At 42.4% G+C, this 115343-nt stretch carries 98 protein-coding genes (2 of these 98 cut by a window edge); 67 read left to right on the top strand and 31 right to left on the bottom strand.

Annotated elements, in window-relative coordinates; translation table 11 throughout:
• Together recQ and NST15_RS09650 are read left to right on the top strand one after the other, a co-directional pair.
• On the top strand, positions 1-606 hold the final stretch of the coding sequence (gene recQ, locus NST15_RS09655; RefSeq protein WP_024718583.1) for a DNA helicase RecQ. The gene continues 1176 nt to the left of window position 1, outside the view; only the last 606 of its 1782 coding nucleotides appear in the window; the start codon falls outside the window, past its left edge; the stop codon is at positions 604-606.
• 256 nt (positions 607-862) lie between these two features.
• A complete protein-coding gene (locus NST15_RS09650; protein ID WP_007500712.1) occupies positions 863-1654 on the top strand; it encodes a 3D domain-containing protein in 792 nt (263 codons plus the stop codon).
• A 152-nt stretch (positions 1655-1806) separates the two neighbouring features.
• Here the strand turns inward: NST15_RS09650 and NST15_RS09645 are convergent, their stop codons facing one another.
• Entirely contained in the window at positions 1807-2313 is a 507-nt protein-coding gene (locus tag NST15_RS09645) for a GNAT family N-acetyltransferase (RefSeq protein ID WP_008346514.1), read from the bottom strand.
• A 204-nt stretch (positions 2314-2517) separates the two neighbouring features.
• On the opposite strand from NST15_RS09645, the gene NST15_RS09640 reads away from it, so the two are divergent.
• From NST15_RS09640 to prpB, 4 genes are all read left to right on the top strand, one after another.
• Positions 2518-3057 carry a DUF420 domain-containing protein gene (locus NST15_RS09640; RefSeq protein ID WP_008346516.1) on the top strand — a complete coding sequence of 180 codons (540 nt, stop codon included), beginning with the start codon at positions 2518-2520 and terminating at the stop codon, positions 3055-3057.
• A 167-nt stretch (positions 3058-3224) separates the two neighbouring features.
• Positions 3225-4367, top strand: a complete 1143-nt coding sequence (gene mmgD / locus NST15_RS09635; RefSeq protein ID WP_342498509.1) for a citrate synthase — start codon at positions 3225-3227, stop codon at positions 4365-4367.
• A gap of 2 nt (positions 4368-4369) precedes the next feature.
• A complete protein-coding gene (locus NST15_RS09630) occupies positions 4370-5806 on the top strand; it encodes a bifunctional 2-methylcitrate dehydratase/aconitate hydratase (protein WP_017359486.1) in 1437 nt (478 codons plus the stop codon).
• A gap of 12 nt (positions 5807-5818) precedes the next feature.
• Complete coding sequence (prpB, locus tag NST15_RS09625) at positions 5819-6736, top strand: methylisocitrate lyase (RefSeq protein WP_342498508.1); 918 nt, start codon at positions 5819-5821, stop codon at positions 6734-6736.
• Between the two features lie 34 nt (positions 6737-6770).
• Here prpB and NST15_RS09620 read toward each other — a convergent pair whose 3' ends face one another.
• Positions 6771-7433, bottom strand: coding sequence for a lysozyme family protein (locus tag NST15_RS09620; RefSeq protein WP_017359484.1), 663 nt, complete (start codon positions 7431-7433; stop codon positions 6771-6773).
• A gap of 97 nt (positions 7434-7530) precedes the next feature.
• Complete coding sequence (locus NST15_RS09615; RefSeq protein ID WP_017359483.1) at positions 7531-8856, bottom strand: APC family permease; 1326 nt, start codon at positions 8854-8856, stop codon at positions 7531-7533.
• Between the two features lie 187 nt (positions 8857-9043).
• Between NST15_RS09615 and czrA the strand changes: the two genes are divergently transcribed.
• The gene (gene czrA, locus NST15_RS09610) at positions 9044-9373 is read left to right on the top strand and encodes a Zn(II)-responsive metalloregulatory transcriptional repressor CzrA (protein WP_007500691.1); all 330 of its coding nucleotides are present in this window, start codon (positions 9044-9046) and stop codon (positions 9371-9373) included.
• Positions 9374-9408: 35 nt separating this feature from the next.
• Here the strand turns inward: czrA and NST15_RS09605 are convergent, their stop codons facing one another.
• A complete protein-coding gene (locus tag NST15_RS09605) occupies positions 9409-9933 on the bottom strand; it encodes a mother cell-specific membrane sporulation protein (RefSeq protein WP_342498507.1) in 525 nt (174 codons plus the stop codon).
• A 118-nt stretch (positions 9934-10051) separates the two neighbouring features.
• On the opposite strand from NST15_RS09605, the gene NST15_RS09600 reads away from it, so the two are divergent.
• The 7 genes from NST15_RS09600 (at position 10052) to NST15_RS09570 (ending at position 16059) form a co-directional block, all read left to right on the top strand.
• A complete protein-coding gene (locus tag NST15_RS09600) occupies positions 10052-10975 on the top strand; it encodes a YafY family protein (protein WP_342498506.1) in 924 nt (307 codons plus the stop codon).
• Between the two features lie 54 nt (positions 10976-11029).
• Positions 11030-11506, top strand: coding sequence for a GyrI-like domain-containing protein (locus NST15_RS09595; protein ID WP_035703240.1), 477 nt, complete (start codon positions 11030-11032; stop codon positions 11504-11506).
• Between the two features lie 38 nt (positions 11507-11544).
• The gene (locus NST15_RS09590) at positions 11545-12264 is read left to right on the top strand and encodes an MBL fold metallo-hydrolase (protein WP_035703237.1); all 720 of its coding nucleotides are present in this window, start codon (positions 11545-11547) and stop codon (positions 12262-12264) included.
• 3 nt (positions 12265-12267) lie between these two features.
• Positions 12268-12840 (top strand): TetR/AcrR family transcriptional regulator, encoded by a 573-nt coding sequence (locus NST15_RS09585; RefSeq protein ID WP_254000599.1) that lies wholly within the window; start codon positions 12268-12270, stop codon positions 12838-12840.
• Between the two features lie 151 nt (positions 12841-12991).
• Positions 12992-13873 carry a hypothetical protein gene (locus NST15_RS09580; RefSeq protein ID WP_342498505.1) on the top strand — a complete coding sequence of 294 codons (882 nt, stop codon included), beginning with the start codon at positions 12992-12994 and terminating at the stop codon, positions 13871-13873.
• Positions 13836-14441: a DUF4166 domain-containing protein gene (locus NST15_RS09575; protein ID WP_039963930.1), complete on the top strand. Its 606-nt coding sequence runs from the start codon at positions 13836-13838 to the stop codon at positions 14439-14441. Before NST15_RS09580 ends, NST15_RS09575 begins: the two co-directional genes overlap by 38 nt.
• The gene (locus tag NST15_RS09570) at positions 14434-16059 is read left to right on the top strand and encodes a YndJ family protein (RefSeq protein WP_342498504.1); all 1626 of its coding nucleotides are present in this window, start codon (positions 14434-14436) and stop codon (positions 16057-16059) included. Before NST15_RS09575 ends, NST15_RS09570 begins: the two co-directional genes overlap by 8 nt.
• On the opposite strand, the gene NST15_RS09565 is transcribed toward NST15_RS09570, so the two are convergent.
• Positions 16056-16535, bottom strand: coding sequence for a hypothetical protein (locus NST15_RS09565; RefSeq protein ID WP_007500681.1), 480 nt, complete (start codon positions 16533-16535; stop codon positions 16056-16058). The two genes, NST15_RS09570 and NST15_RS09565, sit on opposite strands and share 4 nt — an antisense overlap.
• A 266-nt stretch (positions 16536-16801) precedes the next feature.
• On the opposite strand from NST15_RS09565, the gene csaA reads away from it, so the two are divergent.
• The 3 genes from csaA to NST15_RS09550 all read left to right on the top strand — a co-directional run bounded on the left by csaA (position 16802) and on the right by NST15_RS09550 (position 20675).
• Positions 16802-17134, top strand: coding sequence for a chaperone CsaA (csaA, locus tag NST15_RS09560; RefSeq protein ID WP_008346544.1), 333 nt, complete (start codon positions 16802-16804; stop codon positions 17132-17134).
• A 517-nt stretch (positions 17135-17651) separates the two neighbouring features.
• Positions 17652-19043: an MFS transporter gene (locus NST15_RS09555; protein WP_007500679.1), complete on the top strand. Its 1392-nt coding sequence runs from the start codon at positions 17652-17654 to the stop codon at positions 19041-19043.
• Positions 19044-19067: 24 nt separating this feature from the next.
• A complete protein-coding gene (locus NST15_RS09550) occupies positions 19068-20675 on the top strand; it encodes a glycoside hydrolase family 43 protein (protein ID WP_251185742.1) in 1608 nt (535 codons plus the stop codon).
• Positions 20676-20721: 46 nt separating this feature from the next.
• Here NST15_RS09550 and NST15_RS09545 read toward each other — a convergent pair whose 3' ends face one another.
• The gene (locus NST15_RS09545; protein ID WP_251185741.1) at positions 20722-21882 is read right to left on the bottom strand and encodes an ROK family transcriptional regulator; all 1161 of its coding nucleotides are present in this window, start codon (positions 21880-21882) and stop codon (positions 20722-20724) included.
• 213 nt (positions 21883-22095) lie between these two features.
• Between NST15_RS09545 and xylA the strand changes: the two genes are divergently transcribed.
• The 3 genes from xylA to NST15_RS09530 all read left to right on the top strand — a co-directional run bounded on the left by xylA (position 22096) and on the right by NST15_RS09530 (position 25741).
• Entirely contained in the window at positions 22096-23433 is a 1338-nt protein-coding gene (gene xylA / locus NST15_RS09540; RefSeq protein ID WP_251185740.1) for a xylose isomerase, read from the top strand.
• Positions 23434-23466: 33 nt separating this feature from the next.
• On the top strand, positions 23467-24960 hold the full coding sequence (gene xylB, locus NST15_RS09535; protein ID WP_251185739.1) for a xylulokinase: 1494 nt from the start codon (positions 23467-23469) through the stop codon (positions 24958-24960).
• 94 nt (positions 24961-25054) lie between these two features.
• Positions 25055-25741, top strand: a complete 687-nt coding sequence (locus tag NST15_RS09530; RefSeq protein ID WP_007500674.1) for a glycoside hydrolase family 11 protein — start codon at positions 25055-25057, stop codon at positions 25739-25741.
• A gap of 46 nt (positions 25742-25787) precedes the next feature.
• Here NST15_RS09530 and NST15_RS09525 read toward each other — a convergent pair whose 3' ends face one another.
• Together NST15_RS09525 and NST15_RS09520 are read right to left on the bottom strand one after the other, a co-directional pair.
• Positions 25788-27827 (bottom strand): molybdopterin oxidoreductase family protein, encoded by a 2040-nt coding sequence (locus tag NST15_RS09525; protein ID WP_035703218.1) that lies wholly within the window; start codon positions 27825-27827, stop codon positions 25788-25790.
• 118 nt (positions 27828-27945) lie between these two features.
• On the bottom strand, positions 27946-29142 hold the full coding sequence (locus tag NST15_RS09520) for a cytochrome P450 (RefSeq protein WP_035703214.1): 1197 nt from the start codon (positions 29140-29142) through the stop codon (positions 27946-27948).
• 423 nt (positions 29143-29565) lie between these two features.
• On the opposite strand from NST15_RS09520, the gene proC reads away from it, so the two are divergent.
• From proC to NST15_RS09505, 3 genes are read left to right on the top strand one after another with little or no spacing between them, the layout of a single operon-like run.
• On the top strand, positions 29566-30411 hold the full coding sequence (proC, locus tag NST15_RS09515; RefSeq protein WP_080563247.1) for a pyrroline-5-carboxylate reductase: 846 nt from the start codon (positions 29566-29568) through the stop codon (positions 30409-30411).
• A 27-nt stretch (positions 30412-30438) separates the two neighbouring features.
• Positions 30439-31557, top strand: a complete 1119-nt coding sequence (gene proB / locus NST15_RS09510) for a glutamate 5-kinase (RefSeq protein WP_342498503.1) — start codon at positions 30439-30441, stop codon at positions 31555-31557.
• Between the two features lie 18 nt (positions 31558-31575).
• Positions 31576-32844 carry a glutamate-5-semialdehyde dehydrogenase gene (locus tag NST15_RS09505; RefSeq protein WP_025207480.1) on the top strand — a complete coding sequence of 423 codons (1269 nt, stop codon included), beginning with the start codon at positions 31576-31578 and terminating at the stop codon, positions 32842-32844.
• 198 nt (positions 32845-33042) lie between these two features.
• Here the strand turns inward: NST15_RS09505 and NST15_RS09500 are convergent, their stop codons facing one another.
• Positions 33043-33612 carry a GNAT family N-acetyltransferase gene (locus tag NST15_RS09500; protein ID WP_342498502.1) on the bottom strand — a complete coding sequence of 190 codons (570 nt, stop codon included), beginning with the start codon at positions 33610-33612 and terminating at the stop codon, positions 33043-33045.
• 88 nt (positions 33613-33700) lie between these two features.
• Between NST15_RS09500 and NST15_RS09495 the strand changes: the two genes are divergently transcribed.
• Entirely contained in the window at positions 33701-34522 is an 822-nt protein-coding gene (locus NST15_RS09495) for a MerR family transcriptional regulator (RefSeq protein WP_035391789.1), read from the top strand.
• A gap of 59 nt (positions 34523-34581) precedes the next feature.
• On the opposite strand, the gene NST15_RS09490 is transcribed toward NST15_RS09495, so the two are convergent.
• From NST15_RS09490 to NST15_RS09480, 3 genes are all read right to left on the bottom strand, one after another.
• Entirely contained in the window at positions 34582-36411 is a 1830-nt protein-coding gene (locus NST15_RS09490) for an ABC transporter ATP-binding protein (RefSeq protein ID WP_041092831.1), read from the bottom strand.
• Complete coding sequence (locus NST15_RS09485; RefSeq protein ID WP_342498501.1) at positions 36408-38141, bottom strand: ABC transporter ATP-binding protein; 1734 nt, start codon at positions 38139-38141, stop codon at positions 36408-36410. The genes NST15_RS09490 and NST15_RS09485 overlap by 4 nt, the downstream gene beginning before the upstream one ends.
• A 94-nt stretch (positions 38142-38235) precedes the next feature.
• A complete protein-coding gene (locus NST15_RS09480) occupies positions 38236-39138 on the bottom strand; it encodes a LysR family transcriptional regulator (RefSeq protein ID WP_065460521.1) in 903 nt (300 codons plus the stop codon).
• Positions 39139-39291: 153 nt separating this feature from the next.
• On the opposite strand from NST15_RS09480, the gene gltB reads away from it, so the two are divergent.
• From gltB to NST15_RS09445, 7 genes are all read left to right on the top strand, one after another.
• Positions 39292-43863: a glutamate synthase large subunit gene (gene gltB / locus NST15_RS09475; RefSeq protein ID WP_342498500.1), complete on the top strand. Its 4572-nt coding sequence runs from the start codon at positions 39292-39294 to the stop codon at positions 43861-43863.
• A 16-nt stretch (positions 43864-43879) separates the two neighbouring features.
• Positions 43880-45364: a glutamate synthase small subunit gene (gene gltD, locus NST15_RS09470; RefSeq protein WP_008346585.1), complete on the top strand. Its 1485-nt coding sequence runs from the start codon at positions 43880-43882 to the stop codon at positions 45362-45364.
• 223 nt (positions 45365-45587) lie between these two features.
• A complete protein-coding gene (locus tag NST15_RS09465; protein WP_035391798.1) occupies positions 45588-46280 on the top strand; it encodes a DUF421 domain-containing protein in 693 nt (230 codons plus the stop codon).
• Positions 46281-46379: 99 nt separating this feature from the next.
• Positions 46380-47360: a pectinesterase family protein gene (locus tag NST15_RS09460; RefSeq protein WP_342498499.1), complete on the top strand. Its 981-nt coding sequence runs from the start codon at positions 46380-46382 to the stop codon at positions 47358-47360.
• A 131-nt stretch (positions 47361-47491) separates the two neighbouring features.
• Positions 47492-48976 (top strand): D-alanyl-D-alanine carboxypeptidase/D-alanyl-D-alanine-endopeptidase, encoded by a 1485-nt coding sequence (dacB, locus tag NST15_RS09455; protein WP_342498498.1) that lies wholly within the window; start codon positions 47492-47494, stop codon positions 48974-48976.
• A 19-nt stretch (positions 48977-48995) separates the two neighbouring features.
• The gene (locus tag NST15_RS09450) at positions 48996-50363 is read left to right on the top strand and encodes an MATE family efflux transporter (protein WP_342498497.1); all 1368 of its coding nucleotides are present in this window, start codon (positions 48996-48998) and stop codon (positions 50361-50363) included.
• A gap of 64 nt (positions 50364-50427) precedes the next feature.
• Positions 50428-50988 (top strand): CatB-related O-acetyltransferase, encoded by a 561-nt coding sequence (locus NST15_RS09445; protein ID WP_017358859.1) that lies wholly within the window; start codon positions 50428-50430, stop codon positions 50986-50988.
• 31 nt (positions 50989-51019) lie between these two features.
• Here NST15_RS09445 and NST15_RS09440 read toward each other — a convergent pair whose 3' ends face one another.
• On the bottom strand, positions 51020-57340 hold the full coding sequence (locus NST15_RS09440) for a hypothetical protein (protein WP_342498496.1): 6321 nt from the start codon (positions 57338-57340) through the stop codon (positions 51020-51022).
• A gap of 175 nt (positions 57341-57515) precedes the next feature.
• Between NST15_RS09440 and NST15_RS09435 the strand changes: the two genes are divergently transcribed.
• Positions 57516-58535: an LLM class flavin-dependent oxidoreductase gene (locus NST15_RS09435; RefSeq protein ID WP_035704454.1), complete on the top strand. Its 1020-nt coding sequence runs from the start codon at positions 57516-57518 to the stop codon at positions 58533-58535.
• A 38-nt stretch (positions 58536-58573) separates the two neighbouring features.
• On the opposite strand, the gene NST15_RS09430 is transcribed toward NST15_RS09435, so the two are convergent.
• Positions 58574-59194, bottom strand: a complete 621-nt coding sequence (locus NST15_RS09430; protein ID WP_007499188.1) for a GPR1/FUN34/YaaH family transporter — start codon at positions 59192-59194, stop codon at positions 58574-58576.
• Between the two features lie 148 nt (positions 59195-59342).
• Here NST15_RS09430 and NST15_RS09425 point away from each other — a divergent pair, with 148 nt between their 5' ends.
• Positions 59343-60164, top strand: a complete 822-nt coding sequence (locus tag NST15_RS09425; RefSeq protein ID WP_017359503.1) for a uroporphyrinogen-III synthase — start codon at positions 59343-59345, stop codon at positions 60162-60164.
• A 39-nt stretch (positions 60165-60203) separates the two neighbouring features.
• On the opposite strand, the gene NST15_RS09420 is transcribed toward NST15_RS09425, so the two are convergent.
• The 3 genes from NST15_RS09420 to NST15_RS09410 are packed head-to-tail and all read right to left on the bottom strand — an operon-like array spanning position 60204 to position 62165.
• Positions 60204-60806, bottom strand: coding sequence for a DedA family protein (locus NST15_RS09420; RefSeq protein WP_007499192.1), 603 nt, complete (start codon positions 60804-60806; stop codon positions 60204-60206).
• Positions 60807-60859: 53 nt separating this feature from the next.
• Positions 60860-61741 (bottom strand): UTP--glucose-1-phosphate uridylyltransferase GalU, encoded by an 882-nt coding sequence (gene galU / locus NST15_RS09415; RefSeq protein WP_017359504.1) that lies wholly within the window; start codon positions 61739-61741, stop codon positions 60860-60862.
• Between the two features lie 4 nt (positions 61742-61745).
• Complete coding sequence (locus tag NST15_RS09410; RefSeq protein ID WP_080995726.1) at positions 61746-62165, bottom strand: GtrA family protein; 420 nt, start codon at positions 62163-62165, stop codon at positions 61746-61748.
• A 155-nt stretch (positions 62166-62320) separates the two neighbouring features.
• Between NST15_RS09410 and NST15_RS09405 the strand changes: the two genes are divergently transcribed.
• Positions 62321-62551 carry an excisionase family DNA-binding protein gene (locus NST15_RS09405; RefSeq protein WP_008346618.1) on the top strand — a complete coding sequence of 77 codons (231 nt, stop codon included), beginning with the start codon at positions 62321-62323 and terminating at the stop codon, positions 62549-62551.
• 43 nt (positions 62552-62594) lie between these two features.
• Here the strand turns inward: NST15_RS09405 and NST15_RS09400 are convergent, their stop codons facing one another.
• The 6 genes from NST15_RS09400 to NST15_RS09375 form a co-directional block, all read right to left on the bottom strand.
• Complete coding sequence (locus tag NST15_RS09400) at positions 62595-63695, bottom strand: Ger(x)C family spore germination protein (RefSeq protein WP_342498495.1); 1101 nt, start codon at positions 63693-63695, stop codon at positions 62595-62597.
• Positions 63692-64792 (bottom strand): GerAB/ArcD/ProY family transporter, encoded by a 1101-nt coding sequence (locus tag NST15_RS09395; protein ID WP_342498494.1) that lies wholly within the window; start codon positions 64790-64792, stop codon positions 63692-63694. The genes NST15_RS09400 and NST15_RS09395 overlap by 4 nt, the downstream gene beginning before the upstream one ends.
• A 12-nt stretch (positions 64793-64804) precedes the next feature.
• On the bottom strand, positions 64805-66292 hold the full coding sequence (locus tag NST15_RS09390; RefSeq protein ID WP_342498493.1) for a spore germination protein: 1488 nt from the start codon (positions 66290-66292) through the stop codon (positions 64805-64807).
• A gap of 78 nt (positions 66293-66370) precedes the next feature.
• The gene (locus NST15_RS09385) at positions 66371-67711 is read right to left on the bottom strand and encodes a (Fe-S)-binding protein (protein ID WP_342499046.1); all 1341 of its coding nucleotides are present in this window, start codon (positions 67709-67711) and stop codon (positions 66371-66373) included.
• The gene (glcD, locus tag NST15_RS09380; protein WP_342499045.1) at positions 67708-69117 is read right to left on the bottom strand and encodes a glycolate oxidase subunit GlcD; all 1410 of its coding nucleotides are present in this window, start codon (positions 69115-69117) and stop codon (positions 67708-67710) included. The genes NST15_RS09385 and glcD overlap by 4 nt, the downstream gene beginning before the upstream one ends.
• A 77-nt stretch (positions 69118-69194) precedes the next feature.
• Positions 69195-70328 (bottom strand): sugar diacid recognition domain-containing protein, encoded by a 1134-nt coding sequence (locus tag NST15_RS09375; protein ID WP_017359511.1) that lies wholly within the window; start codon positions 70326-70328, stop codon positions 69195-69197.
• A 125-nt stretch (positions 70329-70453) separates the two neighbouring features.
• Here NST15_RS09375 and NST15_RS09370 point away from each other — a divergent pair, with 125 nt between their 5' ends.
• Positions 70454-71008: a hypothetical protein gene (locus NST15_RS09370; RefSeq protein WP_035704435.1), complete on the top strand. Its 555-nt coding sequence runs from the start codon at positions 70454-70456 to the stop codon at positions 71006-71008.
• Positions 71009-71042: 34 nt separating this feature from the next.
• On the opposite strand, the gene NST15_RS09365 is transcribed toward NST15_RS09370, so the two are convergent.
• Positions 71043-71432 (bottom strand): tautomerase family protein, encoded by a 390-nt coding sequence (locus tag NST15_RS09365; RefSeq protein ID WP_025207464.1) that lies wholly within the window; start codon positions 71430-71432, stop codon positions 71043-71045.
• A gap of 121 nt (positions 71433-71553) precedes the next feature.
• Entirely contained in the window at positions 71554-72306 is a 753-nt protein-coding gene (locus NST15_RS09360; protein WP_017359514.1) for a DeoR/GlpR family DNA-binding transcription regulator, read from the bottom strand.
• A gap of 90 nt (positions 72307-72396) precedes the next feature.
• Between NST15_RS09360 and NST15_RS09355 the strand changes: the two genes are divergently transcribed.
• From NST15_RS09355 to NST15_RS09310, 10 genes are all read left to right on the top strand, one after another.
• The gene (locus tag NST15_RS09355; protein ID WP_336314200.1) at positions 72397-73284 is read left to right on the top strand and encodes a tyrosine-protein phosphatase; all 888 of its coding nucleotides are present in this window, start codon (positions 72397-72399) and stop codon (positions 73282-73284) included.
• Positions 73285-73308: 24 nt separating this feature from the next.
• Positions 73309-74844: a family 10 glycosylhydrolase gene (locus tag NST15_RS09350; RefSeq protein WP_241511934.1), complete on the top strand. Its 1536-nt coding sequence runs from the start codon at positions 73309-73311 to the stop codon at positions 74842-74844.
• Positions 74845-75003: 159 nt separating this feature from the next.
• Entirely contained in the window at positions 75004-76146 is a 1143-nt protein-coding gene (locus NST15_RS09345; RefSeq protein WP_008346640.1) for an acyl-CoA dehydrogenase family protein, read from the top strand.
• 42 nt (positions 76147-76188) lie between these two features.
• Complete coding sequence (locus NST15_RS09340; RefSeq protein ID WP_025207461.1) at positions 76189-77826, top strand: AMP-binding protein; 1638 nt, start codon at positions 76189-76191, stop codon at positions 77824-77826.
• A gap of 8 nt (positions 77827-77834) precedes the next feature.
• Positions 77835-79184: an acetyl-CoA carboxylase biotin carboxylase subunit gene (locus NST15_RS09335; RefSeq protein ID WP_041092797.1), complete on the top strand. Its 1350-nt coding sequence runs from the start codon at positions 77835-77837 to the stop codon at positions 79182-79184.
• Positions 79181-79396, top strand: coding sequence for an acetyl-CoA carboxylase biotin carboxyl carrier protein subunit (locus NST15_RS09330; RefSeq protein WP_008346646.1), 216 nt, complete (start codon positions 79181-79183; stop codon positions 79394-79396). The genes NST15_RS09335 and NST15_RS09330 overlap by 4 nt, the downstream gene beginning before the upstream one ends.
• 11 nt (positions 79397-79407) lie before the next feature.
• Positions 79408-80313 carry a hydroxymethylglutaryl-CoA lyase gene (locus tag NST15_RS09325; RefSeq protein WP_035704419.1) on the top strand — a complete coding sequence of 302 codons (906 nt, stop codon included), beginning with the start codon at positions 79408-79410 and terminating at the stop codon, positions 80311-80313.
• Between the two features lie 15 nt (positions 80314-80328).
• Complete coding sequence (locus tag NST15_RS09320; protein ID WP_342499044.1) at positions 80329-81111, top strand: enoyl-CoA hydratase; 783 nt, start codon at positions 80329-80331, stop codon at positions 81109-81111.
• Between the two features lie 18 nt (positions 81112-81129).
• On the top strand, positions 81130-82653 hold the full coding sequence (locus NST15_RS09315; RefSeq protein ID WP_342499043.1) for an acyl-CoA carboxylase subunit beta: 1524 nt from the start codon (positions 81130-81132) through the stop codon (positions 82651-82653).
• Positions 82654-82667: 14 nt separating this feature from the next.
• On the top strand, positions 82668-84602 hold the full coding sequence (locus NST15_RS09310; protein WP_342499042.1) for an AMP-binding protein: 1935 nt from the start codon (positions 82668-82670) through the stop codon (positions 84600-84602).
• A 222-nt stretch (positions 84603-84824) separates the two neighbouring features.
• On the opposite strand, the gene cysI is transcribed toward NST15_RS09310, so the two are convergent.
• The 3 genes from cysI to NST15_RS09295 all read right to left on the bottom strand — a co-directional run bounded on the left by cysI (position 84825) and on the right by NST15_RS09295 (position 90028).
• Positions 84825-86543, bottom strand: a complete 1719-nt coding sequence (cysI, locus tag NST15_RS09305) for an assimilatory sulfite reductase (NADPH) hemoprotein subunit (protein WP_039167852.1) — start codon at positions 86541-86543, stop codon at positions 84825-84827.
• Between the two features lie 33 nt (positions 86544-86576).
• Positions 86577-88388 (bottom strand): assimilatory sulfite reductase (NADPH) flavoprotein subunit, encoded by a 1812-nt coding sequence (locus NST15_RS09300; protein ID WP_342499041.1) that lies wholly within the window; start codon positions 88386-88388, stop codon positions 86577-86579.
• A gap of 212 nt (positions 88389-88600) precedes the next feature.
• The gene (locus NST15_RS09295) at positions 88601-90028 is read right to left on the bottom strand and encodes an aldehyde dehydrogenase family protein (protein ID WP_272511579.1); all 1428 of its coding nucleotides are present in this window, start codon (positions 90026-90028) and stop codon (positions 88601-88603) included.
• A gap of 212 nt (positions 90029-90240) precedes the next feature.
• Here NST15_RS09295 and NST15_RS09290 point away from each other — a divergent pair, with 212 nt between their 5' ends.
• Genes NST15_RS09290 through NST15_RS09280 form a run of 3 tightly spaced genes read left to right on the top strand, consistent with a single transcriptional unit; the run spans position 90241 to position 91873 of the window.
• A complete protein-coding gene (locus NST15_RS09290; protein WP_008343684.1) occupies positions 90241-90666 on the top strand; it encodes a DMT family transporter in 426 nt (141 codons plus the stop codon).
• Positions 90667-90679: 13 nt separating this feature from the next.
• On the top strand, positions 90680-91366 hold the full coding sequence (locus tag NST15_RS09285; protein WP_342499040.1) for a Crp/Fnr family transcriptional regulator: 687 nt from the start codon (positions 90680-90682) through the stop codon (positions 91364-91366).
• Between the two features lie 21 nt (positions 91367-91387).
• Complete coding sequence (locus NST15_RS09280) at positions 91388-91873, top strand: DMT family transporter (RefSeq protein WP_019744154.1); 486 nt, start codon at positions 91388-91390, stop codon at positions 91871-91873.
• Between the two features lie 12 nt (positions 91874-91885).
• Here NST15_RS09280 and NST15_RS09275 read toward each other — a convergent pair whose 3' ends face one another.
• Positions 91886-93292 (bottom strand): phospholipase D family protein, encoded by a 1407-nt coding sequence (locus tag NST15_RS09275; RefSeq protein ID WP_342499039.1) that lies wholly within the window; start codon positions 93290-93292, stop codon positions 91886-91888.
• A gap of 160 nt (positions 93293-93452) precedes the next feature.
• On the opposite strand from NST15_RS09275, the gene NST15_RS09270 reads away from it, so the two are divergent.
• The 5 genes from NST15_RS09270 (at position 93453) to NST15_RS09250 (ending at position 98042) form a co-directional block, all read left to right on the top strand.
• Positions 93453-94229 (top strand): MurR/RpiR family transcriptional regulator, encoded by a 777-nt coding sequence (locus NST15_RS09270; RefSeq protein WP_007499235.1) that lies wholly within the window; start codon positions 93453-93455, stop codon positions 94227-94229.
• A 130-nt stretch (positions 94230-94359) separates the two neighbouring features.
• Positions 94360-95274, top strand: a complete 915-nt coding sequence (pfkB, locus tag NST15_RS09265; protein ID WP_342499038.1) for a 1-phosphofructokinase — start codon at positions 94360-94362, stop codon at positions 95272-95274.
• Between the two features lie 12 nt (positions 95275-95286).
• Entirely contained in the window at positions 95287-96696 is a 1410-nt protein-coding gene (locus NST15_RS09260; protein ID WP_052320506.1) for a fructose-specific PTS transporter subunit EIIC, read from the top strand.
• Between the two features lie 15 nt (positions 96697-96711).
• Positions 96712-97170, top strand: coding sequence for a fructose PTS transporter subunit IIA (locus NST15_RS09255; protein WP_254001286.1), 459 nt, complete (start codon positions 96712-96714; stop codon positions 97168-97170).
• A 2-nt stretch (positions 97171-97172) separates the two neighbouring features.
• Entirely contained in the window at positions 97173-98042 is an 870-nt protein-coding gene (locus tag NST15_RS09250) for a class II fructose-bisphosphate aldolase (RefSeq protein ID WP_019744149.1), read from the top strand.
• Between the two features lie 41 nt (positions 98043-98083).
• Here NST15_RS09250 and NST15_RS09245 read toward each other — a convergent pair whose 3' ends face one another.
• Positions 98084-99607, bottom strand: coding sequence for an MDR family MFS transporter (locus NST15_RS09245; protein WP_060832380.1), 1524 nt, complete (start codon positions 99605-99607; stop codon positions 98084-98086).
• Between the two features lie 169 nt (positions 99608-99776).
• Between NST15_RS09245 and NST15_RS09240 the strand changes: the two genes are divergently transcribed.
• Both NST15_RS09240 and NST15_RS09235 read left to right on the top strand, forming a co-directional pair.
• On the top strand, positions 99777-100196 hold the full coding sequence (locus NST15_RS09240; protein WP_046344981.1) for a MarR family transcriptional regulator: 420 nt from the start codon (positions 99777-99779) through the stop codon (positions 100194-100196).
• A 133-nt stretch (positions 100197-100329) separates the two neighbouring features.
• Positions 100330-100803 (top strand): GNAT family N-acetyltransferase, encoded by a 474-nt coding sequence (locus NST15_RS09235; RefSeq protein WP_142155210.1) that lies wholly within the window; start codon positions 100330-100332, stop codon positions 100801-100803.
• A gap of 278 nt (positions 100804-101081) precedes the next feature.
• On the opposite strand, the gene NST15_RS09230 is transcribed toward NST15_RS09235, so the two are convergent.
• The gene (locus NST15_RS09230; protein ID WP_342499037.1) at positions 101082-102464 is read right to left on the bottom strand and encodes a PLP-dependent aminotransferase family protein; all 1383 of its coding nucleotides are present in this window, start codon (positions 102462-102464) and stop codon (positions 101082-101084) included.
• Positions 102465-102572: 108 nt separating this feature from the next.
• Here NST15_RS09230 and NST15_RS09225 point away from each other — a divergent pair, with 108 nt between their 5' ends.
• The 12 genes from NST15_RS09225 to NST15_RS09170 form a co-directional block, all read left to right on the top strand.
• Positions 102573-103016 carry a GNAT family N-acetyltransferase gene (locus NST15_RS09225; protein ID WP_342499036.1) on the top strand — a complete coding sequence of 148 codons (444 nt, stop codon included), beginning with the start codon at positions 102573-102575 and terminating at the stop codon, positions 103014-103016.
• A gap of 198 nt (positions 103017-103214) precedes the next feature.
• A complete protein-coding gene (locus tag NST15_RS09220; RefSeq protein ID WP_008343720.1) occupies positions 103215-103655 on the top strand; it encodes a hypothetical protein in 441 nt (146 codons plus the stop codon).
• Positions 103656-103924: 269 nt separating this feature from the next.
• Positions 103925-105997: a BglG family transcription antiterminator gene (locus NST15_RS09215; RefSeq protein WP_342499054.1), complete on the top strand. Its 2073-nt coding sequence runs from the start codon at positions 103925-103927 to the stop codon at positions 105995-105997.
• A 15-nt stretch (positions 105998-106012) separates the two neighbouring features.
• Positions 106013-106279: a PTS sugar transporter subunit IIB gene (locus NST15_RS09210; protein ID WP_017359544.1), complete on the top strand. Its 267-nt coding sequence runs from the start codon at positions 106013-106015 to the stop codon at positions 106277-106279.
• A 26-nt stretch (positions 106280-106305) separates the two neighbouring features.
• Positions 106306-107568, top strand: a complete 1263-nt coding sequence (locus NST15_RS09205) for a PTS ascorbate transporter subunit IIC (RefSeq protein ID WP_342499035.1) — start codon at positions 106306-106308, stop codon at positions 107566-107568.
• A gap of 17 nt (positions 107569-107585) precedes the next feature.
• Positions 107586-108278 carry a D-allulose 6-phosphate 3-epimerase gene (gene alsE, locus NST15_RS09200; RefSeq protein WP_008343724.1) on the top strand — a complete coding sequence of 231 codons (693 nt, stop codon included), beginning with the start codon at positions 107586-107588 and terminating at the stop codon, positions 108276-108278.
• Positions 108279-108461: 183 nt separating this feature from the next.
• Positions 108462-109502 carry a LacI family DNA-binding transcriptional regulator gene (locus NST15_RS09195; protein WP_008343725.1) on the top strand — a complete coding sequence of 347 codons (1041 nt, stop codon included), beginning with the start codon at positions 108462-108464 and terminating at the stop codon, positions 109500-109502.
• Positions 109503-109719: 217 nt separating this feature from the next.
• Entirely contained in the window at positions 109720-110976 is a 1257-nt protein-coding gene (locus NST15_RS09190; protein ID WP_342499034.1) for an ABC transporter substrate-binding protein, read from the top strand.
• 30 nt (positions 110977-111006) lie between these two features.
• Positions 111007-111939 carry a sugar ABC transporter permease gene (locus NST15_RS09185; protein ID WP_342499033.1) on the top strand — a complete coding sequence of 311 codons (933 nt, stop codon included), beginning with the start codon at positions 111007-111009 and terminating at the stop codon, positions 111937-111939.
• On the top strand, positions 111939-112769 hold the full coding sequence (locus NST15_RS09180; protein WP_282900607.1) for a carbohydrate ABC transporter permease: 831 nt from the start codon (positions 111939-111941) through the stop codon (positions 112767-112769). The genes NST15_RS09185 and NST15_RS09180 overlap by 1 nt, the downstream gene beginning before the upstream one ends.
• 31 nt (positions 112770-112800) lie before the next feature.
• The gene (locus tag NST15_RS09175; RefSeq protein ID WP_007499268.1) at positions 112801-114132 is read left to right on the top strand and encodes an alpha-glucosidase/alpha-galactosidase; all 1332 of its coding nucleotides are present in this window, start codon (positions 112801-112803) and stop codon (positions 114130-114132) included.
• Between the two features lie 367 nt (positions 114133-114499).
• A protein-coding gene (locus NST15_RS09170; protein ID WP_342499032.1) for a CoA-acylating methylmalonate-semialdehyde dehydrogenase crosses the window boundary here: on the top strand, positions 114500-115343 show its 5' portion. 617 nt of this gene lie beyond the right edge of the window; 844 of the gene's 1461 nt are visible here — the first part of the coding sequence; it begins with the start codon at positions 114500-114502; its stop codon lies off the right edge, out of view.

Genomic DNA, 115343 nt, shown 5'->3' with positions numbered 1-115343 from the left:
CAAAAATGTAGCAACTGTCTAGACGAGAGAGAGCGTGAAGACGTCACGAGAGAAGCACAAATGGTTTTGTCGTGTACCGTTAGAATGAACGAACGATTTGGAAAAATGATGATAGCTCAAGTATTAGCCGGCTCTAAAAACAAAAAAGTGCTTGATTTTGGTTTCGACCGGCTCCCTACTTATGCTTTAATGAAACAGCATTCAGCCCAACATATCAGTGATTTCATTGAATTTTTAATTACAGAAGAGTATTTACACATGTCTGAAGGAGCTTTTCCAACACTAAAAGTGACACAAAAAGGAAAGAAAGTGCTAGTGGGGCAGGAGACCGTCTATAAAAAGCAGGCGATAAAGGCAGAGGCTATTCAAGAAAATGATGCATTATTTGAGCAGTTAAGAATGGTCAGAATGAAGTTGGCAAGAGAGCAGGGCGTTCCGCCATTTGTTGTCTTTTCTGATCAAACATTGAAAGAAATGTCAGCAGTAGAGCCTAAAACAGAAGAAGAACTTTTAAATATTAAGGGTGTCGGTGCACAAAAAAGAGAGAAATATGGAGATGTTTTTTTAGAAGAAATTCGTTTATTTATAGAAAAAGAGAAAAAATAAAGAGTTTGAAGAAGGAAAATAAATTTTTTTCGTTTCACTTGGACGCGTTTTCATCATGATGATTTCCATCCCTACAAAACCTTGATATGGTGCGGAATTGAGCCATTTAGTGGGCTGATTTACCAATGGAGAGAGATGTTTCATGTAAAGGAACTGTAATCTAAAACATATCGTTTTGTTATTGAAATGACATTTACATATGTTACGATAGCACTCGTTAGCCGCCATAAAAAGCTAACAAGGGAGGATTTACTTTATGAAGAAGACTATTATGTCCTTGGTTGCTGTTGCAGCAATCTCAACAACAGCATTAGGAGCACAGCAAGCTTCTGCAAAGGAAATCACTGTACAGAAAGGTGATACACTTTGGGGAATCTCTCAAAAAAATGATGTGTCTCTAAAGGACCTAAAGGGTTGGAACAATTTATCTACAGACATGATCTATGTAGGAGATAAATTGACAATCTCTTCAAAAGAGAAAACTCAGGAGCAGTACAAAGTCCAGAAGGGGGACAGCCTCTGGAAAATCGCTCAAAAATTCAATGTGTCAATTAGCGATATTAAGTCTTGGAATAACTTAAACTCAGATATAATTATGATTGGTTCAACATTAAGTGTTGCTGGTCAAAGCTCAGCTCCGGTAAGCTCAGAACCTGTTCAAAAACAGGCACCTGTCCAAAAAGAGCAAACAACGAAAAAAGCTGCTCCTAAAAAGGAAACAGCTAAAGCAGAATCATCTTCTGCTAGTCAAAGTGTTCAAAAAGAAATGACTGTAACGGCTACGGCTTATACAGCAAATGATGGTGGCATCTCAGGTATCACTGCAACAGGGGTAAACTTAAACAAAAACCCAAATGCAAAAGTAATCGCAGTAGATCCTAATGTCATTCCATTAGGAAGTAAGGTTTATGTTGAAGGCTACGGTGAAGCCATCGCAGCAGATACTGGCGGCGCAATTAAAGGTAACAAAATTGATGTACACGTACCAAGCAAATCCCAAGCTAAAAATTGGGGCGTAAAATCAGTCAAAGTGAAAGTACTTAACTAGTAGTCTATTGTTTTTGGAAGAAAGCATCAGGTGGCGGCCTGATGCTTTTATTATACCTTTTTTTGGCCGGAAATACACATATTTTTCTGAAAAATTCGCATTTTCGACAAAAACCAGCGTATAAGCCCATCTCAACGCTGGTTTTTGTGTCGTTAGCTGTCCACCCAATAAATTTCTCCGCTTTGCTCTTTCCAATTAATTTGGACATCAAAATGGTGTTTTTCATAAAAATGAATCAGGCGGTCCACATGGTTCCAATCTCTTTTGACGAGATCCCCAGTAATGACTGGAATGTTTTGCTCTCTTGCGATTTCTTTTAAATGCTTCATACAGATGGATCCATAGCCATTATCAGGCGGGCCTTTAATATCGGCAATGTGAATCTTTCCTTCTTCAGGATATTCCGCGATCAAGGAAAAATCAGATTGTCCGCGAAAAGCTTTTTCACAATCGCTTAACATGATTTTGCACGTATCTGCATTCTCAATTGCAGAGACGATCATCCATTCATCTTCCTTCGCTTGATCAATGCCAATAATCTTTGCTTTTTTTGAAATATCTTTTATATTTTCTTGCATTCGATACATTTGGAACTGCAACTGCTGTAATTCTTGCTCTAATGTCTTCACATCTTTTGTTGTTTCCTGTAAGATTGACAAGTCTATTGCTCCTTTCATAGAAGAGTTGATAAAAACCACACAAATTCCCATTCTAAAGGAAGTGTGTGGATCTTTCAAGCCGCTAGAAGGCAGGCAATCGGCAAGTTTGTCTAAAATTCGACGAAGACAGCGAATTCATTGACTTTAGAGAGAAAGTTAAATAACATACTCTTAGTCGGAACTAATAAAGAGAGGTTTTCAAACATGAACGAACAGAATCAAAAACCGAAAAATTTCACCGGCATTGTTGTCTTTTTAACAATTGCCATAAACGGCTTAATTGCTTTATTATTTTTCATGCCAAAAACAGATAAATTTAGTCATCTGGATATTACATTTCTGCCGTTACTGAATGCCGTGATGAACAGTTTTACGTTTATCTTTTTACTTTCAGCGCTCATTATGATTAAACAAAAGAACATTAAAGCCCATAGACGATTTATCTTTGCGGCTTTTTCAACCACACTTGTCTTTTTAATTTCGTATGTGACGTATCATTCAATGGCAGCTGATACACACTTCGGGGGAGAAGGAATCATTCGTCCGATTTACTTCTTTATTCTCATCACACATATCGTCTTATCTGCCGTCATTGTACCGCTTGCACTGATCACTCTCTTTAGAGGCGCACAAATGCAAGTCGAACGTCATCGTAAAATTGCCAGATGGACCATGCCTCTTTGGCTCTATGTCAGTCTAACAGGTGTCATCGTATATATTATGATTTCTCCATACTACAGCTAACGTATGTCCATCTGGACATACGTTCTTTTATTTACAAGATGAAGTGCTTTGGATAAAATGGGAATTGGGTATCCGACTTGCACGGTATCTTCCCACCTATAGAATCACATCATGTCTGGCCGTTTGCTCGTTTGGAGAACACAATTGAACGAAACGGGGGTTATATGATGACTGAACAATTGCAGTACAAACCGGGGCTTGAAGACATTGTGGCAAGCGAAACGTCAATTTCGTTCCTAGATGTCCAGCAAGAAGAAATTGTGATTCGCGGTTATGACCTCATCGAGCTGGCACAAAGCAAGACGTACTTAGAAACAGCCTATCTGCTCATTTATGGAAGATTACCAGATGCAATGGAATATCACCAATTTCAGCAAGATATTTCCTCACAAACAAGCTTACATCCAACCATTCAAACCATTTTGACAAAACTGCCAAAAACCACTCACCCAATGGATGCCATGAGAACGTGTTTATCTGCTCTTGCAGGGTACGATGAACAACTGAATGATCGATCAGAAGCATGCCAACAAGCGCGTGCCGTTCGATTACTTGGCCAGCTGCCAGCGATTGTTGCGGGAAGCTATCATATTCTCACACAAGACACCACACCTACTCCAGACCAGACCACATCCTACACTGAAAACTTTCTAGCGATGTTAACAGGCCGCACTCCGGCACAAGACGAAATCAAAGCATTTGACCAAACGCTCACGCTTTATAGTGAGCATGAGCTGCCGAATTCAACATTTGCAGCAAGAGTCATTGCATCTACTCATTCTGACATGTATGGTGCTTTTACTGGAGCGATTTCTTCATTAAAAGGTGACTTACACGGAGGCGCAAACGAAGCAGTCATGCACATGCTGCTCGAAGGCAAAACAACAGAAGGTTTCCTTGCGCTCATCGAACGTAAATTAGCCGCAAAAGAAAAAATGATGGGCTTTGGACACCGGGTATACATGAGAAAAATGGACCCAAGAGCGGCACTTTTAAAACGATCGTTGAAAACGCTTACCGAATCAAAAGGAGACACGACGCTTTATGACATGTGCGTCGCAGGCGAGGCATACATGAAAGAAAAGAAAAACCTCTATCCAAACCTTGATTATTACGCAGCACCTATTTATTACGTGCTCGGTATTCCTATTTCACTTTATACACCGATTTTTTTTGCTGCGAGAGCAAGCGGATTAGCAGCGCATGTCATCGAGCAGCATTCACACAATCGGATTTTTAGACCGAGAGTAAGGTATTTAGGACCAAGAGGATTAAAAGTCTCAAATGATGATGGGAAAACGGGGGAATGAAGATGAATAAAACAGCAGTAGCCAATCAAACAGATCAACTATTAGAAGATATCGCAGCCTATGCCGTGGATGGAGAAATTACGAGCAAAGAGGCCATTGAAACAGCTCGGTATGTACTCATGGATACACTCGGCTGCGGAATGCTGGCGCTCAACTTTCCAGAATGCACGAAGCATCTTGGACCCATCGTACCTGGAACTGTTGTCCCTAACGGAGCAAGAGTGCCCGGCACTTCATTTGTGTTAGATCCTGTTCAAGCGGCTTTTGATATTGGCTGTATGATTCGCTGGTTAGATTATAATGACACGTGGCTTGCACAGGAGTGGGGCCATCCCTCAGATAACCTAGGCGGGATATTGGCTGTAAGCGATTATATCAGCAGAACACGCCTTGCAAACGGAGAAGAGCCGCTAACGATGAATGACGTACTGCATGCGATTGTAAAGGCACATGAAATACAAGGTGTGCTTGCTTTAGAAAATTGTTTGAATCGAAATGGCTTGGATCATGTTCTTTTTGTCAAGGTGGCATCAAGTGCAGTCGTTTGTGCAATGCTTGGCGGAACGAAAGAAGATGTACAGCATGTATTATCACAAGCATTTGTGGACAATTCACCGCTTAGAACGTACCGGCATGCCCCAAACACAGGATCAAGGAAATCGTGGGCAGCAGGGGATGCCACAAGCCGTGCGGTGAGACTGGCGATGATGACATTGAAAGGAGAAATGGGCTATCAAACGCCCCTCAGTGCAGAAAAGTGGGGATTTGAAGACGTGTTAATGAAAGGAAAACCACTCACACTTGCCCAGCCGCTCGGGTCATATGTGATCGAAAATGTACTCTTTAAAATTGCCTATCCAGCAGAATTTCATGCGCAAACTGCCGCTGAGGCCGCTGTCATTCTACATGACGCGGTAAAAGACCGTTTAGATGAGATTGACAGAATTGAGATTACGACACATGAATCAGCCATTCGAATTATTGATAAAAAAGGACCGCTTTACAACCCGGCAGACCGTGACCATTGCTTGCAGTATATTACGGCCATTGGGTTAATCTATGGTGAGCTGACCGCTGATCATTATGAAGAAGAAACGGCGCAGAATCCGCTCATTGACCGTTTGCGTGATCAAATGATCGTGAAAGAAGATAAACGGTATACAGAAGACTATTTAGATCCGAAAAAGAGATCAATTGCAAACTGTGTTCAAATCTTCTTTAAAGACGGAACGATGACAGATCGAATCGAAATTGAATATCCGCTTGGTCATCGCAGAAGAAGGCAGGAAGGGATCCCGCTGCTTGAAAAGAAATGGGTATATCATTTGAAAACGAGATTTCCACAAAAACAAGTCGATCAAATTGTTTCACTTTGCCAAAATCCCAATCAATTAAAAACAACGACAGTACCAGCATTTATGGACTTATTTGTCATATAAGGGGGAGCTAGTGTGTGGATCGTAAATGATGAAGTAAGTCAAGCTGACTTAGCCGCAGCTTTTAAAGAGCAAATGCACAAATCCGCTTTATTTCAAATTCCAGGCGTTCACGATGGAATGTCTGCGCTCTATGCGAGGAAAATGGGATTTCAAGGGCTTTATTTATCGGGTGCCGCTTTTTGCGCAAGCAAAGGGCTTCCTGACCTTGGTATGATTCATTCCACTGAAATGGCGGAAAAGGCAAAGGAAATCATTCGAGCTTCTCAGCTGCCTCTTTTAGTTGATATGGATACTGGCTATGGCGGGGTATTAAATGCAGCCAGGGCAGCAAAAGAAATGGTGGAGAGCAAGGTAGCGGCTGTTCAAATTGAAGATCAGCAAATGCCGAAGAAATGCGGACATTTAAACGGAAAATCACTCGTTTCTGTAGAAGACATGATGGCGAAAATCAAAGCGATCAAACAAGCGGCACCTACACTTCTCGTCATCGCAAGAACGGATGCGAAGTCAGTAAACGGGATGGAGGATGTCATTCACCGGGCTAATCTCTATCTAGAAGCAGGAGCAGATGCCATTTTTCCCGAGGCGCTGATTACAGCAGAAGATTTCACGTATGCTTCAAACAATATAAAAGGGCCGCTTCTTGCAAACATGACGGAGTTTGGAAAAACACCTTATTATCATACAGACGAATTTTCTATGTTTGGCTTTCAAATGGTGATTTATCCTGTGTCATCCCTGAGAGTTGCTGCAAAAGCGTATGAGCGTTTATTTACAGAGATTAAGGAAAAAGGGACGCAGCAGGGAATGCTGGAGGACATGCAAACGAGAAAAGAGCTATATGAAACGATTCATTATGATGAATATGAAGAAATGGATCAGTATTTAGCTAAAACGATCCTGCCGGAAATCGGGAAAGAGCATTCATAAAATGAAAAGCACTTCCGTTTAGGAAGTGCTTTTTTTACGATGATGGTGTGGATGATGAAGCCAATTTCATCTTTTCTTCAACTGTTTTCGTTTTTTCTTTTACTTTTTCAGCATAAGTGAAATCACCGTAGCAATACGGATAGCGGAAGTTATCTTTGTCGCCACCGCATGTATAGACTTCAGGGTTTCGCTTCACTTGCTTTTTGGAGTATTGCTTTGCCAATTTTTCGGAATGTTTTCCCCCGTTTTTTGCAACAAAATCAATATAGCCGATTCCCATGTTATAGCTTTGAATAATGGTTTCCAAATCAACGCCTTTTTTCTTCCCATGCTTGTACATGGTTGAAAAATGATGGACTCCTTGTTTAATGCTTTTCTGAGGGTCATTGATTTCATTTCGTTTCAAACCAAGAGATTCAGAGGACTGCATTGGATCTCCGCCTCTGCCTTTTGATTCCTGATACATCATACCGAGAATTAACGCGGTATATTGATCTAAATCTTGATCTCTTAACTCTGTTTCTACAAGCGGTTTGTAATCATCCAATCTCGACAAAACAATTGATTCCGTATCAATCGGCAGCTTTTTTAACTCCTTTTGATTAAAGGAAATGACAATGGCCGCTAATACGCAAACAAACAGAAAAATCGTGAAACAGCCTGAAATGGCAAAACATCCTGTTTTTTTCTTTTTCAAGGTCAGTTCACCCCTGTTTTGCCCCGCTTTTAAAAGGGAAGTACAGCCTTTATATTATGCCATATCCTGCACAGGATACCAAGTGAAAACCTTATATTCAATCATAGCCAAACGTAAATTCTGTTCTTGTTTTCAGTCTATAGCAGAAATAAACAAAACCGATCATGAGCCACACCATGCCGATGATTAATGCATTTGTACTGATGCTTGTTAAGAGCCAAATACAAAAAGCCGTTCCGCAAAGAGGGATGATGGCATACCTCAGTGTGTTTAATACACCTCTTTGTTTTTGTTTGATGAAATAGTAGGCGAAAACAGACAAGTTAACAAACGTAAATCCAATTAATGCCCCGAAGCTGATAAACGAGTAAATGACCTCAAGCTCACCAACAACTGCGGTTAACGAAAAAACACCAATTAATAAAATATTAAATACAGGCGTTTTCAATGTTGGGTGAATATAACCGAAGAAACGCTTTGGTAATGATTGATCTCTTCCCATCGCATACAAGAGTCTTGCGGCACTCGCATGTGATGATAGGGAGGAAGAGATGACAGCGACCATGGTGCCGGCTAAAAAGAATGAGTGGAGAAACGCTCCGCCCACAAATTCCGCAATTTCAAGTGATGCCGCATCTGGATGCTTGAACTGTTGAAAATTTGGAAACACCTGCTGTAAAAAATAAGAGGTGAGGGTAAACAGCACACCTCCAATGGCGACCGTTAAAAATATGGCGAGAGGAATCGTTCTTTTTGGCTTAATTGTTTCCTCAGACATAGTCGAAATCGCATCAAATCCTAGAAAAGAAAAACATAAAATCGTCGCGCCGGAAAAAATAAGGGCGGGATCTAAGCTTGCTGAATAAAACGGGCGGGTTGACAGTATCTCTCCCGTGCCTGCATGCTGCGTGAGCCCATAAATAATAAACCCAACAAATGTAACAGCGACAATCACCTGAAAGGTCACAAATAGCGCTGTAATGTTGGCTGTAAGACGTATACCGATTACATTGACAGTCGTTATGGCGATAGCAAGTATGATGATCCAAATGTAATGAGGTACATCAGGAAAGGCTGCGGTTAAATATGCACTTCCGATTGCAAAATTCACCATAGGCAAAAATAAATAGTCCAGCAATAGTGTCCAGCCTACAAGGAAGCCGACGTGAGGATGAATACTTTTTTGCGCGTATGTATATGCAGATCCTGCTTTTGGAAAAGCCTTCACCATATTCCCATAGCTAAGCGCTGTCAATAGTAATGCCAGTAAAGTAAAGATATAAGCTGCAGCAACGTGTCCTTTCGTCAGCTGAGCAACAATGCCGTATGAATCAAATACGACAAGTGGGTCCATATAAGCAAGCCCGATCACAACAAGCGGAAAAACAGTCAGGCTGCGTTTTAGTCTTGGCTCTTCAGTCAATTTGCCTATCAGCTCCTCTAAAAAAATGTATAAATAATGCTCATTTTAAAAAGAATGCTACCACGTGTCAATGCTATTTGAATAAATCTTTTTTCAAAAGGTGTGGAAGCTTTGCATGCTACACGTTTTGGTATATGATGATACATAGAATAAGTCGTGAGTTGACTGACAAGAAAGGTGAAGCGAAATGAAGGAAGAACTGAATACAAATCAAGAACAGGAACGGATGGAGCTGGACGAAGAAAGTCTATTTCTTGTCTCCCAAACATTTAAAGCCTTATCTGATCCGACGCGTATTCGTATTCTGCATTTGCTGTCTCAAGGTGAACATTCAGTAAATGATATAGCAGAAACACTAAACCTTATGCAATCAACCGTATCTCATCAGCTGCGCTTTTTAAAAAATCTTCGTCTCGTGAAATCTAGACGAGCAGGGACCTCGATTTTTTACAGTCCTGAAGATCAGCATGTGATGGAAGTGCTTGAACAAATGATACACCATGCACAGCATGATTGAGAAAAAACCTTCCTACTTTTATATAGGAAGGTTTTTTATGCATTATGTACTTGGGTTGATCGTTTATTTGCTTTCATCATTTGATAAGAAAACACAATATAGTAAGCCGCTAGAAGGAAAAAGCTGAGTATTGTCAACGCATCATCGCTGACAATATGCTGATACAATTCAACGATATCCATTTTGGTGATCGCATGTGTTGTCAGATTGACCGATTTAAATGCAAGCCTAGATAAAAACAAACATAAAATAAAGCTTTCAATCCATTTACTTGTTTTCATATACAGCCGGCCATTTTCTAATTTCATCTGAATCGTCTGATAGGCGTGAACGGCGAGACTGCTCCCGAAGATCATGCCAATGACGGCATAGATAAAAATACTGTGATTTTGCCATCCTTCTGATAAGAGAATAAGGGCAGTGAGACTAAATACATACATTCTCATGAAAAGATTTACCGGGCGCACAAGCTGATAGCGTCTCATTCGATTCATTCGAATGATGATCCAGACGAGCATGACGATCCCGATCATGAACAACTGCCATACGTGATGTGTCATGATGCAACCTCCTCCTGCACAGGCAGGGATGTAAACGAATGCTGGCTGTTACTTATCATTACCATTCTTTCTTTTTTTATCAAATCAAAACCTATATTTATGAAAAAGAGGAAAAGTCATGAAAATCGATCGCATTTTGTCCATTGTGATGATACTGATTAGCAAACGGCAAGTACAGGCGAAAGACCTCGCTGAACTACATGAAGTGAGCGTAAGAACCATATACCGTGACATTGATACGATTAATCAAGCGGGGATTCCAGTTGTCACAAAACAAGGCGCAGGGGGTGGAATTTCACTCGTTGACGACTATCGTCTAGAGAAAAAATTATTCACCGATGATGATATTGAACTGATTTTAACAGCTCTTGAAAGCATTACGAGTGCATACACCTTTAAAGAAAGTGAACATGTACTAAAGAAAATGAAATCCCTGATCCCGCCTCAAAATGAGAAACAGCAACATGTCTTTATTGATTTAAGCTCTTGGGGGAAAGACAGCTACTTAGAAAAGAAGCTCCAGCTCATTCATACCGCTGCCTCAGCGCATCAATATATCCAGTTCACCTATCGCAATGCAAAAGGCGAAACACTTCCTAGAAAAGTAGAGCCTTATACACTTGTCTTAAAAGGAAGACACTGGTATTTGTATGCGTATTGCTGCGAGAAAAAAGCGTTTCGTCTGTTTAAACTCAAAAGAATGTCAGACCTTATCACGCATTCAGTATCTTTTCTTCCTAAACGAATAAAAAATGAAGACAAGCCTTGGAATGATTCTTGGCATGAAGAACCTTCCGTCAGTACACTAACGCTCAGGTTGACTGAAGATTCTGTTGGTAAAGTGAAGGAATGGATAGATGAAAATGAATTCACCGTATGTGCAGATGGTACGTATCTTGCCACAATCACTTTGCCTCAGGATGATTGGTTATATAGCTTTCTTTTTTATTTAGGGCCAGATGTCGAGATTGTCTCTCCGCTATCCGTTCGGGAAGCATTTGATCTAAAGTTGAAACAATTTCAAAAACCAAAAGGAACTTGACACAATGTTGTCAGGTTTCTTTTTATATGATGGAAAAAAAGGAGATGAGAATGTATGTACGATATCGTGATTTTACAGAAACAATGGATCAAGGGATTATCTGTTCGAACAACAAATGAAATGGAGCAAACAAACGAGCGGAAGATTGCACCGCTTTGGCAGCAATTTTTCACGCAGCAGCTCGACGGGGGCCATGCGCCAGTCATAGGGCTGTATTCAGATTATGAAAAGGATGAAAATGGCGCTTATTTGTTCACAGCGGGGCAATTGGTTGACCAGCAGCTAGCACAAGATGCAAAAGAGATTCCAGGCTCCACCTACGCAAGATTTCAAACGAGAAAGGGCCCGATTGAAGAGGTTGTGTTTGAAACATGGCAGCAGATTTGGAGCTGGGATCAGCGTCACTTGCGAACATATACTGGCGATTTTGAATGGTACGACGAACGATCGATTGATCCAAAAGAAGCACAAATTGATATTTATATAGCAGTCGATGAAAAAATAGTTGCTAAAACTAATGGTATTAGTTAATATAAAACTAACGACATTAGTTTTAGGGGGAAAACAAGATGAGATTGACAACATTTGACCGTTTGCACCAGCTTACACTCATGCCACGTATTTTTCCGGTAAATTGTTATGTATTTGAGGAAGAGAATGAACTCATCTTAATTGATGCAGCTTTGAAAATGGCAGCAAGCTCGATAATTGAATTTGCACATCAATTAAACAAACCCATTAACAAAATTATTCTGACTCATAGTCATATGGATCATATTGGCGCACTAGATGAAGTGAAAAAGGCTTTTCCAGAGGCAGTTGTTTATTTATCGAAACGAGATGCTCGCCTGTTTGCTGGCGATTTCTCTTTACTTCCTGGTGAACCAGAGAAAAAAGTCAAAGGCAGTTTTTCAAAAGACATTCTCACAAAACCAGACGTGCTTGTTGAAGAAGGGGACGAGATTGGGTCCCTGAAAGTCATTGCCACACCAGGACATACACCAGGAAGCATCTCTTTATACGATGAAAAGTCAGGGGTTGTCATTGCGGGTGATGCAGTTGTGACAAAAGGCGGTTTATTTGTAACGGGTGAGTTTCGCTTCACCTTCCCATTCCCGGCTTTTGCCACTTGGGATGCAGAAACAGCACTAAAAAGCGCTGAAAAATTACTGGCATTTCCCTTGTCTTGTCTCGCAGCAGGACATGGTGATCTCATCATAGAGCCTGAGGCAAAGCTCAGAGCCGCTATCGAAAAAAGGAAGCATCAGCTACAAAAGGGAGGACAGTAAGCCATGTCTCCAAGAATGGGTATCACACAAGAAAAAATTGTTGAATCTGCCATCGAATTTGTCGATGAAGAGGGCTTTTCCGCTTTGACCATTGCTACATTGTCCAAACGGCTTAACATCAGACCACCATCTCTTTACAACCATATATCCGGTCTTCATGAAATACAGGCAGCTCTTGCTGTCAAGGGGCTGACAATGCTTTGTGAGGCCGGCAAACAAGTAACAGCGGGGCTGGAAAAAGAAGACGCTGTTTTAGCATTTGCAAGACAATATGTTCAATTTGTTCGTCAGCATCCCGGCCTTTATGAGGCTGCTTTTTCACATATGAATGAAAGAGAAGTCAGTGTGGTTGCAGAGAATCTTGCTGATTTTGTCCAATCCATCATGTCTCGTTTTGGTGTAAAAGAAGAGGACATGACGCATGTCGTCAGAGGGCTCAGAAGCTTACTGCACGGCTTTGGAGATATTTCAAACAAAAAAGGATTTCAACGGAAAGAACAGCTTGAAGATAGTGTGAGCTATGCGGTCCGTCTTTATATTGCAGGCATCAAAGAGCAAGAAGATCTGTCTCATTGACAGGTCTTTTTTATGTATCGAACCGATATGATGAAGGAGATGTAAACAAATCAAAACATTTTTTGGGCAAAAAACCAATAAAGATTTGACAGTTTTGTGAAACATGGTATGCTTATTATGTGAAATAATTCACATAGAGGAGTAGAGGCAGATGAAAAGAAAGCCTGTTTATGTGGAAACAACCATTCAAGCACCTATTGAAAAAGTATGGGAGTATACGCAAAATCCAAAGCTTCATGAACAATGGGATTTGCGATTTTCAACCATTTCATTAAATGGACCTAGAGATGAACAACCCCAATCCTTTTTGTATGAGAAACACCTTGGATTCGGCATTAGTGTAACTGGGACAGGAGCGTATCGAACGAGCGTGAAGGATGAGCGTCATGAAAGAGCATCCTCACTTCAATTTAAATCATTACACCCTTTGTCTTTCATCAAAGAAGGCGGAGGGTATTGGAAATACATGAAAACGAATGATCACATTGTGTTTCAAACGCAATTTGATTATGAAACAAAGGAAGGAAAAGGGTGGAAATGGGCAGACCGTTTGTTTTTTCGACCAATGATGGGGTTTATGACTGCCTTTAGCTTTGGCGCATTAAAGACGTGGCTTGAAAAGGGCACGCATCCCCGGTTGCTGCTAGAGAGAACACTTGCCCATTATGGCATTTGTTTGTTGTTTGCTATCGTCTGGTTATGTCAAGCGATCATTCCTTTTTCACCTTCTGCTTTTGATCATAGCACCGGATTTCGATTGTTTTATGCGCTATTAGGTGTATCATGGCTTATGCCTAAGCTTCCAAAGAAATATGTATTCATCCTTCAAAGCATCTTTCTGCTACTGATGCTTGGTATAGGAATTTTATCACCAGAAACGACTCTGCACGAGCCGCTGGTGCTGAGTGCATTTTTCATTTTATCCGTTGCAGGAATGATCAATTTAAAAGATTGTGTAGATGTGTTTTCGATCAAACGAAAAAGGGGAGGTAGACATGGTCGTTCATCATCATCAAGTAAAGGACTACGATAAGCTGCATCCGACATTAAAAGAACGTTATAACCGCGCGTTTACGGCCGAAGGCATCATGGAGGAAATAGGAGGCGGGACAAAGCTCATCCGATTGTTATTCAAAATCGGTCCATTGTTTCGCTGTTTTTTTCCTGAAAGAGGGCGAAATATTCCCTTCCAAATTGTGAACAAGCCTTTTACGACAAGTAAGGGAGAAGAAGGGATGCACTGGTTTCGAACGTTCTATTTTCCTGACAAGGAAAGACATTTTGATGCAGATATGATCATTGATCAGAAGAGCCATCAAGTACTTGACTACTTTGGAAAGCCTAGGCTTCTTGTGTCAGAGCTCCATTTTACAGTCACGGAAAAAGGGTTCTTGCACATTCAATCAGGTAAGCAAAAGTTTTTGCTGTTTGGGCGGGAGTGGCCACTGCCTTCTTGGCTTTATGGTGAATCTGATGTAACAGAAGGTTACGATGAGCATGCAGGTGAGTATACCATTGATGTTCAAGTGAAAAATCGCCTTTTTGGCACTCTTTTTACTTATAAGGGCCGGTTTACGGAAAGGGTGTCACCTCATGAATAAATGGCATTTGATGTGTAGCATCATGTTGCTGTCCTGCTTTCTCGTTACCCGTTTGACGACAGCTCCCATACCAGAATTTTTTGTTTTGATTGCGATGTTATTTTTTCTTCCCGCTTTCTTACACTTTTTTTATCAGGAAGAGAAGAAACGGCAGCAGAAGGGGCTGGTCGGCTTCATAATGAAAGCCTTTCCAGTAGCAGCTCTATGTGCAACAGGCGCATTCATCTATCATTCTCTTTGGCTTGCATTGGGATGGCTTTTCTTTACAATGATTCTGGCTTTATTTGGTTTCACTCGTTTGCTGAAAAGAGGGGCCCATCCGCTTCATGAGCTGATGATCGATGGCGCATGTATGTATATCGCTCTAGGTGGGCTTTGGTTCTGGCTGTACATAGCAGATATACAAGTGATGACATTTTCACCGATGATTGTACTTTTGACCGCTATTCATTTTCATTATTCGGCTTTTTTTATCCCTATCTTTTATGGATTATTGGGGAGGCAGCGGAAAAAAGAGACGACGCTATACAAACTGGGTGGCTGGGTTATTTTACTGTCGCCAGTGATGATTGCTGTTGGAATCAGCTATTCTCGCCTGTTTGATACGTTCAGCGTCGTTTTGTATGTGATCGCACTTTATTTGTATGGAGTTTTATGTATGAAAACTTCTTTTCGTTCAACTGTCGCAAAAGGGTTCGTTGTGTTTTCTAGCATCATGTTAATGGGAACGATCGTCCTATCATTCCTTTATTCTGCCGGAATGCTTTTACATGTTACCTACATCAGCATGGATCAAATGATTTGGTTTCATGGCAGTATCAATGCAAGTTTGGTTATTTTACCAGGCCTCATAGGATGGTTGATTGAAAGACCAGCTGATCGATTGAAACAGAAGGATTTTCCGGTATCGAGAGTTCACGGTCGTTTTCAGATCATGTCTTTTCAACATGACGACATGCAGCATGATGAGAAGATTGGTTTAGTCGATTCTCTTGACCAATTAAATGGAAAGGCATTTTCAGCAGAGAGTGTGTCACCTGTTATTCGCAGATTTTATGAAGACCCGATGTCCTTTACGTTAAAAGCAGCCGTCTGTTTTCATTGGTGGGTAAGGCCGTTTGTCTTTTTGCTTCAACCTGTTTTTAGACAAATAGGACAGCTCTATTTAGGGTTATCACGAATGCCATATGAAATGCCGGGGAGTCTTTCAAGATTTCAACATCCTCTTGAAGAAAGGGAAAATGTACGTGTGTGGATCAGGCGCAATGAGAAAGGCGAGCAAGTCTTTTATGCGCTCTATGCCCAGCACCATGATGAAGAGACAGTCTATATGAATATTGCTTTGCCGCTTCCTTTTTCACAGCTTACGGCTATTTTAAAACCTTTGAATGAAAAGGAAGATTTTCTATTAAAAAGTAAAAGTCCAAAAGGCAGTACGGGTGATGAAGGATTGTATTTGCATACGTCTTTCATCACCATGAAACTGCCAATGGAAGAAAGCTTTCATATGAAACCGAAGACGGAAAAAAGTCTCACAGCGATTCATCAAATGAAGCTATTCGGTATTCCTTTTTTAACGATTCAGTATCAAATCGACAGTGAAAGCCACTCATCTTAGTCAATGATGTCGCATGGTTCACCGTGACGAATGATGTTCACAATCGCTTGCCCATCACTCGGATGATGATCTGCATACTGTACTGGCAGTAAAGCAAAAAATACATAGTAGACTGAGAAGTAAGCAAATTGATAGAAAAATTGATGTTCTGGCAGGAAATCGTTGGCGATCATTGTATTCAATATGAGAACACTGAGCAGGTTGCATAATGATCCGCCTAAGTAGACAAGAATGTGTGAGAAACGGTTATTTCTCCTCATTTCTTCATAATGGCAAAAAGCATCTAGAAAATAGATTCTTCTAATTTCAACGACGCCTATTTTCAATACTTTTTTGCCTCGGCCAAGCGCAAACGAAACCTTTGCTCCAAACAGCCATGCGACCACAATATGGCCCAGCTGATGCAAGATGGCAACGATAGGAAGAATGACGAAAAACGACCAGCAAAACGTCCACATATCCGATAATGTAAACAAGTGTTAACCCTCCCTGAAATATTCGAGAGGAAGCAGTAGGATTATTTGCCATTTTACCGAATTCATTTTTATGATGCAAACATTTAATAGACTACTATAAAATCATTATGTAAACTAACAGAGATTTTCAATGAATAGGCTTTTTAACCCTTTCTTTTAGAAGAGTAGGTTGTGCTACAATAAAGAAATTAGTGGGAGACAAGTGATCATCTAGCAGAAGAAAAATGTGACCTTTTTATGAAAGAATGAAAGGGAGAGAGATTCTGATGGCAGATATTGAACAGTTTTTGGCGTTAGACATTCGTGTTGGGACGATAGTAGAAGCAGAGTTCTTTGCAGAAGCAAGAGTGCCTGCTTTCAAGCTCAAGATTGACTTTGGAGATGAGATTGGCATAAAACAATCTAGTGCACAGCTGACAAAGCGTTATCATGCTGAGAATCTCACCGGGAGACAAATTGTTGCAGTGGTTAATTTCCCGCCAAGAAGAATTGCCGGGTTTAAATCAGAGGTGCTTGTCTTAGGAGGCATGCCGTCAAAAGAAGACGTTGTTTTGCTTGCCACAGATGAGCCGGTTGAAAATGGCACCAAAATAGGGTAAGAAAAAAGACATCTTCATCAGAAGATGTCTTTTGCGTATTGAGGCGGAATAACCACACGCCACATTCGTGTGTGTCTCAAAGAGACGTGTTACCCGACTTACACAATTCAGCTCATCGCTTGATTAATATAGCATGGGATCAGTATGAATGCAACCATTATTTGAGTTCTCTTTGTTTTTGGAATATAAAAAGAAGGTTCATCTCCTCATAGCATAGAAAAAATGACAGGAAATCAATTATTTGGATTATTTTTTCAAAAAATATTGAAAAGTCAGATCATATTTTATAAAATGAATTCATCTTAGTTTGTTTAATCGATAAACTAAGATGGTGATCATCTATTGATCTATTGTTTAAAGCACATGATTTGCTGCTATGTGGGCTAAGCTGAAAGAAAGAGATGTTCAGCTTCATTTTTACAACGAATTGAAAGCGCTTTATTTTCGACCTATTGATTGCTGCTGCCCTGCACCATCTGTCCGTTAGAAGAGGCTAAGTGAAGAAGGGAGAAAACTCATGGTGAGTGAGAATTTAAAGAAGATTCGTATGTCTGAAAAAGTGGGGTATGCTTCAGGAGATTTCGCATGTAATTTAATTTATGCAACTGTCTCTACGTATCTATTATTTTTTTATACGGATGTGTATGGATTATCAGCAGCAGCAGCAGGGACGATGTTTTTGGTGGTTCGGGCCATCGATGCGCTTGCAGATCCGTTTATTGGGGCGATGGTTGACCGAACGAACAGCCGTTTTGGCCGGTTTAGACCTTATTTGTTATTTGGTGCGTTACCTTTTGCTGTTCTTGCCATTCTTTGTTTTACGACACCGGATTTTTCCGAAATGGGAAAACTCATTTATGCGTACATCACGTATGTTGGTTTATCGCTTACATACACGTTCATCAATGTTCCTTATGGTGCTTTAACTTCCGCAATGACAAGAAATAACCAAGAGGTCGTCAGTATTACGTCTGTTCGTATGCTTTTTGCAAATCTCGGTGGTTTAGTTGTTGCTTTTTTTGTTCCGTTTCTTGCGACGTTTTTGAGTGATACAACAGGAAATACAGCACTTGGCTGGCAGATCACGATGGCATTTCTCGGCGTACTTGGGGGCGGATTACTGATTTTCTGTTTTAAAAGTACGAATGAGCGCGTCACGCTTCAAAAGCCAGAGGAAAAGATCAAGTTCAGTGATCTCTTTGTCCAGTTACGAGTAAATCGTCCGCTTGTTGTGTTAAGCATTTTCTTTATCATTATCTTTGGTGTGAACTCGATCAGCAACTCAGTCGGGATCTATTATGTGACGTATAACCTCGGCAGAGAAGATTTAGTGAAGTGGTACGGCCTGATTGGCAGTCTGCCAGCTTTAATGGTGTTGCCGTTTATTCCTAAGCTACACAAGTTGTTAGGAAAGAAAAAGCTGTTGAATTATTCATTATTGCTGAATATTGTAGGCCTTCTTGCCTTACTTGTGATCCCGCCGAGTCAAATCACTTTAATACTTATTTTCAGGCTCGTTGCGGCTGCAGGGAGTATTACAGCAGGTGCTTACATGTGGGCACTCATTCCTGAAACCGTTGAATATGGCGAATATAAAACAGGGAAAAGAATGGGTGGACTGATTTACGCAGTGATTGGCTTCTTCTTTAAATTTGGGATGGCCTTAGGCGGCATCGTTCCAGGGCTTGTCCTTGACCGATTTGGTTATATTGCAAATCAAGTGCAAACACCAGAAGCTTTACTGGGCATTTTAATCACGACAACGGTGATTCCTGTATGCTTACTCATTTTAGCGATGGTTGATATTAATTTTTATAACCTAGATGAAGAAAAACATAAAAAAGTCATACGAGAGCTTGAGAATAGAGACAAGGTGTATATCGATCATATGGACGACTTTAAAATGTAGCTCTCTGAAAGAGGAGGAAATTCAATGAATATTACCAATCCAGTGCTCAAAGGGTTTAACCCTGACCCAAGTATTTGCCGTGCGGGAGAGGATTATTACATGGCGGTTTCTACATTTGAATGGTTCCCGGGGGTGCAAATTTATCACTCGAAGGATCTCGTCCACTGGCGGCTCACCGCGCGTCCCTTGCAAAAAACTTCTCAACTCGATATGAAAGGAAATCCTGATTCCGGCGGGGTTTGGGCACCGTGTTTAAGTTATGCGGATGGTCAGTTTTGGCTCATCTATTCTGATATTAAAGTAGTAGATGGTCCGTTTAAGGATGGTCATAATTATTTGGTCACAGCTGATGCAGTAGATGGCGAGTGGAGCGATCCGGTTCGACTCAATAGTTCTGGGTTTGATCCTTCCTTGTTCCATGATCCAAGCGGAAAGAAATACGTGTTGAATATGCTGTGGGACCATCGAGAAAAACATCACTCCTTTGCAGGTATAGCCTTGCAGGAATATAGTGTATCTGAAAAAAAACTGGTCGGTGAGCGGAAGGTCATTTTTAAAGGCACACCAATCAAACTGACAGAAGCTCCGCATCTTTATTACATCAATGATGTCTATTATTTATTAACAGCTGAAGGGGGCACACGTTACGAACATGCAGCAACGATTGCCCGTTCCTCGCATATTGATGGGCCGTACGAGGTTCATCCTGACAACCCAATTTTAACGGCTTTTCATGCGCCTAGCCATCCACTACAAAAATGCGGGCATGCTTCCATTGTACAAACGCATACAAATGAATGGTATATGGCTCATCTGACTGGCCGTCCAATTCATTCAAATAAGGAATCCATTTTTCAGCAAAGAGGTTGGTGCCCTTTAGGAAGAGAGACGGCCATACAAAAGCTTGAATGGAAAGATGGCTGGCCGTATGTGGTAGGCGGAAAAGAGGGGCTCCTAGAGGTTGAAGCGCCTGCGATGAGCGTAAAAGAGTTCTCTCCAACCTATCACATAGTCGATGAATTTAAAGATTCATCGTTAAATAGACATTTCCAAACATTAAGAATCCCATTTACGGATCAGATTGGTTCAGTGACAGAAAACCCACATCATTTAAGGCTGTATGGGCAGGAATCTTTAACGTCTAAATTTACACAAGCGTTTGTTGCGAGGCGCTGGCAAAGCTTTTATTTTGAAGCAGAGACAGCGGTTTCCTTCTTTCCGGAAAACTTTCAGCAAGCGGCAGGTCTTGTGAATTATTATAATACAGAAAATTGGACTGCACTTCAGGTGACTTATGACGAGGCGCTTGGCCGTATCCTTGAATTATCTGTGTGTGAAAATCTGGCCTTTTCTCAGCCGCTAATCAAAAAAATTATCATCCCAGACGAGATTCCGTATGTGTATTTAAAAGTGACCGTTCAAAGAGAGACGTACACGTATTCTTATTCTTTTGATCAACAAGAGTGGGAAAAAATAGATATAACGCTTGAATCGACCCATTTATCAGATGATTTTATTCGAGGAGGGGGATTCTTTACAGGGGCTTTTGTTGGAATGCAGTGCCAAGACACAAGCGGCGAACGTCTGCCTGCCGATTTTAAGTATTTTCGATACGAAGAAACAACTGAATAAAAAAAGACAACACTCTAAAGGCTGTCTCTCTTTAACATGTATTCCATTATGGTGAAGGCGTGACATCACGTAAAAAAGCTTCAGTGACAAGAGATGTCATCCCTAAGGCTGGTGCGTTTTGTCCTAATGACGAAGGAAGCAGCTCCACCCGTGAGCTGAATTGTGCATCCATTCTAGAGGATACTTCATCTTGAATGACACTTAGAACGGCCTGCTCAGATTCAATGACCTTGTTTCGTAAAATAACGGCTTGTGGGTTGAAGGTATGCAGAACGTTTGTGAGACCTACCCCAATGTAAAAGCCAAAGTTACGCAAGGCATTAAGTGTTTTCATATCATTTAACTTCGCCAACCGCTCAATATCTTGATAGGTGAATGACTGACCATCTGTTTGGAGCGATTGGAACAGTGCTTTCTCAGATGCATACAGTTCCCAGCAACCACGATTTCCGCAGCTACATGTCGGTCCATTAAAGTCGATCGTCATATGTCCCATTTCACCAGAAAAACCGTTTGTGCCTCTATATAAATGATGATTGATAATGATGCCTATTCCAATACCAGTGCCGATACTTGCATAGATCAGATGGTCATAATGTTTAGCAGCACCGAAGATTTTTTCACCGTAAGCACCGGCATTTGCTTCATTCTCGATAAAAACCGGTACTTGGAATGTGTCTTGGAGACTTGTTTTTAGATCGACATTTTTCCATTTTGAATGAGGCGTAAACACAATTTGTTCATCTGCATCGACCAGACCTGGTATACAAATCCCTATACCAATCAGCCCGTATGGAGAAGAAGGAATGTGTGAACGTAACTGCTGAATCAATTTAATTAATATACGGACAGTCACATCAGGTGTGCTGGATGGGAGCTTGAGCTGCTCATTATGAATCATCGACCCTTCAAGGTCTGTTAAAATGCCGTTGACATAATCAACACCGACATCAATGCCGATAGAGTAACCTGCACGTTTATTAAACATGAGGAGCACGGGTCTTCTTCCGCCGCTAGATTCGCCTTGACCGATTTCATAAACAAGATGTTCTTTCATTAAAGTACTCACTTGAGAAGAAACGGTCGATTTATTTAACCCAGTGCGTTCAGATAATTTTGCTCTGGAAATTGGTGCATGGTGCAGAATTTCGTTTAGCAATAGCTTTTGATTTATTTTTTTCACAAAGTTCTGATCCGCAATATCCATTGTATCCACTCCATTTGTTTCATCTTTAGATTAAGTGAAGAAAAGCCGTTTTTTGTCGTGTTCATTCTCTATAAAACATGCTTTTCACTTTATTATAACGAAAATATTTCTAAAAAACTAAAAAATATGGAAAATTCAAAGAGATTAGTTGGTCAACTCGTTCGTTCGTTTGTTGAATCAACTTACTAAGTGAATATATAGGGGGAATCACTTATGGTCAAATCAAATATGACTTCGTTAAGTAGTTTACAGGGGATTGGCAACATTCAATATGAAGGAAAACATTCAAAGAACCCATTCGCATTTAAATATTATAATCCGAGCGAAAAGATTGGCGGAAAGACAATGAAAGACCACCTGCGATTTTCCGTCGCTTATTGGCATACACTGACTGCTGATGGAACAGACATGTTTGGAACTGGCACGATGAAAAGAGCTTGGGATTCTTATAGTGGAATGGATTTGGCGAAGGCTAGATTGGAAGTGGCTTTTCAGCTCTTTGATCTATTGGATGTTCCGTATTTTTCATTCCATGACCGTGATATTGCACCAGAGGGCGACACGCTTCAAGAGACCAATCAGCAGCTAGACATCATCGTAGAAAGAATGAAAGATTACATGCAGCAAAGCGGGGTTCGGCTTCTATGGAACACGGCTAATATGTTTAAGCATCCAAGATTTGTTCACGGTGCAGCGACATCCTGTCATGCAGATGTATTTGCCTATGCAGCTGCACAAGTGAAAAAGGGCATCGAAACAGCAAAGGAACTCGGCGCAGAAAATTATGTTTTCTGGGGAGGACGAGAAGGTTACGACACACTACTGAATACAGATATGAAAAGAGAGCTTGACCATTTGGCGGCCTTTTTGCATATGGCGGTCGATTATGCAAAAGAAATTGGATTTACAGGTCAATTTTTAATTGAGCCAAAGCCGAAGGAACCGACAACTCATCAATATGATACGGATGCAGCGACATCAATCGCCTTTTTAAAACAATATGGATTGGATACACACTTTAAATTAAATATCGAGGCCAATCATGCGACATTAGCGGGTCATACGTTTGAGCATGAGCTGCGTGTAGCAAGAATTCATGGACTGCTCGGTTCCGTTGATGCCAACCAAGGAAACTCCCTTCTAGGCTGGGACACTGATGAATTCCCAACGGATTTATATGCCACAACACTCGCCATGTATGAAATTTTGCAAAATGGCGGACTTGGAACAGGCGGTCTCAATTTTGATGCAAAAGTCAGAAGAGCCTCCTTTGAACTGGAAGATCTTCTGTATGCCCATATTGCGGGGATGGATGCATTCGCAAAAGGGCTGCGGGTGGCTCATAGACTCATAGAAGACCGTGTGTTTGAAGATGTGATCAAGCACCGGTACCGCAGTTTTTCTGAAGGAATTGGACGGGAGATTTCAGAAGGAAAGGCAAACTTTCATACATTAGAAGAATATGCACTGAAACATCCGCTCATCAGAAACGAATCTGGCAGAGAGGAACAGCTGAAAGCCAGATTAAATCAATATTTGTTAGAAGATTAATTGAGCGGGCGGATGTTTTGAAGGAGTGAACACATGAAGTATGTGATGGGAATTGATCTTGGAACGAGTGGAGTTAAAGCGATATTAGTAGATGAGAGCGGGAAGGTATGCTGCGAGACGACTAAATCTTACCGCCTCATTCAAAGCAAACCAGGTTATTGTGAGCAAAATCCTGAAGACTGGGTAGAGCAGACGATTGCCGCAATGACAGAACTTATGGAGAGAAAGCCTGTTCAGTCAATGCAGGTAGAAGGCATCAGTTTTTCTGGACAAATGCACGGCCTTGTTTTATTGGATGAATCCCTTCAGGTGCTCAGGCCTGCCATCTTGTGGAATGACACAAGAACAACAGCGCAATGTGGGCGCATGACAGAAAAGCTAGGAGGCAGGCTGCAAGCGATCACAAAAAATCAGGCGTTAGAAGGGTTTACACTGCCAAAGTTGTTATGGGTAAAGGAACATGAACCAGAAATTGATCAACGAATCCATTTGTTTTTACTTCCAAAAGATTATGTCAGATATCGATTAACCGGCGCTATTCATATGGACTATTCTGATGCGGCTGGTACGTTACTGTTGGATATGGGAGAACAAACATGGAGTCAGGAGATTTGTCAAACCTTTGATATTCCGATTCGTATTTGCCCGCCGCTCGTTTCGTCGGAGGCGGAGGTTGGAACACTCTTGCCGCAGATCGCAAAGGAAACCGGGATGACAGAAGAGGTGAAGGTTTTTGCGGGTGGAGCGGATAATGCTTGCGGTGCCATTGGCGCCGGCATTTTATCATCAGGTCACACATTATGCAGCATTGGCACATCAGGTGTCATTCTTTCCTATGAAGAAAATCATAACAGAGAGCTGAATGGAAACTTGCATTTATTCCATCATGCAAAAAAAGACGCTTTTTATACAATGGGAGTCACTTTATCAGCAGGTTATAGCCTCGATTGGATTAAATCTTTACTTGCTCCAAATGATTCGTTTAAAGCCCTTTTAGCCGGAGCAAAGGATATAGCGCCTGGCGCAAATGGATTGCTATTTACGCCATATTTAGTTGGGGAAAGAACGCCTCATGCAGATTCAGTCATTCGTGGAAGCTTCATTGGATTAGACAGCCGGCATAAAAAAGCGCATATGCTTAGAGCGGTGCTCGAAGGAATCACTTTTTCATTAAATGAATCGATCGCTTTATTCAGGCAGGCCGGAAAAAGAATAGATGCTATTGTGTCCATTGGTGGAGGTGCGAGAAGTCATACATGGCTTCAAATGCAGGCAGACATTTTTCAAGCTGAAGTGATTCAGCTTGAAAATGAGCAAGGGCCCGCATTAGGTGCAGCGATGCTTGCAGCAGTTGGATGCGGCTGGTACGAGTCACTTGAGGCGTGCGCGGATCAGTTTATCCATCAAGCGGCCGTATTGACACCAAATCAACAGCATGTCGATGTATATGATCATCTCTTTCGTTTGTATCAAAGCATTTATACACACACAAGAGACATTCAGGCGGGTCTAGCACAGTATCGATAATCTAGTAGTGAGTGGGGGCATGAAAGGAGGTGATGAATTCGTTTCATCTTAGAGATGACAGAATCAAAAGGATGAAAAAGGAGAGGAATGGAAGATGAATTTGAGAAAATTAAGACTGTTGTTTGTGATGTGTATTGGACTGACGCTTATTCTGACGGCTGTACCAGCCCATGCGAGAACCATTACGAATAATGAAATGGGTAACCATAGCGGGTACGATTATGAATTATGGAAGGATTATGGAAATACCTCGATGACACTCAATAACGGCGGGGCATTTAGTGCAGGCTGGAACAATATCGGAAATGCTTTATTTAGAAAAGGGAAAAAGTTTGATTCCACTAGAACTCACCATCAGCTTGGCAACATCTCCATCAATTACAACGCAAGTTTTAACCCAGGCGGGAATTCCTATCTATGTGTCTATGGCTGGACACAATCTCCATTAGCAGAATACTACATTGTTGATTCATGGGGCACATATCGTCCAACAGGAGCGTATAAAGGATCATTTTATGCTGATGGAGGCACATATGACATTTATGAAACAACCCGTGTCAATCAGCCTTCCATTATCGGGATCGCAACCTTCAAGCAATATTGGAGTGTACGTCAAACGAAACGTACAAGCGGAACGGTCTCCGTCAGTGCGCATTTTAGAAAATGGGAAAGCTTAGGGATGCCAATGGGGAAAATGTATGAAACGGCATTTACTGTAGAAGGCTACCAAAGCAGCGGAAGTGCAAATGTGATGACCAATCAGCTGTTTATTGGCAACTAAAAAAGTCAAAGAAAAGAGCCGGGAGCAAAACTCCTGGCTCTTTCTATCATAATTTTTCAACTTCGACTCTGCCGGAAAAGAACGTCGCACCGCCGCCCATATCTGCCAAGCGATCAGGTGTGAGGCCATTCACCAAATGTTTTTTGCCTTTTTGGTCTGCCCATAATCCCTGGCTGACAACAACGCCAGATAGCACATTTTGTCCGACTGACACGATCAGCTCGCATTCTCCTCGATCATTCAGCACACGAACCATGTCCCCATCTTCAATCTGTCTTTCTTTTGCATCTTGTTCATTCATATGAAGCTTCGGAAATTTCTCAAGCTTTTGATGCTTCTCATGAAGAGAGAAGGTGGAATTAAGAAAATTATGGTTTGGTCCCGGTATAAACGTTAGTGGATAATCACTTTCCTTGAATAAAGGTACATAGGTTGGAAGGGCTGGATATCCATCTTTTTTCATTTGTTCAGAGTAAAGCTCAATTTTCCCGCTTGGGGTAGGGAGCTTTAAATCTTCGAAAGGCCCTCGTTTTGCTTTGATCCACTTTTTCTCTTTTAACGCTTGATATGAAATGTTTTCATAGTGCGGGTTTTCAGGATGATGAAGAGCTTGTTCCATTAGTTCCGCATCTGTCTCTTTAAAGGCTTCATCTTCAAAGCCCATCGCATGAGCCAAAAGACGAAACACTTCAGTGTTTGATTTGCTTTCTCCATAACGTTCTATAACAGGTTCTTGAATTTGAATGTAATGATGCCAGTAAGAAGTATAAAAATCCTCGTTTTCAAAGGCAGATGTCGCTGGCAGAACAATATCCGCATAAGTGGCTGTCTCTGTCATGAACAAGTCATGGACTACCGTAAATAAGTCTTCCCGCATCAAACCGTCTCTTACTTTATTTGCTTCAGGTGTCACAACAGCCGGGTTGCAAGAGTAGACAAAAAGAGAATCAATTGAAGGTTCTGCGTTCGTTAACACGCTGCCCAGCTGATTCATATTAAATGTTCTAGGTTCGCGCTCCTTTAATAATTCCGGTCGCTGAAGAGCGGTTTCATTATAACTAAGAAAAGAAGAGTTCGATTTCATCGCACCGCCGCCTTTGTGCAGCCATTGACCGGTGAGGGCAGGGAGGCAGGAGATGGTTCGAATACTCATGCCGCCATTATCGTGATGCTGAAGCCCATTGCCAATACGAATGAGAGACGGCGTTGTCTCTGCGTACATTCTCGCAAGTGAGACAATGTCTTCTTTAGGGACACCCGTGATTTGTTCAACCGTTTCTGGATCATACTGCTTCACATGCTCGCGAAGTTCATTGTGACCGACCGTGTAAGTCTCTAAAAATGACGCATCTGTGCGGTCTTCTTTAAAAATGACATGCATGATCCCAAGAGCTAGCGCACTGTCAGTGCCAGGGCGAAGCGGAATGAACCAATCTGCCATCCGGCCCGTTTGGTTTTTGTGCACATCAATGACGACAATTTTAGCCCCTTGCTTTCGAGCTTTTTGTGCCAACGTGATTTGATGCATATTGGTTGAAACCGCATTGATGCCCCAAAAGATAAATAGTTTTGTATGAATGGTTTCTTCTGGGTCTGTCCCAATGCTTGCGCCCATTGTATATTTATAGCCAGTTGTTCCGGCTGACTGACAAATGGTTCGGTCTAGCTGACTTGAGCCAAGTCGATAGAAAAAGCGGCGGTCCATTCCTTCTGCATTAAGATTCCCCATATTCCCATAGAAGCTGTAAGGCAAAATGCTTTCTGGTCCTTTTTCTTCGATCAGCTTTGTCCATTTTTGACGAATGGTTTCAATCGCTTCTTCCCACGTAATTGGTGCAAACTGCCGGTCACCTTTTTGACCTACACGTTTTAATGGCGTTGTCAGACGTTTTTCATCATATAAACGAGCTGTGACATTCCGCACTTTATTGCAAATGTTTCCTTGAGTGACTGGATGATCTGGATCTCCTTGAACTTTAACGATCTTTCCGTTCTCTTTATGTATTAAAAGACCGCACTGATCAGGGCAATCTAACGAACAAACTGATTTGAATATCCCGTCTTTCATTGCTGTGTAATCGGTCATACGTTTAGCTTCCTTTCCGAATTCCGTGATCACTGTACATATGGACTTTATTTTAGCATGTTCAGAGCAGGAAGGTAAGGATAAGCATATGAAAAAAAGCCCCTGATGAAAGGGGCTTTTAAAAACGGGTGACCTGCACAGGGAATTCTTTGACCCCAAACACAAACGTGCTTTGAATCGGTTTCAGCTGATCTGCCGCACAGGTGATTTCTCGAAACGTACGGAGTAAAATCTCAAGTGCTAGATGAGCCTCAAGCCGGGCGAGAGGGGCACCAAGACAAAAATGGATGCCGAAGCCAAAGCTCAAATGCGGATTTGATTTTCTGTCAAGACGAAACGTATCTGGATCGTCAAACTTCCGTTCATCACGATTCGCAGATGCCACCCAGCTGATGAGATAGTCTCCTTTTTCAATGTGAGAACCGGCAATCTGAACATCCTCTGCTGCAACTCGCCCAATCGCTTGAACAGGCGGATAATAGCGCAGCGTTTCCTCCGTCAATTGAGGAATGAGAGACAGGTCTTGCCGCACTGATTCGGCGATATGCGGCTGTTCTGTTAAAAGTCGTACTGCATTTGTGATTAAATTCGTCGTTGTTTCATTACCAGCAACGAGTAAGAGTATACAAAAGCCAAGCAGTTCATTTTCTGATAAACGCTCACCGTCAATTTCTGCTTGGATGAGAAGGGAGATTAAATCATCGGCTGGTGTTTCTTTTCGTTTTTGGATCAAATGAGCAAAGTACGCTGAGAGCTCTTTTTCTGCTTGTTTTTGCATGTCGACAACGGCTTGAATAGCTTCTTTTGAATCATCTTTGGCTCCTGCAACTAGAGCATCTGAATGCTTTTTGATCAGCTCTCTGTCTTTCACTTCTGCACCGAGAAGCTCGGCGATGATCATGACAGGTAGGGGAGCGGCCAGATCTTGCACAATATCGAAGGTCCGTTGATCCTTTACTTGATTTAATAGATCATGGGTCAAGTCTTTGATCTTTTCTTCTATTTGTTTGATCGCTTTTGGCGTGAAGGCTTTATTGACGAGTGCTCTCATTTTGGTATGTTTTGGAGGGTCCATTGTTAAAATACTCGTTTTAGATGTACTTCTTCCTCGCTGTGATGAAAACACTTTTGGCTGCTTCAGAACGGACTGAATATCAGCATATCGAAAGAGATCCCAGCACTTTCTCGTTTCATCGTATCGAATATCACCCTGCGATCGTAATTCATTGTAGATAGGGAATGGGAAAAGAAGGTCATCAGTAGATCGGATTTCTTTCATTGGGATGACATTGACGTAATTTTCTTTTACTTTCATTATGAACGCTCCTTTTTCACTTGATTTCCCTTTCACGGTATCACCACGAAAAACGCATTTCAACGGACATGTTTTCTAAAATATGTCAATAGTCTAATCGAAAGATTCAAACACATTCATCCTATAGGAAAATAGAAAGTCATCAAAAATGATAGCGCTTTCTAAAAACTAGAATTGAAGTCACCGAAACCAAAAATAAAATGGTGAATTCAGTCGAACGAAAGGGTACTATGATTCAAATCTATATAGTTCTTTTGATCTAAATTGATGATTTAAAAAAACACGGCTAACATACATACCGCAAGCTGTTCAGCGTGTATTCGGGACTTTTGAAAAGCGCTGGCTCTTTCTTGACACGATTTCTCATCATGTTACGATAACTAACGTGCGAAAAACACGAACAAAAAGCGAACAAGGGAGAGGATCAATATCATTGATCAAAAGAAAGTTGCTTTCATTGGAGCAGGTTCTATGGCGGAAGGAATGATTGCAGGTATTGTGCGATCAGGTCAGATGCCGCTCAGCCAAATTTACGCAACAAACAAGCAAAATAAGCAGCGATTAAACGAACTAACGAAACGCTACGGAATCCAAACAGCCACAATGGATTCATTTCCTTTTGAAGAGATGGATATGTTGATCCTGGCGATGAAGCCAAAGGATGCTGAAACAGCACTTGAATCATTAAAACCTCATATTCAGAAAGATCAGCTCATCCTGTCTGTACTTGCAGGTGTGAAATCATCGTATATTGAAGACATGCTGCATGAAGGGCAGCCTGTTATGCGAGTAATGCCAAATACGTCAAGTACGATTGGGGCGTCGGCGACCGCTTTATCTGCTGGACGTGATGTGAAAAATGAACATGTAAGCATGAGTCGGGCTCTTTTATCTGAAATGGGAGAAGTGTATACCATTCAGGAAGAGCAAATGGATATTTTCACAGGAATTGCCGGAAGCGGTCCAGCTTATTTTTATTTCTTAATGGAAAGAATCGAAGAAGCTGGAGAAGAAGCTGGCTTATCAAAAGAAATGTCCCGTCAAATCGGTACACAGACACTTCTCGGTGCAGCGAAGATGCTGCAAGAAACAGCTGAAAATCCTTCTGTCCTCAGAGAAAAAATTACGTCACCTAATGGAACAACGGCTGCAGGACTAGATGCATTAGATGATTTTGGCGGAGGAGAAGCCATCAAGCAGGCCGTCAAACATGCCGCCAATCGATCAAAAGAAATAAGTGAACAGCAAAAACAAAAAGTAACGATATAAATAGAGCCTCAATACAGGAGTGATAAGGTGTACGCAGATAAAGAGAGAAAACGAATTGTTGTGAAAATCGGAAGCAGCTCTCTTACTAGCTTTCAAGGTGAGATTAGTTTAAAAAAACTAGAAAACCTCGTCAATCAAATTGTAAAACTCAAAGATGAAGGACACGAAGTCATTTTGGTTTCATCTGGTGCGGTTGCAGCTGGTTACCGAAAATTAGGATTTATTGATAGACCGAAAACACTGCCAGAAAAACAGGCGTCTGCCTCAATAGGGCAAGGGCTTTTAATGGAGTCATATTCTACTTTATTTTTATCGCACGGCTATATTGCTTCACAGCTATTAATTACAAGAAGCGATTTTTCAGATGAAACGCGCTATCAAAATGTGCGAAATACAATGAATGTGTTATTAGATCGAGGGATCATCCCGATTATTAATGAAAATGATACAGTGACGATCAATCGGTTGAAGTTTGGAGATAATGATACATTGTCTGCAAAAGTAGCTGGACTGATTGATGCGGATTTCCTCGCTATTTTATCTGATATTGACGGTTTGTATGAAGATAACCCTCATACAAATCCGAATGCGAAGAGAATTCTAGAAGTCACAGAAATCACAGAAGACATCGAAGCAGCCGCTGGAGATGCGGGAAGCAGCGTTGGCACAGGCGGAATGAAATCAAAACTCGACGCCTTTAAAATTTCAATGGCCTCAGGCATCAATGGCTTTTTGGGAAAAGCCGATACGCCTCACATTTTAGACAAAGCCATTAATGGGACAGAGGACGGCACTTATTTTACAGCTGACGAAAATTTAGCGCCGCTGAATTATAAAAAACAGTGGATTGCTTTTCATTCTGGCCCAAAAGGCGAAATCGTTGTTCAAGAGAAAACACAGGAGCTTCTCATGCATCGTGAGAAAAGTCTGGATTCTGACGGCATAGTCGATGTAAAGGGTTCGTTTAAAAAAGGCGATGTAGTCCGTATTTTAGATCAAGATGAAAGAGAAATAGGGCTTGGCATTGTCAATTATGCGTCCGACGAACTCGCACTGAGCGGTGACTTGCTACAGGATGAAGTGGTGCATGTCGTAGATCTTGAAGCGTTTGTTTGTCATTTAGATTTATCAATACCAGTTTGCTAATCATAAGGGAGGAATTTCATGACACTGACAGCTGAAGTTGTCACATCGGTCAAAGAAAAAGCGAAAAAAGCAAAGCACGTATCAAAAAAACTAGGCTTACTTCAAACAGAGGAAAAAAATGAGGCGCTGCTGAAAATAGCAGAAACGCTCGAACAGCAAAGTGATTTTATTTTACAGGAAAATCAAAAGGATTTAGAGGCAGGAAAAGAAAAGGGCTTCTCTGAAGCATTAATGGATCGATTAATGTTAAATGAAGAGAGAATTCATGAGTTTGCAGAAAGTTTGCGGCTTGTGACGAGATTAACAGATCCTGTTGGAGAAATATTGGATGAATGGACTCTTGAGAACGGCTTACATGTGAAAAGCCGAAGAGTACCGCTCGGCGTGATCGGGATGATCTATGAAGCGAGACCGAATGTCACTGTCGATGCAGCAGGGCTTGCCCTCAAGGCAGGCAACTCAGTGATTTTAAAAGGCGGTTCCTCCGCTATTTCTTCCAACAAAGCCATCGTCCGCGTCATTCATGAGGCATTGGATCAAACAAAGATCCCTCGTGATGCGGTACAGTTTATTGAACAAACAGACCGTTCATCGGTTCAAGCGATGTTTCATCTAAAAGAGTGGATTGATGTTTTAATTCCGAGAGGCGGGGCTTCTTTAATCAAAACCGTTGTAGAAGAATCGACCATTCCAGTTCTTGAAACAGGGACAGGGAACTGCCATATCTTTATTGATCAAACAGCGAATGTAGAAAAAGCCATTCAGATTGTCATCAATGCGAAAACAAATCGTCCGGCCGTTTGTAATGCGCTTGAGACTCTGATCGTTCATCGCGATTGGCTGAAAGAAAATGGTGCAGCATTGAATGAAGCATTGCTTCAGCATCATGTCACTGTGCATGGAGATCAAGACGCTCAATCTTTCTTTTCCGAAGCGGTTCCTGCGGAGGAAGTGGATTGGACAGATGAGTATTTAAGTCTTGATCTTGCGGTGAAAGTCGTTGACTCAATTGAGGACGCCATTCACCACATTGATCAGTACGGAACGAAACATTCAGAAGCCATCGTAACAGAGGATGAAAAAAACGCACAAATCTTTCTAAACGAAGTCGATGCGGCCGCTGTTTATCATAACGCATCTACACGTTTTACAGATGGCGGTGCACTAGGATATGGCGCTGAAATTGGCATTTCTACTCAAAAACTGCACGCAAGAGGGCCAATGGGACTTCCTGCACTGACAACAACAAAGCTGCTTCTATCTGGTGATGGTCAGATTAGAAGCTAGAATGAATGTAAAGAACACTACCTTTCTAACTTGAGGTAGTGTTTTTTAGTGACTGATGAAAGAAGAGAGAAAAAAGGGAACGACATGGAAACGATGCTGAAGCACTGACAACTCTTGAAAAAGAAGACAAAGGGCTAAAATAAAGTCCATTTTAGCCCTTTGTCAACAATCTGAAACTCCCCATAAGAGGGAGTTTTTTTATGAACTTGAACGGTCTTTTTTCATGACTTTCTCAAATTTGAAAAATTCAAATGTCTCAGGCGCTAAAGGGTTATTTTCTTGATCGTTCTCATGAGGCAAGCTCGGATCTGGATGGTGCAAGTGATAAAACTCAACAATCTGAAAGCCGCATTTGTTCACATAAAAATGAATGTTGCGCTTTTCAAAATAAGGAGTGACAACTTCCCACACCTTCGTTTCTGGATATTGCGCCTCAATGGCTTTCCATGCTGCCTGACCAATGCCTCGGCTGTGAGATGATGAAGAAATGTATAATAGGTCCACCGAATTGCGGTGTGTGTGATGGTTGATTTTTAAAACAACCCCTCCTGCCTTTTGACCATTTAGTAAAATATGATAGACAAGGTTCTCTGTCGAATAAAAAGATTCATCAATCGACTCATCAGGAGGAATTGGTCCACCTTCTGCATCGCCAAATGCATCAATGATGCCAGCTGTGAAAGCATCTTGCAGTTCCTTTTTCATCAAAGGGAAGTCCTCTTGTTTTGCAAGTGATAATGTGACTTGATCTTGTGCGATTTTGTTCATGTGTAAATCCTTTCTCCACATACGTGGTGTTTATGCATGTTATCATAAAGGATGGAGTAACTCCATAGTCAAGAAAGGAGCCCTAAAAATGATGAGCGATGTTCAAAAAACATTTTTAACTGGAGAATTTGCGTCATTATTTGAAGTGAAAAAAGATACACTGCTCTATTATGATAAAATCGATTTGTTTAAGCCGGCAGGTGTTCAGGAAAATGGATACCGTTATTATACATTTGAACAATTTGATCATTTCATGGCCATTCAATCCCTTCGTGCTGTTCAATTTCCGATCAAGCAATTAAAACAATACTTTACTGAGCCTTCTCAAGATAAATTGCAAAGCCTGGCGGTTGATCAAGCAGAAAAGGTCGGAGAGGAGATCCAAAAACTACAGGATATTCAATCTTTTCTTTTTCGTGTGATCGAGACAACGAATGAATTATCATCAGTGAAAACAGGGGAGGTCTTGTTTCAAGAACTGCCAGAGGAACCGATCGTCCTCAGTACATCAAACCCGATTGATTCAAACACACCTGTAGAAGAAATTTCTCGAATTGTAGGAGAATTTCTGAAAGGAATTGGGATTAAAGGTGCTGCGGCAAATGGTTCTGTTTTAAACAAGGAGCAGTTTTTGCAGCGTCATTATCATCAGTCTGATAGGCTGTTTTGCCGAATGGAAGGGCCGGATGCAGTCAAAAAGCCAGCGGGTCTATATGCAGTCATGTATCAACAAGGAACATATGAAGAGATGGAGACTGCCTATTCACGTTTATTAGATCAAATCGAAGCAGAGGATATGATACTGGATGGAGATGTCTTTGAGGAGTATTTACTTCATTCTCTGATGTCTAAAAATGAAGCGGATTACATGACAAAACTCAGTGTGAAAGTCAGAAAACGGGAAGCTTAAGGTATCACAAAAAGGATAGACATGCATTTTTACATGCTGTCTATCCTTTTTGGTGCTGTTTAACCGACTTGGTTCTCGGCAAATTGACTCATATAGAGGTCTGCATAAAAACCTTTTTCTTTCAAAAGCTCACGATGAGTTCCTTTTTCAATAATCGTGCCATCTTTCATGACTAAAATGAGATCGGCATCTTTAATCGTTGAAAGTCGATGTGCAATGACGAAGCTTGTTCTGCCGTTCATTAATTCATTCATCGCTTTTTGAATATGCATCTCTGTCCGTGTATCGACACTGCTTGTTGCTTCATCTAAGATTAATATCTTCGGATCAGATAAGATGGCACGGGCGATGGTTAACAGTTGACGTTGACCTTGTGAGAGGTTGCCGGCATCTTCTGTTAAGAGTGTGTCATATCCATCTGGAAGGGTGCGGATGAAATCGTCTGCATAGGCATGTTTAGCGGCCTTCAACACATCCTCTTTTGAAACATGCGGTCTACCATATGCGATGTTGTCATAAATTGTGCCTTCAAAGAGCCATGTATCCTGAAGAACCATCGCAAATAAGTCACGTACTTGCTCTCGGCTGAGGTCGGTTGTTTTTACGCCGCCAATGCGAATGGAGCCTTGATCTAGCTCGTAAAAGCGCATTAACAGATTAATAATCGTTGTTTTTCCAGCGCCTGTTGGCCCAACAATGGCCACCGTTTGTCCTTCTCGGACTTGTAAATTCAAATCTTTAATAATGGGTTGATCTTTCTCATAACCGAAGTGAACGTGCTCAAAGGCCACATCTCCAGAAAGGGATTTAAGATCAATCGCTGCATCTTCTTCCGCATTTTCTTCTTCCTCATCCAGAATTTCAAACACCCGTTCAGCTGAAGCGATAGCAGATTGAACTAAGTTTGCAACACTGGATGCTTGCACAAGCGGCTGCGACATTTGCTGTGTGTATTGGATAAATGCTTGCACATCCCCAACACGAATATTCCCGTTAATGACAAGAATTCCGCCAGCAACACTTACCGCCACATAGCCAAGATTCCCAATAAAGGTCATCATCGGCATCATTAAGCCGGAGATAAATTGTGCTTTTCTTGAAGATTCATATAGTTGTTCGTTTAATTGATCAAATGTATCAATGGCTTTCTTTTCATAGCCATACGCACGAACCGTCTGATGTCCTGTGAACATTTCATTAATATGTCCATTGATCATCCCTAGTTCTTTTTGCTGTGCTTTAAAATGCTTTTGCGAAAATGATGTAATGCCTCGAATCGCAAACAAACTGAGAGGCAGCGTCAAACAAACAAGCAGTGTCAGCAGCGGACTGATGAAAAGCATCATGACGACAATACCAATGACTGTAATAACAGATGTGATCACTTGCGTGAGTGCCTGCTGTAAAGAAGTATTAATATTATCAATGTCGTTCATCACCCGGCTCAGCGTGTCTCCGTGTGTTGTTTTATCAAAATAACGAAGAGGGAGACGTGTAAGTTTGTCACTCGCTTCTTGTCTTAGTTCAGCAATGGTCTGCTGCGAGACACCAGCCATCACATATTGCTGCACGAATGAGAAGAGAGAAGCCACGACATATAATAGAACAAGCAGCAATAAAATGCGTGAAATGACATCGAATTGAACACCAGTTCCTTGTGTAAAACTTTCAAATAGGGAAGAGGTGGCATCCCCAAGTAATTTTGGACTGACAACATTAAAAACGGTTGAACCGATCGCTGCAATCAGGACAATGATCAGCTGAAATTTCCTCGGTTTTAAATAGCCCGTTAAACGAAGAAGTGTTTTTTTAAATTCCTTCGGTTTTTGTACTGGGCCCCTTGGGTGACCGCCTTTATGTCCCATTCCAGAAGACATTTTTTTACTCATCCTTGCTCCACCTCCTGACCTTCCTGTGATGCGACTATCTCTTGATAGACAAGGTTATCTTTCAGTAACTGTTCATGTGTACCGATACCTGCTATTTTTCCATCATCTAACACAATGATTTTATCGCTATGCTTCACTGTGCTGATTCTTTGAGCCACAATAATCAAAGCAGCATGCTCTTTTTCAGCTTCTAGCGCTGACCGAAGTTTTGCATCCGTTTTGTAATCAAGGGCAGAGAAGCTATCGTCAAACAGGTAGAATGCAGGTTTTCTTACGAGTGCTCTTGCAATCGAAAGACGTTGTTTTTGACCGCCAGAGAGATTCGAACCCCCTTGGTCTATCTCTGCGTGAATTCCGCCATCTTTTTGCAAAACAAATTCTTCGGCCTGTGCTGTCCGCAGTGCCTGCCAAATCTCGTCATCTGTTGCATCGCGTTTGCCAAAGCGCACATTATCAGCAATGGTTCCGCTAAATAAAATGGCTTTTTGAGAAACATAACCCATCTGACTTCTCAGTTTCTCTTGAGGCAATTCTCTAATATCGACACCATCTAATGTAATTTTTCCTTCTGTGGCTTCATAAAAACGTGTCATCAGCTGAAGAAGGGTCGTTTTCCCGGAACCTGTACTGCCGATGATCGCCGTCGTTTCACCCTTTTTGGCTTCAAACGTCATGTCTTGAACGGCTGGTTTTTCAGCATTTGAATAATAAAATGACACATCCTCAAAGCGAATGGACTGGGCTGGCTGATCAAGTTTAGTGACAGCTTCTTTTTTGTCTTTAATTTTTGGTTCTAGATTTAACACTTCATTCATCCGTTTAGCTGATGCCTGAGCTCTAGGCACCATAATAAAACTCATAGAAAGCATAATGAGTGCCATTAAAATCATCATCGCATATTGAATGAAGGCGATCAGATTCCCGACTTCCATCTGTCCGGCATCAATCCGATTAGCGCCAATCCAGACAATACCGATATTCGTGAAGTTCATGATAATGAGCATAAAAGGGAACAAGTACGCCATTAATCGATTGACCTTAAGGCCAGTATCCTTATACGATGTATTGGCTTTTTGAAAACGTTCCTTTTCGTCATCTACTCGGTTAAACGCACGAATGACCCGAATGCCTGAAAGCGACTCTCTCATAATCAAGTTCAGCCGGTCCGTTTTTTTCTGAAGCTGACCAAAGAGGGGGATCGCTTTTCTTGACACCAAATAAATGAACCCGCCAAGAAGGGGAAGAGCTGCTAAAAAGATGAGAGATAACACAGCATCTCTAGATACAGCCAAAATAATTCCACCAACGAGCATAAGAGGCGCCCGTGTCATCATTTGTAAGATCATGATCGTGACATCTTGAACTTGTTTCACATCATTTGTGGATCTTGTAATAAAGGAAGATGTCCCGATTTTTTGAAATTCTTCTAATGAGAATTGTTCGACATGCACAAACAGCTGTCTTCTCATATCACGCCCGAAGCCTAGAGCTGTCTTAGATGACAAGTAGGACTTCCAAATCGTGAGCAAGATGGCAAGTAAAGAACAAGCCACCATCCAGCCCCCAACCTTCCATATATAAGCGACATCTCCTTGGACGATCCCGACATCAACGATATCTGCTGTAAGCGTCGGTAAATACAGCTGGAGCATACTGCTCAAAAAGGTGAGAATCACAATGAACACAACGGATAGCCGATAGGGCTTTAAAAACGATAAAATTGATTTCATACGATTACCTTTCTTCCATATAGTCTGTTGTTCTGTAACTCATCATATACAAAGAGGGATTATTTCTACAAATGAAATGTCTTGTTTTAGTGAATTATTTATATTGTTCAATTTTAGAAAAGAAATCCTTCACAAACACATAAAAATCATGGGCAGAAGGAGACATTTCTCGCGTTTTAGATGCAATAATGCCAACCGTTCTTCTCACTTGAGGAAAATCGATCGGAATTTTCACTGTAAATCGCGGTGTTGTTTCATAAAAGGCACTTTCGGGTAATAAGGTAACACCCATTCCTGCCGATACGAGACCTTTTATGGCATCCAAATCTTCTCCTTCAGATGAAATGGTAGGCTCATAGCCAGCCTGCTTACAGGCATCAACCGCAATTTGTCTCAGCACATACCCTTCAGGAAATAACACGAAATGATCCTTTCTTAAATCACTTAAATGAATGCTCCTTTGTCCGCTAAAGGGGTGGCTAACCGGTAAAAGGGCATAAATGCTTTCAGAAAACAAAATATTTCCTTCTATTTGAGAATCGTTTGTCGGTACAGGTCCTAAAAAGGCAAGATCGATATCACGATTTTTAACGGCTTCAATGAGAAACTTATAAGAACCTTGACGAAGTAAAAAATCGACTTCTGGATATTCCAGCTTAAATGCGGAAATGACAGAAGGGAGCACTTGGCTTGCTAGACTTGTAGGAAAGCCAATATTCACCGTCCCTTTGTGCGGATCTAAGTATTCATCAATTTGCTCTTTTGCGTAATCAATGGCTTTGAGTGCAGTTCTGACATGATCTAAAAATTGTCTGCCGATTTTCGTTAATTTGATATTTCGTCCTTCTCGTTCGAATAAAGCCACTCCAAGTTCTTCTTCTAAATTGGCAATCTGCCGGCTGATGGCAGATTGGGCAACGTGTAAGTTTTCAGCCGCTTCTGACACGTGTTCACGGTCAGCAACTTCTACAAAATAACGTAATTGACGAAGTTCCATTTTTGCACTTCACACCCATCTATCTCAAAAAGAGATTGTTTTGATCTAAATTATATATTGTTTATATTAATTTGAAAACTTAAAATAAGTTACAGAGTTTGTGAGATTTTATTACTGTGAAAAAACGGATCTTTTAAACGGGGGAGAGAAACGATGACTTATAATCAACTACCACAACCACAAGGTCTCTACCGTCCTGAATTTGAACATGATGCATGTGGAATCGGACTGTACGCCCATTTAAAAGGGGAGGCGACACATAGCATCGTTAAAAAGGGATTGCAAATGCTGTGCCAGCTTGATCACCGCGGCGGGCAAGGCAGTGATCCGTATACAGGTGATGGTGCCGGTTTAATGGTACAACTGCCAGACGCTTTTTTTAGAAAGAACTGCCAAGACTTTGCACTTCCAGAAAAGGGCCGTTACGGGGTAGGAATGGTGTTCTTTTCAAAAGATGATGATGCCAAAACGCGTCAAGCGATCGAACAAAAGATCAACGGCTTCATTAAACAAGAAGGGCAAACATTAATTGGCTGGAGAACGGTCCCTGTTGATGCTGGGAAAATTGGAACGGTTGCAGCGAAGAGCTGTCCGGTTGTCCGGCAGGTGTTCATCGGAGCAAACGACAACATTACAGACCGTTTGTCATTTGAACGAAAACTATATGTCATCCGTAAGCAGGCTGAAAACTGGGGAACAGCAGAGGAAAAACAATTTTACTTTGTCAGCCTGTCGAGTCAAACCATCGTATATAAGGGGCTTTTAACATCAGATCAAGTCGATGCTTTTTATCTTGATCTACAGGATGAAACATTTGTTTCTGCATTTTCACTCGTTCATTCAAGATTTAGTACAAATACATTCCCGACATGGGAACGAGCGCATCCAAACCGTTACTTAATTCATAACGGAGAAATCAACACATTAAGAGGAAACATCAATTGGATGAGAGCAAGAGAACAGCAATTCGTGTCTGAAGCCTTCGGAGAAGATCTAGACAAGATTTTGCCAGTGCTGAATGCAGACGGAAGTGATTCATCCATTTTAGACAATGCCTTTGAATTTTTCGTGCTTGCAGGGCGTACTCCTGCTCATACAGCGATGATGCTGATTCCTGAGCCGTGGACGGAGAATACGCACATGTCAAAAGAGAAACGGGCATTTTATGAATACCATAGTTCGTTAATGGAGCCGTGGGATGGCCCGACAGCGATTTCGTTTACGGATGGTAAACAAATCGGCGCCATCTTAGACCGGAACGGATTAAGACCCGCGAGATACTATGTGACAAATGACGATCATATCATTTTCTCATCTGAGGTCGGCGTCATCGACACAAATGAAGAAGATGTGAAGTATAAAGACCGTCTTGAACCAGGTAAAATGCTGTTAATCGATTTAGAAGAAGGACGTATTATTTCTGATGAAGAAGTGAAATCTTCGATTGCGAATGAACTTCCTTATCAAAAATGGCTCGATGAAGAAATGGTTCACGTCAATCGCTCTGAAGAAAATTCAGAAAATTCTAGTATAATGAGTGATTTGTTAACGCGTCAGCGTGCTTTCCATTATACGTACGAAGACATTCAAAAGTATTTAATTCCTTTACTCGAAGAAGGGAAGGACCCAATTGGCTCAATGGGAAGTGATACACCGCTTGCTGTGTTATCAGATCGTGCACAGTCGCTGTTTTCTTATTTCAAACAGCTGTTTGCTCAAGTCACGAATCCGCCGATTGATGCCATTCGTGAGCAGCTTGTTACATCGACCATGACTTGGTTAGGTGCAGAAGGAGACATTTTACATCCAAATGAATATTCATGCCGAAGAATTAAACTTTATACACCTGTTTTAACAAGCGGTCAGTTCAACGGCTTGAAAACAATTGTTCATAACGCCTTTAAAAGCAAAACGATTCATACACTTTTCACTGATGACCTAAAACGCGGTCTTGATGCGATGTTTGAAGAGGCAGAAAAAGCCATTCGTGAAGGGGTATCTTTACTAATTCTTTCCGATCGTGACATGACGGAAGAAAAAGTGCCGATTCCACCACTTCTTGCATTGAGTGCACTTCATCAGCATCTTGTGCGTCAAGGCTTACGAACAAAGGTGAGCTTAATCGTCGAATCTGGAGAAGTAAGAGAGGTTCATCATTTTGCCGCACTGATTGGCTACGGTGCAGATGCGATCCATCCGTACCTCGTTTACGAAACATACAAACAGCTTATTGCTGAAGAAGCGATTGCGATTAGCTTTGATGAGGCTGTCACAAAGTTTGGGAAAAGTGTGACTGAGGGCGTCGTTAAAGTAATGTCTAAAGTGGGAATTTCCACTGTCCAAAGCTATCGAGGCGCACAAATTTTTGAAGCAGTCGGCATTAGTGAAGATGTCATCCAGGCGTATTTCACAGGAACAGCTTCTCAGCTAGGCGGTATTGATCTTGACACCATTGCAAGTGAAGCAAAGCTTCGTCATGAGGCTGGGTATCAGGCATCAACTGATCAAACGCTAGAATCAGGCAGTGAGTTCCAGTGGAGAAAAAATGGAGAGCATCATGCCTTTAACCCAAAAACCATTCATACCCTTCAGTGGGCATGCCGCAACGAAGATTATGATTTATTTAAGCAATATACGAAGGCAGCGGATGAAGAACGAATTGGTTTCCTTAGAAATCTATTTGCTTTTCATTCAAAACAAAAGCCAGTTCGTCTGGAAGAAGTTGAATCTGCAGAATCCATTGTGCGCCGCTTTAAGACAGGTGCGATGTCATTTGGTTCATTAAGTAAAGAAGCGCATGAAGCACTAGCGATTGCGATGAACCGAATTGGCGGCAAAAGCAACAGCGGAGAAGGCGGGGAAGATCCTGCACGCTTTACAGTAGATGAGCACGGGGATGATCGCAGAAGTGCGATTAAACAGATTGCTTCTGGCCGCTTTGGCGTGAAGAGTCATTACTTAGTCAATGCAGATGAACTGCAAATTAAAATGGCGCAAGGTGCAAAGCCTGGAGAAGGCGGACAGCTGCCAGGAAATAAAGTGTATCCTTGGGTCGCAGACGTACGCGGTTCTACGCCAGGTGTTGGGCTGATCTCACCACCGCCTCACCATGATATTTATTCAATCGAGGATTTGGCTCAACTGATCCATGATTTGAAAAATGCAAACCGTGACGCACGCATTAGTGTCAAGCTTGTCTCTAAAGCGGGCGTTGGAACGATTGCAGCAGGTGTCGCAAAAGGGACAGCGGATGTTATCGTGATTAGTGGATATGATGGCGGTACTGGGGCTTCTCCGAAAACAAGTATTAAACATACAGGACTTCCTTGGGAACTTGGATTGGCAGAAGCGCATCAAACCCTTGTCTTAAACGGTCTTCGAGAGCGAGTCGTTCTTGAGACGGATGGCAAATTAATGACAGGCCGCGACGTTGTCATGGCTGCGATTTTAGGAGCAGAAGAATACGGCTTTGCGACAGCTCCACTTGTCGTATTAGGCTGCGTCATGATGAGAGCATGTCATTTAGATACTTGCCCAGTCGGTGTCGCTACGCAAAACCCTGAACTTCGCAAAAAATTCATGGGTGACCCTGATCACATTGTCAACTTCATGATGTTTATTGCAGAGGAAGTAAGAGAAATTTTAGCTGAACTTGGCTTTACATCAATGGATGAATTGATTGGGCGTACGGATGTTTTATCAGTAAGTGAAAGAGCAAAAGCACACTGGAAAGCAGGACAGCTGAACCTTGAAACCCTGCTTTATCAGCCAGAGGGAGCACGCTCATTCAGAACGCCGCAAAATCATAAAATTGATGAATCACTGGATATGAATGAGATTCTTCCTTATGTACAGAAAGCGCTCGATCATCAAACACCGGTTGATCTGTCACTAAACATTCGCAACATTCACCGTGTAGCTGGAACGATTACGGGCAGTGAAGTGTCTAAGCGCTACGGAGAAGAAGGTCTGCCAGAGGATACGATCACACTTCGGTTCACTGGTTCAGCTGGACAAAGCTTCGGCGCATTTGTTCCAAAGGGGATGTCCTTATATTTAACAGGTGACTCAAATGATTATATCGGCAAAGGACTCTCTGGAGGCAAAATTGCTGTCAAAACATCTGATCACTTTGTACAAAATGGACATGAGAACGTGATTGTCGGTAACGTTGCATTTTACGGCGCGACAAGCGGAAAAGCTTATATTAACGGCCGTGCAGGTGAACGATTTGCGGTTCGTAATTCAGGTGTCAATGTGGTCGTTGAAGGAATCGGTGATCACGGCTGTGAATACATGACTGGCGGACGTGTTGTCATTTTAGGTGACGTCGGGAAAAACTTTGGTGCAGGGATGTCTGGCGGTATCGCTTATGTGCATACATCTGATGCAAAACAGTTCAAAAGAATGTGTAACATGGAAATGATCATGTTTGAAAAACTCACAGATCACGAAGAAGAACAAGAAGTGAAGCAAATGATTCAGGAACACCTTGATTATACAAACAGCTCAAAAGCAGCAGCGCTTCTAGAGAACTGGGCACAAGAAAAGAATCAATTCATTAAGATCATTCCGAGAAATTACAAAATGATGCTTCAAAGCATTGAGGAACAAAAACAAGCAGGCCTCAGCCACGAGGAAGCTGTTATGTTCGCATTTGAAGCAAACACAAAACCGAAAAATAAAGAAACGGCAAACGGGCAAAAAGCAGCCCTCGCTCATTAAGAAAGGGGAGAGGACAATGGGCAAAGCAACAGGTTTTATGGATTATAAAAGAGAAAAGCCAAATGAACGTGACCCTCTCACTCGTCAAAATGACTGGAAAGAATATTCAGCTCCTTATACAGATGAGGTATTGAAACAGCAGGGTGCTAGATGTATGGATTGCGGAACACCGTTTTGTCAAATTGGGATGGAGATCAGGGGCGGCGTTTCTGGCTGCCCGATCTACAATTTAATTCCAGAATGGAACGACCTTGTCTACCGGGGCAGATGGAAAGAAGCGCTTGAAAGACTACAAAAAACGAACAATTTCCCTGAATTTACTGGAAGAGTATGTCCAGCACCTTGTGAAGGCTCATGTACCGTCGCGATCAATGATCCAGCAGTATCGATTAAAAATATCGAACGGACGATCATTGATAAAGGCTTTGAAAATGGCTGGATTACACCAAGAATTCCTTCAAGTCGTACAGGGAAAAAGGTTGCCATTGTTGGATCAGGACCAGCAGGACTGGCAAGTGCAGACCAACTAAACCAAGCAGGCCATGCTGTAACCGTGTTTGAACGATCTGATCGTCTTGGCGGATTGCTCACTTATGGTATTCCGAATATGAAGCTCGACAAAGAAGTCGTTGAGCGCAGAGTCAAACTTTTAAGACAAGAAGGCATTGACTTTGTGACCAATACAGAAATTGGTGTGGATATCACGGCTGATGAACTGAAAGAGCAATTTGATGCGGTCATCCTTTGTACAGGAGCACAAAAGCAGCGTGACCTGTTAATTGAAGGTAGGGAAGCAAAAGGGATTCACCTGGCAATGGATTATTTAACACTCGCAACAAAAAGCATGCTTGATTCAGGATTCAAAGATAAAAACTTTATTGACGCAAAAGGGAAAGACGTCATTGTGATTGGCGGAGGAGATACAGGCGCTGACTGCGTCGCAACTGCACTTCGCCAAAAAGCAAAAAGTGTTGTTCAATTCGGAAAGCATCCAAAGCTTCCAGATACACGTGTAGGGGATAACATGTGGCCAGAACAGCCTTATGTCTTCTCTCTAGATTATGCTTACGAAGAAGCACAAGCAAAATTTGGAGAAGACCCGCGCCAATATTCGATTCAAACCACAAAGATTGTGGCTGATAAAAATGGGAAGTTAAAAGAGCTTCATACCATTCAAATGGAAAAGGTGAAAAACGAGCAAGGGAAGTTTGAATTTCATGAGATTCCAGGAACAGAGAAGGTATGGCCAGCTCAGCTAGTCTTTATTGCGATTGGTTTTGAGGGAACTGAACAGCCGCTAGTGAAACACTTTGGCGTGGACAGCAAAAACAATCGGATTGACGCAAAATATGGGGAATATACAACGAATGTAGAAGGCGTATTTGCAGCGGGAGATGCAAGACGCGGTCAAAGCTTGATTGTCTGGGCAATTAACGAAGGCAGACAAGTGGCGCATGAGGTAGACCGTTATTTAATGGGGAGTTCGGTTCTGCCAAAATAGGTCAAACAAAGGGTGTTTACCATATATAGAGAAAAGCCATGACCAAAGAGTGGTCATGGCTTTTTATGATTCAGACATGATGGGATTTGAAATTCTAGATAATGGATCTAACAAAACGCTTGAGGAAGACGACGTCTTTATTTTACTGCCTTCATAAATGGTTTAGAACCTTCCTTTCCTGTACATGCTGTAAGTACATGCAGTGAGAAAGGAAGGTATATGTGTGCCATTTTTTAATATTTTGATTGAACTCTTTATCGGATTTTTTGCTTTATTTTCCATTACAAAGCTATTAGGGAAAACACAATTTGCACAAATCACGCCGTTTGATTTTATTTCTGCACTGATTTTAGGGGAGATGGTCGGTAACGCCATTTTTGATCCAGAAGTCAGCGTGCTACATATCCTTTTTGCAGTTGCAGTCTGGGGCGTTTTAATCTACACAGTTGAATGGCTTTCACAAAAATTCAAATCCATTCGCGCCTTTTTAGAAGGAAGACCGACTCTTGTGATTGATAAAGGAAAGATTCACTACAATCGATTAAAGAAAAATATGCTCGATTTAAATCAGCTGCAGACACTGATTCGGGCGAAAGGGCATTTTGCTCTTAATGAAATTGAATATGCCATTTTGGAAACGGATGGGTCTGTGAGTGTGCTTCCGAAAATGAAGTATGCACCAGCTACAGCCGAAGATGTGAACGTGAAAGGAAAAGAAGTCACATTGCCTAGAACGTTTATTATCGACGGAGAGATTTTAAGAAAAGATTTAAAGGAAGCTGGATTTGATGAAGCCTGGCTGAGAGAGCAATTGAAAAAGCAGCACATATCCTCCTATAAAGACGTCCTATTTTGTGAATGGATTGAAAATGAAGGAATTTATGCGATGAAATATGAAAAAACATCCACAACCTAACACAGTGGATGTTTTTTTGTGTTTTTTTGTTTTATCACTGAATAGGATCAAAAAGAATACGTCAATGAAAACGTTCACAATATAAGGGGGAGATGTGTGATGAAGTATGGAAAACGACTGCTGATGATGGTATTGGCCTTACTGCTTTTTGACTCAGCTTATGCGCAAGCAGCTGGCCACAACCATCAAACAAACCGCGTGCTTATTGTCGATCAAAAAGGAAATGGGACATTTCGAACGGTTCAATCTGCCATTGATGCGATACCAGTGAACAATCAACAGCAAACGACGATATATATTAAAAATGGTGTGTATAAAGAAAAGATTCTCCTTCCGCAAAATAAGCCGTATGTGTCCTTTATTGGAGAAAATCAGTATCAGACGATTCTGACGTATGATGATACAAATGCAAGCAGCGGGAGCACAACCAATAGCTCTAGTACAATGATTCGGGCAAATCATTTTTACGCAGAAAATATCACGTTTCAAAATACAGCTGGCCGAAACGCAGGGCAGGCGGTTGCCCTTTATGTATCCGGGGACCGGGCTGTGTTTAAACACGTACGTGTTCTCGGTTATCAAGATACACTATATGCCACAGGCACAGGAAGACAGTATTATGAAGATTGCTATATCGAGGGCACGGTTGACTTCATATTTGGTTCAGCAACGGCTGTATTTAAAAGAGCTGAAATAAAAAGTCTTGGAAATGGGTATATTACAGCGGCATCCACAACAGAAGCGCAAAAGTATGGCTACGTTTTTATTGATTCCACATTAAATAAAGGAACGGCCGCGTCTCAATCTGTGTACTTAGGCCGTCCGTGGAGACCTCATTCGGCTGTCACGTTCCTCCAAACAAAAATGGATGAACATATTAAAGCTGAGGGATGGCATAACTGGGATAACAAAGACAACGAAAAAACGGCTAGATATAAAGAATATGGATCAACGGGCGCAGGGAGTCATGTGGCAAACCGGGTGAAGTGGTCAACGATATTAACAAAAAACGAAGCAAGTCAAATCACCGTTCAAGCCGTGCTTAGCGGAAGCGATGGCTGGAATCCTGAAAAAAGGTAAAAGAGGCCTGTCAGTTTTCGTCAAAGAAAGCTGACTTTTCTGTTTAAAAAACCTTTGAGAACAAACGTTCTTTTGTGTATAATGAACATAATCTGCTAAATTTGGCTGCTTTTCTAAAAAGGAGGGATTGCGTGAAACGTTTCTCACAGGTCATGTTTTTACAACTATGTATTTTGTCGATGTTATTTCTCCCTTTTTCAGTGAAAGATGAACAACTAACAGCTCATGATGATCAATCAAAATGGATCACTTCCTTAGACGAATTCATTCGAACAGCACCTGATCTAGAGGGCGCGATTGCTGGCATCAGCGTACGCGATACTTCTGACACTTCCCTTCTTTATGAACATCAAGCGGACATCCGTCTGACTCCTGCTTCTAATATGAAACTACTCACATCTGCTATCGCACTCGATCTACTGGGTAAAACACACACTTTTCCAACAGACGTTTGGATGGATGGTTCAATCCAAAAGAAAACATTGCACGGCAATCTTTATCTCCGAGGCACTGGAGACCCGACATTGTTAGAAAGCGATTTTGCCGCATTAGCCAAACAAGTCAAAAAGGCCGGAATACATACGATTCGTGGACAGCTTGCGGCTGATGATACTTGGTTTGATGACACAAGGTATTCCATCGATCTGCCGTGGAGTGATGAAGATCAATATTACGGCGCTCAAATATCTGCTCTTACTGCTTCACCGAATGAGGATTATGATGCAGGAACGATCATTCTCGAAGTTAAGCCGGGAAAGAAAGCAGGGCAGAAGGCCAGCTATGAGATGATCCCGAAGACTGACGTCGCTCAAGTTATCAATCAAGTGAAAACTGTGCCAGAAGGCGGAAAGAAGAAAATATCTTTTAAACGCTCTCACGGTACAAACAAAATTACACTGACTGGGACGATTCCGCTAAAAGCATCCTCGTCTAAACAATGGGTCGCATTATGGGAACCGACAACGTATGCTTTAGACTTAATGAAACGAGCATTAAAGGCTGAGGGGATTGAGCTGAAAGGATCACTCAAAACAAAACAAGTTCCTAAAAAATCGAAAAAAATCGCTTCCCATTCATCAATGCCTTTATCCGATCTTCTTGTTCCGATGATGAAATTAAGCAACAATACACATGCAGAAATTCTGTTAAAAGAACTTGGGAAGCGGGTAAAGAACAAAGGAAGTTTTGACAAAGGGCTTGACGTGCTGAATGAACGTCTTCCTGCCTATGGCATCGATGCATCTATGACTGTGTTGAGAGACGGATCAGGCATATCACCCATTAACTTTGTTTCTGCAAACCAATTCACTTTATTTTTGACAAACATTCAAAAGGAAAAATGGTTTAACACCTATGTCCATGCACTTCCGTTAGCTGGGGCAAGTGAGCGTATGGTGGGAGGTACATTAAGAAACAGATTGAAAGAACCAGCTACACTAAAAAAAGTGCGTGCAAAAACAGGTACGCTATCAACGGTCAGCACACTATCTGGATACATTGAAACGCAGAGTGGAAAAACGCTTGCTTTTTCCATCTTATTGAATCATCTCGTTGATGACGAAAAAGGAAAAGAGATAGAAGACCGCATTGTCAGCATATTAGCTGAGGATCTTTAGACAGAGAAGGAGAACCATCATGACGTTAGATAATAATCAATCTTTAGTAAAGACCATGTCGATCTTTCTAATTCCACTTTTATTAAGCAATATTTTGCAATCAATTGGACAGCTTGTTTCCATTGTGCTTGTCGGTAGATGGATTGGAGAGGATGCAGTAGCTGCGATTTCTGCATTCTTTCCACTTTTCTTTTTACTTGTTTCTTTTTCCATTGGGATTGGATCAGGAAGCTCGATCCTGATTGGACAAGCATACGGAGCAAAAAATGAGCAGAGGTTAAAGGAAATTATCGGTACAACGCTTTCGTTCACCTTTTTAATCGGACTTTCTTTAGCTGTCATTGGAGGTTTTTTTGCCACAGATATTTTACATTTGATGGGGACACCTGCAAATATTGTGGAGGAAAGTGCGGCATATGCCAGAATCCTATTCATCTCCATGCCCATCTTATTTCTTTATTTTGTCTATACAACTTTTTTACGAGGAACAGGAGATTCGAAAACTCCATTTTATTTCTTAATGATTAGTACAGGAACAAATATTTTACTGCTACCGATCTTATTATTCGGCTGGCTTGGATTACCGGCATTTGGTTTATATGGTGCTGCGTATTCTTCTGTGATTTCTACAATCGTTACGTTTATCATTCTTCATATCTATCTTTATAAAACAAAGCACCCGCTTCGCATTGATGCGTCGGTTAGAAAGCATTTATTGATGAAAGGGGATTTATTAAAAACGCTATTAAAGTTAAGTATCCCTTCTAGTATTAATATGATTCTCATTTCTTTATCAGAAATTGCTGTCATTTCTTTTGTCAACGATTATGGATCACAGGCAACAGCAGCCTATGGCGTTGTCAATCAAGTCGTAAGTTATGTACAGATGCCTGCAGTGAGCCTTGGTATTGCAGTATCTATTTTCGCCGCACAATTCATTGGCGCAGGAAACATGAATCGTTTGAAAGATGTCATTAAAATTGGGCTGGGGCTAAACTTTGCGATAGGCGGATTGATTATTATTTTCGTCTATATTTTCGCACCACAAATTTTAACTATCTTTTTAACAGATCCTGCAACGATTGACATTGCATATAGTTTGGTCGTGATTACCCTATGGAGCTATCTCATTTTCGGAACGGCGCAAATCGTTGCAGCCACAATGAGAGCAAGTGGAACAGTGCTATGGCCGACCATCTTTAGTATTTGTTCCATTTGGCTTGTTGAAGTACCAGTGGCTTATGTGCTATCACACCATACATCGCTTGGAATCAAAGGAATCTGGATAGGCTATCCTGCAGCCTTTTTTGTAAACTTATTGCTCCAATATGGCTATTATCGACTAGTATGGAAGAAAAAGCAGATCGTTGCACTTGTCCAATCATAATGTGAGCCTATCATCTGGCATATACATACGAAGATCGATTACTTTGTAGGGGGTCTGATCTTCTATGTTTTTAAATCAAAGAAGTGAGCTCAGTTCGTATGATATCGGTGACTTCACTTATGCCGGACCAGATTTTCAAGTCTTGACGTGGGGAGAAGGAACAACGCTGAATGTAGGGAAGTTTTGTTCCATCGCAAACGAAGTAAAAGTTTTTCTTGGTGGTGAACACCGAACAGATTGGGTCACCACATATCCCTTCAATCAAATTTTCACAGATGCTGCCCATATTGAAGGACATCCACGATCAAAAGGGGATGTGTGTATAGGGCACGATGTTTGGATTGGATATGGAGCAACAATCATGTCAGGAGTACAGATAGGAAACGGGGCAGTCATTGGAGCAAATAGTCTGATTACAAAAGATGTGCCTCCATATGCGATTGTCGCAGGGAACCCGCAGCGGCTCATGAAATATCGGTTTTCTTCTGATATCATTGAAAAACTTCAGTTATTAGAATGGTGGAATTTAGAGTTTTCTTTCATACAGTCTATTTTTCACCTCTTGCAATCTCCTGATATTGACCGTTGTATAAGCGTAATTGAAGATAGAAAAAAGAAAGGCTGACAGAGCCTTTCTTTTTTTATCTTCGTTTCACTTAGCTGAGTCTGATGATGGTAAGTGATGCACCGGTTGCACCACCACCTATTAGAATGGCTGTTACAACCGCTCCGAAAAATTGTAATGAAATTGTATTTCCTGCTGTTAAATTGACAATAACTGTATTGCTCATAAAAGTTGTGGATACGGCAGAGGACTGAATTGAACCTGGAATAGCAGTTGATCCATTCAACCATAGCCTTGTGCTCACTAAAAGTGCAGTAGTGGTATTTACTTGATATGTGATATAGTATTTACCTGTTTGCTGGACTGTGAATGTATCATTTGAACCATTCGGCGTAAATCCATTAATATTTTGATTACTTGGTAAAGCAATGTTCGTACCACCAGCAATAGTAATGATTGTAGGACCTGTTGTATTTCCAGCATAAAGTGCCGTATCAGTTGGACCGCTAGCTCCAGTGGCACCAGTGATTCCAGTAGCTCCAGTTGGACCGCTAGCTCCAGTGGCACCAGTGATTCCAGTAGCTCCAGTTGGACCGGTGCCTCCAGTGGCACCAGTGATTCCAGTAGCTCCAGTTGGACCGGTGCCTCCAGTAGCTCCAGTTGGACCGGTGCCTCCAGTGGCACCAGTGATTCCAGTAGCTCCAGTTGGACCGGTACCTCCAGTGGCACCAGTGATTCCAGTAGCTCCAGTTGGACCGGTGTCTCCAGTGGCACCAGTGATTCCAGTAGCTCCAGTTGGACCGGTGTCTCCAGTGGCACCAGTGATTCCAGTTAGTCCTGCTGCAGCTAGTAATGTGTAGTCTGAGGAAGTATCTGGTGTACCTGTCGGTGGTGCAGTGTTTACTACATACGTACTACCATTAAAGGTCACTACTTGCCCTACTTGGTAAGTAGGGCTGACTACCGGATCAGCGGCTACAATTCCTGTTAATCCTGCACCAGTGGCACCTGTTGGACCAGTAGGCCCGGTAGGACCCGTATCACCAGTTACACCAGTCGCACCGGTAGGTCCGGTATCACCAGTTACACCAGTCGCACCAGTAGGACCAGTATCTCCAGTTACACCAGTGGCACCAGTAGGACCGGTATCTCCAGTAGCTCCAGTAACTCCGGTGGCACCAGTAGGTCCGGTATTACCAGTGGCACCAGTATCACCGGTTGGACCAGTAGATCCGGTATCACCAGTTACACCAGTGGCTCCAGTAGTTCCAGTATCACCAGTTACACCAGTGGCTCCGGTAGGTCCGGTAGTACCAGTGGCACCAGTATCACCGGTTGGACCAGTATCTCCAGTTACACCAGTGGCACCGGTAGGTCCAGTATCTCCAGTTACACCAGTAGCACCAGTAGGCCCGGTATCACCAGTTACACCAGTCGCACCGGTTGGACCAGTATCTCCAGTTACACCAGTGGCACCGGTAGGTCCAGTATCTCCAGTTACACCAGTAGCACCAGTAGGCCCGGTATCTCCAGTTACACCAGTCGCACCGGTAGGTCCGGTATCACCAGTTACACCAGTCGCACCGGTAGGCCCGGTATCTCCAGTTGCACCAGTGGCTCCGGTAGGCCCAGTATCTCCAGTTACACCAGTGGCTCCCGTAGGGCCAGTATCTCCAGTTACACCAGTAGCACCGGTAGGCCCAGTATCACCAGTTACACCAGTAGCACCGGTAGGCCCAGTATCTCCAGTTACACCAGTGGCACCAGTAGGACCGGTATCTCCAGTAGCTCCAGTAACTCCGGTGGCACCGGTAGGCCCAGTCGCACCAGTTACTCCAGTAGCACCAGTAGGTCCGGTATTACCAGGTGCACCCGTATCACCGGTTGGACCAGTCGCACCAGTTACTCCAGTAGCACCAGTAGGCCCGGTATCACCAGTTACACCAGTCGCACCGGTAGGTCCGGTATCACCAGTTACACCAGTCGCACCGGTAGGCCCGGTATCTCCAGTTGCACCAGTGGCTCCGGTAGGCCCAGTATCACCAGTTACACCAGTGGCTCCGGTAGGTCCAGTATCACCAGTTACACCAGTGGCACCAGTAGGCCCGGTATTACCAGTTGCACCAGTATCACCGGTTGGACCAGTAGGTCCGGTATCTCCAGTTGCACCAGTGGCTCCGGTAGGCCCGGTATCACCAGTTACACCAGTCGCACCGGTAGGCCCAGTATCACCAGTTACACCAGTCGCACCGGTAGGCCCAGTATCTCCAGTATCTCCAGTTGATCCTGCTGCAGCCAGTAATGTGTAGTCTGGGGAAGTATCTGGTGTACCTGTCGGTGGTGCAGTATTTACTACATACGTACTGCCATTAAAGGTCACTACTTGCCCTACCGGGTAAGTAGGACTTACTACCGGATCAAACGCTTCAATTCCTGTTAATCCTACACCGGTAGGCCCAGTATCACCAGTTACACCAGTCGCACCAGTAGGCCCGGTATTACCAGTTGCACCAGTCGCACCGGTAGGTCCGGTATTACCAGTTGCACCAGTTACACCAGTGGCACCAGTAGGCCCGGTATCTCCAGTAGCACCAGTAACTCCGGTGGCACCGGTAGGCCCAGTATCTCCAGTTACACCAGTCGCACCAGTAGGTCCGGTATCACCAGTTACACCAGTGGCACCAGTAGGCCCGGTATCTCCAGTTACACCAGTGGCACCAGTTGCACCCGTATCACCGGTAGGCCCGGTATCACCAGTTACACCAGTATCACCGGTTGGTCCGGTATCACCAGTTACACCAGTGGCACCAGTAGGACCAGTAGGACCAGTATCTCCAGTTACACCAGTTGCTCCGGTAGGCCCAGTATCTCCAGTTACACCAGTTGCTCCGGTAGGTCCAGTATCTCCAGTTACACCAGTCGCACCGGTAGGTCCGGTATCACCAGTTGCACCAGTAGGCCCAGTATCACCAGTTACACCAGTGGCTCCCGTAGGGCCAGTATCTCCAGTTACACCAGTATCACCGGTAGGCCCGGTATTACCAGTTGCACCAGTAACTCCGGTGGCACCGGTAGGCCCAGTATCTCCAGTATCTCCAGTTGATCCTGCTGCAGCCAGTAATGTGTAGTCTGGGGAAGTATCTGGTGTACCTGTCGGTGGTGCAGTATTTACTACATACGTACTGCCATTAAAGGTCACTACTTGCCCTACCGGGTAAGTAGGACTTACTACCGGATCAAACGCTTCAATTCCTGTTAATCCTACACCGGTAGGCCCAGTATCACCAGTTACACCAGTCGCACCAGTAGGCCCGGTATCTCCAGTAGCACCAGTAACTCCGGTGGCACCGGTAGGCCCGGTATCTCCAGTTACACCAGTTGCTCCGGTAGGCCCAGTATCACCAGTTACACCAGTTGCTCCGGTAGGTCCAGTATCTCCAGTTACACCAGTCGCACCGGTAGGTCCGGTATCACCAGTTACACCAGTTACACCAGTTGCACCAGTAGGCCCAGTATCACCAGTTACACCAGTGGCTCCCGTAGGGCCAGTATCTCCAGTTGCACCAGTATCACCGGTTGGACCAGTATCTCCAGTTACACCAGTGGCACCAGTAGGCCCGGTATTACCAGTTGCACCGGTTGGACCAGTAGGTCCGGTATCTCCAGTTGCACCAGTGGCTCCGGTAGGCCCGGTATCACCAGTTACACCAGTCGCACCGGTAGGTCCAGTATCACCAGTTACACCAGTAGCACCGGTAGGCCCAGTATCTCCAGTTGCACCAGTGGCTCCGGTAGGCCCGGTATCACCAGTTACACCAGTCGCACCGGTAGGTCCGGTATCACCAGTTACACCAGTTACACCAGTGGCACCAGTAGGCCCAGTATCTCCAGTTACACCAGTGGCTCCCGTAGGGCCAGTATCTCCAGTTACACCAGTAGCACCGGTAGGCCCAGTATCACCAGTTACACCAGTCGCACCGGTAGGCCCAGTATCTCCAGTTACACCAGTGGCACCAGTAGGACCGGTATCTCCAGTAGCTCCAGTAACTCCAGTAACTCCGGTGGCACCGGTAGGCCCAGTCGCACCAGTTACTCCAGTAGCACCAGTAGGTCCGGTATTACCAGGTGCACCCGTATCACCGGTTGGCCCAGTCGCACCAGTTACTCCAGTAGCACCAGTAGGCCCGGTATCACCAGTTACACCAGTCGCACCGGTAGGCCCGGTATCTCCAGTTGCACCAGTGGCTCCGGTAGGCCCAGTATCTCCAGTTACACCAGTGGCTCCGGTAGGTCCAGTATCACCAGTTACACCAGTGGCACCAGTAGGCCCGGTATCTCCAGTTACACCAGTGGCACCAGTAGGCCCGGTATTACCAGTTGCACCAGTATCACCGGTTGGACCAGTAGGTCCGGTATCTCCAGTTGCACCAGTGGCTCCGGTAGGCCCGGTATCACCAGTTACACCAGTCGCACCGGTAGGCCCAGTATCTCCAGTATCTCCAGTTGATCCTGCTGCAGCCAGTAATGTGTAGTCTGGGGAAGTATCTGGTGTACCTGTCGGTGGTGCAGTATTTACTACATACGTACTGCCATTAAAGGTCACTACTTGCCCTACCGGGTAAGTAGGACTTACTACCGGATCAAACGCTTCAATTCCTGTTAATCCTACACCGGTAGGCCCAGTATCACCAGTTACACCAGTGGCACCAGTAGGACCGGTATTACCAGTTGCACCAGTCGCACCGGTAGGTCCGGTATTACCAGTATCACCAGTTACACCAGTGGCACCAGTAGGACCAGTATCTCCAGTTACACCAGTTGCTCCGGTAGGCCCAGTATCACCAGTTACACCAGTTGCTCCGGTAGGTCCAGTATCTCCAGTTACACCAGTCGCACCGGTAGGTCCGGTATCACCAGTTACACCAGTTGCACCAGTAGGCCCAGTATCACCAGTTACACCAGTGGCTCCCGTAGGGCCAGTATCTCCAGTTACACCAGTATCACCGGTAGGCCCGGTATTACCAGTTGCACCAGTATCACCGGTTGGACCAGTATCTCCAGTTACACCAGTTGCACCAGTAGGCCCGGTATTACCAGTTGCACCGGTTGGACCAGTAGGTCCGGTATCTCCAGTTGCACCAGTGGCTCCGGTAGGCCCGGTATCACCAGTTACACCAGTCGCACCGGTAGGCCCAGTATCACCAGTTACACCAGTAGCACCGGTAGGCCCAGTATCTCCAGTTGCACCAGTGGCTCCGGTAGGCCCGGTATCACCAGTTACACCAGTCGCACCGGTAGGTCCGGTATCACCAGTTACACCAGTTACACCAGTTGCACCAGTAGGCCCAGTATCACCAGTTACACCAGTGGCTCCCGTAGGGCCAGTATCTCCAGTTACACCAGTTGCTCCGGTAGGTCCAGTATCTCCAGTTACACCAGTCGCACCGGTAGGTCCGGTATCACCAGTTACACCAGTTGCACCAGTAGGCCCAGTATCACCAGTTACACCAGTGGCTCCCGTAGGGCCAGTATCTCCAGTTACACCAGTTGCTCCGGTAGGTCCAGTATCTCCAGTTACACCAGTCGCACCGGTAGGTCCGGTATCACCAGTTACACCAGTTGCACCAGTAGGCCCAGTATCACCAGTTACACCAGTGGCTCCCGTAGGGCCAGTATCTCCAGTTACACCAGTATCACCGGTAGGCCCGGTATTACCAGTTGCACCAGTATCACCGGTTGGACCAGTATCTCCAGTTACACCAGTGGCACCAGTAGGCCCGGTATTACCAGTTGCACCAGTATCACCGGTTGGACCAGTAGGTCCGGTATCTCCAGTTGCACCAGTGGCTCCGGTAGGCCCGGTATCACCAGTTACACCAGTCGCACCGGTAGGCCCAGTATCACCAGTTACACCAGTATCACCGGTTGGACCAGTATCTCCAGTTGCACCAGTGGCTCCGGTAGGCCCGGTATCACCAGTTACACCAGTCGCACCGGTAGGTCCGGTATCACCAGTGGCACCGGTAGGCCCAGTATCACCAGTTACACCAGTGGCACCAGTAGGCCCGGTATCTCCAGTTACACCAGTATCACCGGTAGGTCCGGTATTTCCAGTGGATCCAGTAACCCCGGTGGCACCGGTAGGACCAGTAGCTCCAGTAACTCCGGTAGGCCCAGTAACACCAGTAGAACCTCTTTTTACAATCTTATTATTTGCTTTTTTTCGTCCTTTTGCTTTAGCACAAGTGCTGTGATGTTTAACAACTTTTTTCTTTTTACATTCTCGTTTAAGAAGAGGGCAATCATCAAATGTAAGTCTATCGTGACGAGATTTTCTGTAATGAGGTTGCCAATCATGATTTTTTCCGCAAAAGGGACATTTGTTATCGTACTGGTTATACAAATTCCCCATCTCCTAAAAGTTAATATTTTATTCTATGTGGAAATTTAAAAAGCGGAATTGAGCTTAATGATATTTTTTAGTTCGAAGTTCATCGAATCAAATCATTTAAAAGTTAAATCGTTTTATGTTATGGTGTTGAAAGAATGAAACTAGTATGATTTTTGAAAGAAATGGGGCAGCATGTATGAGTCAATCAGTTTTACAACACACAGCATATTCCGTGTTAAATTTATCCTCTGTAACAGAGGGGGGCACAATTAAAGAATCATTTGAGCATAGTATGGATTTAGCAAAAAAAGCTGAGAAGTGGGGCTACCATAGATATTGGCTTGCGGAGCATCATAATATGGAAGGGGTTGCGAGTTCAGCAACATCCGTCTTGATTGGACATATTGCTGGAGGGACTGAAAAGATCCGGGTTGGTTCTGGGGGGATTATGCTTCCAAACCATTCTTCACTCGTCATTGCAGAACAATTTGGAACACTGGAGACTCTGTATCCAGGGAGAATTGATTTAGGTCTTGGCAGGGCACCAGGAACAGATCAGTTAACGGCAAGGGCACTTAGACGTAATCTTCATAATGGGGAGGATTTCCCTGAGCAGCTTGAAGAACTTCGGCAATATTTCAAACCGACTGGTCAGGTCAAAAAACATGTAAGAGCCGTTCCGGGAGAAGGATTGGATATACCAATTTGGCTTCTTGGTTCAAGTGGTTTTAGTGCAAGGCTTGCAGGAGAACTGGGACTGCCATTTGCCTTTGCGGCACATTTCTCCCCTAAAAATACCATTCCTGCTTTAGAATTATACAGACAGTCATTTCAACCTTCAGATGTGTTAAAAGAACCTTATGCGATGGTTGGTGTCACGGTTTTTGCTGCTGATCAAACAGAGCGGGCTGAATATTTGGCGACGTCTCATTATCAGCGATTTTTGAGCCTTATTCGTAATACACCAGGAAAACTCAAAGCCCCTGTTGAAAGTATGGATGGGTTATGGAGTCCATATGAGAAGGCGATGGTGGACGAACAATTAAGTTCGACGATGATCGGGGATAAACAAAAGGTGAAAAAAGAGTTAGAAGCCTTTATTGAAGCAACTCAAGCAGATGAAGTCATGATTAATTCTGATATGTTTGACCATCAAGAAAGAATGCGTTCTTATGAAATCATTGCAGAGATATTTCAAGAGGAACAAGAAAAATAAGAATAAAAAAAGAACTGCCAAGAGCAGTTCTTTTTTATTTATGCTTTAGTAAACACGCGAAATGGTTGTCCAACTGGCAGTACTGTACGACCAAAATGTGTATTCAGCACAACAGCTGCAGAACCATAAAATGAAAGAAGAGAAATAATCAATTCTGCAATACCAGCCATCGTATGAGTCACATCGTACATCACACCAAACGAGCTTAGGGACAGGCCAATGAATAAGAAATCAATAAAGACGAAAATCAAAAACAATACTTTATGTGTTTCCATTGCACCGATCGTCATAAATAAGCTGAAAATCAAATAACCAATAAAAGCAAAACCTAGTTGTTTTGGGTCCGCAGCTCCCGCAAGCGTTTTCCCAAAAACGCCAGCTTGAATGAGCCAAGTGGTTCCAACACCCATCCAAAAAAGACCGAATGCGCCGAAGGCAGTGGCTCCAAAAATATTATGATGCTTTGAATCTTGTATGGACGCGATCAGCTGCGCGATTCCTCCAAGGAAGATAGCCCAAGGTAAAATAAGAGATGTGCCATCTGTGATTCCTAGTTTTTGTGAAGACGCAACAAGCGTCACCATTGCTAAACCAAACAAACCAAGTGGTGTTGGGTCAGCGATTGATAATCGAATTGCTTGAACATTCTGTTTTTCCATAATGACCTCCTACAATTTGCACTTACAAAAGATACTCGAATTCGATAGAAACGTCAAGCTCTTTTTTAGTAGACACTTGCAACGTCTTCCAAATAAATCTATATTTAATACAATACATCATACATGTGATAGAAAAAGAGGGATGAGAATGAGTAAAGGCTTAGCTGGAAAGACCATTGCCATATGCGGAACAAGAAAAACAGAAGAAATGCGTACACTTGTTGAAAAGCAAGGAGGACAAGCTGTTATTCGTTCTCTTCAGGGCACTGTATTTTTAGCCAAAGAGGAATTGAAGCCAGGCATAGAAACCTTTGTAAAGAAGGGAGCTGACTGGGTCATTTTAACAACGGGTATCGGCACAGACACATTAATTGAAAGTGCAGAAGAGCTCCAGCTTGGAGAAGCATTTATGAACATTTTATCAAGTGCCCATATCGCTTCAAGAGGATACAAAACGTTTGCGGCTCTAAAAAAACACGGCATTCAGCCAGATGTTTCTGATGAAGATGGAACCGTTCGTGACCTCATTTCAAAGTTAGAAGACAAAGAACTTCAAGGTAAACGGGTCATGGTACAGCTTCACGGCGAAAATGCACCAGCTCTCATTGATTTTTTACATCACAAGGGAGCAGACGTTTTGCAGCTCATGCCATATCAGCACACGCCCCCTGAACCAGAGGCGGCGGACACTTTGCTTCAAGAAATGAAAGAAGGGAAGGTCCATGCCGTTTGTTTTACAACTGCTGTTCAGGTTCATGCCTTTTTCAAACTAGCAGAAGAATGGGGCAAAAAAGAAGAACTGCAACTTCTATTCGAGCAGCATGTATTAGCTGTAGCTGTTGGAAAAGTCACAGCTGAAGCATTAAAAGAAGAGGGGATAAGCCGAATTCTAGCCCCTTCACTTGAAAGAATGGGTGCAATGATTATGGAATTATCTCAATATATGAAAAAACAATCGACGCACGCATAGAAAAAACGCCTTTCACATGACGAGTGAAAGGCGTTTTCGTTAGATTGTCCGTTTTCGATTTGTGCGAATTTTTTTCAAAACGAAATACAGTACGATGAGAACGATGGCAATGACCATAATTGGTGTTGTATACGTGTGAGCGACACTTTGAATGTGGTCCCATTTTGTCCCAAGCTGCATTCCAAGGTAAATAAATAGGATGGACCAAGGGATGGCGGCTAATCCGGTCAAAAGAACAAATTTGAGAAATGGCATCTTTGCAATACCAGCTGGAATTGAGATCGCGTGGCGCACGACTGGGATAAAACGAGCTGTAAATACGACACCAGTTCCATATCGGTCAAACCAGCGTTCTGCCGTGGCAATATGATGCTCATGGATGAATAAATACTTCCCATACTTTGTTAAAAAAGGTCTTCCGCCGTAAAGGCCGATCCAGTAAATAAAGCACTGGGCAAGTGTTCCTCCAATAACCCCAGCGATGACGGCTCCAACAAATCCTATGCTTCCTGTTGACACCATATATCCGCCGTAGGCAAGTACAATTTCACTCGGGATAATTTCAATCATCAGTCCAAGTGCAACACCTGCGTAACCAAGGCTTGTCAGCCAGGTTAAAATTTCATTAAACAAGGTTCCCATTCATTTCACTCTGCCTTTAAATACGAATTTTCTTCAAGCATCCTTATAAGAGCCTATGCTTGTTTTGCTTCTCTCATGAGTATGCTTTGCATATATGCTAGCATGGCTGTCCGCATATCATGACGCATCAATCCAATTTCAGCCGCTGCCTTAAATGAGCCCAGCTTATCACCAACGTCAAATCTCATCCCATCTAATTGTTTTGCATAAATGGGTGATTCATGTGCAATGATTTTCAGCGCATCTGTCAGTTGGATTTCGTTCCCGGCACCTCTCTCAATTCCTTGTAGAATAGGAAAAATCGATGGTGTTAACAGATACCTGCCCATCACGGCTAAATCGGAAGGAGCTTCATGAATAGCTGGCTTTTCCACTAAGTCTGTGACTTCAAACACTTGACCGTCTACTCTAGCTGGTCTTATCATACCATACTTACTGACATCTAGACGATCCACTTGCTGGACGCCAATGACCTCTCTTTGTTTGTCTTCAAAGACTTCCATGAGCTGAGAGAGTGCAGGTCTTTCTGACACCATGACATCATCACCTAAAAGGACCGCAAAAGGATCATTGCCAGTAAAATGACGTGCACATAATACCGCATGTCCAAGACCTAAGGGCTCCTTTTGACGAATATAATGAATATTGGCCATATCCGCAATATGTTTGATTTCAGCTAACTGTTCATTTTTCCCTTTTTCAAGCAACGTGTGTTCTAGCTCAATCGAACGGTCAAAGTGATCTTCAATCGATTTTTTATTTCTTCCTGTGATAATTAGTATATCTTCAATGCCTGATTGAACAGCCTCCTCAACTATGTATTGAATGGCGGGTTTGTCGATAATCGGCAGCATTTCCTTTGGCTGTGCTTTCGTTGCGGGTAAAAAACGTGTGCCTAATCCGGCTGCTGGTATAACGGCTTTTTTGATATTCATTGAATCATCGCTCCATTTCTGATGGTTTATTTTCTGATGGAAACACCCATAGGCGGCTTCCGGTAAAAGTGATCATCATGCCAAGAAGGGTACCAATCGCTTTACTAATGAATAATGAGAAACCTGCTTGCTGCATGACATATAAGACAACATAGGTGAGGAGGCACGCTGCGCCGTTGACTGTGGCCCACTTGATCCATTCCCACTTGTCAGCTTTCTTTTTCACTTGGAACGTCCATTTTCGATTCCAAACATAACTGTTCAGCATTCCTGCGGTATAGGACAGGCACTGTGCAAGAAAAGAGGGAACAAAGCAAGCAGTGAAAAAAAAGAAGAACAGAAAGTCAATCATTGTATTGCTAGCGCCTACAGTTAGAAATGCGGCATAGGTCCGAATATTTTTCTTTGTCATGCGAAGGATCATCACCTCCTAGTGTTTGAGTGGGTGTATGAATACTGTACAAAAGCGAGTTGACGAATCAGTGAAGAAAAGATGAAAAAAACATGAACAAGCGATATCTGTTTTTTCACCAGCTCGTGATATAATTTGTAAGATGAAACGAACGGTGGTGCACATGCATGTATTTAACAATTGGAGAAACAGCTGAATACTTAGAAGTATCTGAAGCATATGTTGAAAAATTAATTCAGCAAAAAAAGATTCGTTACGTATTTGACGGGGAATCGTATCTCATTTATCAAGGGCAGTTTCAAACCCATATGAAACAGCTAGAACAATATAAAGAGCTCATTCAAGACATCTTAAATGAACCAATCCCTGAGGACCCGGACGTAAAAGATGAAGATTAAAAAAGACTGTACGAGAAGGGAGAACCTTTTCATACAGTCTTTTTTATTGGCTGACACCCGTTTGAACAATGTTCATATGACAATTCACTTGAACATCTGCATCTGGGTAGAGTTTTTGCCATTTCTCCGGTGTCATGGCTTTATCTTTAGAACGATATCTCAAACCAAGTCCAAGCGGATCAATTTTTTGCTTTTTAAAGGATTGAACAAGGTCTTTTCCTTGCTGGGCCACACGCTTCTCCACTTCTTTTTCAACATGCTGCAAGATAGAAGGCGTATCGATTTTTTTTGATTTCATAAATTCTTTCAACTCACCTTTCAGCTTGATATCAATGGTGATATGAGGCTTTTTTGAAAGGTTTTCAGTTGGTTTAATGTGATAAGACACATGTGATTTGATATTTTCAATGACAACATGGGTTTTCTTTGTGTCATTAAATCGAAACTCATAAATCCCATTTTTATGAGTTTCAATCATCGCTTTAAACGTAAACGTATCTTCCCCTGGAATATGCCCAACCATTTTTTCTTGATCAAAAAGAGCGACACCTGACACTTTAATAGAGTTGCTTGTATTTTTAATGTAAGGGAGATAAGCATCAACGCCTTTTGCCATCATCTGATTCATAAAAATATGCTGATTGGTCACAGGTTGATTGCCGTTTCGCATGTTTTGAGCCAGTAAATCTGAAAGATATACACCGATATTTAAGTTGGTTTGATTCATCTTTGTATACAACAAATCTTCAACTTCTCCGCCTACTATGGCAAATACTTGACGGGACCCAATGATCGGATCACGATAAATGTAATTCATCAAATCAATCATACCCACTTCTTTCGCCAGCTTTTCACTTATTAAAATCACGAGTACTTGTCCCATGACAACGGGGAAAGGCGATTTTTCCGACACAAGAAACTGAATATTACTAATGGTATTTGACTTAGCACTTACAATTTGATAACTTCCTTGTTCTTCGCTTTTAAAAACAGGGAAAACAAAGAAGCCCTTCATTTCTCCATCTTCCAATAAGTCAAATCCCGCCGCCTGCGAGATACTTAATTCATCTAAGAGACGAGGCTGTGCACAGCTCGTTAAGAAAAGGCTCAATAACATGAGACACACCAGAATATAATGTTTCATGTTCGTTTTTTCACCCACCTTTTTTTCAGCAGCAGCCCAATGATCATACATCCAATCAATCCATAGACGAGGATGTATCCGCTATATTCCACCCATTTATTAAATGTCTCAAATGAGGTAGCTCTAATAAAAAATGAAAACATGACGAGAATGAGAAGGCTGAGAACTATTAACGTGGTGCGCTGGCTCGTGTGAAACACTTGTTTTGCCATTCTGCTGGCTGCCCATAATGGAATGGCGATATTTGGAACGATAAGCAAAAGCCATAGCGACACTTCAATAAATTCAAAGCGCTGGATAAACGGAAGTTTGACAATGCTGGTTAATGTCAATGTTGGCCATTTCGTTAGTTCAAGCTGAGCACTTGAGTAGTACGCAATAGAGACGAGAAATACAAGCAAATTCAGGCATGTAGTTAGCAACACTCCCATATGTGCAAATTTTTGCGACGTTTGTGCCTTTTTAATAAAGGGATAATAGACAAGCAATGTTCCAAAACCAAACATGGATAAAGAGGCATCTTTGACCCCCATCATGAGTTGTGAAAATGAATGATCAAACATTGGGAACATAAACCGGATGTGACTATATTTCATGACATAAAAACAGATAAAGGTCATCCAGTACGTTAGGACAATGCTAAAGAATGCCCAACCGGCGATTGTTCTAAATCCGCCTGTGTGAATGTAATAGACGAGGATGAGCAGCACTGATGCAAATAAAAGACCAGGAATTTCTTTAAACAGCCAAACATGGATTACATCCATATAATGAACAAGCACAATCAAAGACAATGAAGAAAAATACAAAATGTAGAGAATGTTGATGAATTGTCCGAGCCATTTACCAAACACAGATTGCGTAATGTCACTAAATTCGTCAGAAGGTGCTTTTTTAAACAAAAAGTAAATGAGGAAGATCATCAAATTGACGCTTGCACCAGCAATTAAAATGGCGATCCACCCATCATTATTAATCGTCCGGACAAGATTCGTCTGGAAATTTAAAATACCAACACCTACTTGATTGGCATTGATCAGAAAAAACACAAAAAAAGGGGATACTTGAAATTTTTCTTTCACAGAAGAAGAGCTCATGCCTTCACTTCCTTATTCATAAAAATCATTTTTCCCCTTACGGCCTTGCTTTGGCTTTTGGCGGTGTATCGTTTCATTTTGCGGCCGTAAATTTTCTGGACGTTTTTTCAAAAAGCGGAGCTGGGGACGAATCAAACTACCCTTTAAATCGGCCAATCGAAGTGGAAAGATTGGCTCTAAGTAAGGTTGTCCTATAGACGTTAATTTCATTAAATGTGTAAGAAGAAAAGCCCCCATTAGCGAAATCCCTAGCGCTCCCCACACTTGTGCAGCAAAAAGAAATGGGAAACGTAAGAGACGAATGGTCGTCCCCATTTTATATATAGGGGTGACAAAAGAGGCAAGAGCTGATAATGCGACAATAATGAGCAGGATATTACTTGTTAATCCCGCTGCAACCGCAGCCTGTCCGATCACAATACCTCCAACAATCCCGAGCGTCTGTCCGACTTTTGCAGGAAGGCGAGACCCGGCTTCCCTAAGCAGCTCAATCGATATCTCTAAAAATAATGCTTCAATAATAGGCGGAAAGGGAACGAGATAGCGTGATGCGACAATCGTTTCTAATAAGTCCTTAGGAATCAGTTCATAGTGAAACGTTAAAACAGCTACATACAAAGGAGTTGCAAAAATAGAAAAAATCACAGCAAAAATGCGTAACAGCCGAAAGGAGGATGCTGCGATCCAAGACATGTTATAGTCTTCCATTGTAGAAAAATACTCGAGTAAAATTGTAGGTGCAAGCAGGGTATGAGGCGAACCGTCAACCATAATGGCTATTTTTCCTTCCGTTAAACCTGAGGAAACCCTGTCTGGCCGTTCTGTATTTAAAAACAATGGAAAGATTGTATTGGACACATCATAAAGCATTTGCGCAAGATAATTAGAATCTAGAATTTGGTCATAGTCAACATCTTGAATCCGCTGAAGAACGGTTTCAATGTTCTGCGGGTTGGCGATATCCTCTATGTATACAACGGCTACTTTCGTTTGAGAAAGGGTACCAACTGTGTGTTCAACTACTTTAAGGTCAGGAGTGGGCAGCCTACGTCTCAGCAAGTTTAAGTTTGTATCCAGCCCTTCCACAAAGGCTTCCTGCGCACTGATAATCCCGAATTCAATCTCAGGTTGGCTCACTTGTCTGCCTTTCTTTTCTTCAATCGGCAAGAGAAGCGTATTGCCCCAATCTGTCTCAATTCGAACAGCAATACTGCCTCGATGAAGAGCTTCTTCCACTTTTTGAAGGTCCTTCGTAATCACAGCTTGTTCAATTGGGATGTGTTCTTTCAGCTCTTCAAGGGTGGGTGTTAGATGCAATTGTTGAATAAAAGGCAAGATTTGTTCATGAAGGAGATTGCCATTAATTAAAGATCGAAAAAAAGAAATTCTGTAAAGAAAACCTCCGGAACTGGATAATTCATTGATAAAATCAGAAGAGCGCGATAATGCTTCAAATACTGAATTCGGGTCTTTCTGTTTTGATTTGTTTTTCTTCAGCACTTGAACCATCTCCTTCCGCGATTTGCCTCTATTATCCAACCGATCTTCTGAAGATATGCATAAAAAAAGCGTTCAGCTTCATGAACTGGACGCTTTTTTTCCATATTGAACGGCTTCTAATAAAAAGTCAGCCAGATGAATCGCTCTCATGCTAGGCATATGTCCTGCCTTTTTGACGCCAGCTGCCATTTGTAATTGACAGCCTGGATTCGACGTCACAATGGCAGCTGCAGCTGTGTTGCTCGCTTCAGTCATTTTATGATCTAAAATTTGCATCGACATGTCTGGCTGCAAGATATTGTAGATTCCTGCAGATCCGCAGCAGCGGCCGGCATCTTTCATTTCTTTAAACGTTACCCCTTGAATGGCTTTCATGAGCACCCTCGGCGTCTGTTGTACATTCATCCCATTTCGTAAATGACAGGAGTCTTGATAGGTGATCACTTGCGCTGGCAAAGCCAGTGGCACGCGGCGGTGAAACTCCAGCTCCACAAGGATGCTTGATATATCGGTTATTTTCTGTGAGAAGGCTTTACTTCGTTTTTGAAAATCTGGATCATCCTGAAGCAAATGACCGTAATCACTTAAAAAGGCGCCGCAGCCGCCCGCGTTCATGACAATCGCATCGGCATCTGTTTCCTCGAATGCTTCAATATTCCGCTTGGCTAACTGTTTTGCTTGGTCTTTTTCTCCGCTATGACCATGTAGCGCGCCGCAGCACGTTTGTATAGGAGGAACGATCACATCACAGCCTGCCAGCTGCAAGAGATGAATGGTCGCTTTGTTTGTGTTTGAGAAAACTGTATCCATTAAACAGCCAGTAAAAAACGCCACCCGTTTTTTTGCCTGACCAATGGCTTTATATTCATTCAAACGTTTTTTCTTTTGAGGCGGCACCTTTGGAAGTGCCTGTTCCATCAACTGTAAATGGGAGGGAAGCACCTTCAGTATGCGCGTCTTCCTGGCGGCTGTTTGCAGACCAGATGTTTGATAAAATCGAAGAAAACTAGCAGCTTGTCGCATACGACGTTGTGACGGAAAGAGACCTTTAAACACAACACGTCTCATCAATTTGACGGGAAATGATTGTTTTTTATGTTGTTGAATAATGTCTCTGGCATCTTCTAGCAGCTGTCCATACTTGACGCCAGAAGGGCAGACTGGTTCACACGCACGGCAGCCAAGACAAAGATTAAGTGAATGTTCAACATCTTCATCTGGCTCAATGACACCATCTCTTACAGCTTTCATTAACGCAATTCGGCCCCGAGGAGAGTGCGTTTCTTGTTGTCCAGATTCAATATAAGTAGGGCAGGAAGGGAGGCAGAATCCGCAGCGCATGCAATTAAGCAGCTCCTTTTCATCCATTTGCTCCTGAAACTGCTGCTGGATCTCTTTTTGCTTAGAAGAAGAACTCATGAGACCACCACTCGCTTTCTTGAGGCTTTTCCAAACACTTTATCTGGGTTCATGATATGTGCAGGGTCAAGTGCCTGTTTAATCGCCTTCATTGCAGCGATTCCTTCTTTTTTGACCTTCAGCTCCAAATAGGGCGCTTTCATAAGACCCACGCCATGTTCGCCTGTAATCGTGCCGCCAAGGGCAACGGCTTTTTCAAAAATGGCCTGAAAAGCATCTTCTACCCGTTTCATTTCTTCTTCATTTCTTGCATCTGTCGCACAAGTGGGGTGTAAGTTGCCATCACCTGCATGACCAAACGTACAAATGTTCACCTCGTACTTTCGTGCAATGTCTTCGATTGCACGAACCATATTGGCAATTTCAGACCGGGGAACGGTAGCATCTTCTAAAATCGTTGTAGGACTTAATCGAGCGAGGGCGGATAAAGCAGAGCGTCTCGCTGTTAAGAGCGCACTTGCCTCTTCTTCTGAATGTGCGATCTTGACGCTTTTAGCCCCGTGCTGCTCACAGACTTCTGCGATTTTTTGGATATCACGAGAAACAGCTTCAGGGTTGCCGTCCTGTTCAATTAATAACACAGCTTGAACGTCAGTAGGCAGGCCGATGTTTGCAAAATCTTCAACGACTTCAAGGGTCGGCTGATCCATAAATTCTAATGTAGCAGGAATGATACGCTCAGCAATGATGGCCGATACAGAAGTCGCAGCTTCTTCAAGGCTTTCGTATAAACAAAGCATTGTTTGTTTCGTTTCTGGAAGCGGCAGGAGCTTTAGCACCGCTTCTGTGACAATCCCGAGTGTTCCTTCTGAACCAACGAACAATCGAGTCATATCATATCCAGCGACATCTTTTGCAAGCTTTCCGCCTGTTTTGATGATGTCACCATTTGGCAAAACCACTTCAAGCCCAAGGACATAATCTCTTGTCACTCCATACTTTAACCCCCGCAGCCCCCCTGAATTTTCGTTAATATTGCCGCCTAATGTGGAAATTTTCATAGAGCTTGGATCAGGCGGGTAGAAGAGACCTTTTTCCTCTACTTGATGAATCAATTCCTGCGTAATTAAGCCAGGCTGCACCGTTGCGGTTAAATTTTCTTCGTCTATTTCTAATAATTGATTCATTCTAGTAAAGAGAATTACCAATCCGCCCTGAGTAGGGCATGTTCCTGCGCACAGATTCGTCCCTGAGCCTCTTGGGACGATCGGCACCTTGTATGAGGCGCACAGTTTCACAATTTGCTGTACTTCTTCAGCCGTGTGAGGCCGCACGATCGCATCTGGCATCTGTTGAAAATTTGGTGTCGCATCATAAGAGTAGGCAAGACGATCCGCCTTGCTGTCTTGGACATTGGGCGCACCGACAATCTCTTTTAATTGATTTGAAAATTCTGAATCTAGCATATACAATCACTCCCGCTCATTTAACGTCTCGTTTCTACCAGTATAAAAAAAGAACCGCCACATGACTATAGACGATTCTACAAAATATCAGGCTGTTTTATTGTATTTTTTGTATCATGATCCAAAAGCAGCAAGGCCAAATAAAAAAGCATCGCATCTTGCATACGCTTTGGATCAAGTGTCGTTAAATCCTGAATCCGTTTTAATCTGTAATGAAGTGTATTAATATGGACATGCATGGCTTCCGCTGTATGTTTCAATGAGTAATCCGAAGCGATGAGTACCCGCAATGTTTTCACTAGTTCTGGATAGGGGAAAAGGGACGCAATCGTTCGATCAAGAAACGCATCTTTTGTTTCCTGACTGATTTCCTCCATAAAAAGTTCAAGCGTCAAATCTTCATCAAACACAATGGGTGTTTCAGCATGCGCCAATTTTAAAGCGCGAAACGCTTGATGAAAGGACTGCTTCATGACATGAGAAGCTGCTGGTTTTCCTGCCCCCATTAAAATCCTCGATGGTGACAGCGCTGTGAGCGCAGCATGAATATGGAACAAGCGCTTGTGCCATGTATCACGACCATCTGGTGTGGCTTGTAGCATAAGCAAAAAACGTGCATGCCCCCAGCGCACAATGATCTCCTGATTGGTGAGTTGCAATTTGTCCTTCATCAGTTTGTATTGATCCTGCTTCATAAACGATTCGTCTTGACAGTCAATGAGAATAGCGACACGCTGCTTGTTGACATCAAGGCCAAGCCGCTGCGCCTTCTCGGTCATACCTGCCGCTGTCTCTGGCAGATGAAGCCAGTCGAACACAAATGCTTCAAGCTGCCGTTCATCTGTTTCCGTTTCTTGAAAAAATTCATGTTCTTGAATGAGCAGCTCCGTCATTTTACGTAAAATGTCGCCAAAAGGGGAGACATGCCTAGGATCACCTGTCATTCCAATGACCCCAATGACTTCTTGTTTAAAATAAATAGGCAGATTGATACCGGCTTTGACGCCTTTCATCTGCAGCACATCATCCTTTGTGAGAATTCGTTTCTGCCCTTCTAAGGATGTGACATATGCTCCTTCATGAAATTGACCAATGCGTGCTGGATCTGTTGCAGCAATAATGGTACCGTTTGTTTGTGTGATGATGATTTCTTCCGTCAGTACCTTTTTGACCTCATCTACGATTTTTTCTGCCAGTGTCATTGTGAGCAAAACGGTCCCCTCCGAGATGTTTCTTTTTCCACTATCATACCATCATATGCTCAGGCATATCTTTCTTTTCATGTGTTATGCTAAAATAAAAAACGCATATGAAGTAGATGAAAGGAGATACAGTCATGTCACTGCAAAATCGCTTACAAGATTTATTGAAAGAAGGGCAGGCGCTCACCGACTTTGAATATAACAAAGCCGCAAGTCAAAATTGGCCGTTAGAAGGGGCAAAAATGACAGAAGAAGCACGCTTTGCTGATGTTTATATAGAACGTGTAGACAAAGAATCGGAGGAAATGATTCAAGCAGAAAATGCTGCCTTTTTAAATACACCTCTTACATACGTAAAAAAACAACAAAAAGAATTCATTTATATCGAGTCGAAGTGGTTTGATGTGGTGAGAGCCGACGGACTTGCCATAGAATGGGATGAAGTATTTCAGACGTATACCGTGTTATTCGGATTGAAGCGTCCTAAAAAAGATACTGGATTACTAAAAGAGATGCTCTCAACATTAAATGGTGCTCAGCTTCAATTTAATGGGCAAGACGGGTTATTTGATATCAACATTCCGCTTCTTGAACTAGAGGACATCAAAGAAGATACACCTTTGATTGGTGTGATCTCAGCAGTGTACCGCTATTTATTCAACTTGCTCATGCAGCTTGAAAATGAATGAATCAAAAAACGGCTCACATTCCTGAGCCGTTTTTTTAGAGCCATCCTCTTATGAATTGAGCCTCACCCATCCCAAAGCTCCAATCGGCGTCTCCATTTTCCACGATGGAGATCATCACATCCGACTTGGCAACCCCGCATTCTTTTTCTATACGTTCTGCGATTTGTGCATAAAGCTGTTCCTTTTGCTCTTTCGTCCGCTGTTTACTGACAACACTAATGACAACCAGATCCTTTGTTCTCGGATAACCAAGCCCAGTGTCTTCGATGATCATTTCTTCAGGGCGGTGCTGATGAACAATTTGATAGCGATCTCGTTCAGGTACCCCAAAGGCATCAACCATTGCTTCATGGCAGGTGTCCAGCAGTTTTTTTAATTCCTCTTTTGAACGGCCCTCTATCACGTCAAATCGTAACAACGGCATCAGGTCAACCTCCAAATATGTGTTTAATATACAATCATAATGTAACCAACACTTCGCCGGTTCACTCTTTTGCGCATAAGAAAAAAGCCAAAACATTGGCGCTTGGCTTTTTCGCTCTGGACTAAGGCGTGACAAATTTCACATCATGCTCTTTTCCATATTGAAGGTAATCTTCATTTGGTTGTTCATTCGTCACGACGATGTCTATGTCTTTTAAGTCACAAAACGTGGTCAAGGCATAATGGTCAAACTTACTATCATCGACTAATAAAAAGGTTTTGGCGTTTTTTTCAACGAGCGTTTTTTTAATATCTGTCTCAAGCGGGGAGGAATTCGTGACGCCATGATCAATGGATAAACCAGTTGATGCAATAAATGCTTTATTGACATTGTATGCTTTGAGACGCTCAACACTTTGATAACCAACGAAAGAATTTGTTTTTCGCTCTAGCATACCCCCGGTTGAAAAGATGGTGAGGTGTTCATAAGGCATAGCCTGTGTAATGAAATCCACGTTATTTGTCACAACGGTAATCCGTTTCTCCTTCAAATAGGGAAGCATCTCCAGTGTCGTTGTACCAGAATCAACAAAAATCATATCACCATGTTCAACAAAAGCAGCGGCTGCCTGTCCGATCAATTGTTTTTTACTCAGCTGACGAGTCTTTCGCTCTTGATACACCACCAACGTTGAGTGGTTCACAGCGACGCCGCCGTACACTTTCTTTAGCACGCCGGATTCTACCAATGCTTGTACATCTCGGCGTATGGTGTTTTTTGAGACGCCAAAATGCGTCACAAGCTCATCAAGAGAGGCAGATTCCCGGTCAAATACATACTCTTTTATTTGCTGAATACGTTTTGTTTTTATCATGCTACAATCTCCAATCAATACGAATATGCTGATTCTATTATAACAATAATTCCACGTAAAAGATGTCACTGATCAACATGCGAGAATCGAATGATCTTTTTCTCTTATCTTTTCTCATTTTTCATAAAAGCGTATGATAGAGAAAAGAGGATAGAAAGGATATTCACTTCTATGAATGAACGCAACATACAATTTTCAAAGCTTGCAAATTTTAGAGAGGTAGGGGGACTCCAAACAACGGATCAGATGGTCATCAAACAAGGAATGATTTATCGATCTGCTGATTTATCACGTCTCACGAAGCAAGACATATTGACGTTCTCAACACTTGGAATTCAAACGGTTTGTGACCTGCGTACAAGCTCAGAACGAAAATCACACCCACCAAAGATCATGGAACATGACAAAATTGTTCATATCCCTATGCAGCCTGACAGCATGATGCCTAGCAAATGGACCATGTTTCGTATGCTGATAGCAGAAGGAAAATCTCTATCCTTTACACCGATCATGAAAGATGTATATCAAAGCATGCTCTATGAGCGAAAAAAAGAGATTCAGCAATTGTTTACATTACTGTCCGATGAAAAAAATTATCCGCTTATGCTTCACTGTACAAGCGGAAAAGACCGTACAGGCTTTTTATCTGCTCTTATTCAATTAGCAGCGGGTGTGCCGGTGCATACCGTTTTAAGTGAATACATGCGTTCCAATGAAGGCGTGAAAATGCTAGTGAAAAGACAAGAACGATTTGTTCGCATGATGAGTTTATATCGGGTGTCAAAAGAACAAATTCAGCCCCTGCTTGGTGTGCAGCAAGATTATCTTGAAGATGTACTGAATGAGATGATGGATACATACGGAAGTGCAGAGCGGTATTTACTAGAAGCCTGCGACGTCCCGCAAGCTCAGCTGCTTAAAATGAAAAACATCTTGCTTACACCATCTGCTGGCATTCCATCACAAAACGCAGAATAAACTTAATATGAGGTGATGCAAACCATGCTGAAAAAGATCAGTATGACGGTTCTGACACTAGTTTTCATGGGTGTCTTCTTATTGATTCCGTCTAGCAGTCTAGCTCGTTCGATGCCAAAAGGGAAGCTTGAGAGCACAAGAGAGATGCGTGCAGTGTGGGTCGCATCGGTTTATAACTTAGATTGGCCTTCAAAGAAAGGACTGCCCAGAGATGAGCAGAAACAAGAGTTCATTCAACTGTTAGACGACATCAAAGCGATGAATATGAACGCCATCATCATGCAAATTAAACCAACAGCAGATGCCTTTTATCCGTCGAAATTCGGGCCATGGTCTGAATATTTGACTGGTATACAAGGGAAAGACCCTGGATATGACCCGCTTGAATTTATGATAGAAGAAGCACATAAACGCGGCCTTGAATTTCATGCTTGGTTTAACCCTTATCGAATCACCATGAATCATACCGATCTCAACCGGTTATCAGCCGATCATCCTGCAAGAGCACACCCTGATTGGACCATCGCCTACGGAAATCAGCTGTACTTTAATCCAGGCATTCCTGATGCTCAGGACTTCATTGTTGACGGGATAGAGGAAGTGGTGAAAAACTACGATATTGATGCGGTGCATATGGATGATTATTTTTACCCGAATAAAATCGCTGGTGTGCCATTTCCAGATCAAGAAACGTATGAAACTTACGGGCAGAAATTCACACATATAGAAGATTGGCGAAGAGATAATGTGAACGAGCTAGTGAAGCAGATCAATGACACCATTAAGAAAGAAAAGCCGTATGTGAAATTCGGCATTAGCCCATTTGGTGTATGGCGCAACATAAAAGATGACCCAACCGGTTCAAACACAACAGCAGGGATGACCAATTATGATGATTTGTATGCTGATACAAGAGAATGGATACAGCAGCACCATATTGATTATATCACCCCGCAAATTTATTGGAGTATCGGCTTTCAGCCCGCTGCCTATGATGTGCTGACGAAATGGTGGTCAAATGAAGTGAAGGGGCAGCCTGTTCATTTGTACATTGGTCAAGCGACGTATAAAATCAATCAAAACAGTGATCCTGCTTGGTCTGATCCAGAGGAGTATTTTCGCCAGATCGAGCTGAACAGGCAGTCACAGCTCGTACAAGGAAGCATGCATTTTAGTCTGAAAGATATCAATCGGAATCCCTTGAATGTAAAGAAACGATTAATAGAAGAAACCTATAGCAAACCAGCTCTCATACCAGAGATGCCATGGCTTCATCAAAAAGCGCCAAAAAAACCAATCATCCAATCTGTGAAAAAGACAGAGGATGGCGCAGTTTTACAGATACAAAATGATCCGCGCTCTAGTGCATCCTATTATGCAGTCTATCGATTGTCGAATAAAGGGACATACGAATTTGTGCAAACGGTCAGAAAAGAAACAGGTTCCTTCACACAAACGAAAGACATTTTAGCCAATCAAAAGAAGAGCTATACCTATAAAGTGACGGCACTCAATCGCCTTCATCATGAAAGCAAACCTTCTACAAAAACAGTAAAATAACAAAGACAGCATAAATGAGGGTTTTCCTCCATTTATGCTTTTTTGCTTTCTCTATTTTTCTACTATTTTTATTTTAATTTTCTGAATTCAATCAAGCTTGGCATGAAGCAGCTATTTCAATAATAAATATGATAGAAAAGCGCCAAAGGGGGAAGCACAATGGATTTTGAATTAACGAAAGAGCAGCAAATGATCCGTCAGATGGTCAAAGAATTTGCAAAAACAGAAATTGCACCGCACGCTCAAACTGTTGATGAACAGGCAGCATTTCCCGTAAAAACATTTCAAAAAATGGGGGAGCTCGGTTTTATGGGTATACCCTTTCCAGAGAAATATGGAGGATCTGGAGGAGATACGATCTCGTATGCACTGGCAGTCGAGGAAATTGGAAAACAGTGTGCGAGTACAGGTTTAAGTTATGCCGCAGCGGTTTCCTTAGGCGCAAGTCCACTTTATTACTTCGGGACGGAGGAGCAAAAGATGGACCATCTTGTTCCATTAGCCTCTGGAACAGCGCTTGGCTCCTTCGGATTAACAGAACCAAACGCTGGATCAGATGCAAAAGGAACAAAAACAAAAGCCATTCAAGACGGACAAGAATATGTCATCAGTGGGGAAAAGTGCTGGATCACAAATGCCAATTATGCCAGAACGATTATTGTCACCGCTGTAACAGATCATGATGAAAACGGACGTCCAATCATCTCCGCCTTTATTGTGGAGAAAGGACAAAAGGGACTGTCGATTACAAACCCATATGACAAAATGGGAGTTCGTGGTTCAGATACGGCTGAAATCATTTTAGACGAAGTGCGTGTACCAGCGCATCATATATTAGGAGACAAATCGAAAGGATTCAAGCAATTTTTATATACATTAGACGGCGGACGAATTTCCATTGCAGCCTTATCCGTCGGAATTGCACAAGCGGCACTTGATGCTTCACTTTCCTATGCAAAAGAAAGAAAGCAATTTGGAAAGACGCTCTCATCCTTCCAGGCCATTCAGTTTAAGCTGGCGGATATGGCGATGCAAATAGAGCTTGCAAGACAAATGGTCTGGAAAGCCGCTTGGCTGAAAGATCAAGGCAAACCATTTACAAAAGAAGCGGCCTATGCCAAACTGTTTGCTTCAGAAATGGCCACAAAAGCAAGTCTTGATGCTGTCCAAATTCATGGCGGAACAGGCTATATGAAAGAATGCGGTGTTGAACGGCTTGTGAGAGATGCCAAGCTGATGGAAATTGGAGAAGGAACCTCTGAAATTCAGCGGCTCGTGATCGCAAGACAGCTGTTAGCGTAATACCTTAATGAAAACGCTTACTACACATGAGGGAGGAAAGCAATGATGTCGATTCACCCGCAAACGATTGGCTCCCTATTAAGAGAAAAAAAAGAACAGCATCCAGCACATGAAGCCATTGTTTACCCAGAACGTTCTTTACGTTATTCGTACGAAGCGTTTTATCAAGAGGTCAAGGCAACAGGTAAAGGTCTCATGGCATTAGGGGTTCAAAAGGGAGATCACATCGCCATTATGGCACCAAATATACCTGAATGGCTCATTCTTCAATTTGCCTGCGCCTCCATTGGTGCTGTTCTTGTCACTGTGAATACCAATTTTCAATCACAGGAACTCGCCTATTTACTCAAGCATTCTGACAGCAAAATGTTGTTTATTGTAGACGGCTTTAAAGAAACGTCCTATGTCAACATGCTTGAAGAGCTGATTCCAGAACTTCAAACCGCTCATCAAGAGGAGATCACTTCCACACAATTTCCTTATTTAAAAAGATGTATTTATATCGGTCAGCATGTACCAAATGGCATGCTCAGCTGGGATCGTCTTCAAGTGGCAGCCAAAAGAACCGAAGATCATGAATGGGAGAAGCGAATGAATGAGCTCACGCCTGATGACGTTATTAATATGCAGTACACTTCAGGCACAACCGGCTATCCAAAAGGCGTCATGCTCAGCCACACAAACATCGTCTGTAATGCGAGTCAGATCGCAGATTGTATGAAATTAACAGAGCAGGACCGTATGTGTATCCCAGTACCGTTTTTTCATTGCTTCGGCTCTGTTCTTGGTGTACTTGCTTGTCTCACAAAAGGGGGAACGATCATTCCACTTGAATCATTCCATCCAGAACGAGTCCTTCAAACAGTAGAAAAAGAAAAATGCACGGTTCTTCACGGTGTACCAACCATGTTCATCGCAGAGCTCGATCATCCAAATTTCCACTCTTATGACCTGTCCACATTACGAACGGGGATTATGGCCGGTTCACTCTGCCCATCCCACGTCATGAAAGCAGTCATTGAAAAAATGGGATTAAGAGAGCTCACGATTGCCTATGGTCAAACCGAAAGTTCACCCGTCATTACCCAAACAAGAACCGATGATTCGTTTGAAAGACGTGTTCAAACGGTCGGACGTGCGCTTCCTCAAATTGAAGTCAAAATTGCTTTACCAGGGACATCAGAAGAAGTGCCAAGAGGACAGCAAGGAGAGCTTTGTACAAGAGGTTACCATGTCATGAAGGGCTATTATAAAAACGAAGAAGCAACAAATGAAGTCATTGATGAGGACGGATGGCTTCATACAGGGGATTTAGCTGAGATGGATCATGACGGTTATGTGAAAATCACAGGCCGGCTCAAAGATATGATCATCAGAGGCGGAGAGAATGTGTACCCAAAAGAGATTGAGGATGTCCTATACACTCACCCTGCCATTCTTGACGCACAGGTCGTTGGTATTCCTGACGAGACATACGGCGAGGAAGCAGCCGCATTCATTCGGCTGAAACAAGGGAAGTCGGTCTCAATTGAGACATTAACGAGCTATTGTCAGTCACAAATGGCACGCTACAAAATCCCGAAATACTTTTTCATTACAGATGAATACCCAATGACCGCCTCAGGCAAAATTCAGAAATTCCGCTTGAAAAAGCAGGCGCTTGATCTAATAAAGGAGTGAAGGCAGCGATGTTTGAACAAGTATTGATCGCCAATCGAGGCGAAATTGCCCGTAGAGTGATTCGGACATGTAAACGGCTCGGAATCAAAACCGTTGCCGTTTATTCAGAGGCTGATCAGCATGCACTTCATGTGAAAGAAGCAGACAGCGCCTATTATATCGGCGGCGCTAAAGTTTCTGAAAGCTATTTAAACATGGAAGCGATCATTAAGGTTGCCAAACAAACAAATGCTGATGCTATCCACCCAGGGTATGGTCTTTTATCAGAAAATGCGGCATTTGCTGAGCGCTGCCGGAGCGAGGGCATTACCTTTATTGGACCATCTGCACAAGTCATTCAGCAGATGGGAAATAAAATTGAAGCGAGAAAAACGATGGAACAAGCGGGCATCCCAATCGTTCCTGGTGTTTCAGCCCCGCTCCATGATGCAGACGAAGGGGTTCATAAAGCACAGACACTCGGCTATCCCATTATGCTAAAAGCATCGAGTGGTGGCGGCGGGATTGGTATGCAGCTCGTCCGCAACGATGAAGAGCTGCATCGAGCGTTTGAAGGAAATCAAAAAAGAGCACAAAGTTTCTTTCAAGATGGTACTTTATACATGGAAAAGGTGATTGAACACGCACGGCACATCGAAATTCAAGTTCTTTTTGATTCGTTCGGTCACGGCGTTCACTTATTTGAAAGAGATTGTTCACTCCAAAGAAGACATCAGAAAATTGTTGAAGAGGCACCAGCCGTCTGTCTTGAAGAAACTGTGAGACAGCAAATGGGACAGATGGCCGTCAAAGCTGCCAAAGCGATTGGGTATGAAAATGCGGGCACGATTGAATGTTTAGTCGATCAAAACCAGCAATTTTATTTCTTAGAAATGAATACGAGATTGCAAGTAGAACACCCTGTCACTGAAGAAATTACGGGGATTGACCTTGTCGAGGAGCAGCTAAAAATTGCCGCATTAGAGCCCCTGTCCTTCAGCCAAGAGGATATTCATCAAATTGGGCACGCGATTGAAGTTAGAATATACGCTGAAGACCCTGTGACATTTTACCCTTCACCAGGCACGATCACTCGGCTTTCTACACCTGATGCCCCATATATTCGTCATGAGTCAAGCGTAACGAGTGGAAGTGTCATTACCCCATTTTACGATCCAATGATTGCGAAAATGATTGTGTACGGTGATACTCGAAAACTCGCCATAGAACGATTAAAAGCAGCATTACAAGCATATGAAATAGAAGGGATCAAAACCAATGTACCGCTTTTAAAGGAAATGGCCGAATCAACTGCCTTTTTACATGGCAGCATCACAACCGATTATCTGATGAAAAAAAGGGAGGAAAACCGTTCATGAAAACTGTCACGATACAAATGGCCGGAAACTTATGGAAGCTTCTTGTGAAACAGGGTGATGATGTGCAAAAAGGACAGGAAGTCGCCATCTTAGAATCGATGAAAATGGAGATTCCCATTGTTGCAGAAGAAGCAGGTGTGATCAGTAAAGTGTATAAGGCGGAGGGGGACTTTGTTGACGAGGGAGAGGTACTTTTAGAGCTGACAGAATAGGGGGAAGCCGCATGGTATTACCAAAAAACGTGCTCATTAGAGAGGTCGGCCCGCGCGATGGCCTGCAAAATGAATCCGTTTGGCTGGACACAATGGAGAAGCGAACATGGATCCATTTACTCGAAGAAGCCCATCTTCCTTATATTGAAGTCACCTCATTTGTTCATCCGAAATGGGTTCCAGCCTTAAAAGACGCCAAAGAATTAGCCCAATCATTAAACAAAAAAGAGGATATTACCTATGCCGCACTCATCCCAAATGAAAAGGGGTTAGCTCATTTTTTTGAAGCAAACCTTGAGGTAGGGGCTATGTTTATCTCAGCGAGTGAGACACATAACAAAAAGAATATGAATCGATCTATACAGGAAACACTGCCTGTGATCAAACAAATGACAGCCGATTTAAAAGCAGAAGGACGGCAAACGCGGGCCTATATTTCAACCGTGTTTGGATGTCCTTATGAAAAACAAGTGCCGATGGACCAAGTGCTGCGATTAACGGAACAACTGCTGTCCTTCGGCATTGATGAAATATCACTTGGGGATACCATTGGGGAAGCCCATCCGCTGCAAGTAGAAAGACGGTTAGACCTTTTACTTGAACGCTTTCCTGCTGATAAAATCGCACTTCATTTTCATGATACGAAAGGAATGGGGCTTGCCAATATTTATACAGCATTAAAAGCCGGCATCACCATATTTGATGCCTCTAGCGGGGGGCTTGGCGGTTGTCCTTATGCACCTGGCTCCAGCGGAAACGTGGCGACAGAAGACGTGGTACACATGCTTCACAAACTCGGGATCGAAACAAATGTCGACCTCCCTCGCTTGATCAAAGCGGCTGAATGGATTGAAGCAAAAGTGGATCGAACCCTGCCAAGTCACTGTTTACGCGCTTTTCAGTCTCACACTACTTGATAAAGGGTGAATCACATGACATCATTGGTCCATTTTTCAATACAAGATGATCATATTGGCATCATGACATTAAATAGACCAGCACAAGCCAATGCTCTATCAGCTGCTATGCTAGAGGAAATTAACCAAACGATTCAAGAAATCAAACATGATGAAAACATCCGCTGTTTGCTCATGACAGGAGCTGGCGCTAAAGTTTTTTGCGCAGGAGCAGACTTAAAAGAACGGCGATTGATGACAGAACAAGAAGCCAAAGAAGCTGTTCTGACCATTCAGCAAACCTTTACAGACATTGAATCTTTGCCCGTTCCTGTCATTGCCGTGATAAACGGACACGCACTTGGCGGAGGTCTTGAGCTCGCGCTCGCCTGTGATCTCCGCATCTCAAGAGCGGGTGCAGCGCTCGGTCTGCCGGAAACAGGACTAGCTATCCTGCCGGGAGCAGGGGGCACACAAAGACTTCCGCGCCTGATCGGACCCGGGAAAGCGAAAGAAATGATCTTCACAGGCAATTCTTTACGAGCAGAAGAAGCCGTTCAAATCGGGCTGATTGAACGTATCTCTACAGCCGATTCACTGATGAATGATGCCATCACACTCGCAAAACAAATCACCAAGAATGGACCGATTGCTTTAAAAGAAGCAAAACAAGCCATTCAATCCAGCCTTGATCACGATTTACAAACAGGGCTGACGAAAGAATACGAAGCCTATCTGCGGCTAATTCATACAGAAGATCGACTAGAAGGTCTCAAGGCTTTTCAAGAAAAACGAACGCCTCATTACAGAGGCAAATAGTAAGAAAGGGGAATGTTTATGATCGAAGAATATGAATTAAAAAAACAACGAATTGAAAAGGGCGGGGCAGAACGCTACCATCAAAAAAACAAAGAAAAAGGAAAATTATTTGTCCGTGATCGGCTTCATTTGCTATTAGATGAGGATTCTTTCATTGAAGATGCCATGTTTGCAGAGTGCAAAGATGAACATTTACCAGCAGATGGTGTCGTCACAGGAACCGGGCGTATGAATGGGCAGACTGTTTGTGTCATGGCAAACGACTCTACGGTTAAAGCAGGATCGTGGGGCGTCAAAACAGTAGAAAAAATCATTCGAATTCAAGAAACGGCCGAGAAGCTCAATTGTCCAATGCTGTATTTAGTCGATTCTGCTGGTGCAAGAATCACCGATCAAATCGCCATGTTCCCAGGCAGAAGAGGAGCAGGGCGCATTTTTTATAACCAAGTCAAGCTGTCTGGGCGCATTCCTCAAATTTGTTTACTATTCGGTCCTTCTGCTGCCGGTGGTGCCTATATCCCTGCTTTTTGTGACATTGTCGTCATGGTCGAAGGAAATGCCTCTATGTATTTAGGGTCGCCGCGAATGGCTGAAATGGTGATTGGTGAAAAAGTATCACTTGAGGAAATGGGCGGTGCGAAAATGCATTGCAGCATTTCTGGATGCGGAGATATATTAGCCAAAACTGAGGAAGAGGCCATTCAAATTGCACGTGATTATTTAACCTATATGCCTGCCAACTATATGGAAAAACCAAAAACGACAGCAGCAAAAGCACCTAAACCATCTGAAACCACCATCCAAAACTTAATCCCTAAAGGCCAGAATACCCCATTTGATATGTATCAACTCATCGATTTACTGATTGATGAAGGGTCATTTTTTGAAATCAAAAAACTGTTTGCCGCAGAGTTAATCACCGGCTTTGGCAGAATGAACGGTCAGCCTATCGGTCTCATTGCCAATCAGCCAAGGGTCAAAGGCGGCGTATTATTCCACGACTCAGCTGATAAAGCCGCCAAGTTTATTCAGCTCTGTGATGCCTTTCATATCCCGCTGCTCTTTCTTGCGGACATACCAGGATTTATGATTGGAACAAAAGTGGAACAAGCCGGCATTATTCGTCATGGGGCAAAAATGATCTCCGCTATGTCAGAGGCGACCGTTCCGAAAATATCCGTCATCGTCCGTAAAGCATACGGAGCAGGACTATATGCAATGGCAGGCCCTGCTTTTGAGCCAGACTGCTGTCTCGCTCTTCCATCGGCGCAAATCGCTGTGATGGGTCCAGAAGCCGCTGTAAATGCCGTCTATGCAAATAAAATTGCAGAACTCCCGCCCGAAGAGAGGTCTTCATTTATACAAGAGAAACGGAAGGAATACCAGGAAGATATGAATATCTATGAGCTTGCCTCTGAAATGATTGTCGATGGCGTCATCCCATTTGATCGTCTCAGAACGGAACTTTGTCATAGATTACTAGCCTATTCATCGAAAGACATGACATTTACGAAACGAAAACATCCGGTCTATCCGGTCTAAAGGGGGCAGACCTCATGATCAACCTGAAACCAGAATGGATACCGGAAGAAAAGCAGAGCCAAAAAACACGTTTGCATCAGTGGATGAAATCTCTTGGTTTTTCTACGTATGACTCATTCTATCAAGCCAGTATTGCACGCACAGACTGGTTTTGGAGAGAAGTGGAAAAGGCGGTTGGCATTCAGTGGAAAAAACCATATGAAGCGGCATTAGGTCACCACTCAATGATGTGGCCGAAATGGTATCAGGGCGGCACACTTAACATCACCGAAACGGCTGTGGACAAATGGGCAGAAAAAGAAGAGACGAAGCATCAGCCCGCCATCATTTGGAGCAATGAAGCCGGTGAAGAAAAGAAATGGTCATTTCTCGAACTTCAAGAGAAAGTGAGCCGTCTTGCAGCTGGCTTTTTGAAAGAAGGACTTCAAAAAGGGGATGTAGCCATCATCTATATGCCAATGCTTCCAGAAACGGTCGCCGTCATGCTTGCCTTTGCAAAGATTGGTGTTATTTTCAGCCCAGTCTTCTCAGGCTATGGAAGCGAGCCACTCGCTGTACGCATTCGTGCGTCAGGCGCATCCATTGTCGTCACAGCGAATGAAATGATGCGGCGAGGGAAAACGATCAACATGCGGGAATGTGTGGCGGATGCCATCAACAAAACAGCAACTGTGCAAAAAGTGATTGTGCACACTTCCTCTCATACCGGATATCAGGGCGATGTCCTGCTGAATGATTTGTTACAAGAACAGCCGATCACCGGCGCGACCTATGTCACAAATGAAGACCCGCTGATGATCTTGTATACGTCAGGCACAACCGGCACACCAAAGGGAGCCGTTCATACACACGCAGGCTTTCCGATAAAGGCAGCTTTTGATGCCGGGCTATGTATGGATGTGGCAAAAGGAGACCGGTTGTTTTGGCTGACTGATATGGGCTGGATGATGGGGCCATTCCTCGTCTTTGGCGGCTTGATCAATGGAGCTGCCATCGTTTTATATGACGGCGCTCCCGATTATCCAGATGAGCAGCAGCTCTGGTCATTCATCCACGAGAAGAAAGTCACTCATTTTGGGCTTTCCCCTACATTTGTTCGTTCTGCGATGCAGCAAACGATTGATGGGGTCGAGTTATCTCATGTCAAAGCCATTATTTCTACAGGGGAACCATGGAATGAAGCTCCGTGGCAATGGTTATTTCACACCATTAGTCAAAAGAACATTCCAATCTTAAATTATTCAGGAGGAACCGAAGTTTCTGGTGGCATTGTAGGGAGTACGCTGCTTCGCCCCATCAAACCGATTCTCTTTAATGCGGCGATCTTAGGAATGGCGGCAGATGTATACAATGAAGCTGGGCAAAGCGTGATGAATGAAGTAGGGGAGCTTGTGGTGAAAAAGCCATGGGTCGGCATGACATGTGGTTTTTGGAACGAACCGGAGCGTTATGAAGATACGTATTTCAAACGATTTGATGGTGTATGGACACACGGAGATTGGGTCATGCAAACAGAGGACGGAGAATTCCATATCACCGGCAGATCGGATGATGTCATTAATACAGCAGGGAAACGCATCGGGCCAGCTGAAATTGAATCCATCCTTACATGGCATCCTGCCGTGCATGAAGCCGCTGTGATTGGGGTAAAGGATGAGGTGAAAGGGGAGGCGCTCGTCTGTTTCATCGTGACCAGTCCGCATGCTTTTGAAGAAGCAGCCCTTATCCAAGAGCTTTCAGCCCATGTTGGTTCACATGCTGGAAAAGCGCTCACACCAAAAGAAGTTCATCTCATTTCAGCTTTGCCGAAAACAAGGAATGGAAAAATTGTACGACGTTTACTTAAAGGGGCGTATGAAGAGCAGCCTTCACCCGATCTATCTTCATTAGACAATCCAGACGTATATAAGAGTCTGACCGAATACTTGAATAAGAGACAGAAAAAATAAAAAAGACAGGACGGTTCCTGTCTCAGCGTGTAGACAAACCCTCGCATTCGGTGTCAGTCCTGCGCTTCGGTGCTCACGAATGTCAAATTCGCTCCGCGCCGATGCTCGTCCTTCCTAGACTGCAAAGGTTTTCTATCACGCTGAAAAGAAGACAAAGGGCTAAAATAAAGTTCATTTTAGCCCTTTGTCAGCAATCTGAGACAGGATAATTCCTGTCTCTTTTTATTGCACATGAAAATTCGTTCCATCTGTTGTCTCTTTCACAATCCCTGCACGAATGACAAAATCGCCGAAATGTTCATTTTCTTCTCGTTCTTTTGCGTAGCGGGGGAGAATAGAGCCAAGTTCTTTTAGAATGTCTTCCTCACCCACATTTTCACGGTATAATTTACTTAATCTGCTGCCATCAAATGCGGCACCAAGATACATATTATACTTACCAGGTGATTTTCCGATAAATCCAATCTCTCCAAGCGCATGACGAGCACAGCCATTTGGACAACCAGTCATTCGAATGGTGATTTCTTTATCACTTAATCCGTTTTCTTCAACGATGTCTTCGATTTTATCAATCAATCGTGGAAGGTAGCGCTCTGCTTCAGCCATCGCTAAGCCGCAAGTTGGCAAAGATACACAAGCCATTGAGCTGCGGCGCAGGGCAGAGTGCTGCTGGCCGTCTGATAAACCAAACTTCTGAATGAGCTGTTCGATTTGTTTCTTTTTATGAGTTGTCACATTCCCAATGATTAAATTCTGATTGGCGGTTAAACGGAAGTCACCTGTATGAACTTTGGCGATTTCGCGGATGCCTGTCATCAGCGGATAATCATCATAATCTGTGATGCGTCCGCCTTCCACAAACATCGTATAATGCCATCTGCCATTGATGCCTTTTACCCAGCCATAACGGTCACCGTTATGATCAAAGTGATAATCCTTTGCCTCTAAAAGAGTAAACCCAAGACGGCGCTCAAGCTCTTCTTTTACATTCTCAAGACCAAGGCGGTCCACCGTATATTTAAAGCGGGCATTTTTTCGCACGGAACGGTTTCCGTAGTCACGCTGAATGGTGATGACTTGTTTGGCAATTTCTACGACCTGTTCAGGTGTACAAAAGCCGATGACCTTTGCAAGCTGCGGATAAGTCGCTGTATCACCATGCGTCATACCCATTCCGCCGCCAATTGCGACATTAAAACCGACCAGTTGATCGTTTTCGATAATGGCAATAAAGCCTAAATCCTGCGAAAAGACATCAATATCGTTAGCAGGAGGGACCGCCACACCAATTTTGAATTTCCTTGGCAAATAAAGCGGACCATACATCGGTTCAACTTCCGTATCTGGCGTTGCCGCAACCTTTTCCTCATCAAGCCAAATCTCATGATAGGCTCTTGTTTGTGGGAGCAGGTCATCACTTAATTTTTTCGCCAGCTCGTATACATCATGGTGCACTTCTGATTGATAGGGGTTTGATGTACACATGACATTCCGGTTCACGTCGCCGCAAGCAGCAATTGTATCAAGCATAGTAGAATGAATGTCTTGAATGGTTTTTTTCATATTCCATTTTAAAATACCGTGAAGCTGAAAGGTTTCACGAGTCGTCAGCTTTAACGTACCGTTTCCGTATTTGTGAGCAAGCTCATCCATCACAAGCCACTGCTTAGATGTGGCGATTCCGCCAGGCAGACGGACACGCAGCATAAATTGATAGGCAGGCTCAAGCTTTTGTTTTTGTCGTTCATTTCTCAGGTCACGATCATCTTGTAAGTAGCTGCCGTGATGCTTCATCAGACGGTTGTCATCATCCGGAATTCCCGCTGAAATCGGATCAAGCATCACTTCTTTTAACGTACCCCGTAAATAATCACTTTTTTCTTTGATTTCCTCTACGTCGCTCGGAGGTCCATCCGGCGCTGTTAATGCTGTCTTCACCATGTAAGTAAAAGCTCCTTTCTTTCAAGCATCAAATCAATAAACGTCACGCTGATAGCGTTTTTGCTGCTGTAAGTTGGCAAGATAGCTTTCTGCTTTTTCTTTGCTCATCGCACCTTCTTCTTGAATGATGGATAGAAGGGTATTGTGAACATCATGCGCCATATGCTTTTCATCTCCGCAAATATACACGTAAGCACCTTGCTCAAGCCATTCAAATAATTCTTTGCTTTGTTTCTTCATTTGGTGCTGGACATATACTTTTTCCTCAGTATCTCTTGAAAAAGCCACGTCCATTTTCGTTAAGACGCCATCCTTTAACCACTTTTGCCATTCTGTTTGGTATAAGAAATCCGTCACAAAATGCTGATCACCGAAGAATAACCATGACTTTCCGTTTGCACCCAGTTCCTCACGTTCCTGCATAAATGAACGGAAAGGGGCGATGCCTGTGCCTGGTCCTACCATAATGATCGGTGCATCTGGATCTTGAGGAAGCTTAAAGTTTTGGTTGTGCTGAATATAAACAGGTAACGTATCACCTGGCTGCAGGCGCTCTGCACATAGAATCGAACAGACACCTTGGCGTTCTCTGCCGTGCGCATCATATCTGACAGCCCCTATCGTCAAATGAACCTCTTCGTCATTTGCTTTGAGACTGCTTGCAATGGAATAAAGGCGTGCAGGGATTTTTCTTAAAATGGACGTGAATTCTGCGGCGGTTCCTTCAAAAGGACCGAAATCACGAGCCGCATCTACTAGGTCCCGGCCTGTGATATATTCTTTCAGTTTTTCTTCGTTTCCTTCTTCTAAAAGGGCATGCAAGGATTCACTTTTTGTCAGTGCAGCGATCTTTTGAAGAAGTGGTTTTGTTAAAACCGTGATCTCAAAATGCGAGGTGAGTGCTTCTTTTAAAGGAAGAGTGTCTCCGTTTTTATGAACGGTGACGGCTTCTTCTGCATTCCATCCGCATGTTTGAATCAGTTCATCGACAAGTGCAGGATCATTTGTCGGGTAAATGCCAAGGCTGTCACCTGGCTCATACACGAGGCCCGATCCTTCAAGAGAAAGCTCTAAGTGACGTGTTTCTTTATTAGATCCACGCCCATTTAAATTGATATTTTCAAGAACTTCAGCATAAAAAGGATTCGTTCTTGAATATTCAGAAACGGCTTGATTGTTGGCTCCCGCTGATTCTTGCGGAAGTGATACAGCTTCACCTTCACTCAAAGAAGAGGCAACACCTTGAAGCCATTCTGAAAACGGCTCATCATAATCAAGGTCACAGTCCACCCGGTCAAACAGGCGTGTACCGCCAAGCTCTTTGAAGCGTTCGTCAAATTCTTTTCCTGTCTGACAGAAGAATTCGTATGAGCTGTCACCTAATGAAAGGACAGAAAAGCTTAAATGATCGAGCTTTGGCGCACGTCTGCCGTGAACATATTCATGGAACGAAAGGGCATTATCCGGCGGATCTCCTTCGCCATGTGTGCTGACAATGACTAGTAAATTGTTTATTTTTTTCAGATTATTCGGTTTAAAATCGGACATAGAAGAGAGCGTCACTTGAAAGCCTTTCTCTTCAAGATGCTGGGCTGTCTTTTTTGCTAACCCTTCGGAATTGCCTGTTTGCGACCCATAAAGCACGGTCACATCTTTGCTCACAGGCTGTACAGATGCTGCGGCAGAAGGCGCCGGAGTGACAGCTTCTGAGCCGGCAAGCGCTGCCTGTGCTGATAAATAACCAGTAAGCCAAATTTTTTGCTGATCTGTTAAAGTCGGAAGCAGCTGATTGAGTAACTCTGCCTGCTCCTGGCTAAACGGACTGTTCAATACATGAAGTTGCAACAATATCCACCTCACAAGGAATATAAACATAGATTAATTCGATAGGAATTATATATATAGGTTCAATTTGAACTTTACCGAAAGTTTGCCATTAAGTAAAATATATAATATTGATTGTCATGATTAAGATTTCTAATGACAAAACACGGATGAATAGGGGAGAGGGCACAAAAAAAGAAAACGGATCACCGTTTTCCTTTTTTTCGCCTGACTTACGCCGTTGGAAGTCCCATCACAGCTTTCACTTCTAAATATTCTTCGATACCGAAGTCTCCCCATTCTCTTCCGATACCAGACTGCTTAAAACCGCCAAATGGGGCAAAGTAATCTGTTTCAGCATTGTTAATGGTGATTTGACCGGCACGAATATGTTCAGCGACATATTTTAATGTTTTTTCATCTTGACCAACAACATACCCGGCAAGACCATACACTGTATCGTTGGCGATCTCAAGGGCATGATCGAGGTCTTGATACGTGATCACACTCATGACTGGCCCAAAGATTTCTTCTTGCGCAATGGTCATGTCATTTTTCACATTGGTGAAAATGGTATGCTTGGCGAAATATCCTTTATCGATTCCGTCTGGCTTTCCAGTTCCCCCAGCAAGAAGGGTAGCACCTTCTTCGATTCCTTTTTCAATATAAGATTGCACCGTATCCCACTGCTTTTTAGAAACAAGCGGACCAGTAGCGTGATCTTCTCTCGGATCACCAACTGTAAACTTCGGCATGGCGTTCAGCAGCGCTTTTTCAAACTTGTCTTTCATTGATTCTGGAATCAGCACACGTGTAGCTGCAGAACACACTTGACCTGTATTCATCGCAATATGATGAATGGCTGTTTCTGCTGCTTCGTCCACATCTGCATCGTCTAAGACGATAAGAGGGGATTTTCCGCCAAGCTCAAGTGCTACTTTCTTCACGTTGTCCGCTGCGTTTTCCATAATTTTAGAGCCGACGGCACCTGATCCTGTAAATGAAACGAAGTCAATATCAGGATGTGAGCTAATGCCGTCACCAATCACGTCACCCGTTCCGTTTACTAAGTTGAAGACTCCTTTCGGTACACCTGCTTCATCAATAATTTCTGCAAGAATCATCGCAGCAAAAGGGGTAATTTCCGCTGGCTTTAAGACAACTGGTGAGCCTGCCGCAATGGCACCCGCAATTTTAAGAGATGTCTGATTCGTCGGGAAGTTCCACGGTGTAATCAATCCGCTGACACCAATCGCCTCTTTTATAATCGTATGTCCACCGCGGTCTTCGGTAAATGTATAAGATTTCAGTGCTTCCGCTGCTTTAGAAAAATGTTCATAACCCATTTTGTAATGAACTTCTTCGGACACTTTCAGTGGTGCACCAAGTTCTTTTGTCATCACTTCTACAAGCTCATCCTTACGTTTTTCGTACCCGCGCACAATGTTTTCCAGCATTTCAACTCGTTCATTTCGAGATGTTTTTGAGAAAGAAGGGAAGGCGGCTCGAGCTGCTTTGACTGCCTTATCTAAATCTTCTTTCGTTCCTAAACTAATGGTGCCAATGACTTCCTCTGTCGCAGGGTTAATGACCTCCGTCGTTTCGTTTCCTGTTGATGCGACCCATTCTCCATTAATAAAGTGTTTCTCTTGATTTCTCATTCTGACATGTCTCCTTTTTATATGTGATGCAATCCAATATTCTGTTTTCAGCTGATATAAAACTGTACCCACTGTGAAAAATCTAAAACAGAGAAACTGCATGAGAAAAAGTTTCTGATATAATACGCAAAGTGGGACATATGTCCTTTTCAACATGAGGGCATCTATCATTTAATGGAACTAGACTGAAAAAAGAAGGAGCTTTTGAACGAATGAAAGGTGTTATTTTCGCATTATTAGGAGGCGCTTGTATTACACTGCAAGGCGTAGCCAACGCCAGAATTAGTCAAGATATCGGGACGTGGCAGGCGGCAACGATCACGCAGCTGACAGGGTTTATCATCTCTCTCGTCATTTTACTCATCGTACGGGATGGCCACTTTAAGGAATACAAAAAAGTGCAGCCTCTTTATTTAATTGGGGGTGCATTTGCAGCCATTATTATTTTTAATGAGGTCACTGCCATTCAAATCATTGGTGTGACACTCACCATCGCTGCTTTACTTATCGCACAGCTTGCGTTTACCTTTGCCATCGATGCAAAAGGATGGTTTGGTGTTCAGAAGAAAAAAATGAAATGGCCCCATTATGCAGGCATCTTTTTAATGATTGCAGGCGTCATCATCTTAAAACTATAAAGGAGGGCATCAGATGGAGGAGCTGCATGATGAATCTCTTTTTTCCTCTTATATCAAGACGCATCAATTACAGAATGTTTTTCATCAAAAACTCATCTCACATGTGAGCTTGTGGCGCTATCAGCAAGGTGAGCTGATTTGTTCAAAAGAGGATAAAAGGGAGTATATGTACTTGCTGGTGAAAGGAAAATTAAAGATTTTCACCACCACAAAGGAAGGAAAAACGTTTATTCTTTGCTTTAAAAACCCTCTTGAAGCGATTGGAGATATTGAATACGTTCAGCAGACAGATATGGTCAATACAGTTGAAGCCGTTACAGAAGTACATATGCTCAGGATTTCTCATCAAGCCCTTATGCGGCATGCAAAGGACGATCCACGAGTTTTAGCCTTTTTGCTCAAGGGCATCACAAACAAATTTTATACAAAATCAAATGATTTAAGCTTCCACCTTTTATACCCTGTAGAGGTCAGGCTTGCAAGCTATTTATTGTCTGTTTTAACAGGGGATGATGACGCGCACGCACGCACGATTCGCCTCACGGATGCAGCGAGCTTAATTGGAACAAGCTACCGCCATATTAATCGGGTCATTCAGCAGTTCCAAGAAAAAGGGCTGATTGAAAGGCGAAGAGGAAAGATTACGATTTGTGATCAAAAAGGGCTTTTAGAAATAGCAGAACACAACATTTATGAATAGAAGAAACGAAGGGACTTATATATGATCATAGGAATAATATTAGCTGTCACTGCTGGGGCACTTGTCAGCTTACAAACCATTTTTAATAGTAAAGTCAATGAGCAGACAGGCTCTTGGTCAACAACGACACTTGTTCTAGGAATGGGCTTTATCGCTTCACTTTTGATGGGTCTTTTGTTAGAAGGAACCGGCATGTTTCAATTAAGGCATATGGAAGCCTGGTACTGGTTAAGCGGAGCCATCGGGGTAGGCGTTGTCATCTGTCTTGTTCAGAGCATCAAACATCTCGGTCCCACTTATGGAATCTCGATTGTTCTCACCTCCCAGCTAGGTTGTGCGCTTCTATTTGATTCGCTTGGCTGGCTTGGGTTAGAAAAAGTAACATTTTCTTTTACAAAATTATTAGGTGTACTTGTCATTGTGGCAGGAATCCTCGTATTTAAGTTAACCAAGCTTGAACCAGTAGAAGAGGAGCAGTCAAGAGAAAAAGGGCTGCCACAAAAGTAGCTGCCCTTTTATTTAAATCAACCGCCGCCATAAAACCGTTATGGTAGATAAACCAGTTAAAAGGAGCCTTTTCATGAAAGGCTTTTTTTTCTGTCCATAGTCGCTTGCTTGATATTCTGTTCGATCTTTCGCTACGAGAACACTATAAGCGATTTTTCGTTCGATTGCTTCCGTAAGAGATAACGCAAATGGTGCACTATCAATCACCAAAATCGATTCAGTATTTAAAAAGCTGGATCTTGCATCTAGATTATATGTTCCAATAATACTTAAGTTATCATCAATGACCATTGATTTGGCGTGAATTGAATACGGCCCTTGATATTCATACAAATGAACACCCGTTTTCATGAGTTCCTTTTTCGTGCTTAAATATCCTGCAAATGCTAAAGGGTTTGGTGTCGCTGTAAGAGAATTCGTCACGATCGTCGTTTGAATATCACTTGGTAATGGCGTGAGTCCGTCTTTCATTGGCCGTGTCGGTATGACATAAGGCGTCTGGATCAGAACCGAACGCTTTGACCGCTGTGCGAGATCGTTTAACTTTTTCAAGACGAGCGGACGTTTATTTAAGCGTTCCACTGGATTTGTGAAAAATGCAATCTGTTTTGCACGAATGGCGTCTTTTGCCCAATCATATGTGGACATGACAAAGGGTTCTTTTGTACGAATGGCTTCCTGATAAGATCTTAGCAGCTGTTTTCTTAGCTTTTTTCCTTTTTTTGCTTTTGCCTTGGAAAATACATCTTTCGTTCTTTTCGTAAAATCATGATTCCACAAATAAACGAAATACTGCTCCATTTCATCTAATACTTTTCCCCTTTTGGCGTTGAACAGCAGCACATCTCGGTCATACGCAAAGTCTTTCGGGGGCTGATCTGCAAAGTATTTATCACCAATATTTCTACCGCCCATGACAGCGACCTTGCCATCTGCCAAAAGAAGCTTATCGTGAAGGCGGTTATGCCACGTCCATGGCTTGAACAAACGAAAAGGCTCATAAAAACGAATGGCCATATTCGGATGATTCGCCACAGCATAACGCAAATGCTTCAGCGGTCCACGCAGGCTATGGCAAATGCCATCTAACAACAGCTGAACTTTTACTCCTCGATCAGCCGCTTCAATTAAAGCACCAAGCACCCATTCGGCGGTTTTTCCTTTTTGAATGGAATAATAACTCAAACGAATGTTCTTTTTAGCCTCGCGAATCATTTGAACTCTCACTTGACCTGATTCAAACCCGTCATCAAGTAGCATGACTTGATTTATGCCTTGGTCGTCTCCTGAGATGGAAGAGGCTTTATAGATGCAATGTTCTTTACATGTTTTTTGAAACGGTAAATAAAACAAGACAAATGCGGTCAAAAATACATACACCACATATAAAAGGATCAGAAAAAACAAGAATTGAAGCACAGTGATCAACTCCTTTCACACAAACCGTTCTTTTTCTTAGCTTATGTTAAAAACAAAATTTCACTCATCCAGCTTTCTAATGAAAAATACAGGATAAAAGAATCACCTTGTTTTCATAGGGCATTTAATTATAGTATGAAATGAGTAAGGGGGAATCGCATTGAATGAACCATTATTTAATATACCAAGTGATGTGTATCAAACGTTAAGTGAAACAGAACGTTATTTACTGCATTATATTCACCAGCATTTAGAGGATATCTCCACCTTATCCATCGTCACATTAAGTGAAAGAGCCAACGTGTCGACAGCGACCATTGTCAGACTGATGAAGAAAATTGGATACAATGGCTATACATCCTTTAAATATCGATTGAAACAAGAAAAGAAAATGACAGATGATAGTGATCAACTAAAAAATATTGACGAAGACATCAAACTAGCTATTCGAAAAAATGAAGAAGAGGTCTTAAAGACGATTCAACTGCAAAGTATTGGGCAAATTGAGGATGCAGTTCAAAAAATCCACGATGCGGACAAAATTTATATTTTTGGCAGAGGCTTCTCAGAGATGATCGCCAAAGAGATGACCATCAAATTGCAGCTCATCGGAAAAACATGTGAAGTTCATGACGACCCGAATATCATTCGGCTCAAATCGCGTGACATTGATAAAAACGAACTTGCCATCTTTGTTTCATTAAATGGAGAAACGTCGGAACTAGTAGAAGCCTGCCAAAACCTCAGTATGAAGCAAGTCACGACCATTACGGTCACAACTAGAATTGATTCTACATTAAGTAAAATATCAGATATGACACTCGTCGGATATAAAGGGGAACAATCATTCTTCCCAGATTACGAAGTCAGGTCCCGCCTGTCTCTTCATGTCATTGCCCGCATTTTACTAGACGCCTATGTGATTCGGATGAAATAAACACTTAAAAAGCCTTCCACACTTCATGATGGGAGGCTTTTTACCGTGAAAACCTTTACACAATCTGAAAACATTTTCACTGAATCGTATGAGATACTTTCTTTAGAGAAAAGAAAGAAGGTGAAACCAATTGATTTATACCTGCACCTTAAATCCTGCTATTGACCTATATATTGCATTAAAAGAAATGCGTGCAGATACAGTCAACCGCACGGAAGATGAGGATTATCAGCCGAATGGAAAAGGTGTTAATGTGTCCATTATGCTAAAGAAATATGGCTTCACCAGCACTGCATTAGGATTTATTGCTGGGTTTTCAGGTTCATATATTGAACAATCGTTAAAAGATCTCTCCATTCAAACCGATTTTATCCCAGTTGATGGGATTACACGCATTAATGTATTTATTAACACAACGGAAGAATACAAGCTTGTGAATCAAGGACCCGCTATAGAGGCAAAAGCGCTTGATGCCTTTCGTGAGAAAATTTTAGCCATTCCAAAAGGCAGCATCTTCATTATGTCAGGTAGTCTGCCTAAAGGCGTCCCTGCCAGCATTTTCTCAGAGATAGCCGCTATTTGTCATCAAAACAACGTGAAATTTATTTTAGACACAAGCTCTAAAGCAGCTTTAGAAACACTTCAATACAAACCATATTTACTAAAACCAAATGAAGAAGAGATTGCCGCATTTTTTGGAAAAACTCACCGTTTATCAGAAACAGAACTCATTGAATCAGGACAAAAGCTGATCGAGATGGGTGCAGAGCAAGTACTCATTTCCCGAGGAGGAGAAGGTGCACTATTCCTTACAAACGAAGCCGTATTAAAAGGAAATGCACCAATAGGAACGGTCGTAAATACGGCTTGTTCTGGTGATGCCATGCTCGCTGCATTCCTAAGTAAACAGCTGGAAGGACAACCTCATGAAGTATGCTTACGCTACGGCATTGCAACAGGGGCATCTACCGCCTTTTCAAAAGGGTTAAGTGATTTACATGACATTGATTCATTAATTGAGCAAATACACATTCAGAACATATAAGGGGGAGTTCACATGAGCCGCAAGAAAATTGTCGCTGCCACTGGCTGTCCAACAGGCATTGCGCACACATTTATGGCAGCTGAGGCATTAAAAATCGCTGCTGAGCAATTAGGGGTCGACATCAAAGTGGAAACGCATGGTCAAGTAGGAATTGAAAACGCTTTAACGGATCAAGACATTTTGGAGGCCGATGGGGTCATTGTCGCTGCTGACAAAGATGTGAATACAGATCGTTTTCACGGCAAACCACTCATTGAAGTGCCTGTAGCAAAGGGGATTCGCACACCAAATGAACTGATTCAAGGCATTATCAATGGAGAAGCCCCCGTTCATCAAGTGAAAGGAAGAGCTTCTGGAACAACATCTGCGCCTTCATCAGCTCAACAAAAGTCAGCGAATAAGTGGATACACACCATCTACAAACATTTAATGAACGGTGTATCACATATGCTTCCATTTGTTGTTGGAGGCGGGGTCTTAATTGCTTTATCTTTTCTATTCGGTATTTACTCAGCTGATCCTCAGCATGAAACGTATCATCCGTTCGCTGCCTACTTGAAAAACATTGGCGGACTCGGCTTTAGCTTAATGGTACCTATTTTAGCAGCATTTATCGCTGATTCAATCGCCAAACGCCCAGGGATGGTTGTCGGATTTATCGGTGGCTTGCTTGCAAACGATGGAGGCGCTGGATTCTTAGGTGGTATTATCGCAGGTTTTGCAGCAGGGTATATCATCGTACTTCTTCAATTCCTGCTTCAAAAATTACCAGCATCACTTGACGGATTAAAATCAATTTTCATCTATCCTGTCATTGGTATTTTCTTAATTGGGGCTGTCATGACCCCGCTATTAGTTCCAATTACAGGGCTAAATCATTCATTAATGGATTTTCTCTCATCAGTTCAATCCACAAATCCATTGCTTTTAGGTTTAATTGTTGGAGCCATGTGTGGATTTGATATGGGAGGACCTTTTAACAAAGCAGCCTATGTCACAGGAACGGCTTTACTCGCAGAAGGTAACCTTTACTTCATGGCAGGGGTGTCAGCAGCATGTATCACACCGCCGCTTATCATTGCGATTGCCACAACGATTTTCCGAAAACATTTTACACCACAAGAACGAAATGCTGGGATGATCAACTATATTCTCGGAGCGACTCATATTACCGAAGGAGCCATTCCATTTGCAGCAAAAAACCCAGTCGTTGTCCTGCCAATTATCATGTTTGGTTCCGCCATCTCTGCTATATTGACGTATCTGTTTGGCGTACAGGTTCCAGCTCCGCATGGCGGATTCCTTGTCCTTCCAGTCGTCACAGGCGCATTCCAGTGGGTACTATCCATACTCATCGGATCACTTGTAGGTGCGATTCTATACGGACTTTACCGCAAGAAAATAGACAAACCCGCAGTTTAATAGGGAGGAAGAGAAATGATGGAACATATTTATATGAATCTACATGAAACAGCTTCTTCACAGGCTGGCGTTTTCGCAGCCATAGCTGACATTGCCGCTGAAGCAGGTATTTGTACATCTCCTGAGGCAGTCAAAAAAGGACTAGCTGAAAGAGAAGCTCTGAGTACAACCGGCTTTCAAGATGGATTTGCCATTCCGCATACACAGTCAGACGCCATCACAAAACCGGCACTCGTCATCGTCCGTACAGAAACCGGAATCGAATGGGACGCTTTTGATGGGAAGCCTTGCTTTTTCTTCTTATCCTTACTCATTCCAAAAAGTGAAGCAGGAACTACTCACTTACAAGCACTTTCTGCTCTTTCACGAGGATTAATGGATGAAACGAAACGGCAAAAACTGCTCGAAACAAGAACAAATGAAGAAATGCTTACTTTATTAAAAACAGAGATTTTGACAAGAGAGGATGTTTGACTATGCCTTTACTTTCCACAACACCCATGCTTGAAGCAGCAAAAAAAGAAAAATACGGAATTGTCGCATTCAATGTACATTCCTTTGATAGTATTTACTGGGTACTTGAAACGGCAGCTGAATTAAAATCACCTGTCATTTTGCAAACAACGGTTGGCACGGTCCAATCGCTTGGTGCAAAAGCCATTGCAGATACAGTAAAGGCGGCAGCGGATCAATACCAAATCCCAATCGGCCTTCATCTCGATCATTGCACTGATTTTGATGTGATTCTTACTTGTATACGAGCAGGATATACATCCGTGATGATCGATGCTTCCATGCATTCATATGAAGAAAATGTACGCCGCACAAAAGAAGTGGTGGACCTCGCCTTAAAAGTAGGAGTGAATGTGGAAGCCGAGTTAGGCAAGGTAGGCGGGGTAGAAGATGATATTGTCGTGGATGAAAAAGATGCTGAAAAAGCCATTCCATCAGAGTGCCGTCAATTTGTAGAAGAAACTGGTGTACCTACTTTAGCACCTGCGATCGGCACGGCCCACGGCATCTATAAAGGGGTGCCGGATATCGACTTTGACCGCATTGAACAAATTGCAGCGCTTGTCGAAGTGCCACTTGTCCTTCATGGTGGTTCAGCTGTACCAGATGAGGATGTCAAAAGATGTGTCGCACTCGGTATGGCAAAGGTCAATGTGTCCACTGAACTGAAAAATGCATACTCTGAAGCGATTCGTGATCATTTCTCAAACGAACCTGAAAGCTTAGATCCGCGTATGTATTTACAAAAAGCAAAACAAGCAGCCAAAGACATGGTCACATCTAAAATAAAGATCGTTGGCAGTGAAGGAAAAGCCCAACTTTTATATCAATAAGATGAAAAAAAGCAGAGCCACATCGCTCTGCTTTTTTCACATTATTCGCTTTCTTTCATTTCATTTGATGTACGTACTCGTGCATTTCCCATAAATACGACCGTAATCGCCGCAAGTGCAATCGGGAATAAAGCAATCATAAATACATACGTAATACTTTGTGACATCGCATCAATCACTTTATTTAAAATATCAGGCGGAATTTGTGAGCGTGCCCCCTCTTGAAAAATGGCTTGCGGATCACCAACTTGAGATGGAGCTCCTTTCATTCCGCTAAAAGCATCTGCTAAACGATTTGTCAGGACATTGGTTTGTATCGTTCCAAAAATCGTCACACCTAAAGTCATCCCAAGTGATCTCATGAACGAATTGGTAGAATTAGCACTGCCGCGGTAGCGCGGAGAGAGATCATTCATTGAAGCAGATGGCAGAAGGGAGAAGCTAAATCCAACGCCAAAACCTGAAATCATCATAAAGAGCGTAAGCCACAATCTTGCTGTATCAGGCGACATATTGGCAAGCAGCAGCATCCCAGCAAAAAATGAAATCACAGAGATGGTCATTAATCGTCTAAAAGGTACTTTCGTCTGCATCGTTCCGCCAATCATACTGCCAATCACGGACCCAATCATCATCGGTGTTAAAATGAACCCAGCACTTGTTGCAGATTCACCGTACACTGCCTGGACGAAGATAGGAATAAAGACAGCTAGAATAATAAACGTCCCGCCATATAAAAACGCCAAAATTTGAGATGTCGCAAACAAACGATTTTTAAACATCCAAAATGAAATAATCGGTTCTTCTGCCTTTCGTTCAACAACGAAGAAGATGGTGCCGAAGACAACAAACACAGCAAATAGTGTCAAGATTTGAACAGAATCCCACGCATACGATTTTCCGCCAAGCTCAAGGGCGAACATTAAACTGACAACCGCAACGACAAGTGTAATGGCACCTGACCAGTCAATTTTCTGCTTGCGATGCTCGAGCGATTCTTGATAAAATTTGGCGATCAAGAACACACTGACAATACCGATTGGTACGTTAATATAAAACACCCAATGCCAGCCGATCGAATCCGTAATAATCGCTCCTAACAGCGGGCCTAATACACTGGATAGACCAAAAACTGCACCAAACATACCGGACATTTTCCCGCGCTTTTCTGGCGGGAAGATATCAAAGATAATTGTGAAAGCGATCGGAAGAAGAGCACCGCCTCCAAGTCCTTGAATCGCACGGTAAATAATGAGCTGATCCATTGTTTGTGCGATGCCGCACAGCGCAGATCCAATTAAAAAGAAAATAAGTCCAAACAGAAAAAAACGCTTTCGACCATACATATCTGAAAGCTTTCCATAAATCGGCATACCGGCCATCACTGCCACCATGTAAGAAGCAGTCACCCAAGCAAATTTATCAAAACTGCCCAAATCGGCGACGATGCTTCCCATTGCTGTTGCGACAATGGTGTTGTCCATCGCTGCCATAAAAATCCCTAACAGCAAACCGATGACAACAAAGCGAGTGGATGCCTTGCCTTTATGATCCACGTTATTCATTTCATTACCTCCTGCTTACGTTCTCTTCACTTTTTTGCTATGATCAAGTTAATTATAAAGTAAGAGAACATTTATCTTGATGATCAAGATAAATTGATTTTAAAGGGAGGAGAACAAGTTGTCAATAAAGAACGAGGCAGAAGATCAAGCGGACCTGATTATTCATACGATGAGACGCCTTGCTACACGAACAGTCCTATTCCACCAAGCAGCCGCTCAATCGCTCGGCCTTTTCCCAACAGATCTCAAATCAGCCGATTTATTAAACGAACTTGGTCCTCTCACAGCAGGTGAATTAAGTGAAAAAACCGGTCTTAGCTCAGGTGCGGTCACCGCTCTCATTGACCGGTTAGAAAAAGCAGGCTACGTCAAAAGGGAGAAGGACCCAAAAGACAAGCGAAGGGTCATCATTGTTCCATTAACAGCGGGGAAATCACAGGTGAAACAACTCTTTCTATCTTTATCGGCATCCACCAAAAAACTCACAAATGAATACAAGCCAGAAGAATTGGATTTAATCATTCAATTTATTTCAGAAGCAGCTGAAATCATGGATCAAGAGCTGCAATTGCTTAAGTCTAAATCGTAAGAAAGGACACTGTGAGGTCTTTAGACGAAGCGGTAATATCTTTTATGAGAGAATGTGTTATGAGGGTGCAAGAAGTTCTCATTGAGAATAACAATATAGGATGCTTATCCAAACAAGGGGAGGTATACAGAAAGTGGAGATTATAAAGTTTAAGGAAACTGATACAAAAGAGATTGTTTCATTGTTTTATGAAACAGTGCATTCCGTAAATTCAAAAAATTATTCCCAAGTACAATTGGATGCTTGGGCACCAAGAGATGAAAAAGAATCTAAAATGAATTCTTGGAAGGAATCATTGAGTCAAAATATAACATTTGTTGCTAAAGTGAATGGTAAAGTTGTTGGTTTTAGCGATTTAACGCATACCGGGTACTTAGATAGACTATTCGTTCATAAAGATTATCAAGGACAAGGTATAGCCACAGCTTTAGTTGATATGCTCGAATCTGAGGCAAAGAAACTAAATCTTTTAGAAATTGATACCGAAGCAAGTATTACAGCTAAGCCATTTTTTGAACATCTAGGTTACAAAATTGTTTGTTCACAAACTGTGGAAAAAAAGGGGGTTAAGTTGGCTAATTTTAAAATGCTAAAAAAAATAAAATAATCATTTTTTTGTTATGCTAACAGGTGCGTTAGTTTAAGAAGAAAGGGTATAGCATATTCGTCATATAAAATATGTTATACCCTTTCATTTATTTAACTTTTTTCAATAGTAGAAAAGATATAATACATTGCAGAGGTGATTCAATGAATGATAGCTCCAGTTATTTAAAGAAGTTAGAAGATTTTTTAAGTGGGACATTTCATCAGGATATTGATTCGCCAGAGGAAGCGTTAGATGAGTTTATCCATCTAAGTTACAAAAAAACCTCCAATGAACCATCAATTGTATTTCCATGCTTCTTTTAATAAACAAATACCTCTTTCGATTTGTTCAAGAGTAAGGTTTGCGAAACCGAGCAGTATGTGCGGTTGTACAGGTGGATTTTCGATAAATAAATGACTTGTAGGATACACTTTAACATGCTGTTGAAGAGCTTTTTCAATTAATTCTTTTTCGGAATAGGGCGTGTGTATACGTAACATGATATATAACCCTGCATTGTCACCAATGATCTCAATCTGCTCTCCAAATAGATGGTGAACTTGTTGAACCAATAAGTTCATTTTCCTTTTATAAGTATTGCGCATACGCTTAATATGCTTTGTCCATTCCCCACTTTTCATAAATTCAGTCATGGTCAGTTGGTGCAATAAAGAAGCATTATGTTCGAAATGTTCAAATTTACTCATATAGATATTGATTAATGAATCAGGTAAAACCATATATGCTAATCGTATAGCTGGTAGAAATGCTTTTGAAAACGTACCAAAATAAATGACATGTGCAGCATCTAAAGAGGCTAAAGCAGGATATGGTTTTTGTCCATATCGAAATTCTCCATCGTAATCGTCCTCTAATAAGAAACCGTTATTTGATCGTACCCATTGAATCAATTCAATTCTTTGTTGAATCGATAGTGCAGTACCAGTAGGATATTGATGTGAAGGTGTTATGTACAATAATTTCCCGCTTTTATTTACGAGTGAGTCCAATAATACACCTTGTTTTGATGCAGGAATACTTTCAATCTCAAATCCATGTAAATGACAGACCTCACGTACACCGCTATAACCAGGGTTTTCAACAATCATACTAGAAAAACGTTCTTTTAATAGAAATCCCAAATACAACAGTAGTTGCTGTGTATTACTTCCAACGATAATATTTTTGGGGTTAATGATCATACCTCTCGCTTGAAATAAATAATCAGCCAGTTCTTGTTTAAACCCCGGTTCTCCAAAAGGATCTCCATATTGAAAGCTAATAGATTGCTGCAGCACTTTGTTGGAAATTTGCCGCCAAACTTTTAAAGGGAATTGTTCCTCATCAACAGTACTTGCTTTGAAATCAATGAAATCTATCAATTGTATTGGTTCATTTCTAGGTACTTCTGAAATAGAGGTTTGAAGAAATATCGGTTCAAATTCATTGACACTATAGCTTTTACGCTCATTGGCTTGAATATATCCTTCAGCTAATAATTGATCATATGCTTGTAGTGTAGTGTGGCGACTAACACCTAGGTCATTGGCTAGTGAACGAATGGAAGGAAGATTTTCTCCTGTTTTTAACTTTCCCTCCTCGATTAATTTTTTAAATTGCTCATAAATTTGTTTATATTTTGGTTGATTGGCACTGAAAGGGAAAATATAATGTTTCATTTCTTCATTCCTCCCTTCTGACATTTAATAAAGTATAAATCTGTACATTTTTACATGTCAGAATATCGATTATTATACTACTAATTGATATGAAAAGGGGATAGAAGAGTGGATATAGTAAGAGTTAATGAAAATGATTTAAAACAAGTTTCGGTTCTATTTGATCAATATCGCCAATTTTATAAACAGACTTCTAATGTAGAAGGTGCTTATCATTTTCTAGTGGAACGATACCGTAAACAAGAGTCTATTTTGTTTGTTGCAAAGCAAGGTGAACAATATGTAGGATTTGTACAACTGTATCCCACATTTTCATCTGTTGCGATGAAAGATGCGTTCATTTTAAATGATTTGTTTGTTATAAACGATTTTCGTCAAAAGGGAGTAGGTAAGGAATTGATGAAAAAAGCATTTTCATTTGCAAACGATAAAGGAGCCCGATTTATCTGTTTAGAAACAGCGACTTCTAATATAAAAGCACAACAATTGTATGAAAAAATGGGGATGACAAGCGATTCTTCAACTCAGCACTATATTTATTATTGGGATTGAACACAGAAGAATGAAGTTTTGGTATGGCAGAAAATTTAATATAACTCGGTCAAAAAAGATGAATATGCTTTGTCAGAGACGGATCACCAAGCTACAATGGCATTGTACACTGAATTGATTGCAACAAAATGACGAAACAGCGATTCCTATGGATTTTGACAAGAAAGACTTTAAAAAACACAAAGGGGGGTAATTTTATTGAATTCTTATGATGAAGATCTAATAAAGGATTTGGAATTAAAAGACCTTCTTAAATATGTCAAAGTACATAAAAATCCAAAAATTTATTTAGACTTAATAGAACAAAAATTTGATTTTGCTGGTTCAAAAATAGATTGGTTACAAACCAATAAACATTATAGTAAGAGCTCAAATCATGAATCGTTACTTTCTGATGCTCTTCTCTTTATAACTGAATTAAAAGAAAAATATTTAGATAATAACTTACAAGTAATTTACATAGGGGATAACCTTACAGAGTTTGGGTACCAGTTTGAATTAAAACATCTAGAAGAGTTACTAGTCTATTTTTTAGATATCCCACAGCACCACTACTTTATATCATTAGAAGGTGATTGGAGTATTTGTATTTCATTTGAAAACGATTTGGATTTCGGATTTAGTTTAAACAAAAAATAATTTTAAGCGTCACATATAGGAAAAATAAAAAACCTTGACTGGCTTTATACCATTCTAGGTTTTTTGCGTTTATTCGTCCTCAAACACGTAAAAGAAGACAAAGAGCTCTTTGTATACAAGTCTCAAAGCACACTCAAACGAGTGTGCTTTTTCTTATAACAAAAGAACACCCAAAAACCTGCACAACATTTACTGAAAACATTTGGACTTCTTTGACGCATGCGAGTTGATTAGACTTATAACCAAAGGGAAGAGGGGAGGGATTCCAACTGCACTTAACCAAAAGGGGCACGACTTTATTATCGATGCTGCTTCACACGACCACTTATCTATCAATTGAAGATTTACAGAATCGACTGAATGTCTCTACTCGAACGGTCTACGCTGAAATCAAACGAATGAATAGTTGGCTGGAAACCCATCAGCTTAGTGGCGTCCAGCGAAAAGATCAACGAGGCTACTATTTACATCCACACGAGAAAGAAGTCATTATCGAAAAAGCTGACACTGTTCTTGTCGGTCATGACTATGAACCATGTGTAAAAGAAAGACGTGCCATCTTGCTCCTATCCATTGCATGCAGTGAGAAGCATCTAAAAATTGATGATTTTATGGAGATGACGAAGGTAAGCCGCAATACACTGCTTGAAGATATGAAACAACTAAAAGAAGCACTTTCAAAACAGCAGCTTACACTTCACTATCAGGCGGCTAGCGGCTATTTAATTTCAGGAGAAGAAAGAACAATTCGGTTGGCGCTGAAACCTTATATTCATTTCATTCGCACCATGATAAAAAATGAAAAAACGTTTCCATCGGTTTGGTTAAAGGGTCCTATTTCATATAAGAGAATACATGCTCTCCTTCAACAGTCCGAACAAGATCTGAAGCTTGAGTTTGCAGATGACATGCTGGATCAGCTGTCTATGGATCTCTTTTTCTACTTTAAACGGATGAAGCTAGGACGTGCTGTACACATTTCAACAGAAGAAAAACGGACATTGCAGGAAACAGATGAATGCTTGGCTGCTATTCGTTTCATGGCGCAAATTCAAAAAGAAACCAGTCTTTTGGTTCATGATGATGAAATCTATTTTCTTAGTACGCTATGGCTCAGTGCCAAAAAACAAAAACTTCCAACAAGTCAAAAACCAGAAGAACATCTCATTCGAACCATTGCCAGACAAATGATCATTGACTTTCAGCGTTATACGTGTATTTCCTTCCAGGAAGTAGAAGTCTTAGAACAAAACTTAACCATGCATTTAATTCCGGCCTATTATAGGCTCATCTATCACATTGAGATCATCAATGAATTAACAGATTCCATTAAACATGCACAGCCAGAGGTGTTTGACATCACGCAAAAGGTTGCTTGCCATTTAGAGAAGGCGGCCTGTTCAAAGATGAGCGATCATGAAATTGCCTATGTGGCGATGCATTTTGGCGGCTGGATGAGAAGAGAAGGGATTTCATCGATTGCGAAACGTTCTGTTTACATTGTCTGCGGAGAAGGAATTGGCACAAGTCACATGCTGAAAACGCAGCTTCTTGAATTAATCGGCTACATCGACATACGCGGACTGTTATCAAAACGTTCATATGAAGAATTAACATCCATTGATGCCGACTTTGTTATGTCAACGACACCTATTTCGTTTAAAGGAAAACCTGTTCATCTCGTTCACCCTATTCTCACTGCTTATGAGAAAAAAACATTGCTTCAATATGGAGAAGGCTCTGAACCTAAGCTTGATGAGCACCATGTGAATGCTTTATTCAATATCATTCAGCAGCATACCATCGTTCAAAATGAAAAAGCATTGCTTCATGACCTGAAGGAGCTGCTTCATCCCACATATGTATCACACCAGAAAGGGTGGAAACCAGTGTTAAAGGATTTATTAACAGAAGAAACCATTCAGCTCCAGCAAACAGCAGGCACATGGCAGGAGGCCATTACAAAAGCAGCGCAGCCTTTGCTTGATCAACAAGCGATTCAGGAAAGTTATGTGAAAGCGATGATCCAGTCTGTTCATCAAAATGGCCCTTATATTGTGATTGCGCCACAAGTGGCGATTCCGCATGCCAGACCAGAGGATGGCGTGAACAAATTAAGCATGTCACTTATGTCATGTCATCAGCCCGTTTCCTTTTCAAAGGATGGAAAAAAGCAAGTTCGTCTCATCATTGTATTAGCTGCCATTGACAGTATGACCCACCTGAAAGCACTCAAACAGCTGACGATGCTGTTAAGTGAAGAAAAACGGGTGAGACAATTGATTGAAGCAGAGGAATTAGCAGCCATTCAACAACTAATCAATCAATTTTCACAAGTATAAAGGAGGAACAAGAAGATGAAAAAAATTCTAGTTGTATGCGGAAACGGTTTGGGAAGCAGCTTTATTGTTGAAATGAATGTCAAAAAGGCATTAGAAGAATTAGGACTTTTAGCGGAAGTGGATCACACCGATCTCAGTACAAGCAAAAATGAACAAGCAGATCTTTATATCGGCGCAACAGATATTATCGATCAGCTGGATGACGGCACAAGAAAGGTCGCTGGATTAAATAACTTGTTAGACCAGGAAGCCATTAAAGACGTCCTTCGTAAACACATATAATCGACGGAAAAAGGGGGATTCACATCATGATAGAACTGATCATGAACGATATATTGGGCACACCCGCAATTCTCATCGGTTTGTTTGCACTCGCTGGTTTACTTTTGCAGAAAAAGTCAGCTGCCGATACTGTATCAGGCACCTTAAAAACAACAATGGGTTTTTTAATATTAGGAGCGGGCGCCACAGTCGTATCTGATTCACTTGGGGTTTTCAGAAAGATGTTTGAAGCAGCCTTTCACATTCAAGGGGTTGTCCCAAATACTGATGCCATGGCGGCCATTGCCCAAAAGGAATTCGGTACACAGACAGCGCTTATTATGATTTTTGGTATGGTGGTCAATTTGCTTTTGGCAAAATTCACACCCTTTAAATACGTCTTTTTAACTGGTCATCATACGCTATATATGGCGGCTATGCTTGCAGTCGTTCTGTCAACAGCTGGCATGCAAGGAACGCTGCTGATCACCACTGGTTCAATCGTATTAGGTGCAGCAATGGTCATTGCTCCCGCAATCCTTCAGCCGTTTACAAGGAAAGCCACTGGAAATGATGATCTGGCGCTCGGTCATTTCAGTACGTTCGGCTATTTTACAGCGGGAATGATCGGCAAATGGGTCGGGCGCCCAGAGAAATCAACGGAAACCATTCAAGTGCCTAAATCACTCGGTTTTCTAAGAGATACATCGGTGGCCATCTCCATTACAATGGCTTTGCTTTTCTTTGCGATTGCACCGTTTGCGGGAATTTCATTCATAGAAAACATTAGTGGTGGTACGAACTTTGCTGTCTTCATTCTCATTCAGGCCATTACCTTTGCTGCTGGGGTGTACATTATTTTAGCAGGTGTACGGATGGCCATCGGAGAAATTGTGCCTGCTTTCAAAGGGATTGCCGATCGTTTCGTCAAAGGGGCAAAGCCGGCACTTGATGCACCAACTGTTTTCCCATTTGCTCCAAATGCGGTGATCATCGGTTTTTTATGCAGTTTTGCTGGAGGCATCGTGTCTATTTTCCTTCTTCCTTTGTTTGGTTTAACTGTCATTGTTCCTGGACTTGTGCCACACTTTTTCTGCGGTGCGACAGCGGGCGTATATGGCAATGCAACGGGGGGAGTGAGAGGTGCAGTCGCCGGTTCCTTTGTAAATGGAATACTCCTTTCATTTTTACCAGCTTGTTTACTTCCTGTGTTAGGCACTCTTGGCTTTGAAGGGACAACATTTGGCGATACAGACTTCGGTATCATCGGAATATTGATTGGATTGATCAAATTTTTATTTCATCTATAAAAAGGAGGCATTAGGGGATGACAGCCATTTTCTCACCTTCATTAATGTGTATGGATTTAACGCACTTCCGTGAACAAATTCAGCTTCTGAACACAAGGGCAGACCGTTATCATGTCGACGTCATGGATGGTCATTACGTAAAGAATATGACCTTATCACCCTTTTTCATTGAACAACTTCGGAAACTGACAGATGTTCCGATTGATGTTCATCTAATGGCCGAACAGCCTCAGGAATTTTTAATTGATGCATGTATTGATGCAGGCGCAACGATGATTTGTTTACATCCAGAAGTGGTGCAAAAAGACGTTTTTCGAATCATTCGGCATATCCACGAAAGAAAGTGTGAGGTCGGCTTTGTTCTCAATCCCGCCACACCAGTTGCAGCATTAGATGCTTTTATTCATTTAATAGACCGGGTGACGATCATGACAATTGATCCAGGGTTTGCGGGTCAGCCTTTTATCAAAGAAATGCTTCCGAAAATGAAAGAGGTGAAAGAAATCAAAGAGAAGGGGGGATACTCATTTTCAATTGAGGTAGACGGCTCTTGTAATGAAAGCACGTTCCGGTTGCTTGCTGAGGCAGGAAATGAAATTTACATCATTGGCACTTCAGGTTTATTTGGCCTTCACGAAGAATTAGATAAAGCATGGGAAATAATGAAGCAATTGTTCGCAAAAGAAACAGCCACAATGAAATCACCTTAGTAAAAAGGAGGATGAAGCCCATCCTCTTTTTTACGCAATTTTACTAAACAAACTATCTCCTTATCAAAACATACTCAAAAACTTCATAAAAGCACAAATTTATAATTGAAAGCGCTTTATTTATGTGTTATTCTTCAAATATCTTTAGTAAACATTTAGTCAAAAATGATGAGGAGTTTACCTATGACTACACTCAAAGATATTGCTCATGATGCAAAAGTATCCGTCTCTACTGTATCCCGTGTGTTAAATGGCGACCAAACGCTTGCCGTTTCACACGCAACAAGACAAAACATCCTCGACATAGCCAAGAAATTAAACTATACCCCAGTCAGAGCAAGAAAAGCCGATCAAGCAGAAGTAAAAAGCCCGCCCGCATCCCCAGTCATCGGTGTCGTTGTCGCCCAATCCATTGACGAAGAATTAAATGATCCTTTTTTTTCATCGATTCGAAAAGGAATTGAAAAAGAATATGCCAAACGAGGTCTGTCCACTCTCCATACCTTTCGCCTAAGAAACATGGATAAAGGGGCGATACTAAAGGATATTGACGGTTTGATCGTCATTGGACGAATCAGCCCTGATACGGTTGAAAAGATGACAAACCGAATGGAACATATTGTGTTTATCAATCATTATGCGGATGAAGATTTGTATGATTGTGTACATGTGGATTTTGTCAGAGCGGCAGATCGTGCCATTCGTCATCTGCAATCTCTCGGCTATACACATCTAGGATATATTGGCGGGAAAGAGAGGGAGCATTATTTTGAAGGAAATGCTGTGATTGAGGATGAAAGACAAACAACTTTTATCAAAAGAATGCAAGAAGCGGGAACTCTTCATATGAATGACATCCACATAGGCGAATATTCGATGCAAGAAGGCTACTCACTTATGCAAAAAGCCATTCAGAAAGGAAAGCTTCCAGAAGCCTTTTTTATCGGAAGTGATTCTATGGCAATAGGCGCTATGCGTGCGCTACATGAAGCCGGTCTTCGTGTACCTCAAGATGTCTCAATCGTGGGGTTTAATGATATCGAAGCCGCTTCCTTTTCAAGCCCGCCGCTCACAACGGTTAAAGTATATACAGAACAAATGGGGGAAGTAGGTCTAAAGCTTTTGCTTGAGCGGATAGAAGGAAGAAAGCTTCCCCTAAAAGTCGTCGTGCCAACAAAGCTCATGCAAAGAGGCAGCACATGCCCAATCCATGAAAGGGGGTGAACGAGCATTTCAGCAAACAAAAAAGAGACAAAAAAGCAGGAAGGGAGCTGCTGAGCATGATGGCCAGATCATGCTGAAAACAACGCAGTTCACCCAATTGCTCTCTTATCTCTTTGAAAAGAATAGAATTCCAGTATAATGGACTTCTTTTGTTTCCGCAACTGCATGAATTCTACCGATAATCGTCTGAATTTTCAGTAATCAAAAGGAGGAAACGATGAGTAAAAAAATTCTGATGCTGTGTGTAGCTCTAGTTTTGTCGATGATCTTGTCTGCTTGCGGCAATAACGGTGCGTCTGAAGCAAACGGGAAAGTGACCTTGACTCTATTCTCCACAATGAGTAACAGCGGGGAGAGAAAGGCATTTGAAGAAGTGATCCGTGATTTTGAAAAAGAACATCAAAACATCCGAATTGATGCCAACTTCCCTGGCAACAGCTATGAAGATATGATACGCGTCAAAATGGGGGCAAACGATATGCCAGACCTATTTGATACACACGGCTGGGCCAAGCTGCGATATAGCGAATACGTGGCTGATCTAAAGGAGATGGACTGGGTAAAACAACTCGATCCTTCACTCGATCAAATTTTAAAAGACAAAGATGGCAAAGTCTATGCTTATCCGCTGAATCAAGCAAAAGACGGACTTAGTTTTAATGCCAATCTACTAAAAGAATATGGCATGAAAGTTCCTAAAACACTGAATGAACTGAAAAGTGCTTTACAAACTGTCAAAGAAAAAAGTAAAGGGGAAGCTGTGCCGCTCTGGATCCCAGGAGGCGATAATTCAAATATTGCCCAAGTCTTTGATGAGCTGGCAACGCCTTTACTCATTACCGATCAAAAACATCAATACGGAAAAGACCTTGAAAATGGATCATTTGATTGGTCTCACTATACACCGCTTGCACAGTTTATGAAGGAGCTGAAAGATCAAGACCTTTTAAACAAAGACGTACTCACTGCGAAACTATCCCAAGCACCTGAGCTGATGGCACAAAACAAAATCGCTTTCACCTTTGTGGGAGGATCTTTAGGAACTGAGGCGACTGAACTCAATCAATCGATCAAAGTAGGCACCATGCCCGTACCAGCTATTCATGAAGGAGATGAGCAAAGCTGGATTGGCGGGGAACGCTTTACTGTCGCGGCATGGAAAGACTCAAAGCATCTAAAAGAAGCAAAACAATTCATTGACTTTTTAGCAAAGCCTGAAAACGCAAAGAAAATCGCAGAAGGCACATCCTCTGAAACGGCTTTAAAAGAAGTCAAAGCCAAAAACTATTACTCTACATTTTACGAGCAATATGAAGATATTAAGATTGAACCCTATTTTGATCGAAAATACTTACCGAGCGGCATGTGGGCTGTCATGGCAACGACCGGTCAAGAATTATTAGCAGGCTCCATCACACCGGAACAATTATCGAAGAAAATGGAAGAGGAATATAAACGTCTGAAAAAACAATAGCAGGCTCATGCTGAAACAGGAGTGAAGCCAATGAGTGACATCACAAAAGAAAAACAGGCGGCGACATTTACCTCTTTTCCCAAACAGAAGATGAAAAATAGCCAAAATTCTTCACTTTGGTGGATGTATCTGCCTGCTGTTCTCGTTGTCAGTGCCTTTATCATTTATCCCTTTTTTAACGGGATTCAGCTTTCTTTTACAAATTGGAACGGTTTCTCACAACAGTATGAGTGGATCGGACTTGATCAATACAAACGATTGCTGCAAGATCCAACTACATGGCTTGTTGTGAAAAATACCCTTCTTTACGGCATCGGGAGCACCATCTTACAAAATATGATTGGTCTTGGATATGCACTCTTATTAAATCAAAGTTTAAAAATGAGAGCCATCACAAGAACGGTGATCTATTTACCCGTCATGATCAGCCCGATTGCTATGGGCTATATTTGGTATTTTGTCTTTGCGTACCAAGGTGGTGCTTTAAACGACGTTGTTACCTTTTTTGGATTTGATCCAATGAACGCACTTGGTAATCCGCAGCTAAACACTTGGATCATTGTGTTTGTGAATACGTATCAATTCGTCGGGATTGCCATGATCATTTATTTAGCAGGACTCCAAAGCATACCTAAAGATTATTATGAAGCAGCACAACTCGATGGAGCTTCAGGTCTTCAGCAATTTTGGCGCATCACATTACCGCTTTTAATGCCATCTATCACCATCAATGTTGTGCTCAATGTGATCGGTGGACTTAAATTATTTGATGTCATTGTCGCGCTCACTGGCGGAGGACCCGGAGATTCCTCGCAATCGATGTCGACTTTTATGTACGATTTGTATTTCAAACGGCAGGATGCAGGCTATGCAGCGACGCAAGGTGTCTTCATGGCTGTCATCATCCTTGTCGTTAGTATCGCAGCGCTCATTTATTTCAAACGAAAGGAGACCGAGGTGTGATGGATAACGCCTATAAACGAAAGAAAAGATGGTACTCCTTACTCGCCCTTTCGATTACATTGCTTCACCTGATTCCATTTTATATTTTAGTCACGACATCTCTAAAGAGGATAGGAGATTTTAGCTCAAAATGGCTGTTCCCATCAACGCTCTATTTTGAAAACTTTCGGATGGCATGGACAGATGCTCAGCTTGGCCAGTCCTTTTTGAATACAGTGATCATTACGTTCAGCTCCGCTGCCCTACTCATCATCTTTGGATCACTTGCCGCCTATCCGCTCGCAAGAAGAGGAACAAAACTGAATCAAGCGGTGTATCTCTTATTCATTGCCATTATGGTGATACCGCCGCTCACCGCCCTTGTCCCGCTATACAAAATGGTTGTACAAATTGGCATGATGAATACGTATCAAATCGCTATTTTAAACAATGTCGCTGCTTTTTTGCCACTGACGATTTTTCTATATGCCGGTTTTATCCGGTCGACGATTCCAAAGGAGCTTGAAGAAGCCGCTCGTATTGATGGCGCGGGAACACTCAGAGTCTTTTTCACCGTCGTTTTTCCGCTGCTGAAGCCAATTACCGCTTCTGTTTTAATCATTGCCTGTGTGTATATTTGGAACGACTATCAATTTGCCATCTTCTTCTTGCAAGATAAAGAGATGCATACACTTACAGTCGCCTTATCCAATTTCTTTGGTCAAAATCAACACCAGCTCCAGCTCGTTGGCGCCGCTGCTCTCATTGCGATGCTGCCAATGGTCACGATGTTTTTACTTTTGCAAAAATACTTTATCGCAGGGCTGTCTCAAGGCTCTGTTAAAGGGTAATCCAACCTTGATGTAAAAAGGAGTGTCGTCTATGTCTAAAATTACATTTATCGGTGCAGGAAGTACCGTGTTTGCTAAAAATATATTAGGAGATTGTCTGTTCGTTCCCGCACTTGCCGGCTTTGAATTTGCGTTATATGATATCGATCACAACCGGCTGAAAGAATCAGAAACGATGCTGCGTCACTTAAAAGAGAACTACGGTGCACATGTGACCATTCAGTCCTATCACAACCGGAAAGAAGCCTTAAAGAATGCGAAATATGTCATCAATGCCATCCAGGTGGGAGGCTATCAGCCAAGCACTGTCATTGATTTTGAGATTCCAAAAAAATATGGATTAAGACAAACGATTGCGGATACGGTTGGCATCGGCGGTATTTTCCGCTCACTTCGAACCATTCCCGTGATGCTGGACTTCGCAAAGGATATGGAAGAAGTATGTCCACACGCCTTATTATTAAATTACACGAATCCAATGGCCACATTGACTGGCGCTATGCTGCGTTATACTCGGGTTCAAACGGTTGGTCTTTGCCATAGCGTACAGGTGTGTACGAAAGATTTATTTCAATCACTTGAAATGGACCATGAAGGCATTGAAGAAAAAATTGCCGGCATTAATCACATGGCATGGTTATTAGAAGTGAAACGGGACGGTCAAGACTTGTATCCAGAAATCAAAGCAAGAGCAAAAGAAAAACAAAAAACGCGGCATCCTGATATGGTTCGTTTTGAACTAATGGATAAATTCGGCTACTATGTCACCGAATCCTCAGAGCACAATGCAGAATATCATCCGTATTTTATCAAATCTCGTTATCCAGAACTGATTGGACAGTTTAACATTCCGCTCGATGAATATCCAAGACGCTGCGAGGAACAAATCAACAATTGGAATACGATGAAACATGACCTTGTGGGAAACACACAAATCACGCATACGCGCTCTAAAGAATATGGTTCCCGTATCATTGAAGCGATTGAAACGAACGTTCCCTTTAAATTTGGTGGAAATGTACTGAACACAGGAGGACTCATTCACAACCTTCCTGAAAAAGCCTGTGTCGAAGTGCCATGTGTTGCAGACCGGAGCGGTATCATGCCATGTTATATCGGAGAGATACCTGAACAATTGGCTGGACTCAACCGGACCAATATCAGCTCACAGCTCATGACGATTGAAGCTGCAATCAGCGGCAAAAAAGAACACATTTACCAAGCGGCATTATTAGACCCGCATACAAGTGCTGAATTATCAATTGATGACACCATCAAACTATGTAATGAATTAATTGAAGCACACGGGGAGATGCTCCCGGCTTATACAGAGCCGAGTCAATACGCAATTTCTTCTAAATAACTAACATAAACAGTCTTAGCCTGATGCACTTGGCATCAGGTTTTTTTAGATCACCAAACTGGTCATTGACTGAAAGCGTTTTTAATATTATGATTTTTCTAAAGTTAACCAACAGTTAACCAAAAACATATCATCAATTGATTAACCTGATCATGACACACAGACAAAACAACCTAAAAGGGGGGACAGATCTTCGGAACCAAAAGAGCTAGAAGGTATAGACTTCACATGTTTTATCAGAACGTAAAGCAGAACTGTGGTTTCATTTGACAAAGAGTGTATACAGATGAAGGCCCCTTAGATGAGACAATGACGATAAATCAACACACGACTGCATCACAATCCAAACAAAGAGGAGAGAGGGAACATGACCAAAACAGATGTACAAACGTTGAAAAATTATATTGGCGGACAATGGGTGGACGCCGAAACGAACCAAACGGAAGCTGTTTATAATCCAGCTACTGGCGAAGTCATCGCAGAAGTACCGCTTTCTACAAAAACGGATGTAGAACATGCAGTCCAAGCAGCACAAGAAGCGTTCACCACTTGGTCTAAAACAGCTGTTCCCCGGCGCGCACGTATTTTATTTAAATACCAACAGTTACTCGTTGAGAAATGGGATGAGTTAGCTGAACTCGTCACGCTGGAAAACGGAAAAAGTGTAACAGAAGCAAAAGGAGAGGTGCAGCGAGGAATTGAATGTGTGGAATTTGCCGCTGGTGCACCAACCTTAATGATGGGGAAACAACTGCCTGATATTGCGACTGGTCTAGAGTCTGGCATGTACCGCTACCCAATTGGCGTCATCGGCGGCATTACCCCTTTTAACTTTCCGATGATGGTCCCATGCTGGATGTTCCCGCTTGCCATCGCCTGCGGAAATACATTTGTTTTAAAGCCTTCAGAACGGACGCCAATCCTTGCTGCACGGTTAGCAGAACTTTTTGAAGAAGCGGGACTTCCAAAAGGTGTGCTCAACATTGTCAATGGCGCTCACGATGTAGTAAACGGTCTGCTTGAACATGAAAAGGTAAAAGCCATTTCGTTTGTCGGCTCTCAGCCAGTCGCAGAATACGTCTATAAAAAAGGGACAGCACATGGTAAACGTGTACAAGCACTTGCCGGTGCAAAAAATCACTCCATCGTCTTGAAAGATGCTGATTTAGAATCGGCCACAAAACAAATCATTGGCGCTGCTTTTGGATCAG

The organism is Bacillus sp. FSL R5-0820 (assembly GCF_038593385.1).
In the GTDB taxonomy this organism is placed as follows: Bacteria; Bacillota; Bacilli; order Bacillales; family Bacillaceae; genus Bacillus; species Bacillus altitudinis.
This window is presented reverse-complemented; position numbering and strand designations above follow the sequence as displayed.

What these genes read in the sequence shown, in the direction of transcription:
- NST15_RS09650 (WP_007500712.1), top strand. Translation starts at nt 863, where the DNA reads ATGAAGAAGACTATTATGTCCTTGGTTGCTGTTGCAGCAATCTCAACA.
- NST15_RS09640 (WP_008346516.1), top strand. Translation starts at nt 2,518, where the DNA reads ATGAACGAACAGAATCAAAAACCGAAAAATTTCACCGGCATTGTTGTC.
- mmgD (WP_342498509.1), top strand. Translation starts at nt 3,225, where the DNA reads ATGACTGAACAATTGCAGTACAAACCGGGGCTTGAAGACATTGTGGCA.
- NST15_RS09630 (WP_017359486.1), top strand. Translation starts at nt 4,370, where the DNA reads ATGAATAAAACAGCAGTAGCCAATCAAACAGATCAACTATTAGAAGAT.
- czrA (WP_007500691.1), top strand. Translation starts at nt 9,044, where the DNA reads ATGAAGGAAGAACTGAATACAAATCAAGAACAGGAACGGATGGAGCTG.
- NST15_RS09605 (WP_342498507.1), bottom strand. Translation starts at nt 9,933, where the DNA reads ATGACACATCACGTATGGCAGTTGTTCATGATCGGGATCGTCATGCTC.
- NST15_RS09600 (WP_342498506.1), top strand. Translation starts at nt 10,052, where the DNA reads ATGAAAATCGATCGCATTTTGTCCATTGTGATGATACTGATTAGCAAA.
- NST15_RS09595 (WP_035703240.1), top strand. Translation starts at nt 11,030, where the DNA reads ATGTACGATATCGTGATTTTACAGAAACAATGGATCAAGGGATTATCT.
- NST15_RS09590 (WP_035703237.1), top strand. Translation starts at nt 11,545, where the DNA reads ATGAGATTGACAACATTTGACCGTTTGCACCAGCTTACACTCATGCCA.
- NST15_RS09585 (WP_254000599.1), top strand. Translation starts at nt 12,268, where the DNA reads ATGTCTCCAAGAATGGGTATCACACAAGAAAAAATTGTTGAATCTGCC.
- NST15_RS09580 (WP_342498505.1), top strand. Translation starts at nt 12,992, where the DNA reads ATGAAAAGAAAGCCTGTTTATGTGGAAACAACCATTCAAGCACCTATT.
- NST15_RS09575 (WP_039963930.1), top strand. Translation starts at nt 13,836, where the DNA reads ATGGTCGTTCATCATCATCAAGTAAAGGACTACGATAAGCTGCATCCG.
- NST15_RS09570 (WP_342498504.1), top strand. Translation starts at nt 14,434, where the DNA reads ATGAATAAATGGCATTTGATGTGTAGCATCATGTTGCTGTCCTGCTTT.
- csaA (WP_008346544.1), top strand. Translation starts at nt 16,802, where the DNA reads ATGGCAGATATTGAACAGTTTTTGGCGTTAGACATTCGTGTTGGGACG.
- NST15_RS09555 (WP_007500679.1), top strand. Translation starts at nt 17,652, where the DNA reads ATGGTGAGTGAGAATTTAAAGAAGATTCGTATGTCTGAAAAAGTGGGG.
- NST15_RS09550 (WP_251185742.1), top strand. Translation starts at nt 19,068, where the DNA reads ATGAATATTACCAATCCAGTGCTCAAAGGGTTTAACCCTGACCCAAGT.
- NST15_RS09545 (WP_251185741.1), bottom strand. Translation starts at nt 21,882, where the DNA reads ATGGATATTGCGGATCAGAACTTTGTGAAAAAAATAAATCAAAAGCTA.
- xylA (WP_251185740.1), top strand. Translation starts at nt 22,096, where the DNA reads ATGGTCAAATCAAATATGACTTCGTTAAGTAGTTTACAGGGGATTGGC.
- xylB (WP_251185739.1), top strand. Translation starts at nt 23,467, where the DNA reads ATGAAGTATGTGATGGGAATTGATCTTGGAACGAGTGGAGTTAAAGCG.
- NST15_RS09530 (WP_007500674.1), top strand. Translation starts at nt 25,055, where the DNA reads ATGAATTTGAGAAAATTAAGACTGTTGTTTGTGATGTGTATTGGACTG.
- NST15_RS09525 (WP_035703218.1), bottom strand. Translation starts at nt 27,827, where the DNA reads ATGACCGATTACACAGCAATGAAAGACGGGATATTCAAATCAGTTTGT.
- NST15_RS09520 (WP_035703214.1), bottom strand. Translation starts at nt 29,142, where the DNA reads ATGAAAGTAAAAGAAAATTACGTCAATGTCATCCCAATGAAAGAAATC.
- NST15_RS09505 (WP_025207480.1), top strand. Translation starts at nt 31,576, where the DNA reads ATGACACTGACAGCTGAAGTTGTCACATCGGTCAAAGAAAAAGCGAAA.
- NST15_RS09500 (WP_342498502.1), bottom strand. Translation starts at nt 33,612, where the DNA reads ATGAACAAAATCGCACAAGATCAAGTCACATTATCACTTGCAAAACAA.
- NST15_RS09495 (WP_035391789.1), top strand. Translation starts at nt 33,701, where the DNA reads ATGATGAGCGATGTTCAAAAAACATTTTTAACTGGAGAATTTGCGTCA.
- NST15_RS09490 (WP_041092831.1), bottom strand. Translation starts at nt 36,411, where the DNA reads ATGAGTAAAAAAATGTCTTCTGGAATGGGACATAAAGGCGGTCACCCA.
- NST15_RS09485 (WP_342498501.1), bottom strand. Translation starts at nt 38,141, where the DNA reads ATGAAATCAATTTTATCGTTTTTAAAGCCCTATCGGCTATCCGTTGTG.
- NST15_RS09480 (WP_065460521.1), bottom strand. Translation starts at nt 39,138, where the DNA reads ATGGAACTTCGTCAATTACGTTATTTTGTAGAAGTTGCTGACCGTGAA.
- gltB (WP_342498500.1), top strand. Translation starts at nt 39,292, where the DNA reads ATGACTTATAATCAACTACCACAACCACAAGGTCTCTACCGTCCTGAA.
- gltD (WP_008346585.1), top strand. Translation starts at nt 43,880, where the DNA reads ATGGGCAAAGCAACAGGTTTTATGGATTATAAAAGAGAAAAGCCAAAT.
- NST15_RS09460 (WP_342498499.1), top strand. Translation starts at nt 46,380, where the DNA reads ATGAAGTATGGAAAACGACTGCTGATGATGGTATTGGCCTTACTGCTT.
- NST15_RS09450 (WP_342498497.1), top strand. Translation starts at nt 48,996, where the DNA reads ATGACGTTAGATAATAATCAATCTTTAGTAAAGACCATGTCGATCTTT.
- NST15_RS09445 (WP_017358859.1), top strand. Translation starts at nt 50,428, where the DNA reads ATGTTTTTAAATCAAAGAAGTGAGCTCAGTTCGTATGATATCGGTGAC.
- NST15_RS09440 (WP_342498496.1), bottom strand. Translation starts at nt 57,340, where the DNA reads ATGGGGAATTTGTATAACCAGTACGATAACAAATGTCCCTTTTGCGGA.
- NST15_RS09435 (WP_035704454.1), top strand. Translation starts at nt 57,516, where the DNA reads ATGAGTCAATCAGTTTTACAACACACAGCATATTCCGTGTTAAATTTA.
- NST15_RS09430 (WP_007499188.1), bottom strand. Translation starts at nt 59,194, where the DNA reads ATGGAAAAACAGAATGTTCAAGCAATTCGATTATCAATCGCTGACCCA.
- NST15_RS09425 (WP_017359503.1), top strand. Translation starts at nt 59,343, where the DNA reads ATGAGTAAAGGCTTAGCTGGAAAGACCATTGCCATATGCGGAACAAGA.
- NST15_RS09420 (WP_007499192.1), bottom strand. Translation starts at nt 60,806, where the DNA reads ATGGGAACCTTGTTTAATGAAATTTTAACCTGGCTGACAAGCCTTGGT.
- galU (WP_017359504.1), bottom strand. Translation starts at nt 61,741, where the DNA reads ATGAATATCAAAAAAGCCGTTATACCAGCAGCCGGATTAGGCACACGT.
- NST15_RS09410 (WP_080995726.1), bottom strand. Translation starts at nt 62,165, where the DNA reads ATGATCCTTCGCATGACAAAGAAAAATATTCGGACCTATGCCGCATTT.
- NST15_RS09405 (WP_008346618.1), top strand. Translation starts at nt 62,321, where the DNA reads ATGTATTTAACAATTGGAGAAACAGCTGAATACTTAGAAGTATCTGAA.
- NST15_RS09400 (WP_342498495.1), bottom strand. Translation starts at nt 63,695, where the DNA reads ATGAAACATTATATTCTGGTGTGTCTCATGTTATTGAGCCTTTTCTTA.
- NST15_RS09395 (WP_342498494.1), bottom strand. Translation starts at nt 64,792, where the DNA reads ATGAGCTCTTCTTCTGTGAAAGAAAAATTTCAAGTATCCCCTTTTTTT.
- NST15_RS09385 (WP_342499046.1), bottom strand. Translation starts at nt 67,711, where the DNA reads ATGAGTTCTTCTTCTAAGCAAAAAGAGATCCAGCAGCAGTTTCAGGAG.
- glcD (WP_342499045.1), bottom strand. Translation starts at nt 69,117, where the DNA reads ATGCTAGATTCAGAATTTTCAAATCAATTAAAAGAGATTGTCGGTGCG.
- NST15_RS09370 (WP_035704435.1), top strand. Translation starts at nt 70,454, where the DNA reads ATGTCACTGCAAAATCGCTTACAAGATTTATTGAAAGAAGGGCAGGCG.
- NST15_RS09365 (WP_025207464.1), bottom strand. Translation starts at nt 71,432, where the DNA reads ATGCCGTTGTTACGATTTGACGTGATAGAGGGCCGTTCAAAAGAGGAA.
- NST15_RS09360 (WP_017359514.1), bottom strand. Translation starts at nt 72,306, where the DNA reads ATGATAAAAACAAAACGTATTCAGCAAATAAAAGAGTATGTATTTGAC.
- NST15_RS09355 (WP_336314200.1), top strand. Translation starts at nt 72,397, where the DNA reads ATGATCTTTTTCTCTTATCTTTTCTCATTTTTCATAAAAGCGTATGAT.
- NST15_RS09350 (WP_241511934.1), top strand. Translation starts at nt 73,309, where the DNA reads ATGCTGAAAAAGATCAGTATGACGGTTCTGACACTAGTTTTCATGGGT.
- NST15_RS09345 (WP_008346640.1), top strand. Translation starts at nt 75,004, where the DNA reads ATGGATTTTGAATTAACGAAAGAGCAGCAAATGATCCGTCAGATGGTC.
- NST15_RS09340 (WP_025207461.1), top strand. Translation starts at nt 76,189, where the DNA reads ATGATGTCGATTCACCCGCAAACGATTGGCTCCCTATTAAGAGAAAAA.
- NST15_RS09335 (WP_041092797.1), top strand. Translation starts at nt 77,835, where the DNA reads ATGTTTGAACAAGTATTGATCGCCAATCGAGGCGAAATTGCCCGTAGA.
- NST15_RS09330 (WP_008346646.1), top strand. Translation starts at nt 79,181, where the DNA reads ATGAAAACTGTCACGATACAAATGGCCGGAAACTTATGGAAGCTTCTT.
- NST15_RS09325 (WP_035704419.1), top strand. Translation starts at nt 79,408, where the DNA reads ATGGTATTACCAAAAAACGTGCTCATTAGAGAGGTCGGCCCGCGCGAT.
- NST15_RS09320 (WP_342499044.1), top strand. Translation starts at nt 80,329, where the DNA reads ATGACATCATTGGTCCATTTTTCAATACAAGATGATCATATTGGCATC.
- NST15_RS09315 (WP_342499043.1), top strand. Translation starts at nt 81,130, where the DNA reads ATGATCGAAGAATATGAATTAAAAAAACAACGAATTGAAAAGGGCGGG.
- NST15_RS09310 (WP_342499042.1), top strand. Translation starts at nt 82,668, where the DNA reads ATGATCAACCTGAAACCAGAATGGATACCGGAAGAAAAGCAGAGCCAA.
- cysI (WP_039167852.1), bottom strand. Translation starts at nt 86,543, where the DNA reads ATGGTGAAGACAGCATTAACAGCGCCGGATGGACCTCCGAGCGACGTA.
- NST15_RS09295 (WP_272511579.1), bottom strand. Translation starts at nt 90,028, where the DNA reads ATGAGAAATCAAGAGAAACACTTTATTAATGGAGAATGGGTCGCATCA.
- NST15_RS09290 (WP_008343684.1), top strand. Translation starts at nt 90,241, where the DNA reads ATGAAAGGTGTTATTTTCGCATTATTAGGAGGCGCTTGTATTACACTG.
- NST15_RS09285 (WP_342499040.1), top strand. Translation starts at nt 90,680, where the DNA reads ATGGAGGAGCTGCATGATGAATCTCTTTTTTCCTCTTATATCAAGACG.
- NST15_RS09280 (WP_019744154.1), top strand. Translation starts at nt 91,388, where the DNA reads ATGATCATAGGAATAATATTAGCTGTCACTGCTGGGGCACTTGTCAGC.
- NST15_RS09260 (WP_052320506.1), top strand. Translation starts at nt 95,287, where the DNA reads ATGAGCCGCAAGAAAATTGTCGCTGCCACTGGCTGTCCAACAGGCATT.
- NST15_RS09255 (WP_254001286.1), top strand. Translation starts at nt 96,712, where the DNA reads ATGATGGAACATATTTATATGAATCTACATGAAACAGCTTCTTCACAG.
- NST15_RS09250 (WP_019744149.1), top strand. Translation starts at nt 97,173, where the DNA reads ATGCCTTTACTTTCCACAACACCCATGCTTGAAGCAGCAAAAAAAGAA.
- NST15_RS09245 (WP_060832380.1), bottom strand. Translation starts at nt 99,607, where the DNA reads ATGAATAACGTGGATCATAAAGGCAAGGCATCCACTCGCTTTGTTGTC.
- NST15_RS09240 (WP_046344981.1), top strand. Translation starts at nt 99,777, where the DNA reads ATGAGACGCCTTGCTACACGAACAGTCCTATTCCACCAAGCAGCCGCT.
- NST15_RS09230 (WP_342499037.1), bottom strand. Translation starts at nt 102,464, where the DNA reads ATGAAACATTATATTTTCCCTTTCAGTGCCAATCAACCAAAATATAAA.
- NST15_RS09210 (WP_017359544.1), top strand. Translation starts at nt 106,013, where the DNA reads ATGAAAAAAATTCTAGTTGTATGCGGAAACGGTTTGGGAAGCAGCTTT.
- NST15_RS09205 (WP_342499035.1), top strand. Translation starts at nt 106,306, where the DNA reads ATGATAGAACTGATCATGAACGATATATTGGGCACACCCGCAATTCTC.
- alsE (WP_008343724.1), top strand. Translation starts at nt 107,586, where the DNA reads ATGACAGCCATTTTCTCACCTTCATTAATGTGTATGGATTTAACGCAC.
- NST15_RS09195 (WP_008343725.1), top strand. Translation starts at nt 108,462, where the DNA reads ATGACTACACTCAAAGATATTGCTCATGATGCAAAAGTATCCGTCTCT.
- NST15_RS09190 (WP_342499034.1), top strand. Translation starts at nt 109,720, where the DNA reads ATGAGTAAAAAAATTCTGATGCTGTGTGTAGCTCTAGTTTTGTCGATG.
- NST15_RS09185 (WP_342499033.1), top strand. Translation starts at nt 111,007, where the DNA reads ATGAGTGACATCACAAAAGAAAAACAGGCGGCGACATTTACCTCTTTT.
- NST15_RS09180 (WP_282900607.1), top strand. Translation starts at nt 111,939, where the DNA reads ATGGATAACGCCTATAAACGAAAGAAAAGATGGTACTCCTTACTCGCC.
- NST15_RS09175 (WP_007499268.1), top strand. Translation starts at nt 112,801, where the DNA reads ATGTCTAAAATTACATTTATCGGTGCAGGAAGTACCGTGTTTGCTAAA.